Annotated in this window: 108 protein-coding genes, 1 tRNA gene, 1 pseudogene and 2 riboswitches; of the genes and pseudogenes, 55 read left to right on the top strand and 55 right to left on the bottom strand. The window is 64.2% G+C overall.

Translation table 11 applies throughout. The features are described from left to right. Window positions 1-37 precede the first annotated feature (37 nt). The 11 genes from ACSQ3E_RS00550 to ACSQ3E_RS00600 all read left to right on the top strand — a co-directional run bounded on the left by ACSQ3E_RS00550 (window position 38) and on the right by ACSQ3E_RS00600 (window position 8,916). Entirely contained in the window at window positions 38-613 is a 576-nt protein-coding gene (locus tag ACSQ3E_RS00550) for a DUF4893 domain-containing protein (RefSeq protein ID WP_436121198.1), read from the top strand. A 128-nt stretch (window positions 614-741) separates the two neighbouring features. Beyond that, window positions 742-1,401, top strand: a complete 660-nt coding sequence (locus tag ACSQ3E_RS00555) for an exopolysaccharide biosynthesis protein (RefSeq protein ID WP_436121199.1) — start codon at window positions 742-744, stop codon at window positions 1,399-1,401. Window positions 1,402-1,406: 5 nt separating this feature from the next. Further along, entirely contained in the window at window positions 1,407-2,174 is a 768-nt protein-coding gene (locus ACSQ3E_RS00560) for a formyl transferase (RefSeq protein ID WP_436121200.1), read from the top strand. A 137-nt stretch (window positions 2,175-2,311) separates the two neighbouring features. After that, window positions 2,312-2,614, top strand: coding sequence for a virulence factor (locus ACSQ3E_RS00565; RefSeq protein WP_436121949.1), 303 nt, complete (start codon window positions 2,312-2,314; stop codon window positions 2,612-2,614). Beyond that, complete coding sequence (locus tag ACSQ3E_RS00570) at window positions 2,607-3,191, top strand: methylenetetrahydrofolate reductase C-terminal domain-containing protein (RefSeq protein WP_184697716.1); 585 nt, start codon at window positions 2,607-2,609, stop codon at window positions 3,189-3,191. The genes ACSQ3E_RS00565 and ACSQ3E_RS00570 overlap by 8 nt, the downstream gene beginning before the upstream one ends. Then, a complete protein-coding gene (locus ACSQ3E_RS00575) occupies window positions 3,188-4,288 on the top strand; it encodes a methylenetetrahydrofolate reductase (protein WP_310317676.1) in 1,101 nt (366 codons plus the stop codon). Before ACSQ3E_RS00570 ends, ACSQ3E_RS00575 begins: the two co-directional genes overlap by 4 nt. Before the next feature lie 77 nt (window positions 4,289-4,365). Continuing rightward, window positions 4,366-5,334 carry a methyltetrahydrofolate cobalamin methyltransferase gene (locus ACSQ3E_RS00580; protein WP_436121201.1) on the top strand — a complete coding sequence of 323 codons (969 nt, stop codon included), beginning with the start codon at window positions 4,366-4,368 and terminating at the stop codon, window positions 5,332-5,334. 169 nt (window positions 5,335-5,503) lie between these two features. Beyond that, window positions 5,504-7,612 carry an ASKHA domain-containing protein gene (locus ACSQ3E_RS00585; protein WP_310317671.1) on the top strand — a complete coding sequence of 703 codons (2,109 nt, stop codon included), beginning with the start codon at window positions 5,504-5,506 and terminating at the stop codon, window positions 7,610-7,612. A 330-nt stretch (window positions 7,613-7,942) separates the two neighbouring features. Beyond that, the gene (locus tag ACSQ3E_RS00590; RefSeq protein ID WP_436121202.1) at window positions 7,943-8,125 is read left to right on the top strand and encodes a hypothetical protein; all 183 of its coding nucleotides are present in this window, start codon (window positions 7,943-7,945) and stop codon (window positions 8,123-8,125) included. Window positions 8,126-8,275: 150 nt separating this feature from the next. After that, entirely contained in the window at window positions 8,276-8,578 is a 303-nt protein-coding gene (locus ACSQ3E_RS00595; RefSeq protein WP_436121203.1) for a hypothetical protein, read from the top strand. Window positions 8,579-8,733: 155 nt separating this feature from the next. After that, window positions 8,734-8,916 (top strand): hypothetical protein, encoded by a 183-nt coding sequence (locus tag ACSQ3E_RS00600; protein ID WP_310317664.1) that lies wholly within the window; start codon window positions 8,734-8,736, stop codon window positions 8,914-8,916. A gap of 45 nt (window positions 8,917-8,961) precedes the next feature. Here ACSQ3E_RS00600 and ACSQ3E_RS00605 read toward each other — a convergent pair whose 3' ends face one another. Next, complete coding sequence (locus tag ACSQ3E_RS00605; protein WP_067960915.1) at window positions 8,962-9,861, bottom strand: LysR substrate-binding domain-containing protein; 900 nt, start codon at window positions 9,859-9,861, stop codon at window positions 8,962-8,964. A 227-nt stretch (window positions 9,862-10,088) separates the two neighbouring features. On the opposite strand from ACSQ3E_RS00605, the gene ACSQ3E_RS00610 reads away from it, so the two are divergent. From ACSQ3E_RS00610 to ACSQ3E_RS00620, 3 genes are all read left to right on the top strand, one after another. Then, window positions 10,089-10,268 carry a hypothetical protein gene (locus ACSQ3E_RS00610; protein ID WP_067960912.1) on the top strand — a complete coding sequence of 60 codons (180 nt, stop codon included), beginning with the start codon at window positions 10,089-10,091 and terminating at the stop codon, window positions 10,266-10,268. Window positions 10,269-10,594: 326 nt separating this feature from the next. Then, a complete protein-coding gene (locus tag ACSQ3E_RS00615; protein WP_436121204.1) occupies window positions 10,595-10,735 on the top strand; it encodes a hypothetical protein in 141 nt (46 codons plus the stop codon). A 361-nt stretch (window positions 10,736-11,096) separates the two neighbouring features. Continuing rightward, window positions 11,097-12,035, top strand: coding sequence for a GlxA family transcriptional regulator (locus tag ACSQ3E_RS00620; RefSeq protein ID WP_353622437.1), 939 nt, complete (start codon window positions 11,097-11,099; stop codon window positions 12,033-12,035). A gap of 4 nt (window positions 12,036-12,039) precedes the next feature. Here ACSQ3E_RS00620 and ACSQ3E_RS00625 read toward each other — a convergent pair whose 3' ends face one another. The 3 genes from ACSQ3E_RS00625 to ACSQ3E_RS00635 all read right to left on the bottom strand — a co-directional run bounded on the left by ACSQ3E_RS00625 (window position 12,040) and on the right by ACSQ3E_RS00635 (window position 13,881). Continuing rightward, complete coding sequence (locus ACSQ3E_RS00625) at window positions 12,040-12,420, bottom strand: peptidase inhibitor family I36 protein (RefSeq protein ID WP_310317650.1); 381 nt, start codon at window positions 12,418-12,420, stop codon at window positions 12,040-12,042. Between the two features lie 95 nt (window positions 12,421-12,515). Beyond that, entirely contained in the window at window positions 12,516-13,358 is an 843-nt protein-coding gene (locus ACSQ3E_RS00630; protein WP_436121205.1) for a DUF1194 domain-containing protein, read from the bottom strand. Between the two features lie 97 nt (window positions 13,359-13,455). After that, window positions 13,456-13,881 carry a DUF6463 family protein gene (locus ACSQ3E_RS00635; protein ID WP_436121206.1) on the bottom strand — a complete coding sequence of 142 codons (426 nt, stop codon included), beginning with the start codon at window positions 13,879-13,881 and terminating at the stop codon, window positions 13,456-13,458. A 124-nt stretch (window positions 13,882-14,005) separates the two neighbouring features. Between ACSQ3E_RS00635 and ACSQ3E_RS00640 the strand changes: the two genes are divergently transcribed. Further along, window positions 14,006-14,590, top strand: coding sequence for a TetR/AcrR family transcriptional regulator (locus ACSQ3E_RS00640; protein WP_436121207.1), 585 nt, complete (start codon window positions 14,006-14,008; stop codon window positions 14,588-14,590). A 13-nt stretch (window positions 14,591-14,603) separates the two neighbouring features. Here ACSQ3E_RS00640 and ACSQ3E_RS00645 read toward each other — a convergent pair whose 3' ends face one another. Continuing rightward, window positions 14,604-17,165: a GcvT family protein gene (locus ACSQ3E_RS00645; protein ID WP_436121208.1), complete on the bottom strand. Its 2,562-nt coding sequence runs from the start codon at window positions 17,163-17,165 to the stop codon at window positions 14,604-14,606. A 293-nt stretch (window positions 17,166-17,458) separates the two neighbouring features. Here ACSQ3E_RS00645 and ACSQ3E_RS00650 point away from each other — a divergent pair, with 293 nt between their 5' ends. Further along, window positions 17,459-19,207 (top strand): hypothetical protein, encoded by a 1,749-nt coding sequence (locus ACSQ3E_RS00650; protein ID WP_436121209.1) that lies wholly within the window; start codon window positions 17,459-17,461, stop codon window positions 19,205-19,207. Between the two features lie 23 nt (window positions 19,208-19,230). Here ACSQ3E_RS00650 and ACSQ3E_RS00655 read toward each other — a convergent pair whose 3' ends face one another. From ACSQ3E_RS00655 to ACSQ3E_RS00690, 8 genes are all read right to left on the bottom strand, one after another. Further along, a complete protein-coding gene (locus ACSQ3E_RS00655) occupies window positions 19,231-19,716 on the bottom strand; it encodes a cupin domain-containing protein (protein ID WP_436121210.1) in 486 nt (161 codons plus the stop codon). Between the two features lie 163 nt (window positions 19,717-19,879). Further along, window positions 19,880-21,292 carry an aspartate aminotransferase family protein gene (locus tag ACSQ3E_RS00660; RefSeq protein WP_310319079.1) on the bottom strand — a complete coding sequence of 471 codons (1,413 nt, stop codon included), beginning with the start codon at window positions 21,290-21,292 and terminating at the stop codon, window positions 19,880-19,882. Window positions 21,293-21,363: 71 nt separating this feature from the next. Next, window positions 21,364-22,371 carry an NAD-dependent epimerase/dehydratase family protein gene (locus ACSQ3E_RS00665; protein WP_436121211.1) on the bottom strand — a complete coding sequence of 336 codons (1,008 nt, stop codon included), beginning with the start codon at window positions 22,369-22,371 and terminating at the stop codon, window positions 21,364-21,366. Then, window positions 22,368-22,802, bottom strand: a complete 435-nt coding sequence (locus ACSQ3E_RS00670) for an EamA family transporter (protein ID WP_436121212.1) — start codon at window positions 22,800-22,802, stop codon at window positions 22,368-22,370. Before ACSQ3E_RS00670 ends, ACSQ3E_RS00665 begins: the two co-directional genes overlap by 4 nt. A gap of 99 nt (window positions 22,803-22,901) precedes the next feature. Then, a complete protein-coding gene (locus ACSQ3E_RS00675; RefSeq protein WP_436121950.1) occupies window positions 22,902-24,254 on the bottom strand; it encodes an FAD-binding oxidoreductase in 1,353 nt (450 codons plus the stop codon). Window positions 24,255-24,256: 2 nt separating this feature from the next. After that, window positions 24,257-25,690: a UbiA family prenyltransferase gene (locus ACSQ3E_RS00680; protein WP_436121213.1), complete on the bottom strand. Its 1,434-nt coding sequence runs from the start codon at window positions 25,688-25,690 to the stop codon at window positions 24,257-24,259. Between the two features lie 217 nt (window positions 25,691-25,907). After that, window positions 25,908-26,174, bottom strand: a complete 267-nt coding sequence (locus ACSQ3E_RS00685; RefSeq protein ID WP_214388855.1) for a hypothetical protein — start codon at window positions 26,172-26,174, stop codon at window positions 25,908-25,910. A 137-nt stretch (window positions 26,175-26,311) separates the two neighbouring features. Beyond that, window positions 26,312-28,801: a mechanosensitive ion channel domain-containing protein gene (locus ACSQ3E_RS00690; protein ID WP_436121214.1), complete on the bottom strand. Its 2,490-nt coding sequence runs from the start codon at window positions 28,799-28,801 to the stop codon at window positions 26,312-26,314. A 196-nt stretch (window positions 28,802-28,997) separates the two neighbouring features. Here ACSQ3E_RS00690 and ACSQ3E_RS00695 point away from each other — a divergent pair, with 196 nt between their 5' ends. The 4 genes from ACSQ3E_RS00695 to soxG are packed head-to-tail and all read left to right on the top strand — an operon-like array spanning window position 28,998 to window position 34,140. Next, the gene (locus ACSQ3E_RS00695) at window positions 28,998-30,257 is read left to right on the top strand and encodes a sarcosine oxidase subunit beta family protein (RefSeq protein ID WP_436121215.1); all 1,260 of its coding nucleotides are present in this window, start codon (window positions 28,998-29,000) and stop codon (window positions 30,255-30,257) included. Window positions 30,258-30,267: 10 nt separating this feature from the next. Beyond that, window positions 30,268-30,567, top strand: coding sequence for a sarcosine oxidase subunit delta (locus tag ACSQ3E_RS00700; RefSeq protein ID WP_436121216.1), 300 nt, complete (start codon window positions 30,268-30,270; stop codon window positions 30,565-30,567). Then, complete coding sequence (locus ACSQ3E_RS00705) at window positions 30,564-33,560, top strand: sarcosine oxidase subunit alpha (protein ID WP_436121217.1); 2,997 nt, start codon at window positions 30,564-30,566, stop codon at window positions 33,558-33,560. Before ACSQ3E_RS00700 ends, ACSQ3E_RS00705 begins: the two co-directional genes overlap by 4 nt. Beyond that, window positions 33,553-34,140, top strand: coding sequence for a sarcosine oxidase subunit gamma family protein (soxG, locus tag ACSQ3E_RS00710; RefSeq protein WP_436121218.1), 588 nt, complete (start codon window positions 33,553-33,555; stop codon window positions 34,138-34,140). The genes ACSQ3E_RS00705 and soxG overlap by 8 nt, the downstream gene beginning before the upstream one ends. Here soxG and ACSQ3E_RS00715 read toward each other — a convergent pair. Further along, window positions 34,133-34,546, bottom strand: a complete 414-nt coding sequence (locus ACSQ3E_RS00715) for a VOC family protein (RefSeq protein WP_436121219.1) — start codon at window positions 34,544-34,546, stop codon at window positions 34,133-34,135. The two genes, soxG and ACSQ3E_RS00715, sit on opposite strands and share 8 nt — an antisense overlap. Window positions 34,547-34,568: 22 nt before the next feature. Continuing rightward, window positions 34,569-35,042, bottom strand: coding sequence for a DMT family transporter (locus ACSQ3E_RS00720; RefSeq protein ID WP_436121220.1), 474 nt, complete (start codon window positions 35,040-35,042; stop codon window positions 34,569-34,571). 82 nt (window positions 35,043-35,124) lie between these two features. On the opposite strand from ACSQ3E_RS00720, the gene ACSQ3E_RS00725 reads away from it, so the two are divergent. The 3 genes from ACSQ3E_RS00725 (at window position 35,125) to ACSQ3E_RS00735 (ending at window position 37,506) form a co-directional block, all read left to right on the top strand. Further along, window positions 35,125-36,027 (top strand): LysR family transcriptional regulator, encoded by a 903-nt coding sequence (locus ACSQ3E_RS00725; protein WP_436121221.1) that lies wholly within the window; start codon window positions 35,125-35,127, stop codon window positions 36,025-36,027. Window positions 36,028-36,109: 82 nt separating this feature from the next. Continuing rightward, window positions 36,110-36,595 (top strand): SRPBCC family protein, encoded by a 486-nt coding sequence (locus ACSQ3E_RS00730; protein WP_436121222.1) that lies wholly within the window; start codon window positions 36,110-36,112, stop codon window positions 36,593-36,595. 191 nt (window positions 36,596-36,786) lie between these two features. Continuing rightward, entirely contained in the window at window positions 36,787-37,506 is a 720-nt protein-coding gene (locus tag ACSQ3E_RS00735; RefSeq protein ID WP_436121223.1) for a glyoxalase superfamily protein, read from the top strand. 54 nt (window positions 37,507-37,560) lie between these two features. On the opposite strand, the gene ACSQ3E_RS00740 is transcribed toward ACSQ3E_RS00735, so the two are convergent. After that, entirely contained in the window at window positions 37,561-38,271 is a 711-nt protein-coding gene (locus ACSQ3E_RS00740) for a nitroreductase (protein WP_310317599.1), read from the bottom strand. A 235-nt stretch (window positions 38,272-38,506) separates the two neighbouring features. Here ACSQ3E_RS00740 and ACSQ3E_RS00745 point away from each other — a divergent pair, with 235 nt between their 5' ends. From ACSQ3E_RS00745 to ACSQ3E_RS00770, 6 genes are all read left to right on the top strand, one after another. Continuing rightward, window positions 38,507-39,049: a helix-turn-helix domain-containing protein gene (locus tag ACSQ3E_RS00745; RefSeq protein WP_436121951.1), complete on the top strand. Its 543-nt coding sequence runs from the start codon at window positions 38,507-38,509 to the stop codon at window positions 39,047-39,049. A gap of 21 nt (window positions 39,050-39,070) precedes the next feature. Continuing rightward, the gene (locus ACSQ3E_RS00750; protein ID WP_436121224.1) at window positions 39,071-41,524 is read left to right on the top strand and encodes a GcvT family protein; all 2,454 of its coding nucleotides are present in this window, start codon (window positions 39,071-39,073) and stop codon (window positions 41,522-41,524) included. Next, the gene (locus ACSQ3E_RS00755; protein ID WP_436121225.1) at window positions 41,524-42,210 is read left to right on the top strand and encodes an HAD-IA family hydrolase; all 687 of its coding nucleotides are present in this window, start codon (window positions 41,524-41,526) and stop codon (window positions 42,208-42,210) included. Before ACSQ3E_RS00750 ends, ACSQ3E_RS00755 begins: the two co-directional genes overlap by 1 nt. Before the next feature lies 1 nt (window position 42,211). Next, on the top strand, window positions 42,212-43,393 hold the full coding sequence (locus ACSQ3E_RS00760) for a pyridoxal phosphate-dependent aminotransferase (RefSeq protein ID WP_436121226.1): 1,182 nt from the start codon (window positions 42,212-42,214) through the stop codon (window positions 43,391-43,393). Next, a complete protein-coding gene (locus ACSQ3E_RS00765; RefSeq protein ID WP_436121227.1) occupies window positions 43,390-45,834 on the top strand; it encodes a GcvT family protein in 2,445 nt (814 codons plus the stop codon). The genes ACSQ3E_RS00760 and ACSQ3E_RS00765 overlap by 4 nt, the downstream gene beginning before the upstream one ends. Before the next feature lie 70 nt (window positions 45,835-45,904). After that, the gene (locus tag ACSQ3E_RS00770) at window positions 45,905-46,708 is read left to right on the top strand and encodes a creatininase family protein (protein ID WP_436121228.1); all 804 of its coding nucleotides are present in this window, start codon (window positions 45,905-45,907) and stop codon (window positions 46,706-46,708) included. A gap of 148 nt (window positions 46,709-46,856) precedes the next feature. Here the strand turns inward: ACSQ3E_RS00770 and ACSQ3E_RS00775 are convergent, their stop codons facing one another. Both ACSQ3E_RS00775 and cobD read right to left on the bottom strand, forming a co-directional pair. Further along, the gene (locus tag ACSQ3E_RS00775) at window positions 46,857-47,360 is read right to left on the bottom strand and encodes a tyrosine phosphatase family protein (RefSeq protein ID WP_436121229.1); all 504 of its coding nucleotides are present in this window, start codon (window positions 47,358-47,360) and stop codon (window positions 46,857-46,859) included. Next, the gene (cobD, locus tag ACSQ3E_RS00780) at window positions 47,357-48,415 is read right to left on the bottom strand and encodes a threonine-phosphate decarboxylase CobD (RefSeq protein WP_436121230.1); all 1,059 of its coding nucleotides are present in this window, start codon (window positions 48,413-48,415) and stop codon (window positions 47,357-47,359) included. The genes ACSQ3E_RS00775 and cobD overlap by 4 nt, the downstream gene beginning before the upstream one ends. Here cobD and cbiB point away from each other — a divergent pair. Continuing rightward, the gene (cbiB, locus tag ACSQ3E_RS00785; RefSeq protein WP_436121231.1) at window positions 48,414-49,379 is read left to right on the top strand and encodes an adenosylcobinamide-phosphate synthase CbiB; all 966 of its coding nucleotides are present in this window, start codon (window positions 48,414-48,416) and stop codon (window positions 49,377-49,379) included. The two genes, cobD and cbiB, sit on opposite strands and share 2 nt — an antisense overlap. A gap of 10 nt (window positions 49,380-49,389) precedes the next feature. On the opposite strand, the gene cobO is transcribed toward cbiB, so the two are convergent. From cobO to ACSQ3E_RS00810, 5 genes are all read right to left on the bottom strand, one after another. Continuing rightward, on the bottom strand, window positions 49,390-50,007 hold the full coding sequence (gene cobO / locus ACSQ3E_RS00790) for a cob(I)yrinic acid a,c-diamide adenosyltransferase (RefSeq protein ID WP_436121952.1): 618 nt from the start codon (window positions 50,005-50,007) through the stop codon (window positions 49,390-49,392). Continuing rightward, window positions 50,007-50,516: a bifunctional adenosylcobinamide kinase/adenosylcobinamide-phosphate guanylyltransferase gene (gene cobU / locus ACSQ3E_RS00795; protein WP_436121232.1), complete on the bottom strand. Its 510-nt coding sequence runs from the start codon at window positions 50,514-50,516 to the stop codon at window positions 50,007-50,009. Before cobU ends, cobO begins: the two co-directional genes overlap by 1 nt. After that, window positions 50,509-51,297: a CbtA family protein gene (locus tag ACSQ3E_RS00800; protein ID WP_436121233.1), complete on the bottom strand. Its 789-nt coding sequence runs from the start codon at window positions 51,295-51,297 to the stop codon at window positions 50,509-50,511. Before ACSQ3E_RS00800 ends, cobU begins: the two co-directional genes overlap by 8 nt. Window positions 51,298-51,313: 16 nt before the next feature. Further along, window positions 51,314-51,490: a CbtB domain-containing protein gene (locus tag ACSQ3E_RS00805; RefSeq protein WP_067960811.1), complete on the bottom strand. Its 177-nt coding sequence runs from the start codon at window positions 51,488-51,490 to the stop codon at window positions 51,314-51,316. Between the two features lie 35 nt (window positions 51,491-51,525). Continuing rightward, a riboswitch (cobalamin riboswitch) is annotated at window positions 51,526-51,722 on the bottom strand. Between the two features lie 67 nt (window positions 51,723-51,789). Next, window positions 51,790-52,479, bottom strand: a complete 690-nt coding sequence (locus ACSQ3E_RS00810; protein ID WP_436121234.1) for a gamma-glutamylcyclotransferase — start codon at window positions 52,477-52,479, stop codon at window positions 51,790-51,792. 121 nt (window positions 52,480-52,600) lie between these two features. Between ACSQ3E_RS00810 and ACSQ3E_RS00815 the strand changes: the two genes are divergently transcribed. Together ACSQ3E_RS00815 and ACSQ3E_RS00820 are read left to right on the top strand one after the other, a co-directional pair. Further along, complete coding sequence (locus ACSQ3E_RS00815) at window positions 52,601-53,599, top strand: DUF1624 domain-containing protein (RefSeq protein ID WP_436121235.1); 999 nt, start codon at window positions 52,601-52,603, stop codon at window positions 53,597-53,599. After that, on the top strand, window positions 53,596-54,072 hold the full coding sequence (locus ACSQ3E_RS00820; protein ID WP_436121236.1) for a methyltransferase family protein: 477 nt from the start codon (window positions 53,596-53,598) through the stop codon (window positions 54,070-54,072). The genes ACSQ3E_RS00815 and ACSQ3E_RS00820 overlap by 4 nt, the downstream gene beginning before the upstream one ends. On the opposite strand, the gene ACSQ3E_RS00825 is transcribed toward ACSQ3E_RS00820, so the two are convergent. The 4 genes from ACSQ3E_RS00825 to ACSQ3E_RS00840 form a co-directional block, all read right to left on the bottom strand. Further along, window positions 54,069-54,863, bottom strand: coding sequence for a CPBP family intramembrane glutamic endopeptidase (locus ACSQ3E_RS00825; RefSeq protein ID WP_436121237.1), 795 nt, complete (start codon window positions 54,861-54,863; stop codon window positions 54,069-54,071). The genes ACSQ3E_RS00820 and ACSQ3E_RS00825 overlap by 4 nt on opposite strands. 88 nt (window positions 54,864-54,951) lie before the next feature. Further along, window positions 54,952-55,338, bottom strand: a complete 387-nt coding sequence (locus ACSQ3E_RS00830; protein ID WP_055969316.1) for a MerR family transcriptional regulator — start codon at window positions 55,336-55,338, stop codon at window positions 54,952-54,954. A gap of 160 nt (window positions 55,339-55,498) precedes the next feature. Beyond that, entirely contained in the window at window positions 55,499-56,929 is a 1,431-nt protein-coding gene (gene mgtE / locus ACSQ3E_RS00835) for a magnesium transporter (RefSeq protein WP_436121238.1), read from the bottom strand. A gap of 126 nt (window positions 56,930-57,055) precedes the next feature. Continuing rightward, the gene (locus tag ACSQ3E_RS00840) at window positions 57,056-57,478 is read right to left on the bottom strand and encodes a MerR family transcriptional regulator (protein WP_154383897.1); all 423 of its coding nucleotides are present in this window, start codon (window positions 57,476-57,478) and stop codon (window positions 57,056-57,058) included. Window positions 57,479-57,550: 72 nt separating this feature from the next. Between ACSQ3E_RS00840 and ACSQ3E_RS00845 the strand changes: the two genes are divergently transcribed. Together ACSQ3E_RS00845 and ACSQ3E_RS00850 are read left to right on the top strand one after the other, a co-directional pair. Continuing rightward, window positions 57,551-59,860, top strand: coding sequence for a heavy metal translocating P-type ATPase (locus ACSQ3E_RS00845; protein ID WP_436121239.1), 2,310 nt, complete (start codon window positions 57,551-57,553; stop codon window positions 59,858-59,860). Window positions 59,861-60,052: 192 nt separating this feature from the next. Continuing rightward, entirely contained in the window at window positions 60,053-60,553 is a 501-nt protein-coding gene (locus tag ACSQ3E_RS00850; protein WP_436121240.1) for a hypothetical protein, read from the top strand. 223 nt (window positions 60,554-60,776) lie between these two features. Here ACSQ3E_RS00850 and ACSQ3E_RS00855 read toward each other — a convergent pair. Next, window positions 60,777-60,861 (bottom strand) — tRNA-Leu (locus tag ACSQ3E_RS00855). Window positions 60,862-61,070: 209 nt separating this feature from the next. Here ACSQ3E_RS00855 and lipB point away from each other — a divergent pair. Next, window positions 61,071-61,811: a lipoyl(octanoyl) transferase LipB gene (gene lipB, locus ACSQ3E_RS00860; RefSeq protein ID WP_436121241.1), complete on the top strand. Its 741-nt coding sequence runs from the start codon at window positions 61,071-61,073 to the stop codon at window positions 61,809-61,811. Between the two features lie 521 nt (window positions 61,812-62,332). Here lipB and ACSQ3E_RS00865 read toward each other — a convergent pair. The 24 genes and pseudogenes from ACSQ3E_RS00865 to ACSQ3E_RS00980 form a co-directional block, all read right to left on the bottom strand. Then, window positions 62,333-63,619 (bottom strand): annotated as a pseudogene (locus ACSQ3E_RS00865) (lipoprotein-releasing ABC transporter permease subunit). After that, window positions 63,616-63,765: a hypothetical protein gene (locus ACSQ3E_RS00870; RefSeq protein ID WP_436121242.1), complete on the bottom strand. Its 150-nt coding sequence runs from the start codon at window positions 63,763-63,765 to the stop codon at window positions 63,616-63,618. Before ACSQ3E_RS00870 ends, ACSQ3E_RS00865 begins: the two are co-directional and overlap by 4 nt. Before the next feature lie 251 nt (window positions 63,766-64,016). Further along, window positions 64,017-64,700: an ABC transporter ATP-binding protein gene (locus ACSQ3E_RS00875; protein ID WP_436121953.1), complete on the bottom strand. Its 684-nt coding sequence runs from the start codon at window positions 64,698-64,700 to the stop codon at window positions 64,017-64,019. Beyond that, a complete protein-coding gene (locus ACSQ3E_RS00880; protein WP_436121243.1) occupies window positions 64,700-65,986 on the bottom strand; it encodes a lipoprotein-releasing ABC transporter permease subunit in 1,287 nt (428 codons plus the stop codon). Before ACSQ3E_RS00880 ends, ACSQ3E_RS00875 begins: the two co-directional genes overlap by 1 nt. Then, the gene (gene proS / locus ACSQ3E_RS00885; protein ID WP_436121954.1) at window positions 65,983-67,311 is read right to left on the bottom strand and encodes a proline--tRNA ligase; all 1,329 of its coding nucleotides are present in this window, start codon (window positions 67,309-67,311) and stop codon (window positions 65,983-65,985) included. Before proS ends, ACSQ3E_RS00880 begins: the two co-directional genes overlap by 4 nt. Before the next feature lie 462 nt (window positions 67,312-67,773). Beyond that, window positions 67,774-68,043 (bottom strand): DUF1467 family protein, encoded by a 270-nt coding sequence (locus ACSQ3E_RS00890; protein ID WP_115731537.1) that lies wholly within the window; start codon window positions 68,041-68,043, stop codon window positions 67,774-67,776. Then, window positions 68,040-68,444 carry a methylmalonyl-CoA epimerase gene (mce, locus tag ACSQ3E_RS00895; protein ID WP_115731536.1) on the bottom strand — a complete coding sequence of 135 codons (405 nt, stop codon included), beginning with the start codon at window positions 68,442-68,444 and terminating at the stop codon, window positions 68,040-68,042. Before mce ends, ACSQ3E_RS00890 begins: the two co-directional genes overlap by 4 nt. A gap of 95 nt (window positions 68,445-68,539) precedes the next feature. Then, the gene (locus ACSQ3E_RS00900; protein WP_310317517.1) at window positions 68,540-70,210 is read right to left on the bottom strand and encodes a ribonuclease J; all 1,671 of its coding nucleotides are present in this window, start codon (window positions 70,208-70,210) and stop codon (window positions 68,540-68,542) included. A gap of 23 nt (window positions 70,211-70,233) precedes the next feature. Then, window positions 70,234-71,061: a biotin--[acetyl-CoA-carboxylase] ligase gene (locus ACSQ3E_RS00905; protein ID WP_436121244.1), complete on the bottom strand. Its 828-nt coding sequence runs from the start codon at window positions 71,059-71,061 to the stop codon at window positions 70,234-70,236. A gap of 4 nt (window positions 71,062-71,065) precedes the next feature. Then, entirely contained in the window at window positions 71,066-72,502 is a 1,437-nt protein-coding gene (gene nuoN / locus ACSQ3E_RS00910; RefSeq protein ID WP_310317512.1) for an NADH-quinone oxidoreductase subunit NuoN, read from the bottom strand. Between the two features lie 17 nt (window positions 72,503-72,519). Continuing rightward, window positions 72,520-74,025: an NADH-quinone oxidoreductase subunit M gene (locus ACSQ3E_RS00915; protein WP_436121245.1), complete on the bottom strand. Its 1,506-nt coding sequence runs from the start codon at window positions 74,023-74,025 to the stop codon at window positions 72,520-72,522. Beyond that, the gene (gene nuoL / locus ACSQ3E_RS00920) at window positions 74,025-76,013 is read right to left on the bottom strand and encodes an NADH-quinone oxidoreductase subunit L (protein ID WP_310319065.1); all 1,989 of its coding nucleotides are present in this window, start codon (window positions 76,011-76,013) and stop codon (window positions 74,025-74,027) included. The genes ACSQ3E_RS00915 and nuoL overlap by 1 nt, the downstream gene beginning before the upstream one ends. A gap of 10 nt (window positions 76,014-76,023) precedes the next feature. Next, entirely contained in the window at window positions 76,024-76,332 is a 309-nt protein-coding gene (gene nuoK / locus ACSQ3E_RS00925; protein ID WP_067960754.1) for an NADH-quinone oxidoreductase subunit NuoK, read from the bottom strand. A 2-nt stretch (window positions 76,333-76,334) separates the two neighbouring features. After that, window positions 76,335-76,955 (bottom strand): NADH-quinone oxidoreductase subunit J, encoded by a 621-nt coding sequence (locus ACSQ3E_RS00930; protein ID WP_067960751.1) that lies wholly within the window; start codon window positions 76,953-76,955, stop codon window positions 76,335-76,337. A 128-nt stretch (window positions 76,956-77,083) separates the two neighbouring features. Next, complete coding sequence (gene nuoI / locus ACSQ3E_RS00935) at window positions 77,084-77,575, bottom strand: NADH-quinone oxidoreductase subunit NuoI (RefSeq protein WP_055970601.1); 492 nt, start codon at window positions 77,573-77,575, stop codon at window positions 77,084-77,086. Then, on the bottom strand, window positions 77,575-78,618 hold the full coding sequence (gene nuoH, locus ACSQ3E_RS00940) for an NADH-quinone oxidoreductase subunit NuoH (RefSeq protein ID WP_436121246.1): 1,044 nt from the start codon (window positions 78,616-78,618) through the stop codon (window positions 77,575-77,577). Before nuoH ends, nuoI begins: the two co-directional genes overlap by 1 nt. 8 nt (window positions 78,619-78,626) lie before the next feature. After that, the gene (gene nuoG, locus ACSQ3E_RS00945; protein ID WP_436121247.1) at window positions 78,627-80,708 is read right to left on the bottom strand and encodes an NADH-quinone oxidoreductase subunit NuoG; all 2,082 of its coding nucleotides are present in this window, start codon (window positions 80,706-80,708) and stop codon (window positions 78,627-78,629) included. Between the two features lie 87 nt (window positions 80,709-80,795). Next, window positions 80,796-81,488: an NADH-ubiquinone dehydrogenase gene (locus tag ACSQ3E_RS00950; RefSeq protein ID WP_436121248.1), complete on the bottom strand. Its 693-nt coding sequence runs from the start codon at window positions 81,486-81,488 to the stop codon at window positions 80,796-80,798. Between the two features lie 86 nt (window positions 81,489-81,574). After that, window positions 81,575-82,882 (bottom strand): NADH-quinone oxidoreductase subunit NuoF, encoded by a 1,308-nt coding sequence (gene nuoF / locus ACSQ3E_RS00955; RefSeq protein ID WP_432288083.1) that lies wholly within the window; start codon window positions 82,880-82,882, stop codon window positions 81,575-81,577. A gap of 11 nt (window positions 82,883-82,893) precedes the next feature. Continuing rightward, window positions 82,894-84,018 carry an NADH-quinone oxidoreductase subunit E gene (locus ACSQ3E_RS00960; protein ID WP_436121249.1) on the bottom strand — a complete coding sequence of 375 codons (1,125 nt, stop codon included), beginning with the start codon at window positions 84,016-84,018 and terminating at the stop codon, window positions 82,894-82,896. Further along, entirely contained in the window at window positions 84,019-85,209 is a 1,191-nt protein-coding gene (locus ACSQ3E_RS00965; RefSeq protein WP_115731527.1) for an NADH-quinone oxidoreductase subunit D, read from the bottom strand. 9 nt (window positions 85,210-85,218) lie between these two features. Next, complete coding sequence (locus ACSQ3E_RS00970) at window positions 85,219-85,824, bottom strand: NADH-quinone oxidoreductase subunit C (RefSeq protein ID WP_436121250.1); 606 nt, start codon at window positions 85,822-85,824, stop codon at window positions 85,219-85,221. 6 nt (window positions 85,825-85,830) lie between these two features. Beyond that, window positions 85,831-86,412 carry a NuoB/complex I 20 kDa subunit family protein gene (locus tag ACSQ3E_RS00975; RefSeq protein ID WP_310317485.1) on the bottom strand — a complete coding sequence of 194 codons (582 nt, stop codon included), beginning with the start codon at window positions 86,410-86,412 and terminating at the stop codon, window positions 85,831-85,833. After that, a complete protein-coding gene (locus ACSQ3E_RS00980; protein WP_067960700.1) occupies window positions 86,403-86,768 on the bottom strand; it encodes an NADH-quinone oxidoreductase subunit A in 366 nt (121 codons plus the stop codon). Before ACSQ3E_RS00980 ends, ACSQ3E_RS00975 begins: the two co-directional genes overlap by 10 nt. 343 nt (window positions 86,769-87,111) lie before the next feature. Between ACSQ3E_RS00980 and ACSQ3E_RS00985 the strand changes: the two genes are divergently transcribed. The 8 genes from ACSQ3E_RS00985 (at window position 87,112) to ACSQ3E_RS01020 (ending at window position 97,150) form a co-directional block, all read left to right on the top strand. Further along, the gene (locus tag ACSQ3E_RS00985; RefSeq protein WP_436121251.1) at window positions 87,112-88,338 is read left to right on the top strand and encodes a winged helix-turn-helix domain-containing protein; all 1,227 of its coding nucleotides are present in this window, start codon (window positions 87,112-87,114) and stop codon (window positions 88,336-88,338) included. Further along, a riboswitch (cobalamin riboswitch) is annotated at window positions 88,334-88,536 on the top strand. Its footprint overlaps the gene before it by 5 nt. Window positions 88,537-88,573: 37 nt before the next feature. Beyond that, complete coding sequence (locus ACSQ3E_RS00990; protein WP_436121252.1) at window positions 88,574-89,008, top strand: DUF1636 family protein; 435 nt, start codon at window positions 88,574-88,576, stop codon at window positions 89,006-89,008. Next, window positions 89,005-90,042 carry a cobalamin biosynthesis protein CobW gene (gene cobW / locus ACSQ3E_RS00995; RefSeq protein WP_436121253.1) on the top strand — a complete coding sequence of 346 codons (1,038 nt, stop codon included), beginning with the start codon at window positions 89,005-89,007 and terminating at the stop codon, window positions 90,040-90,042. Before ACSQ3E_RS00990 ends, cobW begins: the two co-directional genes overlap by 4 nt. A 14-nt stretch (window positions 90,043-90,056) precedes the next feature. After that, the gene (gene cobN / locus ACSQ3E_RS01000; protein ID WP_436121254.1) at window positions 90,057-93,620 is read left to right on the top strand and encodes a cobaltochelatase subunit CobN; all 3,564 of its coding nucleotides are present in this window, start codon (window positions 90,057-90,059) and stop codon (window positions 93,618-93,620) included. Continuing rightward, on the top strand, window positions 93,617-95,005 hold the full coding sequence (gene cobG, locus ACSQ3E_RS01005) for a precorrin-3B synthase (RefSeq protein WP_436121255.1): 1,389 nt from the start codon (window positions 93,617-93,619) through the stop codon (window positions 95,003-95,005). Before cobN ends, cobG begins: the two co-directional genes overlap by 4 nt. Window positions 95,006-95,007: 2 nt before the next feature. Then, window positions 95,008-95,640: a precorrin-8X methylmutase gene (locus ACSQ3E_RS01010; RefSeq protein WP_436121256.1), complete on the top strand. Its 633-nt coding sequence runs from the start codon at window positions 95,008-95,010 to the stop codon at window positions 95,638-95,640. Beyond that, window positions 95,637-96,389, top strand: a complete 753-nt coding sequence (locus ACSQ3E_RS01015) for a precorrin-2 C(20)-methyltransferase (RefSeq protein WP_436121257.1) — start codon at window positions 95,637-95,639, stop codon at window positions 96,387-96,389. Before ACSQ3E_RS01010 ends, ACSQ3E_RS01015 begins: the two co-directional genes overlap by 4 nt. Then, complete coding sequence (locus ACSQ3E_RS01020; RefSeq protein ID WP_436121258.1) at window positions 96,386-97,150, top strand: precorrin-3B C(17)-methyltransferase; 765 nt, start codon at window positions 96,386-96,388, stop codon at window positions 97,148-97,150. Before ACSQ3E_RS01015 ends, ACSQ3E_RS01020 begins: the two co-directional genes overlap by 4 nt. Here ACSQ3E_RS01020 and ACSQ3E_RS01025 read toward each other — a convergent pair. Next, complete coding sequence (locus ACSQ3E_RS01025) at window positions 97,114-97,881, bottom strand: cobalt-precorrin-6A reductase (protein WP_436121259.1); 768 nt, start codon at window positions 97,879-97,881, stop codon at window positions 97,114-97,116. The two genes, ACSQ3E_RS01020 and ACSQ3E_RS01025, sit on opposite strands and share 37 nt — an antisense overlap. Window position 97,882: 1 nt before the next feature. On the opposite strand from ACSQ3E_RS01025, the gene cbiE reads away from it, so the two are divergent. Genes cbiE through cobM form a run of 3 tightly spaced genes read left to right on the top strand, consistent with a single transcriptional unit; the run spans window position 97,883 to window position 100,259 of the window. Continuing rightward, window positions 97,883-99,115: a precorrin-6y C5,15-methyltransferase (decarboxylating) subunit CbiE gene (gene cbiE / locus ACSQ3E_RS01030; RefSeq protein ID WP_436121260.1), complete on the top strand. Its 1,233-nt coding sequence runs from the start codon at window positions 97,883-97,885 to the stop codon at window positions 99,113-99,115. Beyond that, window positions 99,112-99,498 (top strand): cobalamin biosynthesis protein, encoded by a 387-nt coding sequence (locus ACSQ3E_RS01035; RefSeq protein WP_436121261.1) that lies wholly within the window; start codon window positions 99,112-99,114, stop codon window positions 99,496-99,498. Before cbiE ends, ACSQ3E_RS01035 begins: the two co-directional genes overlap by 4 nt. Next, complete coding sequence (cobM, locus tag ACSQ3E_RS01040) at window positions 99,495-100,259, top strand: precorrin-4 C(11)-methyltransferase (RefSeq protein ID WP_310317456.1); 765 nt, start codon at window positions 99,495-99,497, stop codon at window positions 100,257-100,259. Before ACSQ3E_RS01035 ends, cobM begins: the two co-directional genes overlap by 4 nt. Here cobM and ACSQ3E_RS01045 read toward each other — a convergent pair. Next, entirely contained in the window at window positions 100,226-101,341 is a 1,116-nt protein-coding gene (locus ACSQ3E_RS01045; protein WP_436121262.1) for a cobalt-precorrin-5B (C(1))-methyltransferase, read from the bottom strand. The genes cobM and ACSQ3E_RS01045 overlap by 34 nt on opposite strands. 53 nt (window positions 101,342-101,394) lie before the next feature. Here ACSQ3E_RS01045 and cobA point away from each other — a divergent pair, with 53 nt between their 5' ends. The 9 genes from cobA to ACSQ3E_RS01090 all read left to right on the top strand — a co-directional run bounded on the left by cobA (window position 101,395) and on the right by ACSQ3E_RS01090 (window position 109,928). Then, entirely contained in the window at window positions 101,395-102,180 is a 786-nt protein-coding gene (cobA, locus tag ACSQ3E_RS01050; protein WP_436121263.1) for a uroporphyrinogen-III C-methyltransferase, read from the top strand. Next, window positions 102,177-103,490 carry a cobyrinate a,c-diamide synthase gene (locus ACSQ3E_RS01055; RefSeq protein WP_436121264.1) on the top strand — a complete coding sequence of 438 codons (1,314 nt, stop codon included), beginning with the start codon at window positions 102,177-102,179 and terminating at the stop codon, window positions 103,488-103,490. The genes cobA and ACSQ3E_RS01055 overlap by 4 nt, the downstream gene beginning before the upstream one ends. 4 nt (window positions 103,491-103,494) lie before the next feature. Beyond that, window positions 103,495-104,250, top strand: a complete 756-nt coding sequence (locus ACSQ3E_RS01060; RefSeq protein ID WP_436121265.1) for an adenosylcobinamide-GDP ribazoletransferase — start codon at window positions 103,495-103,497, stop codon at window positions 104,248-104,250. Between the two features lie 24 nt (window positions 104,251-104,274). Beyond that, complete coding sequence (gene cobT, locus ACSQ3E_RS01065; protein ID WP_436121266.1) at window positions 104,275-105,285, top strand: nicotinate-nucleotide--dimethylbenzimidazole phosphoribosyltransferase; 1,011 nt, start codon at window positions 104,275-104,277, stop codon at window positions 105,283-105,285. 191 nt (window positions 105,286-105,476) lie between these two features. Then, on the top strand, window positions 105,477-106,463 hold the full coding sequence (gene cysP / locus ACSQ3E_RS01070; protein WP_436121267.1) for a thiosulfate ABC transporter substrate-binding protein CysP: 987 nt from the start codon (window positions 105,477-105,479) through the stop codon (window positions 106,461-106,463). A gap of 81 nt (window positions 106,464-106,544) precedes the next feature. After that, on the top strand, window positions 106,545-107,366 hold the full coding sequence (gene cysT, locus ACSQ3E_RS01075; protein ID WP_436121268.1) for a sulfate ABC transporter permease subunit CysT: 822 nt from the start codon (window positions 106,545-106,547) through the stop codon (window positions 107,364-107,366). Between the two features lies 1 nt (window position 107,367). Continuing rightward, entirely contained in the window at window positions 107,368-108,276 is a 909-nt protein-coding gene (gene cysW / locus ACSQ3E_RS01080; protein WP_436121269.1) for a sulfate ABC transporter permease subunit CysW, read from the top strand. Next, entirely contained in the window at window positions 108,273-109,295 is a 1,023-nt protein-coding gene (locus ACSQ3E_RS01085; RefSeq protein ID WP_436121270.1) for a sulfate/molybdate ABC transporter ATP-binding protein, read from the top strand. Before cysW ends, ACSQ3E_RS01085 begins: the two co-directional genes overlap by 4 nt. A 183-nt stretch (window positions 109,296-109,478) precedes the next feature. After that, window positions 109,479-109,928, top strand: a complete 450-nt coding sequence (locus ACSQ3E_RS01090; protein ID WP_115731502.1) for an RrF2 family transcriptional regulator — start codon at window positions 109,479-109,481, stop codon at window positions 109,926-109,928. A 9-nt stretch (window positions 109,929-109,937) separates the two neighbouring features. Here the strand turns inward: ACSQ3E_RS01090 and ACSQ3E_RS01095 are convergent, their stop codons facing one another. Next, the gene (locus ACSQ3E_RS01095; RefSeq protein ID WP_436121271.1) at window positions 109,938-110,888 is read right to left on the bottom strand and encodes an LLM class flavin-dependent oxidoreductase; all 951 of its coding nucleotides are present in this window, start codon (window positions 110,886-110,888) and stop codon (window positions 109,938-109,940) included. Between the last annotated feature and the right edge of the window lie 14 nt (window positions 110,889-110,902).

Raw genomic sequence — 110,902 nt, forward strand, 5'->3', positions numbered from 1 at the left:
TTCCTCTCTTGAGGTTCGGCCTTTGGAGAGGTTTGCCATGGCTTTTCGACGACTGATTCTCGCTGCTGCCCTAGCCGCCACGGCGACCTTTGCGCATGCCGATGGCGTGGTGCAGAAATTGATCACGCCGGCCGACAAGGCCAGGCTCGAAAACTACGACGCCACGCGCAAGGGAGCGCTTCAGGAGGCCAAGGCCGGGCTGGCGCGCGAAGTCGCCGTGCTCAATGCGATCGTCGCCAAGAAGCCCCTGTCGTTTTCCGATTTCGACATGACCGGCAACTGGCAGTGCCGCACCATCAAGGCCGGAGGCCTCGGCCCGCTCGTCGTCTACAATTGGTTCAAGTGCAAGGTCACCGACGACGGCTCGGGCTGGATGCTGGAGAAGATTTCCGGCTCGCAACGCACCAAGGGTCGCTTCTATACAGAAAGCGACAGTAGGCTGATCTATCTCGGATCCGGCTTCGTCGCCGGTGAGAAGCCCAAGGCCTATGGCCGTGGCCCCGATACCGACCAGGTCGGTTATGCCTTCCGCGCCGGACCGGCGGAATGGCGCATCGAGTTCCCGGCACCGCGCTACGAATCGAAGCTGGACATCATCGAATTCCGCCGTTGATGTTGCATTCTGCGCAAAGCGACATCACATTCGCACCCTCCGGGGTCATCAAGGATTAACCTGGCCGTCGCACACTGCGATGGGGATTGGCGCGTTAAAAAGCGGGCCGCAAGTGGGCTGAAGGCTGAATGTTAGGGCAAGACAACCAAACCGACGCAGGCGAATTCGATGCGGCGCCGAAGCGCCGCCGTGGCCGGCGCCTGTCCGCGATCTTCGCCCAGATCGCCCGTGATGCCAAAGGCAACATTTCGATCGGCGACATCAGGGACACGCTCGGCAAGCGCAGTTTCGCGCCGCTCCTGGTGCTGTTTGCCGCCTTCAACATGCTGCCGCTGCCGCCGGGCGCCTCGGCTGTCCTTGGCCTTCCGCTGCTTATCGTTGCCGCACAGATGGCCTTCGGCAGCAACCGCGCCTGGCTACCTGACTTCATCACCCAGCGTTCGCTGTCGGCAGAGCAGTTCCGCACCGTCACCGACTGGGTCATTCCAAGGCTTATCCGCCTCGAACAGGTGGTGCGGCCGCGCTACTGGCCGTTCTGGCGCAAGCGCGGCGACCGCGTCATCGGCATCATCGCGCTCATCCTTTCCGTCTCGATCACGCTTCCGATTCCGTTCGGCAACTGGCTGCCGGCCTTTGCTACCGCCCTTCTCGGCTTGGCGCTGTCCGAGCGCGACGGCATCCTGTTTGCCGTAGGCAGTGCTGTCGGCGTGGCCTCGCTCGCCGTCGTCTGCGCCGTTGTTGGCGGCGCCGGCTTTGCCACGCACGCCTTCCTGGCCTGGCTGGGGTAGACTGAATGGACCGCAGGCCGATCGTCTTCGTCACCGAAGGCGGCGAACATATCTGGGCGATCATCAACAGCCTGACCGATCGCTTCGGCCCCATAACAGTCGTTCTGGAAACGCCCTACTCCAAGCGTGACCTGCTGACGCGTCGTGCCAAAAAACTCGGCTGGGTCTCGGTGGCCGGCCAGTTGGGCACGATGGTGCTCATCCGTGTCGCCAAGAGTTTCCTGAGCGGCGGCATCGAGCGCATCGTCGCCGAGGAAAAAATGGAAACCGCGCCGCGTCCCGGCCAGGAGATCGTTTCGGTCGCCTCCGCCAATGGCCCCGAGCTCATCGACGTCATTCGCAAGCTTGAGCCCGCCGTGGTGTTCCTCGCCAGCTGCCGGATGCTGTCGGCGAAGACGCTCGCCGCCATCCCCTGTCCCGTCATCAACTACCACTCCGGCATCAACCCGAAATACCGCGGCATGAATGGCGGCTATTGGGCGCTTGCCACCGGCGACCACGGCAATTTCGGCTCGACCGTGCATATTGTCGATGCTGGGGTCGACACTGGTTCGGTCCTCTATCAAGCTAGGGGAACGCCTGCAAAAAGTGACACCATCGCCAGCTATGCGATGCGGCAGGCAGCCTTCTCCCGCGACATCTGCGTCAAAGCGGTCGAAGACGCATTCGCCGGCCAATTGACGCCTGTCGATACGGGCCTGCCCTCACGGCAATGGTACCATCCGACCATCTGGCAGTACCTCTGGACGGGCGTCCGCCGCGGCGTCTGGTAGACGCCCTCCCGGCAATTCTCACTTTATCTTTTTGCGACAGGAGATCGCGTCGCTTTTGAATGCGCGCGCGTCGTCCCATAACAAGCGGCACCCGCATGGTTGCGGCAAAGCTCAACGTCACTGAAAGCGAGACCGAAATGGCCGACCTGATCATCGTCTACTGGCGCGACATCCCTGCCCAGGTCATCGTCAAGAAGGGCCGGCAGAACGCCAAGCGCGAATTGCCGCTGCGTTTCACCGAAGCGATCGACATGTGCGCCATGCGCACGGGTGCCGGCGACACCGACGCCTATCTGGCGGAATGGCGCAAGGCCGCACCGGTTCCGGTCGGCGACGACCTCGAAGCAGAAGCCGACAAGGCAATGGCTGAGATCGATGCGAATTTCACACGCGAGCGGCTGGTCGCTCTCGTCAAGGCAGGCGGCAAGGACGATGGTTGATACCCAGCCGACAGTAACCCAGGCGACTTTGGTCAAGAAGGCCGCGCCGAAAAGCGACTACAAGCCAGCCGACGTGTCGCCACAGCGACGCGTCCAGCGCAGCTACACGATAAGGCTGTGGTCGATCCGCCACTCGCGCCTGCTCGAGTGGTTCTACAGCCGCTTCGCGGACATGTTCCTGCTGCTTCATCCGCTGTGGAAGGGGATCGGCTATGGCCGCGTCGAGGCCCCGATCAAGTTTGTCGAGAAGCGGGTCAAGGGCCTGATGTTCGACTGCCGCATGTGCGGCCAGTGCGTGCTGTCGTCGACGGGCATGTCCTGCCCGATGAACTGCCCCAAGCAGTTGCGTAACGGCCCTTGCGGCGGCGTCCGTGCCAATGGCAATTGCGAGGTCGAGCCCGACATGCCCTGTGTTTGGGTCAAGGCCTGGGAAGGTTCGCGCAACATGGTCAAGGGCGACGCCATCCTCAACGTCCAGAAGCCGGTCGATCAGTCGCTGCGTGAAACCTCGGCATGGCTGAGGGTGACCGCACAGGCTGCCGCAACGCGCGAAACCGCCAGCAAGGAAGTCGCATGACCCCGCCGCGCCCGCGCCAGCCCGACGAACATCCCGATGGCATCGACCTGCCGCTCGATCCCCTTCCCGGCCATTCCTCGCGCGGCCGCCTCGAGCGCGTGCTGCGCCGTGGCGAGTTCGCCGTCACCACCGAACTGAACCCGCCCGACAGCGCCGACCCCGAAGACGTCTACAATCGTGCCAAGATCTTCGACGGCTGGGTCGACGGCATCAATGCGGTCGATGCTTCGGGTGCCAACTGCCACATGTCGTCGGTCGGCATCTGCGCGCTTCTGACCCGCATGGGCTATGCCCCGATCATGCAGATCGCCTGCCGCGACAAGAACCGCATCGCCATCCAGGGCGACGTGCTTGGCGCCGCCGCCATGGGCGTGGCCAACATCCTGTGCCTGACCGGAGACGGCGTGCAGGCCGGCGACCAACCCGGCGCCAAGCCGGTGTTCGACCTCGACTCGATGTCGCTGCTCGAAACCGTGCGCATCATGCGCGACAACGGCAAATTCCTGTCGGGCCGCAAACTGACAACGCCGCCGCAGCTCTTCCTCGGCGCCGCGGTCAACCCGTTCGCGCCGCCTTATGATTTCAGGCCTGTGCATCTCGGCAAGAAGATCGCCGCCGGCGCTCAGTTCGTGCAGAGTCAGTACTGCTTCGACGTGCCGATGTTCCGCACCTTCATGAACCGCGTGCGCGACCTCGGCTACGACGAGAAATGCTACATCCTGGTCGGCGTAGGCCCCCTTGCATCGGCCAAGACCGCCAAATGGATCCGCGCCAACGTGCCCGGCATCCACATTCCCGATGCAGTCATCAAGCGCCTCGAAGGCGCCCAGGACCAGAAGAAGGAAGGCAAGCAGCTCTGCATCGACATCATCAACGAGGTCAAGGAGATCGCTGGTGTCTCGGGCGTCCATGTGATGGCCTACCGGCAGGAGGAATATGTCGCCGAGATCGTCGATGAATCGGGCGTGCTGAAGGGCCGCCGGCCATGGAAGCGCGAGGCCCGTGCCGACGACCAGCGTGTCGCCGAGCGGCTGGAGCACATCCTGCACGACGACGTTACCGAATCGCAGGTCGACATGGTGAAGACCGCGCACTGACAGGCAGGCGCGGCTGCCGCGCTTGAACGAAACCAGACAACGATATAAAGAAATCTTTATATCTTAGGGAGAACTTCATGACCCGCACGATCGTCGCTTCGGCGACCCGCGAAATCATCATCGGTTTCGATCAGCCTTTCTGCGTCATTGGCGAACGAATCAATCCGACCGGCCGCAAGAAGCTGGCCGCCGAGATGATTGCCGGCAATTTCGAGACCGTCATCAAGGACGCCCTGGAGCAGGCTGCCTGTGGCGCGACGATGCTGGACATCAATGCCGGCGTGACGGCGGTCGATCCGAATGCGACCGAGCCGGCGCTTCTGGTGCAGACGCTCGAGATCGTCCAGAACCTGGTCGACCTGCCGCTGGCGATCGACAGCTCGGTGTCGGCCGCGATCGAAGCCGCTCTCAAGGTTGCCAAGGGCCGCCCGCTGGTCAACTCCGTCACTGGCGAGGAAGAGAAGCTCGAGGCGATCCTGCCGCTGGTCAAGAAGTACAACGTCCCGGTCGTCGCCATCTCCAATGACGAGACCGGCATCTCGATGGATCCCGACGTCCGCTTTGCGGTTGCCAAGAAGATCGTCGAGCGTTGCGCCGATTTCGGCATTCCCGCCCATGACGTGGTCGTCGATCCGCTCGTCATGCCTATCGGCGCGTTGGGCGACGCCGGCCGCCAGGTTTTTGCGCTGCTGCGCCGCCTGCGTGAAGAACTCAAGGTCAACACCACCTGCGGCCTGTCCAACATCTCGTTTGGCCTGCCGCACCGCCATGGCATCAACGCCGCCTTCATCCCGATGGTCATCGGCGCCGGCATGACCTCGGCGATCATGAACCCGGTTCGTCCGCAGGAAATGGAAGCGGTCCGCGGCGCCAACGTGCTCAACGGCACCGACGAGCACTGCACCAACTGGATCAAGACCTACAAGGACTACAAGCCGTCGGAAGGTGGTCACGCCGTGGCAGCGCCTGTCGCCGTCAACGCACCAGGTGACGCCGCCGGCGGCCGCCGCCGCGGTGGCCGCGAAGCCCGCATGGCGCGCGGCTGATATCGGCCGTGGCACACGACGCGCCCCTCTTTCCCATAATCGTCCTCTCGGACGGGGAAGCGGAGCCGTCGCATGATTTTCCTTCTCCCCGCATGCGGGGGGAAGTTGCCGGCAGGCAGATGAGGGGCAACCCGATCGCCATAAGGTCGGTGCATACCGGAGCATTGCAATGAACTCTCCCGCCAACATCACCGATCCGCTTGTCCTGTTCATGCCTTCGGGCAAGCGCGGACGGTTTCCGGTGGGAACTCCCGTGCTCGACGCGGCGCGTACGCTTGGCGTCTATGTCGAAAGCGTGTGCGGCGGACGCGCCACCTGCGGCCGTTGCCAGGTCGAGGTGCAGGAAGGCAATTTCGCCAAGCACAAGATCATCTCGTCGAACGACCACATCTCGCCAAAGGGCCCGAAGGAAGAGCGCTACGAGCGCGTTCGCGGCCTGCCTGAGGGCCGGCGCCTGTCATGCTCGGCGACGATCCAGGGCGACCTCGTCATCGACGTGCCACAGGACACTGTCATCAACGCGCAGGTCGTGCGCAAGGCGGCCACCGATCGCGTTATCGAGCGCAATGCCGCTGTCCAGCTCTGCTATGTCGAGCTGGAAGAGCCCGACATGCACAAGCCGCTCGGCGACCTCGACCGCCTCAAGGTAGCGCTTGAAAAGGACTGGGGCTGGAAAGACCTGCTGGTCGCCCCCCACCTCATCGCCCAGGTCCAGAAGATCCTGCGCACCAAACTGCCCGACCAGCCGGAAGTCACGCCCGGCAAATGGGGCGTGACCGCGGTTGTCCACCGCGACATGGATTCCTCGCGGCCCTTCATCATCGGCCTGTTCCCCGGCTTGAAGAACGAGGCCTACGGCATCGCCTGCGACATCGGCTCGACGACCATTGCCATGCATCTGGTGTCGCTGCTGTCCGGCCGCATCGCCGCATCCTCGGGCACGTCGAACCCACAGATCCGCTTCGGCGAAGATCTGATGAGCCGCGTCTCCTATGTGATGATGAACCCCGACGGCCGCGAAGCCATGACCAAGGCCGTGCGCGAGGCCGTCAACGGGCTCATCGGCAAGGTCTGCGAAGAAGGCCAGGCCAACCGCGACGACATCTTCGACTGCGTCTTCGTTGCCAATCCGATCATGCATCACCTGTTCCTCGGCATCGACCCGACGGAACTCGGCCAGGCGCCGTTCGCGCTCGCCGTTTCAGGCGCGCTGCAATTCTGGGCGCATGAAATCGACATCGAGGTCAATCGCGGCGCGCGTCTCTACACCTTGCCCTGTATCGCCGGCCATGTCGGTGCGGATGCTGCCGGTGCGACCCTGTCCGAGGGACCATACCGCCAGGACAAGATGATGCTGCTGGTCGATGTCGGCACCAACGCCGAGATCATCCTCGGCAACCGGAACCGGGTCGTCGCCGCGTCCTCGCCTACCGGCCCGGCCTTCGAAGGTGCTGAAATCTCCTCCGGCCAGCGCGCAGCGCCCGGTGCCATCGAGCGCGTGCGCATCGATCCTGAAACGCTGGAGCCGAAGTACCGCGTCATCGGCACCGACAAGTGGTCGGATGAAGAGGGTTTCGACGAGGCATCGTGGACCACCGGCGTCACCGGCATCTGTGGCTCGGCGATCATCGAGGTGGTGGCCGAGATGTACCTGTCGGGCATCATCTCCGAAGATGGCGTCATCGACGGATCGATGGCTGAGAAAAGCCCGCGCATCATCCCGAACGGCCGCACATTCTCTTATCTGCTGCGCGAAGGCCGCCAGGGTGAGCCACGCATCACCGTTACCCAGAACGACGTCCGCGCCATCCAGCTCGCCAAGGCCGCTCTTTATGCCGGCGTGAAGCTGCTCATGGAAAAGCAAGGCGTCGAGACCGTCGACACCATCCGCTTCGCCGGTGCCTTCGGCTCGTTCATCGACCCGAAATACGCAATGGTGCTCGGCCTGATCCCCGATTGCGACCTCGACGAGGTCAAGGCTGTCGGCAATGCTGCCGGCACCGGCGCGCTGATGGCGCTGCTCAACCGCAATCACCGCCGCGAGATCGAGACGGAAGTCGGCCAGATCGAAAAGATCGAGACCGCGCTCGAGCCGCACTTCCAGCAGCTGTTCATCGACGCCATGGCGCTGCCCAACAAGGTCGACCCGTTCCCCAAGCTATCGGCGGCGGTCAAGCTGCCGCCTCGCAAGGCGGCGAGCGCGGAAGGCGAGCCTTCTGACGGGGCACCACGCCGGCGGTCGCGCGAGGAACGCGCCGCGCGTCGCTCCCGCGACTGAACCACAAGGACATCTGCCCAACCGGCGCTTCGATGAGGCTTTGCACGCCTCGCCGGAGCGCTTTTGTGTTATGATGCACGTATCGGGTGTGTTTCAACCAGGCAACCATTCGACCTAAAGTTGCCGCCCATACGAAATCGATACGAAACAATCCCGAACTAGTTTCCGCTCGTCAGCCGCCAGCGAGGTTCGCCTCAGGCGGCAAACGTGCATGGCCTCGAAAATCGAACTCGGTTTTTGGAATGGATCAGGCACCGATTCACACGAACCGCAGCGCTCATGGCGCGCCCCTGGAGGCGCGCGGCGCGGCGGGATTTGCGGGAGACGACAATGTCGATGATGAGCACCATCGGCCGCTTCGGTGCGGCCATCCAGAACGCGCGCCGCGCCGCCCGGTCCGAACGCATGCTGAACAGGCTGCCGCCGGAGATCCAGAAGGACATTGGCTGGCCTGCCCCGGAACATGGCCGGCACCACGCGACACTGTCGATCTACATGTCGTCGGATCGCTGAGGCGAATGTTTCAGCATCGCGCGCAATCTGAAACAGAAAAGCGCTAAAGCGATATCAATCTGAAACACAAACGAGCATAAACTTTTGCCCGGCCGGCGGCGCATCCAGTCTCGCGTGGTGCTGCCGGCCCGTTACTCCCAGGAGACGACCATGTCCATCATTGGAGAGTTTCATCAGTACGGTTCGGTGTTGCGCCATGCGTGCCGCGACAGCCGCATCGAGAACATGATGAACGGCTTGCCGCGCGAATTGCAGGTCGAACTCGGCTGGATCGACGGGGTGACCCATCATGGGTCGGGTCCCGCGGGTCAACTCCACAAATATGGTCGCGTGGCGATGCTGATCGACGCGTTGCCCATAGACATCCAGATCGAACTCGGCTGGCCCGTCGGCCCCCTGGCGCCAGCGACAAATGTCATCGCGTTCGCTCGGCCGAAAGCGCGCTGCGCATGACCTTCGCCGAAAAGGTCGGCCTGCTCGCCTTTCGCCAGCGCACCGCCGGCCGGCCTGCCGCGGCCGACCGGCGCCTGCGCATGGCATTGAAGCCACGCCGCCGCGCGATCTGACAGCCAGCATTTTGACAATTCAGGAATTGAAAGGAGGGCCAGATGCCCCTTTTCGACGATCTCGGCCGCATTGGCGCCCGCTACAAGCAGGCGCGAAGCGCCCGCCAAACCGCCCGCATCATGAATGCGCTGCCACCGGAGATCCAGCGCGACCTCGCCTGGAACCCGCCATCGTCGCTGATGGCGCGCATCTACCGTTCGATGGCCACTGCGGTCAGGCGTTGAAGCCTTCACCGCAGGCGCGCGCCAGAACTTGACCGCAGGTGCGCTCTAGAACTTGCCGGTCAGGTTGAAGGTCTCGAAGGCCGCGCGGATGTGGTCGGCCGCGGCCTTGACCGGCGCGCTCGCCTCGGGTGCCACGATCATCGCCAGGCTGTAGTTGCCAATCTCCGGCATGCCGTCCTTGACGCCGAGTTCGACAAGTTCGTCGCCGATGAACGACCGCGGCAGCGGTGCGACCGCCAGGTCGGAAAGGATGGCGGCTCGCTGGCCGGCCGTGTGCGCGCTCATATAGGCGACGCGATAGTTGCGGCCATCGCGGCCGAGCGCTTCGAGCGCCCCTGCCCGCCATGCGCAACCCTCTTCCCAGATCGACACGGGCAGCGGCTCGCGCAGGTGGGCGCAGCCGCCCCTGGCGCCAGCCCAGACGATAGGCTCGGTCAACAGCGTCTCGGCGCCTGCTGCATTGGCCCTGCAGGCATTGGTCAGCAGCGTGATGTCGAGCGCGCGGTCGTCCATGCGGCGCCTGAGATTGCTGCTCTGGTCGATAATGACGTCGACGGCGATCGAAGGATGCGTCTGGGCAAAACGCTTGAGCACATGCGGCAGCACGCGTTCGCCGAAATCGTCGGGCGAACCCAGGCGAACCACGCCGACGATGTCGGGGATGATGAACTTCGACACCGCCTCGCGGTTGATCGCCAGCATGCGGCGCGCGTAACCAAGCAGCATTTCCCCATCGGTGGTCAGCGTGACCGAGCGCGCATCGCGGAAGAACACCGAGCGCCCGAGAATGTCCTCGAGCTTCTTGATCTGCATCGATACGGCCGAGGGGGTGCGGAACACCGCATTGGCCGCCGTCGTGAAGCTGCCTGTTTCGGCAATCGCAACGAAGGTGCGCAGCACATCGAGGTCGAGCAGCGGCAGCGGATGATTGAGCGGTGCGTTCATGGCCAATGCCCTTCAATATTTCTGATCGAACACATCATTTCATTTCGTTTGATTGAACCTCATCCCTGAGCGATAGTCAACACCATCGAAGCAGCGGCCATGGCCGAGCGTCGACAGAGCCCGGAACGGAAGCGCCATGGTGCGCGAGACGGTTGAAGCAAGCGGTGCCCACCGGGCGAGCACCTCAAGCCGGCCTTGAACCGGCCCAGCAGGAAGGAGAGACCGCAATGTCCATTTTCTCGTCGATCGGGCGTATCGCCAGCGAACTCAACGCCGCCCGTACCCGCTTTAATACCGCCCGCTCGATCCGCTCGTTGCCGATCGAATTGCAGAAGGATATCGGCTGGCCAGAAGCCTTCGATTCCAACACCGGCTACCGTCGCGGCCACAGCGGTGAAGCGGTCTGAGCATTGTCGATGCCAGTTTGCAGGCCTGCCGCATGGTGTCGGCAGGTCATGCGAATTGCCATAGCCATGCGAGCGCCGCACGCCTGGGATGAACGGCTTGCATGGCGCCAGCGAAAACGCTCAAACTACTGTAATCATTGACTGTTTCGCCGTAGCCGACATCGCATCTGTAGGAATGTCGCATGTCGTGTCGCTTTTGAGGTGTGCCACTTCGCATTTGCAGCATAATCCGCATCGGCCAAGGCCTATATGCGCATCGTCAAACGAGCTGCCCCACTCCACAACGCGAAGGCACCCCGTGTAACCACTGTGCATGGAGACGTGTCATGAAGATTTTTGCCCGCCTGTTCGGTTTCCGCCGCGACACCTCGCTGTCGACCGCAATCGAGCGCCAGCGCCTTGCCAGAACGATGCCCGGCCAGACCGGCGCGATCGCTGCAAACCGGCTCGGCATGCTCGTCGGCTGAGTTTCATTCGATCCTTTCCTCCCGGATCGAACCATTGGAGCGGCGCAAGCCGCTCTTTTCTTTTGCGCTGCCGTCATTCGACTGCGCTGCGGACCACGACACCGCTGCTGTTTGGCCTGGCCTCGCCGTTTCAAACGCGTCATTTGCTCGCCTATTAGAGCCAGCGGCGTTTTGCCCATGTCGCAAACTTTAATTTTAGCGACAGCTTCAAACCCATTGACAGCAAGGGAATTTGCTGTTGACGCTATGCTATTCGCGACATCAAAGTCGCGTTGTTCCCGGCCAGCGCGAGGGTTCCTTGAACGCCATCAGACATCCGATCAAACGATCGCTTGTGTTCTTCCTTGTCCCCGACTTCACCATGGTCGCCTTCGCGACCGCCCTCGACCCATTGCGCATCGCCAACCGCATGCTCGGCTACGAGGCCTACAAATGGCGCCTAGCCAGCATTGACGGCAAGGCCGTGCCAGCCTCGAACGGCGTCGAATGCGCCGTCAACACCTCGCTCGACGAGGAACGCAAGAAGATGGCGGGGCCTGAGCGCCCATCGATGGTCATCGTCTGCACCGGCATCAATGTCGAGACCTACACCAACAAATCGGTCTTTGCCTGGCTGCGCGAGGAGTACAATCGCGGCGTCGCCGTCGGCGGCCTGTGCACCGGCGCTTATGTGCTGGCCAATGCCGGCCTGCTGTCCAACAAGCGCTGCGCCATCCATTGGGAAAATCTGCCTGGCTTCGCTGAAGCTTTCCCCAAGGCCAATGTCTATGCTGACCTGTTCGAGGTCGACCAGAACATCTACACCTGCGCCGGCGGCACCGCTGCCCTCGACATGATGCTGAAGCTGATCGGCGACGATTTTGACGACAACCTCGTCAACCGCATCTGCGAACAGGTGCTCACCGACCGCGTCCGCAGCCCGACCGACCGCCAGCGCCTGCCGCTCAGGGCGCGGCTCGGCGTGCAGAACTCGAAGGTGCTGACCATCATCGAGCTGATGGAGGCGAATCTGTCGGAGCCACTATCGCTGATCGAGATCGCTGACCATGTCGGCCTGTCCAGGCGCCAGATCGAGCGCCTGTTCCGCACCGAGATGGGCCGCTCCCCTGCCCGCTATTATCTCGAGATCAGGCTCGACCGTGCCCGGCATCTCTTGATCCAGTCGTCGATGCCGGTGGTCGAGGTTGCCGTCGCCTGCGGTTTCGTGTCGGCCTCGCACTTCTCGAAATGCTATCGCGAGCTGTATGCCCGCTCGCCGCAGCAGGAGCGTATCGACCGCAAGCAGCTGATCGCGGCCTGACTGGCTACTGTCGCCGGTAGGGATCGTAATCGTCGTAGCTGTCATCCTGATAATCGTCGCAGATGCACTCTGCCGACGATATCTGGTCGTTCCAGCCGCCGATTGAGCGGGCATTGCGGTCGAACTCTTCCGACGCGCCCTGCATGCCCGTGTGCTGGTAGACGACGAGGGTGCAGCCAGGCGCCACACGCACCGACGAAACGCGGTCGTTCCAGAACCGGCCGGCGCGGAAGCTGATCGACTGGTCGGCCCGCATTGGCAGGACACGGCCGCCATAGCCGTTGTGCTCGTACATCTCGCAGGCGACGTCGTCGTCATATTGGGCGTTGGCGCTGCCGGCCATCAGGACCGATGCGACAGTGGCAAGGAGTGCTAGGCGTTTCATGATTCTCTGTCCTCTTGGCCCCGACGGCGCAGAGAAAACAGACGCGTGGCCAAACTTTGGCATTCGCACGGCAGGATGCAGTTTGGAGGTCGTGTCTAGCGGCTGTCCCACAGCCAGGAGCGATCGCGCCACAGCTTTTCGCCGATCAGGCAGTCGTATTTGGGCTGCGCTTGAGCAAGCATCACGGGCGGGTGCGCCGCTTCTTCGACCGCCCACTGGCGCGAAGAAGGTCCGGCCAGTTCCATGACCAGCTTGCGCCGGATCGCTTCCGGAAACTGCGACCACTCATTCACCGGGATCATGAAAGCGCCCGGCCCGCCAATGACGCAGTCGGCATAGTAGCGGTCGAGATCCTCGACGTCATAGGCGTTACCGAAGCCGCCATTGGTCATCAGCGGCAGGCCGTTGATGGTGATGCCTTGCGCCACGGCCGCGTCGCGGATGAGGTCCACCGGCGGCCCCTGGTTGTTCGGACCGTCGCCTGAGATGTCGATCACCCGCTTCATGCCGCGATAGCCGCTTTCGGCGAAAAGATCGGTGCCGAATTCGAGCGCGCTGGAGATCGATGTCCGGCGCGCGCTGTTGGGCGGCTTGGCCGACAGTTGCCGCACGACACGCTCGGCATCGGCGCGATTGGCGATGACCGTCCAGGGCACGACGACGATCTGCGACGTCGAGCCGGCCCACTCGACATAAGTCACCGCGATTTTGCCATAGGCGCCCTCGGCTATCGCCTCCAGCACCCGCTCATGGGTCAGAGCTGCCGCGTAGCCGTGACGCTGTATCTCGAGCTCATCAGGCGACATGGAGAGAGAAACGTCGACGGCCAATACCAGTTCGACATCGACCTGTTCGGCTGCATTGGCGTGAAGGCCGAGACCTAGCATCAGTGCCAAAGCAGCACCGCCTGCGAGAAGAGCTTTGGCCACGGCAGACATAAGCAAAGGGTAAGCGAGATTCGGCTTATTCAAAAGAAAAGCCCGGCGAGAAAGCCGGGCTTTTCAATCACATTGTCGGGAAGCGCATTGCAAATGGTTATCCCACCGAGGAATTGCCGCGCGTCCTCGACCGGGCTTGCAGGCCGATCGTAAGGAAGACTGAAACGACGAACACGACGGTCAAGCCGCTGGGCGGCATGATCGCCGTCATGATGGCGGTCCAGACGACGAGCCCCCAGCCGACAAAAACGGGAATCGGCAGGCCGCGGCGATCGAGCCAGAGGATAAGAGCGCCGAGAATGAGCAGCGGGATGGCCAGCGACCCGATGGATTGCCAGAACACGCCACCTGAGAGCGCCAGGTCGAGCGGCTGGGCCCTGAGCGGCGCCCAGTGATCCCAGGTCCAGAGGTTGAGCGATAACCAGTTCGGCAGTTCCGCAGGAATTTCGGCCCCGAGCACCAGCATGTGAATGATGCCGAGCGAAACCAGCGCAATGGCGCTCCATTTGACCATGACGTCCACCTCCTTCGATTGACCTCGGCCGCGCCGCAAGGCATGACCATACGCAACCGTATGTAGTGCAAGCGTCCAAAAATCACCATACGGATGCGTATGGTGTGGCGCGATGCCGCAAGGAGAAGACGTGATGGCTGGAAATGCCCTGCCGGCAAAAGGTGAGACAAGGGACTTGACGCGCGACGACTGGCTGAGAGCCGCTGTCGCCGCTCTGGCCGAAGGCGGGGTCGAAGCGGTCAAGGTGGAGCGCCTCGCCAAGTCGCTTGGCGTCAGCAAGGGTTCGTTCTACTGGCACTTCAAGGACCGACCGCAACTACTTGCGGCGATTCTCGACTTTTGGGATGCGGATTTCACCCAACAGCTGATCGACAACGCGGCTGACCGGACAACTTCGAAGGAGCGCCTGCGCCATCTCGCGCAGGATGCCTTGGTCAAAACCGTCTACGGCATCGATTCAGCGCGCGCCGAAGCCGCGATCCAGTCATGGGCTGCAACCGACGCCCACGTCGCTGAGCGCTTGCGGGCAGTGGATTCCGCCCGTCTCGCCTATCTCGAAAAGGAACTCGCTGCCGCCGGTCAGCAACCAGACAAGGCCCGTGCCAGGGCAAAAATGCTCTATCTGGCCCTGCTCGGCCTCTATGCTGCGCGCGGCTACAACCAAGACCTCGCCGACGACAGCGCCTATCTGGCGCTGGTCGAGTTGGCACTAGAATAACCCAAGCCACGCATCAGCTGCGCGGCTTGAGGTTCTCCGGGTCATAAAGCGGCTTGTAGCCGATGCTGACCACCTCGACCGGATAGGTCTCGGCGAAATACTCGACATTCAGCTTGCGGCCTTCCTGGCAATAGGCGTGAGGCAGATAGGCCAGGGCGATATTCTTGCCGATGGTCGGGCCAAAGGCGATCGAGGTCGTGTAGGAACGGCGACCAAGCTCGTCGACAAGCACTTCGCCGGTCGCAGGGTCCATAACCGGCAGAGTGCCGACCGGGTAGCGCTTTACGCCATTCCTGTCGGTGTTCTCTGTCATGACCAGCGTGCAAAGCATCGCCGGCTGGTGGTCGCGCGCCTTGTATTCCAGGTGTTTGGCCTTGCCGCGGAAATCGACGTCCTTGACCTTCGGGCGAGCAAGATCCGCCTCGATCAGGTTGTATTGGGTGAGCAGGTCGGCGTTCTGCAGGCGCAGGCTTTTTTCCATGCGGCGCGAATTGGCATAGGTCTCGACGCCGAAGGCCATGACGCCGGTCGAGCGCAGCGCGTCCCAGACGGCGAGGCCGTCCTCGTATTTCATGTGCAGTTCCCAACCCTGCTCGCCGACATAGGAAATGCGGAAGGCGGTAACGTTCTTGCCGGCGATCTCGATCTGCTTGATCGCCGCGAAGGCAAAATTTTCCTGGTCGAGACCATCAGGGTTCGCCACCACCTTCTTCAGGTTTTCGCGGGCGTTCGGACCCCAGATGCCGATGGTGATGAATTTTTCCGAGGTATCGGTGATGGTGACGTCGAGGCCACGGTCCTCGGCGACGCGCTTCATGTAGTGGAAGTCGCGCGGGCCGGCGTCGGCACCGTTCACCAGGCGGCAGCGGTCGGCCATGCGGAACACGGTGAAGTCGGCGCGCACCATGCCCTCGTCGTCGAGGAAGTGGGTGTAGACGCCCTTGCCGATATTGCCGTCGCCGCCGATCTTGGCGGCGCAGAGCCATTCCAGCAGCTCGACATGGTCGGGCCCCTCGATATCGACCATGTGGAAATGGCTGAGGTTGACGATGCCGCAATCCTCGCTCATCGCCAGGTGCTCGGCGTTGGAGACGCGCCAGAAGTGCCTGGAGTCCCACTCGTTCTCGCGCACTGGCACGCGGTTGCCATACTTTTCCAGCAGGTGCTCGTTGGCCTTGTAGCCATGCGCACGCTCCCAGCCGCCAAGTTCCATGAAGTAGCCGCCGAGCTCGACTTCACGTTCGTAGAAGGGCGAGCGCTTGACGTTGCGGCCGGTGGCATAGGGCTCGCGGGTATGAACGGCCGGGAAGTAGATCTTCTGCGCCGCCTCGAAGGTGCGGCCTTCGATGAACTTCTCTTCCAGCTGGTGCGGATAGAAGCGCGCATAGTCGATCGAGTTGTGGTCGATCTCGGTGCGGCCGTCCGTCATCCAGTCGGCGATCAGCTTGCCGTAGCCGGGGCCGTCCTTGACCCAGATGGCGACGCAGTACCAGAGGCCGCGCACCTTCTGGCTCTCGCCGCAGGAGGCGCCGCCGCCTGCCGACACCTGAAGCAGGCCGTTGAACGAGTGGCTTTCATTGTAGCCGATCTCGCCCAGGATCGGCGTCAGCTCCATGGCGCGCTCGAGCGGCTCCATGATCTGTTCCATGTCGAGGTCGCGCTGCGACGGCGACAGGCGCGCCTCATGCTTTTCGAGGAGCTCGCGCGGATGGCAGAGGCGCGGGTTGGTCTGCTCGTAATAGCCCCACTCGATCTGGCCGCCCTCGGTGGTCTTCGGGTCGCCGGTGTCGCGCATGTAGGCCGAGTTGCCCTGGTCGCGCAGCAGCGGGAAGCCGATCTCCTTGCCGGTGCCCTCGAACTCGTTGTACGGACCAAAGAAGGTCAGCGGGTGGTCGACCGGCATGACCGGCAGATCCTCGCCGACCATTTCGGCGATCAGGCGGCCCCAGATGCCGGCGCAGACGACGACATGGTCGGCCATGATGGTGCCGCGATGGGTGACGACGCCCTTGATGCGGCCGCCCTCGACAATCAGCGACGTCGCCGGGGTGTTGCCGAAGACCTGGAGCTTGCCGGATTTTTCAGCGGCATCGGCCAGCTTGCCTGCGACCGTCTGCGAGCGCGGAATGACGAGGCCCGCATCGGGATCGAACATGCCGCCCATCACCTGATCTTCCTCGATCAGCGGGAACATCTTCTTGATCTCGGACGGCGAGACATAATGCGCGCGGGTGCCGAACGCCTTGGCCGAAGACAGCTTGCGCTTGATCTCTTCCATCCAGGTGTCGTCGCCGGTGCGCGCGACCTCGAGGCCGCCGATGCGGGCGTAGTGGCCCATCTTCTCGTAGAAATCGATCGAGTATTGCGTGGTCCAGACCGAGAGATAGTCGTGGCTGGTCGTGTAGCAGAAGTCGGAGGCATGCGCCGTCGAGCCGATGTCGGTCGGCACGCCCGACTTGTCGATGCCGACGATGTCGGTCCAGCCGCGCTCGATCAGGTGATGGGCAATCGATGCGCCCACGATGCCACCCAACCCGACGATGACGACCTTTGCCGTTTTCGGAAACTCAGCCATTACCCACGACTCCGAGATGATATTGCGCGCAGACTATAGAGCGCCGCAGCGCGATTGCAGCCTGTTTGCGACATTGCCACAAGGCCGCGCGACCTCGGCAAAATTGCCGGCATCGATCAGCCACGCCGCCCCGTTCTTCCCCTGCCACCGACGCGCCTTCATCAAACCGGCCCGCAGGCTGCAGTCTCGGCCGCCAGAATGGCGATATCGGACCGCTTAACGCTTTTGTCGCCATTTACCTGTAGTTGAATACAACAACGTCGTGTCGATTGAGATCGCTGCAGGTGCCGAAGATGAACACCACTTTCACGCCGCCTGCTGCATCCCTGAGCTCGCGCCTCAAGGCCAAGACAACAAGCCCGCTTTTTCTTTTGGCTGTCGCATTTCTGCTCGTTTGCACCTTGCTGGCATTGCCGGTCGCGGTGCCGATCGGCCCGATGTATTGGGACGTGCTGATCTATTACGATGCGGCGAACCGCATTTTCGACGGCCAGGTGCCGATCAACGACTTCTTCACCCCTGTCGGCCCGCTCGGCTATTACCTGTTTGCAGGCTGGGTGACGCTGTTTCCCAATGCGCAGCCGGCACTCGTGGCGCACTGGTCGCTGCTCGCCATCACCGCGCCGCTGATGGCGCTGGTGCTGTGGGATGTCGGCCAGCGCTCGCGCGGCATCGCCTTTGCGCTGCTGGTGCCCTTCCTGCTGTTTGCGCTGCTGCCCTTCAACACCCGCGAATTCTATCCGTTCCCCGGCTCCGACGCCTTCGGCATCTATAACCGCCAGGTCTGCCAGATGCTGTATGTGCTAGTGGCGGCGCTGATATTCGTGCGCAACCGCTTCCTGCTGGTTGCGCTTATCTCGCTCACCATGACCGCGCTGTTCTTCCTCAAGATCACCGGTTTCGTCGCCGGCGGCGTCATCGCCGCCTATGCGTTCTTCGCTGGCCGCGTGAAGTTTCGCTACGCGCTGGAGGCGCTGGTCATCTTCGCCGCCGTCCTTGCCGCCATCGAACTGTCCAGCGGCCTAGTCAGCCATTACATCACCGACATCCTCAAGCTGGTGATGATGAACGGCGGCACGCTGTTGCCGCGCGTCCTGCAGTCCACCTCGATCAATTTCGGCGTCGTGCTCGCCGCGTCTGCACTGGCCTTGGTCCTGCTCTGGTCCGACCGGCGCAAGCTGTTTGAGCGCTTTTCCGCCGACCGCAAGACTTCTCTCGTCACAGCGGTTTCGGGGTTTCTCGACCACAACGGGCTCTGGCTGCTCGCTGTCCTGTTCGCCGGCGTGCTGTTCGAGACGCAGAACACCGGCAGCCAGGCCTTCATCTTCCTGGCGCCGCTCATCGTCGCCATCCTGCTCAAGGCGTCCAAGCTGCTCTCCAAGCCGCTGGTGCTGCTCTCGGTCCTCGGACTGGCGGCCGCCGTCGTCCTGCCGCCAGCGCTGTTCGTCGTCGAGCGCGCGGCCCGCGCCTACATCGGCTCGCTCAAGAACCTGCCCATCGCGCAACGCAATCTGGGCACGCTCGGGGCCGTCAACATGCGCAGCGAGGTCGCCGTGCGCGTCGACCACATGCTGAAATTCTACCCGGAACATCGGCAGCTCTATACCGACCTAACCAACGCCGGCGAGTTGCCGACGCCGCTGCTCTATTCCGACTTCGACTTCCAGATCACCTATCTCAGCAATGTCGACACGGCGGTCGACTCCATCCGCAAGCTGGAAGCCGACAAGGGCGTCCACTTCAACACACTGATGTCGCTGAACTTCGTCAACCCGTTCCCCTGGCTGCTCGACCGCTCGGCGCCGCTGCACATCGCCATCGGCGCCGATCCGATGCGCGCCGTGCCCGATCCCGGCTCGACCGAAGAGGCTGCGGTGGCAGACACCGACCTCGTCCTCGTGCCCACGTGCCCGCCGACGACGGCCAATGCAGCACTCTACGACATGTACAAGAGCGCTTTGACCCAGCACCGCCGCATCCAGCTCGATGCCTGCTACGACGCCTTCGTCCATCCCCGGTTCTTGGCCGCGCTGGACAAGTAGCGTCGAGCCGCAAACGGAACGGCTTATCTGTTCTCGCGATCGTAGTAGTCGGTCGTATTCTCGGCCCGGAACATCTTGCGGAGCCCGGGAACGCCCCGCTTGCCGGAGACGACCATCACTTTGCCCGAGTCCGGGTACTCGCAGGCATCGACCTCGACCAGCGTCGACAGTGCCAGATACCGCATCGTCGTTGTGCCGGTATTGATGATCTGGTGAGCCACTTCGGCTCCGCCGGTCGGACAGGCGATGACGTCGTGCTGACGGATAGGATAGCGTTTGTCGCCGAAACGAAGCTCGCCCTCGCCTTCCAGGATGAGGAACATCTCCTCTTCGCCGCGATGGTTGTGGAACGGGCATTGAACCTTGTCCGGCGGCAGGACGGTCAGGTTGTAGCCGAGATCTTGCGCGCCGATGTGACGGCTTATCGACGCCCGCTTCGACGTGTAGATGCCATTCTCCTCGATGTCGTCGAACTCGACCTCGTCCAGGTTCATGATCGGCTTGACCATTCGCTCCTCCCGATTTGTTGCTCCGCGCGCAATCCGAGCATGCCTCGCTTGCGAAAGCCGGACAACCGCCTCCCGCCGACAGCGACAACGCCATCCGGCAAACCAGCCAACAAAAAAAGCCGGGTCGAGACCCGGCTTTTAAGGCGACAAGGATGATGTTCCCTTACTTGACCTGGCTTTTGACGAAGTCCTTGACGATCGAAACGATGCCGCGGCCGAGCAGGCTGTCGAGGGCTGCGATCAGCACGTCAACATCGGCGCGGCTGCAGGTCAGCGGCGGCAGCAGGCGCACGACATTGCGGTTGTACTCGGTGAAGGCCACCAGCACGTCGTAATCACGCAGCAGCAGCGCACCGACGAAGCCGGAGAGCGAGCCCTTGAGCTTGTCGTCGAGCACGCTGACCACCGGGCGCAGCACCATCGGCAGCGTCTGCGAGAAGTCGTGGAACTCGAGCCCGACCATCAGGCCCTGGCCGCGAACCTCCTTGATGATCTTGGGATACTTCGCCTGGAGCTCCTCCAGCCGCGCCAGCAGATAAGCGCCTGTGTCGGCCGAATTCTCGATCAGGCCTTCGTCATAGAGCACGTTGAGCGTCTCGATGGCTGTGATGCAGCCCTCGCCGATACCGCCGAAGGTCGCCATGGCATGGATCATCGCCGTCTTCGGCGTGCCGTAGGCCTTCATGTAGACGTCGCGGCGCGCGATCATCGCAGCCATCGCCGCCTTGCCGCCGCCCAGCGACTTGGCAACGGCGGTGATGTCGGGCACCACGTCATAGTGCTCGAAGGCATAGAAACGGCCGGAACGGCCGACGCCGCACTGCACCTCGTCGGCGACCCAGATCACGCCATACTGGTCGCACAGCGCGCGCAGCTTGTGCCAGAATGCGGCGGGCGCCTTGTTGATACCACCGCCGCCCTGGATGGTCTCGAGCACGATGGCGCCGATGGCCGGATCGGAACGGAACGCCTTCTCGATCGCATCGATGTCGCCGAACGGCACACGCACGGTGTTTTCGGTGAGCTTGAACTCACCGCGATAGAGCGCGCCGTCGGTCACCGAGAGCACGCCCTTGGTCTTTCCGTGGAACGAGTTCTCGGCATAGACGATCTTGGGACGCGCCGGACCCGCGGCACGCTCGGCGAGCTTAACCGCGGCCTCCATGGCTTCCGAACCGGACGAGCCGAAAAACACCATATCGAGGTCGCCGGGCGAGATCTGCGCCAGATTGTAGGCCAGCGCCGAGGCGTATTGCGACATGAAGGCGATGCCGATTTCGTGGCGCTTCTCGTCCTGGAACTTCTTGCGGGCCTCAAGCACGCGTGGATGGTTGTGGCCGAGCGCCAGCGACCCGAAGCCGCCGAAGAAATCGAGGATCTTGCGGCCGTTCTGATCGATGTAGTGCATGCCCTCGGCACGCTCGATCTTGATCTTGTGGAAGCCGAGCAGCTTCATGAAATGCAGCTGGCCGGGGTTGAGATGCGCCTTGAACAGGTCGGTCATCTTGGCGACGTCGAGCGCCTTGGCCTGCTCGACCGACATCAGGTTCGGCTTGGCGAGCTTTGCCGAAGTCATTGCCGGAGCAACCGCGACGGCATGCGAATGAGCCGTATCCGGCTTGGTGACAAGCGTCATGTTCATATCCTTTATTCAGCCGGGGCGTGCTGCGTGGACGCAGCGAGGCCGTCCTTCTTGGCGCGATATTCCTTGTAGGCTGCGATGAGCATGTCCTCGTCGCGGTATTGCGGCACCCAGCCAAGCTGGCGCCCGCCCTTGGAGACGTCGAGCACGCACTCCTCGTCGGCGATCAGATACTGCTCGGGATCCATGATCGGCATGTTCATCAGGTCGAGCAGGTCGAGTGTCCGCTTGACCGCCCAGCCCGGCGTCGGCAGCAGGATCGACTTCGAACCGGCATGCTTGACCAGGTCGCCGAGCAGCTTGCGCACCGGCGGCGGATTGAGCGAACCGAGATTGTAGGCTTCGTTCGGCACACCGGCCTTCCAGGCAAGCCGCGCGGCCTCGGCGCAGTCGAACACCGAGATGAACTGGTATGGGTTCTTGCCCGAACCGATCATCGGCACCGGCAGGTTCCAGTCGATCAGCTTGAACAGCTTCTCCAGAATGCCGAGACGGCCGGGCCCGATGATCAGGCGCGGGCGGAACAGCGAGATGTTCATGCCGCGCGTCCGCCACTCGGCCGCCAGTTCCTCGGTCTTCTGCTTCGACCAACCATATTCGCCCAGCGGCGCCACCGGATGCTCTTCGGTCATCGGATGGGTCACGGTGTGGCCGTAGATCATGTCGGTGGTGTAGTGGACCAGCCTCGGCGCTGCCGCGTGGTCCATCGCCTTGATGATGTTCTCGGTGCCGTAATAGTTGACCGGGAAGAAGAAGTCGTGGCGCTTGGCCCGAACCTGCAGCGGCGACAGCATCTTGGCCGACAGGTTGTAGACCATGTCGTCGGCCTTGATGCCGACGGCGGCAATCGCGGCGGGATCGGTCACGTCGCAATGGACGAAGCGCGCGTTGCGGTAATGCGCCAGATCGCTCTTGACGATGTCGGCAACGACAACCTCTTCGCCGTCGGTGATCAGTTTGGGCGCAAGATGACGACCGACGAAGCCGTCGCCTCCGAAAATGATGTGTCTCATCGCAAAAGCTCGCTTGTCTTGGTGGGTTCGGTAGAGGCCGCGGCGACAACCTCGCCATGGTCGCGGCCGCTCTGGGCGATCAGCACTGTGCCGACGCAGATGAAGGCGATGCCGGCGATGCGCCAGGCATTCAGGTCTTCGTGGAAGACGAAGTAGGCAAACACCGCCACCGCCACATAGGCCAGGCTGAGGAAGGGATAGGCGAAGCTGAGCTCGACCTTGGACAGCACATAGAGGTGCGACGCCATGGAGATGACGAAAGTCAGCAGGCCGGCGAAGACCCATGGGCTGAAGACGATCTGCAGTATCTTGATCAGCGGATTGGTGCCTTCGAAAGAAAGCGGCCCAAGAGACACCATGCCCTGCTTCAGCATCAGCTGGGCCGCGGCATTGGTCATCACTGTGAAAAGGATGAAGAGGATATATTTCATTGCTTTGTCCGTCCTTCGCACAACCTATCGGAAAGCCCCTGATATTCTGTGAAGCTTTCCCAGCAATTTGAACTTTTTCCGCACTTCTCTAACAAGCGCCTACTCGGCCGCCTGCGCCGCCTCGCCATTGCGCCCACCCAACCGGCCGGCGGTCCTGGTCCAGAAGTCGGACATGAATGCCGGATCGCGCATCGCCTCGAGCCGCTGCCAGTCCGGGAACGAAGCCGCGAATGTCTCAGCCGACATGCGCGCGTCCTTGTAGGGATTGACCGCGCCACCCGCGCCCACGGTGATCCGGTCGAGTTCGGCGAGCAGCTCCAGCGTGCGCCGGCCATGGTTCGGAAAATCGAGCGTCAGCGTGTAACCCGGGCGCGCGAAGGACAGCAAAGCCGGCGAACGCTGGCTGCCAAAACGCTTGAGCACGGTCAGGAACGAGCCCTGCCCGGCGCGCCGCGCCGCCGCTAGCAATGCCGGAATGGTTTCGCGCGCCGCAGCTTCAGGCACGACGCTCTGGTGCTGGTAAAGCCCGCTCGGACCGTAAAGCCGGTTCCAGTCGGCAACACCGTCGAGCGGAAAGAAGAATTTCTGGTAGCTCGCCTGGCTTTCCCTGAGGCGGCCGCGCCGCCAGCCATAAGCGGCGTTGAACAGCTTCAGGAAGGGCCGGTTGAGCAAGGTCAATGGCGGCTGGAACGGCACCGACAGTCTTGCCGTGCCGTGTTCGGCCGTCCGCGCGCCATAGGCGGCGTGGTTGCCGGCAAGCAGCAAGCCGCGGCCGGCATGCTTGCCGCCGGCCATCTGGTCGATCCAGGCAACGGCATATTCGTTGTCGCGGTCGGCGGCTTCTGCGAGATCGAAATACTCGCTGAGGCTGCCGAACGGCTTCACTGTCTCGGCGATATCAAGCGAGGGTACGCGCATCAGACGGATCGCGGCGGACAGGATGATGCCTGTCAGCCCCATGCCGCCGATCGTCGCCCAGAACAGCCGGGCGTTCTCGCCGGACGAGCAGGCATAGGTGCGCCCGTCCGAGCGCAGCAATGTCAGGCGTTCGACATGGCAGCCAAAACTGCCGCGACGGTGGTGGTTCTTGCCATGCACGTCGTTGGCGATGGCGCCACCAAGCGTGACGAACTGCGTCCCCGGCACGACAGCCGGGAAAAACCCATGCGGGGCGGCATGGGCGATGATGTCGGCCAGCAGCGTGCCGGCCTCGGCCTCGATCAAGCCGGTCTCGGCGTTGAAGGAAACGACGCGCTTGCGCGGCCGCATATCGACGACGGCGCCAGCGCTGTTCTGGCAGCTGTCGCCATAGCTGCGGCCATTGCCATAGGCGAGCAGCGATCCGGCGCGTGCCGTCCCGCCGGACAACAACCGCGTTGCCTCGGCGATATCGATCGCCTGGCTTGCGCCCGGATTGGCACGGCCAAAGCTCTGGTAGCGGGCCAGTCCCACGCTCACAGGCCCGCCACCACAAGCAGCACCGCGCCTGCGAAAACGACGATCTGACTGCGCCAGTCGCGGATGATGAAGACGACGGGGTCGTCATGCAGTTCGTCGCGCCGCGCCAAGATCCAGATGCGCATGGTGAGATAGAGCACGATCGGGGCCAGCGGCCAGACCAGCCAAGGATGTTCGTAGAGCTCGCGCACCGCGCTGCTGTCGATGTAGAGCGCCAGAACCAGCGCCGAGGAAAACGCCGACGCCATGCCGGCCTGGGCGACGATCTCCTGGTCCTCGATGCGGTAGCCACGACCGGCGATACGCTCGCCGACGCTGAGGCTGGACGAACGCAGCTCGACATAACGCTTCACCAGCGCCAGCGAGAGGAAGAAGAAGATCGAGAAGGCGAGCAGCCAGAACGACACGTCCACCCCGGTCGCGGCGGCACCAGCCAGGATGCGCAAGGTGTAGAGCCCGGCCAGGGTCAGCACGTCGAGCAGCAGCATCCGCTTGACCGAAAGCGAATAGGCGGTCGTGGCGACAAGATAAACCAGCAACACGCCTGCAAACTCGATCGTCGTGAAGGCTGCAGTGGCAAGGCTGATGACAAGTAGGACGCCGACCGACGCCAGTCCAAACGGGATCGACAGCCTGCCGCTGGCGAAGGGCCGTTCGCGCTTGGTCGGGTGCACCCGGTCGAGCGCCAAGTCGAAGAAGTCGTTGACGATGTAGATGGCCGAAGCAGCCGCGCTGAACGAGATGATCGCCAGTACCGCGGGCAACAGCATCTCGGGATTGAAATATTTGTGCGCCAGCACCAGCGGCACAGCGATCAGCACGTTCTTCAGCCACTGATGGACGCGCAACATCTTGCGGATGGTGCGCAGATCGGGCTTCGGCGTCTCGATGAGTTCGGATTGGTGGCTGGCCTGCCAGCGTGCGGCGGCGCGGTCGGGCGCAACCACGATCGCATCACGCGCGGCATCGAACACTTTGACGTCGTGGCGGCTGTTGCCGGCATAGTCGAAGCCGCCGTCGCCATAGGCTTCCACAAGCGCCTTGCGCTTGCGTTCTGCGGTCAGGTTCTCACCGCCGTCGCTGGCAAGCACCGCGTCAAACAGGCCGAGGTGGCGTGCAATGGCTTCGGCAAACTTGCGCGGCGTGCCGGTGGCCAGAACGATCTGGCGGCCGTTGGCCTGCTCTTCGCGCAGGCGCTTCAGCACTTCCGGACGGTAAGGCAGGGTTGCCGGGTCGATGTCGACCACTTCGGCAATCGCCTGTTTGAGACGCGCGGGCCCCTGGAACAGCCAGAACGGCACCATGAAGATGGTGAGCGGGTTCTTCTTGAGAAGAGCAAAAAGACCCTCCCACAACAAATCGCTGGCGATCAGCGTGCCGTCGAGATCGACCGCCAGTGGTACTGCCTTGTTGTCTGAACGCGCATCCATCAAACTGCCTGCCCTGCCCCTTGCCGGACGGCGTGAACCTTCCGGACCCCCTGCCGCTATAACGGGCGTCCAGGTTCCGGATGGTTAAGGTCGAGGCGGAATGCTAAACGAGCACCAGTCATTTCGCCAGTCATGCTTAAGCAGACGTTAGCAGAAAGCAGAAAAGGCCGAGCTGATGCCCGGCCTTTTCGATCATTCACCAGCAGTTTGGCCGGCTTTACTTGATGCGGGCAACGCCGCCCGAAATCTCTACTGTTTCACCACCGGTCAGCGCTTCGCGGTCGCCATTGGGCAAGGTCACGAAGCAGCCGCTCGAGCAGAACTCGACCGTTTCGCCGGCGGCAAGGGAAAGCTCCGTCTTGGAACCACCTTCCGTGACGATCAGGGTCCGCGGTTCGGCATCGAGGTTTACCGCGCTTGCAGCATGCGCAGCGCCCGACATTGCCAGGACCAGCGCGCCTGCGGCGACAAGAAACCTTTTCATTTGCACTCGGTGTTTCCACCGCCCCTGTTCATCTCAGCAAGGCATTTTCGCCGTTTGCATGAGAGCTTATATGAGTTTGAAGCTGAACGGCAACTGAATGCCTTGTTCATGCCATAATTGGCCGACGAGCCCTGCCGTCACTCCGGATCCGGCTTCTTTGACCTGCCTGGCTTGCGGCCGGCCGCCGCTTGTGCGGCACGCTTGCTGCGCGCTTCCTCGAGTTCAGCCACCTGTGCCTCGACCTGTTCGTCGTCGGCAGGCCACTTTTCCGCCGGCTTGACGTCGTGCGCCCGGGCGGTCGACGGGATGGCGATGTTTTCGCGCTCGAACGCTTCCAGCACGGCGAAGCGGACATCGTTCTGGACGGTGTTGCTGCCCAGAAGGTCAGCCAGGAAGAACCGCATTTCGAATTCCAGCGCCGCCGGGCCGAAATTGGCGAAGAGCACGAAGGGCTCCGGGTTCTTCAGCACCATCGGATGCGAGCGCACAATGTCGAGCATGATCTCGTGGGCGCGCTTGGCGTCTGAATCGTAGGCAACGCCGATCTTGATATCGACGCGGCCGAGCTTGTTGCGATGGGTCCAGTTACCGACGGCGCTGTTGATCAGGTCCGAATTGGGCAGGATCACCGACTGGCGCTGGAAGGTCTCGATTTCGGTGGCGCGCACGCTGATCTTCTTGACCGTGCCCGACACGGCGCCCGCGACGATCCAGTCGCCGACCTTGAACGGACGCTCGGCCAGCAGGATCAGGCCAGAAACGAAGTTCGACACGACGTTCTGCAAGCCGAAACCAATGCCGAGGGAGAGCGCACCGGCAACGAGTGCCAGGTTGGACAGATCGATGCCGGCGGCCGACACGGCGATCAGTCCGGCAATCGCCACGCCGGCATAGCCGACGGCGAGGCGTATGGAATTGCGCACGCCAGCGTCGACCTTGCCACGCGCCATGACCGAGCCGTCGAGCCAGCCCTGGAACCAGCGTGTCACGAAATAGCCGATGGCAAATACCATGACGCCGGAAAGCAGGCCGGCGGGAGAGAACGTGAAACTGCCGATCTGGAAGCCCGAGCCGATACGATAGAGCCAGGTGATCATGTCGCCGGGCTGAAAGCCCCAGGTAAACAGGATCAGCGGCACGCCGACGATCAGCACCAGCAGGTTGATGACCATGCTGGTGACGAGACCGAGCTGATCGAGCGTCGCATCGTCGAGCGTGAACATCCGCTTGATGCGCCGGCCGACCGTCGTCTTGATGAAGGCGTCTTCCTCGTTGATCGCCTGCGACGACAGGAAGCCGATATACATGGTCGCGAGGATCGTGCCGGTAATGACGATCTGCTGCGACACGAAACGCGCAAGCCCGATATAGCCCAGCAGTGCTGCGGCAATGGTGACCCCGCCAAGCGTGAGCACGATGTAGCGGAACAGACGCGGCCAAGGCTTCGGCCGTCCGTCCTCATCGATGAAAGGCTTGACCAGGCCGATCAGCATGACCAGCACGCCGATCACCACGGTCGAAGTCAGCGCCTCGCCGACGGTCAACGCCACCGGCGAGCCGAGTACCTGGTAGACCGAGCTCAGGAAGTAATCGAGGCCGGTAAACAAGGCGGTCGCGGTGATCAGGAGCATGAGCCAGCGCGCAGCGCCGCTTTCGACCGGGATAAGACGCCACTTGGGCAGCCTGGGCGACAGCACGGCCATGCCGAGGCGCGAAACGAAGAACACGATGGCGATGACGTAGAACAGCGACCACAGCATGGCGCCGATGTCGCCGCGCAGCACCTCGAAATAGGCGAACAGATAGTAGGTGACGCCAAGGAAGACGACCAGCGCCGCCGACTGCATGAAGGTCGACCAGAACGCGACCGACAGCCTGCTGAGATAGGATGGCTCCTCGACCCGGCCGTCAGGCTCGAACATCCGTCCGAACATGCGCCGGCCGCCGATGATGATGACCGCCGCAGCGCCCAGGGCGAAGAACGTTGCCGCCAGCATCGACTTGAGCTTGAAGCTGACAACGAAACGCACCCAGGACGAGACCGTCCGGTAAAGGTCGTTCATCTCCGTCTTGAAGGCGTCGGCCACCTCGGAGCCCAGCGCGAAATTGATCTGGTAGCGCTTGGTCAGCAGGTTCTGGAACAGGTTGCGGCGGATCTCGGTGATCTGGCTGATCAGCTTGTCGATGCGGATCGACAGGTTCTCGGCAACGCCGAGCACGGCATTGATCTCGGTTTTCTCCGCATTCAGCTTCTCGCGCTCGCTGGTCACGACAGCGGGCTCGGCCGGCTGGCCGTCGGCCGGCGCCTTGCCGAGCTGTTCCAGCCGAGCGTTGATTTCGGTCAGGCGCGGACGGAAGGCGACGCCGCTTTGCAACAGGTCGCGCGACAGCTGCTCGAGCTGCAGGCGGATGTCGACGAGACCGGCATCGTCTTCGGCGCTCTGCTCCATCTTCTTCTGCAGCGCATCCGTCCTGGCCGTGATGCTGGCAATGACTTCCTGTTGGTCGGACACCACGCCGGCCGGCGCCTTGCCGAGATCGGCATCCTGCGCTGCGGCGTTTGCCACAAGCACGGCTGTGAAGATGAACAGGGTGGCAGCTATGCGCCGGACTGCGGAAAAAAACATGATTTGTCAGCGACTCGTAGTCAGATTGCCAATGAAAAGGCGTGGCCATTGATAAAGACGCGCATCTCGGCGGGCAAGCCGATGCGCGCTGGCCCATGGGAAAGTCGGCCTGACGAAAAACAATGGCGGAATATTGGCTTGATCGCAGCAGTGCTGCCTGTAGTGTCCCCGCGCAGCCTGAAGGATGACCTGAAGTATGGCGGAATATTCGGCCTTTTCGCTTCTCAAGAACGCGCTCAGCGGTAACCGCGACTGGAAGCCGGCATGGCGCAAGCCGAGCCCCAAGGCCTCGTATGATGTCGTCATCATCGGCGGCGGCGGCCATGGATTGTCGACCGCCTACTACCTCGCCAAGGAGTTCGGCATCACCAACGTTGCCGTGCTGGAAAAGGGCTATCTCGGCTCCGGCAATGTCGGCCGCAACACCACCGCGGTCCGCTCCAACTACCTGTTGCCGCAGAACACGCGCTTCTACGAGCACTCGATGAAAATGTGGGAGAACCTCTCCCACGACCTCAACTACAACGTCATGTTCTCGCAGCGCGGCGTGCTCAACCTGGCGCACACGCCGGGCCAGCTCGACGACCTCGCCCGCAAGGGCAACGCCATGCGCCATCTCGGCGTCGATGCCGAGCTGATGACGCCGGCCGAGATCGGCCGCCGCGTCCCCGGGCTCGACATGTCGCAGTCCGCACGTTTCCCGATCTATGGCGGGCTGATGCAGGAACGCGCGGGCACCGCCCGCCACGATGCCGTTGCCTGGGGTTATGCCCGGGGTGCCGACCGCCGCGGCGTCGACATCATCGAGAACTGCGAAGTCACAGGCTTCCTGCGTGACGGCGACCGGGTCATCGGCGTCTCGACAAGTCGCGGCGAGATTCGTGCCAGGAAGGTCGCCGTTGCCGTGGCTGGCAGCACCGGGCGGGTGATGCAGCTCGCCGGCATCGACCGCATGCCGATCGAGAGTCACGTCCTCCAGGCCTTCGTCTCGGAATCGCTCAAGCCGTTCCTCGACACCGTGCTGACCTTCGGCATGGGCCACTTCTATGTCGGCCAGTCCGACAAGGGCGGCCTCGTCTATGGCGGTGACCTTGACGGCTACAATTCCTACGCCCAGCGCGGCAGCCTGCCCATCGTCGAGGAAGTGATGAGCGAGATGCTGGCGCTGTTCCCTTCGCTGGCACCCGTTCGCGTGCTGCGCTCATGGGGTGGGGTCTGCGACATGTCGATGGATGGCTCGCCGATCATCACCACCGGACCCTTGCCCGGCATGTATCTCAATTGCGGCTGGTGTTACGGCGGCTTCAAGGCAACGCCGGCTTCCGGCTTCTGCTTTGCCCACACCATCGCCAAGGACGCGCCGCACGAGTTCAACGCGCCCTTCACGCTCGACCGTTTCAGCCGTGGCACCGTCATCGACGACAAGGGCCAGGGTCCGACGCCACGAATGCACTAGGGGTTCGAACATGCTGATCAACTGCCCCTATTGCGGCCCGCGCGACGTCTCCGAATTCGCCTATCAGGGCGACGGCAACCGCACCCGTCCCGATCCCGCTTCGACCGATGCCGAGGCTTGGAGCGCCTATGTCTATGACCGCCTGAACCCGGCCGGCATCCACAACGAGATCTGGCAGCACGCCGGCGGCTGCCGCGCCCATCTCGCCGTCGTCCGCGACACGCTCACCCATGAAATCAAGAGCGTGCGTTTTGCCCGCGAACATGGCGCGCCGACCCACGGCCGCCGCACATCCGGAGCCAAGGCATGAGCCCGCGCCGCACACCGTCGGGTGGCCGCATCGACCGGCTGCGGACCATCCGCTTCACCTTCGACGGCACCCCCTATACCGGCCACCAGGGCGATACGCTGGCGTCGGCGCTGCTTGCCAATGGCGTTTCGCTGTTTGGCCGCTCGTTCAAGTACCACCGTCCGCGCGGGGTTCTGACCGCTGGCGTCGATGAGCCGAACGCTTTGGTGACGGTGCTGCGCGGCGAGGTCCGCGAGCCGAACATTCCCGCGACGATGGTCGAGATCCATGATGGCCTCACCGCCGTCAGCCAGAACCGCTTTCCTTCGCTCGCCTACGACGTCAGCGCCATCAACCAGCTCGGCGGCAAGTTCATCTCCGCCGGCTTCTACTACAAGACCTTCATGGGTCCGGTGATCGGCCCGCTCAAGGGCACCCGCTTCTGGATGCTCTGCGAAAAGATCATCCGTCGCGCCGCCGGCCTTGGCCGCGCCGGCCATGCACCCGATCCGTCGCGCTACGAGCGCATGAACGCCTTCTGCGATGTGCTTGTCGTCGGCTCCGGACCCGCAGGCCTTGCCGCCGCGCACGAGGCTGCCCAGTCGGGCGCTCAGGTCATTCTGGCCGAGCTCGATCCATCCTTCGGTGGCTCGGCCAACTGGTCGGGCGAGACCATCGATGGCGAGCCCGCCGCAACCTGGGCCTCCGACGTCGTCGGCGAACTCAAGACCCATGACAATGTCCGCCTGCTCAAGCGCACCACCGTCTGGGGCTACTATGACGGCAACACGCTGGCCGCCGTCGAGCGCGTCAGCGACCACAAGGACACGCCCGCCAAGGGCGCGCCGCGCCATCGCCACTGGACCATCCGGGCAAAGAACGTCGTGCTCGCCACCGGTGCCTTCGAACGGCCTCTGGTGTTCCCCGGCAACGACCGGCCGGGCGTGATGATGGCCAGCGCCGCGATGCGCTATGCCAATCAGTACGGCGTGCTGCCAGGCGAAAAGATCGCCGTTCTGGCCAACAACGACAGCGCCTATCACGCAGCCGCGGCTCTAGCCAAGGCTGGAGCCAGGATCGTTGCCATCGCCGACCTGCGTCCGGACGTCTCCGCGGCCTGCCGCAAGCTTGCATCAGAGGCCGGCGCCGAACTGTTGACCGGCCATGCGGTGATCGGCACCGAAGGCGGCAAGAAGCTCTCCGGCGTCAAGCTGGCCCCATTCTCCACCGCATCGGATGTTTCCAAAGGCAACGCACGCGACATCGGCGCCGACTGCCTGATCGTTTCGGGCGGCTGGTCGCCGACCATCCACCTCGCCAGCCAGGCGGGGGCGCGGCCGGTCTGGAGCGACGACCTGCAGGCCTTCCTGCCGCCCGAGACCGGCAACGGCTGGATCGGCGCCGGCGCCTTCAATGGCTCCTTCTCGACCGCCGAAGTCATCTCCGAAGGCTTTGCCGCCGGCCGCAAGGCGGCAGGCCAGCCAGCGCTCGAAACCACCACCCTGCCCGACGTCGAACCCGCACCGCTCGACCCCAACCCGGCGCCGGTCTTCGAGATCAAGGCCAAGGGCAAGGCCTTCGTCGACTTCCAGCACGACGTGACGGCTGACGATGTCCGCCTCGCCCACCTCGAAGGTTTCGTCTCGGTCGAGCATCTCAAGCGCTACACCACCCTCGGCATGGCCACCGACCAGGGCAAGGGCTCCAACGTGCCCGGCCTCGCCATCATGGCCGAAGCCCTGGGCAAGCCGATCCCCGAGGTCGGCACGACGCGCTTCCGCCCGCCATACGCACCTGTCTCCGTCGGCGCGCTTGCCGCCGAGCGTTTCGGCGACCTCAAGCCTGACCGGCTGACCCCGATGCATGACTGGCATCTGGAAAACGGCGCGACGATGTATTCGGCCGGCCTGTGGTTCCGCCCGATGATCTATGGCGGTCCCGGCGAGACGATCGAGCAGGCATATGTCAGGGAAGCGGGAGCGACCCGCGAAACGGCGGGCATCGTCGACGTCTCGACGCTCGGCAAGATCGCCGTCCAGGGACCGGATGCCGCCGAGTTCCTCGACCGCGTCTATTCCAACGTCTTTTCGACCTTGCCCGTCGGCAAGGCGCGCTACGGCCTGATGCTGCGCGAGGACGGTCTTGTCTTCGACGACGGCACCACCTGGCGGCTCGGCGAGCACGACTTCCTGATGACCACGACCACGGCCAATGCCGGCAAGGTCATGCAGCATCTCGAATATTTCCTCGATGTCGTCTGGCCGGATCTCAAGGTTCACCTGACCTCCGTCACCGACCAGTGGGCGGGGGCTGCGATCGGCGGCCCGAAGGCGCGGGAAATCCTCGCTTCCTGCGTCACCGGCACCAGGGTCGACAACGAGGCCCTGCCCTTCATGGGCATCGTCCATGGCGAGATTTCGGGCGCGCCGGTGATGATCTGCCGGCTCTCCTTCTCCGGCGAGATGGCCTTCGAGGTCTATTCCGGTGCCGGTCACGGCACCCATGTCTGGGAAGCGCTGATCGAGGCCGGCAAGCCTTTCGGCATGGTTTCCTACGGGCTCGAGGCGCTCGGCACGATGCGCATCGAAAAAGGCCACGTCACCGGTGCCGAGATCGACGGCCGCACCTCGGCACGCGACCTCCATCTCGGCTGGATGCTGTCCAAGAAAAAGCCCTTCATCGGCTCGGCCATGATGGACCGCGAAGGGCTTTCCGCCTCGGGCAGGCTCGAACTCGTCGGCCTGATTTCGCTCGACAACCGACCGCTCAGCGGTGGCGCGCACATCGTCGAGGAGGTCGACGCCGCCAACCCGCACGGATCGCTCGGCCACATCACCGCCGCCTGCTTCTCGCCGGCGCTCGGCAAGTACATAGCACTTGCGCTGGTCTCGGGCGGCAAGGCGCGCCATGGCAAGCGCGCTCACATCTCCGACCCGTTGCGCAACCGCTTCGGCCCGGTGGAAATCGTCAGCCACCACTTCTTCGATCCCGAAGGGAAGCGCATGCATGGTTGAGCAGCTTTCACCGCTCGAACCGGTATTCCGGCCCGGCTCGCACGGCAATTTCGTCGACGGCGTCGGCGTAACCTTGTCCGAGATCGCACCCGGCTCGATTGTCCAGCTTGCCGCCTGGCCGGGCGAGGAAAAGAAGCTGATGGCAACGATCGGTTCCGTCACCGGCCTCAAGCTGGCCGATGGCGCGGGCGCCGGCGCGTCGTCCGAGCACTGTTCCGCCTTCGGCTTCGCTCCGGGAAAGTTCCTGGTATCAGACGCTTCGGAAGGACTTGCCACAGCCTTTGCCGGCAAGGTCACCGCAGCGATCGGCACGATCACCGACCTGTCGCATGGACGCACGGCGATCAGAATTGGCGGCCCGAAATCGGAATGGGTGCTGGCCAAGCTCTTTGCCGTCGACTTTGCCCTGGCCGCCTTTCCCCAAGGTTCGGGCATCTCGACCACACACCACGACATCTTCACCCAGATCCAGCGCAGCGGCCCCGACAGCTTCGACCTCTACGTCTTCCGCTCCTTCGCCCGCTCGTTCTGGAAGATGCTGTGCCATGCATCGGACGAAGTCGGCTACGAGGTCAGATGACGCCGGCAGACGGCGCGCCCCAGGCTGCATTCTGCAGCACGATGCGATAGCCGTCCTCATCCTCAAAGGTCACGCCTCGCCTGTCCCAGTAGGGATTGAAGGACGGCACCGGCTGATAGCCATGCGCCTTCATGCGTGCCACGGCCGCCTGCCAATCGTCCGGGTCAGGCAAATAGAACACGACGAGATTGTCCTGCGTCGGCGCCCTGCCGGCGTCATGGCCATGGGCGCGGGTGAACTCGAAATGATGCGCTTCGCCAGCCTTGCCGAGCATCACGCCATCGAAACCGTCATGGTTCTCGAAGCGGGCGAGTTCGTCGAGTCCGAGCCCGTCGCGATAAAAGCGGACGGTGGCCTCGAGATCGTTCGTGGGCCGCGCCACGCGCAGGACGACGTTCTTTTTCATGATCTCTCTCCCTGGGTCGAGCCTAGCCTGCCTTCGCCGCATTTGCCCACTGGGTGACGACGAGCCCAATGACGATCAGCACCAGGCCCGCAACCCTGGCGAGACTGGCAGGGCGCTGCAAGAACCCCATCAGCCCAAAATGGTCGATGACGAGCGACGCCACCATCTGCCCGCCTATGACGGCGACGACGAAGCTCGCCGCCCCCATCTTCGGCGCCAGCAGCAGCGCCGCCGTGACATAGACCACGCCCGCGGCGCCGCCGATCCAGATCCACCAGGGCCCGGTGGCTGCGGCGGTTGCAAAGCTGGGCACTGGGACCTTGAACGCCAGCATGACAGGCACGGCCAGGGCCACGCTCACGGCCAGCGAGACCATAGTCGCCCAGAGCGGATGGCCGAGCAGCCGCCCGAGCATGGCGTTGGCGCCGGCCTGAAACGGGATGGCGGCGCCGGCCACCAGCGCTGCGGCGAGCAGGGATGAACCTAGGTTCGGCATGACATGTCTCCTTGTTTTCCAAGGCCTAGGGCATCCGAAATTCTGATGGAAATTCGTAATTTGTAGCCGCAATATGCACAGCATGAATAATCTTACTGGCATCGATCTCAACCTCCTCGTCGTGCTCGACGCGCTTCTGGCCGAGCGCCATGTCTCGCGCGCCGCCATCCGCCTGAACAAGAGCCAGCCGGCAGTCAGCCACGCGCTTGGCCGTCTCCGCCATCTGCTCGACGATCCGCTGCTGGTCCGGCATGGCGGCGCGCTTCAGCCGACCATGCGTGCGCTGGAGATTGCGCCGCGGCTCGCCGAGGCGCTGGAACGCATGCACGATCTGCTCGCCCCGAGCGGCTTCGATCCGGCCACGGCACGCCGCAGCTTCCGCCTCGCAATGTCCGACTATGGCGCCACCGTGGTTTTGCCACACCTGCTGCCGCTTTTGCGTCAGCGCGCGCCAGGCATCGATCTCCAGGTCAGCCAGGCCGGCCGCGAAGCCATGGCGGTACAGGTCATGGACGGCGAGGTCGACATCGCGATCGGCGTTTTTCATGCGCTCGACAAAGCCGTCCGGCGGCAGCGGCTGTTCGAAGAGGACTATGCCTGCCTGGCCGACGCCACTTTGCTGGGCAAAGCGGCTGGAATGGATCTTCCCGCCTATCTCCAACGGCCCCATGCGCTCGTTGCGCTGCGCGCCGACGTCGAAAGCGAGATCGACGTGGCATTGGCCGCCGCCGGGCACAAACGGCGAATCGCACTTGTGCTGCCGCATTGGGGCGTCGCCGCCGGGCTGATCGCCGGAACCGATCTGGTGCTCACCATCGCGCGCCGCCTGCACCCGGCAGTGCCGGCAGCAAGTGGCCTCGCTGCCTTCGAGCCGCCATTTGCGATACCGTCCTTCGCCTTCCAGCAGATATGGCACAGGCGCCGCGACGGCGACGCCGCGCATCAATGGCTGCGCGAGACGATTGCAGGCCTGTTTGAGAGCTGACGGCCCCGCCATAGCCGGAGAAGAGCCGATGCATTAAAATCGCCGTCGCTTGAATGGCAGCTGCACATCGGTATCGGCACTCATGGCCAGCAACGCGTTCCGCTTCGATGAGGTCTGGGAATTCCCCGAGGCGTCCCCGCAACAGGTGTGGGACGTGCTCGCCGACGCGACGCTGCTGCCATTGTGGTGGGACGACGTCTACAAGGACGTGGAAAAACTGACCTCCCATGACAAGCCGTCGGTCGGTGCCAAGGTCCGCGCCCGTGCCCGGGGTTTTCTGCCCTACGAGCTCAACTTCATTCTCGAAGCGGTGGAACTCGAGCCCGGCAAGGTCGTGGCGGTGAAGACATCAGGCGATTTCGACGGCCACTGGCGTGCCGTGCTCGCGCCCTCCGGCCATGGCACCCACGTCGCGCTCACCTGGCAGGTCATCGTCGAGCGGCCGATCCTGCGCCTGCTGTCGCCGCTGCTGCGCCCGGCCTTCGCCTGGAACCATCGCTGGACCACGCCGCGCGGCGAAGCCGGCCTGCGCCGCTATCTCGCTGAGCGAAAGGCCGGCCAAGTCTGATCCTTCCGACAGATTGACAGTTCCGGCCGGAATCGCGTCATATTTCCCGGTGGCACGTGCAGCCTGCCGCTCGCCCCTTCCGGGAAGGTGAATGCACGACGACAGACGCGGTTTGACCTTTTGCACGGGCGATCCGCCAGAATGCGAGCACTGGCACTTTCCAAAAATTCGCCCGAGCCAAGGATCGAACCATGCATTCCTTTCTCGACGCCAAACTGATGGCCAAGGCGCTGCGCAAGGCTATGGCCGAGCGCCATGTCGAACTGTCCCACGCCGATTGTCTCGAAGTCGTTGCCCGGCAGTCCGGCCTTGCCGACTGGAACACGCTTGCGGCGCGCATCGCTGCCGCCACCGGTGATGGCGAGCTGACGCTGCCGCAAGACTGGCTCGTCATGGACAACACCGAGCGCAACAACTACCGGCTCGACCTCGATCCGGAGCAGCCCGGCACCGCACTGATCGAGAGCAGGTATGCTCGCGGCAAAGGCGTCGTGCTGGAGGACAAGCATTTCGGCACGCTGATGCAGAGCATACTCGCCGAGGACTATCGCGGTCAGAGCGTCAAGATCTCCGCCCTCGTCAGGACCGACGATGCCAATGCCGGTTCGATCTGGATGCGGGTCGATGGATCCAGAGGCCAGGTCCTTCGCTTCGACAACATGATCCCCCGCCGGAAGGACGGCGCCCTGAAGGGAACGAACGACTGGACGGAGTTGCAAGTTGTTCTCGATGTGCCGGAGGAGGCCGAGAGCATCCACTATGGCTTTCTGCTCATCGGCCACGGCCGTCTCTGGGGACGTGACTTCAGGATCGAGAAGATCCGAGATAATGTGCGGTCAACCTCGACCACCAGCTATCTGAAGCGTCCGGCGAACCTCAGCTTCACGGCTGGAAACGGCACCGCCGCCTGATCTCCTAGTGCCGGCGCCGTCATGATCAGCGGCGCCGGCATTTCCCGACCTGAGCTATTTCCGGAACTGCACCCATTCGTCGAGCGGCGCGCGGTCGGTGCGGAAGGTGCTTTCCGGCTTCGACGTGTCTTCGTGGCCGAGCGCCATGCCGCAGACCACCACCTCCTCCTCGGGAATGCCGAGCACCGGCCGGATCTGGCGGTGATAGGGCGCGAACGCTGCCTGCGGGCAGGTGTGCAGTCCCCGCGCCCGCGCTGCGATCATGATGTTCTGCAGGAACATGCCGTAGTCGATCCACGAGCCCTGGTTGAGCCTGCGGTCGATGGTGAAGATCATGCCCACCGGCGCATCGAAGAAGACGAAGTTGCGGTCGTGCTGGGCGCGCATGCGGTCGACGTCGCGGCGGCCGATGCCGAGCGTGCTGTAGAGCCCGAAGCCGTTGGCGCGGCGGCGGCCGAGATAGGGCTCGAAGAACTGGTCAGGATAGTATTTGTATTCGTCCCAGACGGCCTTTTCGGCACGCACGCCGGAATTCAGGATGGCGTCGCTGATGCCGCGCAGCGTCTCGCCCGAAGTCACATAGACTTTCCACGGCTGCATGTTGGTGCCGGAAGGCGCACGTGCGGCAACGTCGAGGATGTCCCTGATGACGCTGTCCTCGACCGGCGTCGGCAGGAAAGCGCGCACCGAGCGGCGCGACACGATGGCCTCATCAACGATATCGGTTTCGTCGTAGTGCTGCGGTTTTTGGTCCGGTGCCAGCATCAGCTGTCCCTATGGCATGGCTATTGTCGGATCGCCCCTCACCGCCCGTCCGAAACCGAGCCTTTGCACTCTCTCCCGGAGTCTCGCAAGAGAAACTTGCTGGACTATGAAAATGGGCTTGAATTTTTCACCGCAATGCCATCTCATGAAATTCTGCTTTGAAATTTCACGAGGCCGCATTTTGAGTCCCAACGCTACCGCCTCGCTGCGCAAGGACGGCAACGTCGCAGCCGATGTGCTCGCCAACGACCTGCGCGCGCTGCGCAAGTCGCGCGGGCTGACGTTGACGGAGATCGCGCTGAAGCTTGGCCGCTCGGTCGGCTGGGTCAGCCAGGTCGAACGCGGATTGTCGACGCCCTCGATCGGCGACCTCCGCGCCTTTGCCGAACTGTTTGGCGTGCCGATCAGCCTGTTCTTCGGCCATGAAGCCACCAATGACATCGAGCGTGGCGTCGTTGTCCGCTCCGGCCGGCGTCGGACGCTAGGCAGCAACGAATCCGGCCTGGTCGAAGAGCTCTTGTCGCCGGACCTCGGCGGCAGCTTCGAAATGCTGCGCTCGATTTTCGCGCCCGGCGCCGGCATGGCGAAGCCCGTGACGCGCCCCACCGAAGAGGCTGGCTACGTCGTCTCAGGCGGCTTCGACATCGAGATCGACGGCACCTGGCACAGCCTGGGCGAAGGCGACAGCTTCCGCTTCGACCACAAGCCATTCCGGTGGCGCAACCCCGGTTCGGTTCCGGCAGTGGTCATCTGGGTCGTATCGCCACCGGTTTACTGATTGCATTTTTGGGAGGAAAAGATGGCTGAGTTGCCGAGCACGGCCCGCGTGGTGATCATCGGCGGAGGCGCGGTCGGCGTCTCCTCGCTCTATCACCTCGCCAAGGCCGGCTGGACGGATTGCGTGCTGCTTGAGAAGAACGAGCTGACCTCCGGCTCGACCTGGCATGCCGCTGGCAACGTGCCCACCTTCTCCTCGTCCTGGTCGCTGATGAACATGCAGCGCTATTCGACCGAGCTTTATCGCGGGCTGGCGGCCGAAGTCGACTACCCGATGAACTACCACGTCACCGGCTCGATCCGCCTCGCCCACAGCAAGGAACGCATGCAGGAGTTCCAGCGCGCCAAGGGCATGGGCCGCTACCAGGGCATGGACATCGACGTCATAGGCCTCGACGAAATCAGGCGCCGCTACCCTTTCGTCGAGACGCATGATCTCAAGGGCGCGCTCTACGATCCCAGTGACGGCGACATCGACCCGGCGCAGCTGACCCAGGCGCTGGCCAAGGGCGCGCGCGACATGGGTGCGAAGATCATCCGCTTCTGCCCTGTCATTTCGGTCCGCCGCGACAAGGACGAATGGGTCGTTTCAACCGAAAAGGGCGACATCCGCTGCGAGAAGGTGGTGAACGCGGCCGGCTATCGTGCCGCCGAGGTTGGGAGAATGTTCGGCCGTGACGTGCCGATGATGGTGATGAGCCACCAGTACATCCTGTTCGACGAAATCCCCGAGCTGGCTGCATGGTCGCGGGAAGCAGGCCAAAAGCTGCCGCTGCTGCGCGACGTCGACACCTCCTACTATCTCCGCCAGGAGAAGAACGGCATGAATCTCGGCCCCTATGAGCGCAACTGCCGCGCCCATTGGGCAACGCCCGACGACCAGATGCCCGCGGATTTTTCCTTCCAGCTCTACCCCGACGATCTCGAGCGGCTGGAATGGTATCTCGACGACGCCGTCCGCCGCGTGCCGATCCTCGGCACTGCCGGCCTATCCAAGATCATCAACGGCCCCATCCCCTACGCCCCCGACGGCAATCCGCTGATCGGCCCGATGCCCGGCGTGCCAAATGCCTTCGAAGCCTGCGTCTTCACCTTCGGCATTGCCCAGGCCGGTGGCGCGGGCAAGGTGCTGGCCGAGTGGGTTACCAAGGGCGAGACCGAATGGGACATGTGGTCCTGCGACCCGCGTCGTTTCACTTCGTTTGCCTCAGCGCCCGACTACGCTGTCGCCAAGGGCATGGAGGTCTACGGCCACGAATACGCCATCCATTTCCCACGCCACGCCTGGCCGGCGGCACGTAACCGCAAGATCTCGCCCATCCACGACCGGATCGCCGCCCTCGGCGCGCAGTTCAACGCCTATAATGGCTGGGAACGCGCCACCTGGTACGCAAAGCCGGGCGACGACATCTCTGAAGAATCGACCCAGACTTTTACCCGCAGCGGCCCATGGGAAAAGAGAATCCGCGAGGAATGCCTCGCCGTCCGCGATGCCGCCGGCATCCTTGACCTGCCCGGCTTCTCCCGCTTCAACCTCGACGGCCCTGGGGCCGCCGCATGGCTTGAGACGCAAGTCACCGGTACGGTGCCCAAGGTCGGCCGCATCGGGCTGTGCTATTTCGCCGACGATCACGGCCGCATCGTCACCGAGATGTCGGTTATCAGGCATTCCGACGACCTGATGACACTGATAACCGCCGCCGTCGCCCAGTGGCACGACTTCGAATGGCTGAAGTCGCATATGCCTGCCGACGCCACCTTCAAGCTCATCGACCGCACCGAGGAATATTCGACGCAAATCCTCGCCGGGCCTAACTCCAGGAAAATCCTTGTCGAGGTCTGCGAGGCAGATCTCTCGGCACCGTGGCTGACGCATCAGGAAACCACCATCGCCGGGCGCTGGGCCAAGCTGGTGCGCGTCTCCTTCGCCGGCGAACTCGGCTGGGAGATCCACAGCAAGGTCGAGGACACGAGCGCCATCTTTGACGCGGTCTGGGCCGCCGGCAAGGCACATGGCCTGAAACCCTTCGGCATGTTCGCGCTCGACGCGCTGCGGCTGGAAAAGGGCTACCGCGCATGGAAGGGCGACCTTTCGACCGACTACACCATCCTGCAGGGCGGGCTCGAACGCTTCGTCAAATGGGACAAGGCAGACTTCCGTGGCAAGACGGCGCTGCTCAACGAAAAGCAGCAAGGTGTTTCGAAGCGTTTCGTCACGCTTGTCATCGACGCGCCGGGCGAATGCGATGCGCCCTACATGTCGACGCTCTGGCACAATGGCACAATTGTCGGTGAGACCACGTCAGGAGGATGGGGCCACAGGGTAGACAAATCGATCGCGCTGGGCATGCTGCGAACCGATCTGGCCGTGCCGGGCGTCACCATCGAAGTCGAGATTTTCGGGGAGCGCTTCAGCGCGACGGTCCAGCAGGATAGACCCTTGTGGGATCCCGAAAACGAAAGGCTACGCTCCTAATGACACTTCCCTTTTCCGATCGAGGCTTTGGCGCCTTCATGTTCGACATGGACGGCACCATCCTGAGCTCGATCGCATCGACTGAACGCGTCTGGACGGCCTGGGCGATCAAGCATGGCCTCGACGTGGAAAGCTTCCTGCCGACAATCCACGGCGTGCGGGCATATGAGACCATCCGCCGGTTGAACCTGCCCGGGGTCGACGTGATGACGGAGGTCGAGGAGCTGACCCAGGCCGAATTCGACGACATCGAGGGCATCGAACCCATCCTCGGCGCAGCACACTTCCTCAACGCCCTGCCGGTCGAGCGCTGGGCGATCGTGACCTCGGCGCCGCGCCGGCTGGCGCTCCGCAGGCTCGAGGCCGCCGGCTTGCCCGTGCCACCAATCATGGTCACCGGCGAGGACGTCGCCAACGGCAAGCCTGCCCCCGACTGCTTCCTGCTCGGCGCTCAGCGGCTCGGCCACAAGGCCGAGGACTGCCTGGTGTTCGAGGATGCGCCGGCAGGCATTCGCGCGGCGGAAGCCGCTGGCGCGCAGGTGCTGGTCATCACCGCCACCCACAATCATGCCGGCGGCACCCCGCATCCTTCGATTCCTGGCTACGGCGCACTGACGCCCCGGCTCGACGGCACGAGCAGGCTGACGCTCGCCCGTCTGGCGGCCTTGCAGGATGCAGGAGCCTGAGATGCCGAAACCATCCGCCCGCATCTCCGGCATCGTCCCGTCCGGCAAGGACGGCTGGGAAGTGCATTTCGCCGCCATGACACGCAAGCAGGCCGGCGAAGACATCATCATGCTGTCGGTCGGCGACCACGATTTCGATACGCCGTCGGAGACGGTCGAGGCCTGCGTCAACGCTGTGCGCGCTGGCTTCCACCACTACACGCAACTGCCCGGCCTACCGCGCCTGCGTGCCGCCATGGCCAGGATCTCGACGCGATGCACCGGCATCGACACCGTACTTTCCGAAATCATCGCCACGCCGGGGGGCCAGGCAGCACTCTACGCCGCGGTCCAGGCAACGCATGATCCGGGCGACCACGCCGTGGTCGTGGCGCCCTATTACGCCACCTACCCCGGCACCTTCCGCGCCGCCGGCGCCAGCTACACCGTCGTCGAGGCCCACGCATCAGATGGCTTCCAGCCGCGTGCCCAAGAGATCGAGAAGGCGCTGAAGCCCAACACGCGCTCGATCCTCATCAACACGCCGAACAACCCGACCGGTGCCGTCTATTCCAGGAAATGCCTGGAGGACATCGCCGAGCTTTGCATTCGGCGCGACCTCTGGCTGCTGTCGGACGAAGTCTATTGGACGCTCGGCGGCGGCGAGCATGTGTCGCCGCGCGCGCTGCCCGGCATGGCCGAGCGCACGCTCATCATCAACTCGATGTCCAAGAGCCACGGCATGACAGGCTGGCGCATCGGTTGGCTCACCGCCCCCGCCGATCTCGTTTCACTGGTCGTCAACCTCAACCTCGTCACCACCTACGGCCTGACCGACTTCGTCAGCCGCGCGGCGATCGAGGCGCTGGAGAACGATTTTGGCGTCGAGCAGATAGCAAGCACCTATGCCGGGCGTCGCACCTTGTTCATCGATCAGATGCGCGGGCTGAACAACGTCACCGTGCGCGGCTCGGAAGGCGGCATGTATGTCATGCTCGACGTCAGCGCCATCGAGCCCGACTGCGAGAAATTCGCCTGGGACCTGCTGGAGGCGGAAAAGGTCGCCGTCATGCCGGGCAAGAGCTTCGGCGACGCCGCCGCCGGTCACATCCGCATCAGCCTGTGCCAGCCCGACGACGTTCTAAGGGAGGCGGCCGGCCGCCTGAGGCGTTTCGCCAACAGCTACGAGAGGTCTGCCGCATGACCGAAATCCCCGCCCGTGCCCGCGCCGTCATCATTGGCGGCGGTGTGTCCGGCTGCTCCGTCGCCTATCACCTGGCGAAGCTCGGCTGGACCGACATCGTGCTTCTGGAGCGCAAGCAGCTCACATCAGGCACGACATGGCACGCGGCGGGGTTGATCGGGCAGTTGCGCGCCTCGCAGAACATGACACGGCAGGCGAAATATTCGGCCGACCTCTACGTCAAGCTGGAAGAAGAGACGGGCGTCGCCACCGGCATGCGCCAGGTCGGCTCGATCACGGTGGCGCTGACCGAGGAGCGCAAGCACGAGATCTACCGCCAAGCGTCGCTCGCGCGCGCCTTCAATGTCGACGTGCGTGAGATTTCGCCCAACGAAGTCAAGCAGATGTACCCGCATCTCAATGTCGCCGACGTGGTCGGTGCCGTGCATCTGCCACTCGACGGACAGTGCGATCCGGCCAACATCGCCATGGCGTTGGCCAAGGGCGCCAGGCAGCGCGGCGCGAAGATCGTAGAGAACGTCAAGGTCACCAAGGTCCACACGCAGGACGGCCGCGTCTCCGGCGTGGCATGGGCACAAGGCGGCGAACAGGGAACCATCGAGACCGACATCGTCGTCAACTGCGCCGGCATGTGGGCGCGCGAGCTTGGCGCCCAGAACGGCGTTACCATCCCGCTGCATGCCTGCGAGCACTTCTACCTCGTCACCGAAGCCATCCCTGGCCTTGGCCGCCTGCCGGTGCTGCGCGTGCCCGATGAATGCGCCTACTACAAGGAAGACGCCGGCAAGATGATGCTCGGCGCCTTCGAGCCCGTCGCCAAACCCTGGGGCATGGACGGCATCCGCGAGGATTTCTGCTTCGACCAGCTACCCGAGGACATGGACCATTTCGCGCCAATCCTCGAAATGGGCGTCAACCGCATGCCGATGCTGGAAACCGCTGGCATCCACACCTTTTTCAACGGTCCCGAAAGCTTCACACCCGACGACCGCTATTATCTCGGCGAAGCGCCGGAGTTGGGCGGCTACTGGGTCGCCGCCGGCTACAACTCTATCGGCATCGTCTCCTCAGGTGGTGCCGGCATGGCGCTGGCGCAATGGATCCATGACGGCGAGGCGCCCTTCGACCTCTGGGAGGTCGACATCCGCCGCGCCCAGCCATTCCAGAAGAACCGGCGTTATCTCAAGGAGCGCGTCTCGGAGACGCTCGGCCTGCTCTATGCCGACCACTTCCCCTACCGCCAGATGGCGACATCACGAAACATCAGGCGCTCGCCCCTGCACGAGCACCTGAAGGCGCGTGGTGCGGTGTTCGGCGAAGTCGCCGGCTGGGAGCGCGTCAACTGGTTTGCGAAAGAAGGCCAGGAGCGCGAGTACAGATACTCCTGGAAGCGCCAGAACTGGTTCGACAACCAGCGCGACGAGCACCTCGCCATTCGCAACGGCGTCGGCCTGTTCGACATGACGTCCTTCGGCAAGATCCGTATCGAAGGTCGCGACGCGCTGGCCTATCTCCAACGCCTCTGCGCCAACGACATCGACGTCGAGCCTGGAAAGATCGTCTACACCCAGATGCTCAACGCGCGCGGCGGCATCGAAAGCGACCTGACGGTCACGCGCCTTTCGCCAACGGCCTTCCTGGCCGTTGTCCCGGGGGCAACTCTGCAGCGCGACCTCGCCTGGTTCCGGAAACATCTTGGCGACGAGTTCGTCGTCATCATCGATGTGACGGCGTCCGAAAGCGTGCTCTGCCTGATGGGACCGCAGTCGCGCGAGCTGATCCAGAAGGTCAGCCCCAACGATTTCTCGAATGACAAAAATCCGTTTGGCAGCTGGCAGGAAATCGAGATCGGCATGGGCCTCGCCCGCGCCCATCGCGTCACCTATGTCGGCGAACTCGGCTGGGAGCTCTATGTGTCGACCGACCAGGCGGCGCATGTTTTCGAGGCGATCGAGGAGGCCGGAGCCGATCTCGGGCTGAAACTCTGCGGCCTGCACACCCTCGATTCCTGCCGCATCGAAAAGGCATTTCGCCATTTCGGCCACGACATCACCGACGAGGACCATGTGCTGGAAGCCGGGCTCGGCTTTGCGGTCAAGACCGGCAAGGGCGACTTCATCGGCCGCGATGCGGTGCTGCGCAAGCGTGACACGCGCCTCGCCCGCCGTCTGGTCCAGTTCCGGCTCACCAACCCTGAGCCGCTTCTGTTCCACAACGAGGCCATCGTCCGCGACGGCAGGATCGTCGGCACGATCACGTCGGGCAATTATGGCCACCATCTCGGTGGCGCCATCGGGCTCGGTTATGTGCCTTGCGCCAACGAGACTGAGGCAGACGTGCTCGGTTCCCGCTACGAGATCGAGATCGCCGGCGAACGTTTTGCCGCCGAAGCCTCGCTGAAGCCGATGTACGATCCCAAGGCCGAACGCGTGCGCATGTAGCCGCCCCTTACAAAATCGCCCGCGCTGACATATTCAGTCGGAGGCGAATTTCATGCGGCGAGGCCGGGCAGTGACGAAAAAGCAGCGACGCACCTCGTGGGGCGACTTCAAGGCGGCCGATTTCACCGGTCTCGATCCAGAAGCGACGATCGCGGTCATCCCTGTCGCGGCCATCGAGCAGCACGGCCCGCATTTGCCCGTCTCGACCGACCTCTCGATCATGGAAGGCATGCTGGCCGAAACTTTCACCCACCTGCCCGACGATCTCGACGCCCGCTTCCTGCCGATCCAGGCAGTCGGCAAATCCGACGAGCACATCCAGGCGCCCGGCACGCTCAGCCTGCCGGCCAACATGCTGGTCGACGCCTGGACCGAACTCGGCGCCTCGATCGCCCGTGCGGGCGTCCGCAAGTTCGTGTTCGTCACCTCGCATGGCGGCAACGAAGAGGTGATGGGCATCGTCTCGCGCGAACTGCGGGTGCGCTTCGACGCCCTGTCGGTGCGCTCGAGTTGGGGCCGCTTCGGCACGCCCGACGGCCTCTACCCCGCCCGCGAGATCCAGCTCGGCATCCATGGCGGCGATGTCGAGACCTCGCTGATGCTGCATTTCCGCCCTGAACTGGTCGAGATGGCCAAGGCCCAGGACTTTGCCTCGAGCTTCGAGCGCACCGAGGCCGAATTCGACCTGCTTCGCTCACATGGCCCACATGGCTTCTCGTGGATCGCGAGCGATCTCAACCAGCATGGCGTGGTCGGCAATGCGCTCGCCGCCACCGCCGAGAAAGGCCAGTTGACGGCCACGCATCAGGCCAAGGGGTTCGTGCGCCTGCTGCAGGACATCCGCAAGGCCAGGCTGGCCGACTGGATCGCCTGAAGGCTTTCACACGGCTACGCCACTTCAGTAGCCCTCATGGTGAGCCTGTCGAACCACGAGGGCGCCAGGCGCGCCAAGTTCTGCACGTCCCAAAACCTATGGTTGGACAGGCTCACCATGAGGTTTTGGAGTGCCCGTCATCGACGATCTAAACCTCCAGCCCGAACGGCACGCCCTCGAAGCAATCCGCACCGCGGCCGATGGCGGCGATCGCCGTCACCATGCGCCCGTTGCGTCCCAGAATCTGGTCCGCCACCGCAATCAGCCGTGGATTGGGCGTCGCCGTTGGTGAAAGTTTCCGCAACTGCAGGGCAAGCTCCGTCTCGTCGCGCGACGGATCGAATGCCGCAGCGATAATGTAGGCCGACGCCGTCGACCGGCTCACACCAGCCCAGCAATTGATCGCCAGCGGCCACGAGCGGTCCCAGGCGCGGGCAAAGTCAAGCAATTGCCGCACATGCACCTCGCCGGGCAGCGTCATGCCGTCCTGCTCGGCCGATATATCGTGCATGTTCATCAAAAGGTGATTCTCGACGCGGATCGACACTGGCCGCGTCATTTCCGTTCCGGCCGACAGCAGCGAGACCAGCCGCTCCGCGCCGATGCGCGCGACTGTCTCGTCGACCTTCGAAAGCGGGCAGACAAAGATCACCGCGCAGCCTCCTTCTTCGCCGTTTCCCGGTCCTGCGCCCAGTCACCCAAGGCCACGTCAAGCCGCCGCCACTCGACCTCGTGGCCCGGCAGGCCACAGCGCAACTGGGTCGGTCGATCGGCGAAACTGCGCACAAGGATACCCTCGCGCCCCAGTGCCTTGAACAGCCCGGCGGCATCGGGAATGTCGACATGGCGGAACAGCGACGTGCCACCGGTGACGATCACGCCGGCGCGGGCAAAGGCCTGGTCGAGACGATGCGCGGCATGCGCCAGTGTCGTCCGCATCTCACGCTGCCAGTCAGCATCCGACAGTGCCTTGATGCCATATTCGAGCGACGGCACGGCCACCGACCAAGGCCCCAGCTCCTCCTCCAGTCGACCGGCAATATCCGGGTGTGCCAGCGCGAAGCCGAGACGGATGCCGGCCAGCCCGTAGAACTTGCCGAAGGAGCGCAGCACCACCAGGCCACCCATCTCGACGTCGCCGGCGAGGCTCTGCGCCTGCGGGCCGACATCCATGAACGCCTCGTCGACGACCAGAAGCCCACCGCGGGCGCGCAGGCTGGCGGCCAGTTCAAGCAGGTCCTTGCGCTGCACGACACGGCCGTCGGGGTTGTTCGGATTGACCACGACGGCGAGGTCGGCGTCGAAAAGCTGCCCGAAATCGCGCGTTTCGGCCACCTGATGACCGGCGATTGCAGCGGCGCGGGCGTGTTCCTGATAAGTCGGCCCGAGCACGAAGGCACGGCCGGGCCGCACCAGCGAGGCAATGCGCGGCAAAAGGATCTGCGTGCCCGGCGCCGGCACCATATGGGCGGCCGAGGGCGCGCCATAAGCGCTGGCAGCGACCGCTGCGAGGTCGCGCGCGCGTCCCGGCTCGGGCAGGCGCGACAAGGCTGTGGCAGGCAGCTCGAAAAGCGGATAGGAGTTCGGATTGATCCCGGTCGACAAGTCGACGAATGGCTCGGGCGCTCCCGGAAACAGCGCCCTCGCCCGTTCCAGGCTGCCGCCGTGGTCCACGGTCCCTGTCCTACGTCCTGCAAGAAGCGTCATGTCTTTTCCGCTCGCCTTCCTGTCGCTTCTGGTTGAACTCGGTCTGGGCTACCCGGACCGGCTTGTCCGCAAGATTGGTCATCCGGTGATCTGGATCGGCAAGCTGATATCCTTTCTCGACACCAGCCTCAACCGAGCCACCGATACCGACGCCGTGCGCCGCATCTGGGGCGTGGCGGCATTGGTCGTCATCGTCACAGTGCCCGCCACGATCGCCTTCGTCATAGAACGCCTGTTCGGCCTCCTGCCCCTCGGCATGCTCTTGACCGCCATCGCCGCGTCCAGCCTCGTCGCCCAACGCAGCCTCGGCAGCCATGTGAAGGCGGTCGCCGACGCGCTCGACAGCGGCGGCATCGTTGCTGGCCGCAAGGCCGTGTCGCAGATCGTCGGCCGCGACCCCGAGCGTCTCGACGAAGCAGGCGTTAGCCGTGCCGCCATCGAGAGCCTGGCCGAAAACTTCTCCGACGGCATCACCGCACCCGCCTTCTGGCTCGCCATCGGTGGTTTCGCCGGCGGTGCCGCCTACAAAGCCGCCAACACTGCCGATTCGATGATCGGCCACCGCACCAGCCGCCACGAAGCCTTCGGCTGGGCCGCAGCCCGTTTCGACGACCTCATCAACCTGCCGGCCTCACGCCTGACCGCGCTCGCCATCGTGCTCGCCGCCTACTTCGTACCTGGCGCCGATCCCAAGGCCGCCTGGGATGCCGTCTGGCGCGATGCCCAAAAACATCGTTCACCCAATGCCGGCTGGCCCGAGGCCGCAATGGCCGGCGCGCTCGGCCTCGCCCTTGCCGGCCCGCGCGCCTACGGCGGCGTGATGGTCGAGGACGCCTTCATGGGCGCGGGCGGCCGCCGTGACGCCAATGCCGGGGATATCCGTTCGGCACTTCGCCTCTACTGGACCGCCGACGCCATCCTGGTCGGCGCCATCGGCCTGATCGGCTTCGCCATCTGGCTCTGACACAGCGGCGCTAGAACTCGATTCCCTTCTGCGCCTTCACGCCGGCCGAGAAATGGTGCTTGGTCGCGCCCATCTCGGTGACGAGGTCGGCGGCCTCAACCAGCGCCGGCTTGGCGTTGCGGCCGGTGACCACGACATGCAAGCCTTCGCGGCGATTCCTCAGCGTCGCCACGACCGCCTCCAGATCGAGATAGTCATAGCGCAGCGCAATGTTGAGCTCGTCGAGCAAGACGAGCGAAATGCTGGGGTCGGCCAGCAACTCCTGCGCCTTTGCCCAGGCGGCTTCGGCGGCGGCGATGTCGCGCTTGATGTCCTGCGTCTCCCAGGTGAAACCCTCACCCATCGTGTGCCAGACGACGCGGTCGCCGAAGGCGGCGAATGCGTCCTGCTCGCCGGAATGCCAGGCGCCCTTGATGAACTGCACGACGCCGACGCGCTGGCCATAACCAAGCATGCGCAGCGCCAGCCCAAAGGCAGCCGTCGACTTGCCCTTGCCGGGCCCAGTGTTGACGATCAAAAGCCCCTTCTCGACGATGGTCTTGCCGGCGACCTCGGCATCCTGAACCGCCTTGCGCTTGGCCATCTTGGCCTTGTGGCGTTCGGCTTCCTGCTCGTCGATCGTCTTCATCATTTCACCTTCATCGGCAGGCCGGCGACAAGAAACAGCACCTCGTCGGCCACGGCCGCGACCTTCTGATTGAGCCTGCCCGCATCGTCGCGAAAACGGCGGGCCAGCGCATTGTCGGGCACGATGCCGAGCCCGACCTCGTTGGAGACCACGAACCAAGGCCCACGCGGCCGCGACAGCGCCCCGACGAGCGCCGCACATTCGGCCTCGACGTCATGATCGGCCAGCATATGATTGGTAAGCCAAAGCGTCAGGCAGTCGACCAAAACAGGCCCGCCATCAGGCAGGCTGGCAAGTGCGCCCACCAGATCCAGCGGCGCGTCGAGCGTCCGCCAGCCCTCGCCTCGGCGGCCGCGATGGATCGAAATGCGCTCGCGCATCTCGTCGTCATAAGCCTGCGCCGTGGCGATGTACGTCCACGGCGCAGGAGATTGGGTGATGAGCCGCTCGGCTTGCGCGCTCTTGCCGGAGCGCGCACCGCCGAGCAGGAAGGTCAGCTTCTCAGGCAAGGCGGCCGTTCAGCGACGGTGCCGGCTCGCTCATGAAGCGATTGCGCACGTAGCCCGCCACCGCGCCCAGCACGACCCAGAACACCAGGTTGGTGATGGTGACGGCGACGACGAAGCTGTGGTGCAGGTCTGCCGGGATCGGCGATTCATGGCTTTCCGGCTGCGGCGCACCAACGATATGCGGCGCAACGATCAGCGCGACGCCGAGGATCGCCAGCGGCAGCGACTGCTTGAAGGCGATCAGCGCGAGGCCAGCCGCGGTTGCGACGACAGTCAGCGTCCACCAGATCTGGCGTGCGCCAAGATCGGCGGCCGGCATCGCCGGCAGTTCCGGCGGCAGGCCAAGACCGGGAGCCAGGGTGAACACGGCAAAGCCGGCGAAACCCCAGAACACACCCTGGCGCCAGTTGGCGATGCCACCGGCAAACTCGGAAACGGCGACCAGGATCAGGCCGAAAGCAATGCCGCTGACGATGTTGGCGAGAGCCGAATAGGCAAAACGCTCGGCGCCGTCGGCCGGAGCCCAGGCTTCGGCTTCTTCTTCGGCGGGAGCCGCAGCCTGTGCCGCCGGTGCAGCGGCTTCGGTTCCGGCCGCAGGGGCGGTCGCCTCAGTGCCGGCAACTGGTGCCGCGGCATGCTCATGGCCGCCGCCGGCGTTCTCATAGGTCTCCGCCTTGAGGATCAGCGGGACGGTTGCATAGGTCTGGAGTGCGGCAAGGACCACGCCGGCCAATAGCCCGCTGATCGCCGCGATGAACACGACGTTTCTGAAGATGGACATTGTTGGATCGCCTTGGTTAGTGGCAGGGGAAAGCCATCGAGTGGCGATAGTCGTGGGCAGCATTGTGCACCACGTCCATATGCGAGAACCCGAGGAAGCCAACAACGAAAAGGCCGAGCAGCGCGGCAAGCGCCAGCTGCATGCTACGCGACTGCGAAGAGACGTCGGTGCCGAGAGCAGAAACAGTGTTCATCATAAGTCCTTTCGCCCTCCACCCGAGGGCACAGAGATAAGTGCCTGTCGCCGGCAGGTCTCCTGGCTTGCGGATCGGCACCCTTCCCCGCCTTCCCGAAGCAAGCTTCAGTGGCATTTGGGGAGAGCTAACCGCATACAGTTGCGGGGGCAGCCACGGCTTCGGACCTTCAAATGGCCCTTACCGCATTCCCTCTTGATTCCGTAACGGAACCGACGACGCCGCAACTATAGAAACAAATGGCTTGGGCGGCAAACCAAATTCCGACGCCGCCGCGCTCGAAAGCGGCGTTCCGGCGATCATCCGCGAGCCACGATTCGCTCGGCCACCAGATGCTGAAGCCGCCACAGATGCCGGTCGTGGATCGCCCGCTGCTCGAGATTGCTGACCACATTATAGAGGTAGTCCGCAGCCGAACCCCAATGGCCGCATGTCGTCGCCAGCCGCTCCGCCACCGCGTCCTCACCCAGCGCGCCGGCATAGGCGTGGCCTTTGCGGTTGATGACGAAGGCGAGCGCGGTCAACGGGCCTTCGTCAGTGGTAAGGTTCAGCCAGCGCGGCTTGTAGGTCGACGGCTTCAGCGTCATCTCGCGGCGAAACAGCTTGTCCAGCTGCTCGCGGCGGTCGCCGTCCGTCAGCCTGAGCGCCACGCCCTTGCACTGGCCGCCGCGATCCATGCCCATCATCAGTCCGGGCTCAGCCTTTGTGGCGCGCCAGCGGGTCATGTTGATGCAGAACGAACGGTGCCAGCCGCGCGCCAGCGCCACCCTTTCGTCGGTATGTTCCACCTCGGGCTTCCAGATCAGCGAGCCATAGGCAAACAGCCAAAGGGGTCCATTGCCGGGATGCGCGGCAAGCGTCTCGTCGATCATCACCTCATAGTCGGCGTCGTCGAGATGCATCGCATCGGGGTCAGGGCCTGTGTCGGCAACCTCGCGATGGCAACGCGCCACCAGCTCTTCGGTCAGCGCCATCTTTCGTCCGCTCATGCCCGCCCCATCAATTGCTTAACCCTGTGCACGACAGACAGTTCTGCTCTCTTCCGCCCCGCTTCAACCATGATAGTGCTGCATGGGCGCTGCAACACCCGAAAACGCAGAAGCGAACAACATGACGATGCAACCGAACCCCGACCAGATCAAAGCACCTTCTCGGCGCGTATCGGTCATCGACATCGCCCGCGGCGTAGCCCTGATCGCCATGGCGATCTACCACTTCGCCTGGGACCTCGAATTCTTCGGTTATGCCGACCCTGGCATGACCGCCTATGGCAACTGGAAGCTGTTCGCCCGCTGCATCGCCTCGAGCTTCCTGTTCCTCGTCGGTGTCAGCCTGGTGCTGGCACATGCCAAGGGCATCCGCTGGCCCGGCTATTTCAGGCGGCTCGCCATGGTGGCGGCGGCGGCACTGGTGATCACCGTCGCCACCTGGTTCGCCACGCCCGACACCTTCATCTTCTTCGGCATCCTGCATCATATCGCGCTCGCAAGCGTGCTTGGCCTCGCCTTCCTGCGCGTTCCGCCGGTGTTGACGCTGGTCGCCGCCGCCCTTGTCGTCATCGCCCCCCAGTACCTGCGCTCCGAAGCGTTCAATCACCCTGCTTTGGTCTGGATCGGCCTTTCCACCGCCAACCCGCGCTCCAACGATTTCGTCCCGCTGTTCCCCTTCTTCGGCGCGGTGCTGGCTGGCATCGGTGTCGCCGGGCTGGCGCTCAGGGCAGGACTGATCGGAAAAATGTCGCGGCTGCAGCCCGGCGCCTGGTCGCGGCCCCTCTCCTTCTTCGGTCGCCACAGCCTTGCCTTCTACCTCATCCACCAGCCGGTGATGATCTCGCTGGTCTGGCTCTTCGCCCAGGTCTTTCCGGCCCCGGTCGAAACCCGCGAGGTCACTTTCCTGAAATCCTGCCAGGTTTCCTGCGAGCAGAGCCGCGACACCGATTTCTGCTCGCGCTACTGTGTCTGCATGCTCGACGAGTTGCAGAAGGATGATTCGTTCGATCGGCTCTATGCCTCCGACCAGAGCCCCGAGCTCAGGGCGCACGTCGCGCAGACAGCAGCGATGTGCACGGCCAACACCGACAGCCAGATGATACCAGGAGGAGTGCAGTGACCAACCCCAACGCCGCCCCCAGCCGGGTGCCATGGCCGCCGATCCTCTATCTCGCAGCGATCGTGGTGGCGGCGGTGCTCGGGCTGCTCTACCCCTTGCCGTGGATCACCGAACCGCTGTCGGACCTGCTTTTTGCCGCCGGCTGGCTGGCAGTCGCCAGCGTTGTTGCGATCTATTATTCAGCCATGCAGACACTGAAGCGGGCCAAGACCACCATCCGCCCCGACAGGCCGTCCGAGCATCTGGTCACGTCGGGCGCCTTCTCCTTCACCCGCAACCCGATCTATTTCGCCAACACGCTGCTGATGATCGCCATCGGGCTGATCACCGCCAATGTCTGGTTCCTGGCGCTGGCGCTCATTGCCGCCTTTGCCACGCAAAAGCTCGCCATCATGCCAGAGGAAAAGCACCTGCAGGCCCGTTTCGGCAAGAAATACATCGACTACGCGAAGAAGGTCCGGCGCTGGATCTAACCGGTGACGGTGGTCGCTTCGCTTCGGCGGAAACTGCTCGTCCCGTAGACAGCAATGATCGCCAGCGCAAACACCAGCCATAAGATCAAGCCGATCCATTGATGCTGGGCCGCATCGCCGCCTTCAAACACGCGGCCGAGAAATCGGACGCTGTTCTGATGCGATGCATGCATCAGGATCGCCGGCAGCACGCTTCCGGCCGAGTTCTGGTACAGCCATGTGAACACCACCGCCGCTGCCATGACGTTGAGCGCGCTGGAAATGCTGTAGTCATTCAGCAGCACCAGCGGCAGGTGCCAGGCCGTCCAGATCACCCCGAGCACCAGGCTGGCGTTCAGCGCTCCCCGTTCGCCGAGAAGCAAGGGCAGCGCAAAGCCCCGCCATCCCGGCTCCTCGCCGAGCGGACCGCTGAAAACCAGAAGCAGCGCGACCATGACGGCGATTTCGGTAATCGCTGGAACGTTCGACCAGTTCGGCGGCATCGAGCCGAACATCCGGTTGAGCAAGATCGCCAGCAGTTGCATCGCCACCGGCATGCCGATTGCCACCAGGTACCACACCGGCGGCACGCGCCACTGCACTACCGACGCAAGCAGGGCACGGACCTTCAGCCAGCCGCCTAGGACAGCCGAGATGACGATGGCAGCGACAAACGGGCCGAAGGTGAACCAGGCGATAGCTTCGCCGCCGGCCTGATAGAACGGAATGAAGGCTATCCAGGTGATCGCGAATGCCAGCACCGTGAAGCTCACGACCGGCCAGTCGCGAACCATCCTGACGAGCATCGACATTGGAGCCACTCCCGAGGGGTAGCCGACCATACCACACTGCCGTTGGCGAGTCCGGGCGACCGCCCGTAGCACTTGCCCCGATCGAGCGTCAGGTGTTGACGCCGAGCTCGACCAGCCGCTCGACGCAGGATTCCTCGGCCTGGTCGAGTTCGGCCAGCGTCTCTTCGAGGTCGCGGCGCTTCTGGCGCAGGTCCTCGCGCTTCTCCTCGATGCGCTTGATCATCAGCTTGAGTTGACCGACTTCGCCGGGCGGCTCGCGATACATCTGGATGATCTCGCGGATCTCGTTGATCGAGAAGCCGAGCCGCTTGCCGCGCATGATCTGGCGAATGAGATGCCGGTCGGACGGCCGGAACAGCCGGGTGCGGCCACGGCGGACGGGCTGGACCAGCCCCTCGTCCTCGTAGAAGCGCAGCGTGCGCGTCGAAATGTCGAATTCTCGGGTCAGTTCGGTAATCGAGTAATATTCCCGCATCGTCTCTCCACCCGGCGGACGCCATCGCCCCGCCTCAAATTCATGCCGGGCACTAGCCGAGGCGACCATGCCGCGCGACTGGATCCGCGCAGCCAAGGGACCGTCACCGATCCCTTGCGGAGTCTGGCACGCGATTTACGTAAAAGTCAATCGAGCACAACTATCCCGGAGCGCCGCCGAGATGCAGCCACCAGGTGGCGAGACTGAGGAATGCCAGGAAGCCGATGACGTCGGTGATCATCGTCGTGAAGATCGATGACGAGATCGCCGGATCGGCGCCGAACTTGTCGAGCAGCAGCGGGATCAGGATGCCGCCGAGTGCCGCCGCCAGCATATTGAGGATCATCGCCGCTGCAATGACGAAGCCGAGGTCGGGATTGTGGAACCACAGGCCGGCAACGAGGCCGAGGATGGTCGCGATGATCGCGCCGTTGAGCAGGCCTACCATCACCTCGCGGCGAATAACGCGGCCGGCATTGTAGATGTCGAGGTCGCGGGTCGCGAGTGCGCGCACCGTCACCGTCATCGTCTGCGTGCCGGCATTGCCGCCGAGCGAGGCGACGATCGGCATCAGTGCCGCCAGTGCCACCATTTCCTCGATCGTCGCGCCGAACTGGCTGATGACAGATGCCGAGATGAAGGCGGTGCCGAGATTGACCAGCAGCCAAGGCACGCGCGAACGCGACGTCGCCGCCACCGTATCGGACAGCTCTTCGTCGCCGACACCGCCCATGCGCAGCAGATCTTCCTCGGCCTCCTGCTGGATGACGTCGACGACATCGTCGATGGTCAGCACGCCGACCAGACGCTCGTTCTCGTCGACGACGGCAGCGGAAAGCAGATCGTATTGCTCGAATTCGCGCGCCGCCTCTTCCTGGTCCATCGTCGCCGGAATGGCATGGCGCGTCTCGTGCATCACCTCTTCGATCTTGACCGCGCGCTTGGTGCGCAGGATCTGGTCGAGGTCGACGGCGCCGAGCAGCTTGAAGGTCGGGTCGATGACGAAGACCTGGCTGAAGCGGTCCGGCAGGTCCTTGTCGTCGCGCAGATAGTCGATCGTCTGGCCGATGCTCCAGAACGGTGGCACGGCGACGAACTCGGTCTGCATGCGCCGGCCGGCCGATTCCTCGGGATAGTCGAGCGAACGGCGCAGACGGATGCGTTCGGTGAACGGCAGCTGCGCCAGGATCTCGTCCTGGTCCTCGGTGTCGAGATCCTCGAGAATGTAGACCGCGTCGTCGGAATCGAGTTCCTGGACGGCCTGGGCGATCTGCTCGTTGGGCAGGTTGTCGACGATGTCGAGGCGGATCGCCTCGTCGACCTCGGTCAGCGCCGAGAAGTCGAAGTCCGAGCCCATCAGCTCGACAAGCGCCAGCCGCTGTTCCGGCAGCAGCGCCTCCAGCAGGTCACCAAGTTCGGACTGGTGCAGGACGGAGACGTCGCGCTTCAGCGTCAGCGTATCGCGGTCGGCGATCGCGGCCCCGATATGGGCCAGGAACGGCGCGAGAATCACCCCGTCATCGCCATAGATTTCGGCGCGGACAGCGTCAGCGGCGTCGGCGCCGTGGCTATGGTCGTGTCGGGCTTCCATCGGCGCTTCCCGCTTGCGGATTTCGGGATTCGAGGTGGGTTATCCCTAGCCCGCAAAGGGCCGGAATATCAAATGAAATACGGCCCGAACGCAGCACTTCCAACAGGCGGCGCGCGCCTGTCTCAATCAGGCCACATGATCGGCGGCGCAGTGGCCGTGATCGGCCAGAACCTCGATGATGCGGCAGTCGCAGATACGGCCGTGGCCGCACTCGTCGATCATGCGGGCAAGCTCGCCGCGCAGCCGCTTGAGCTTCTCGATGCGACGGTCGACCTCGAGCAGATGCGACTGGGCGATGCTGTCGGCCTGGTGGCAGGAGGCCTGCGGCTCCTGCGACATGGCAAGCAGTTCGCGGATGTGATCGACCTCGAAGCCGAGTTCACGGGCGTGACGGATGAAGTTCAGCCGGTCGATCTCGGTCTTGCCATAGCGACGTTGATTGCCCTCGGTGCGCGGCGGCGCGGCGATCAGCCCTATCTGTTCGTAGAAGCGGATCGTCGGCACTTTCACACCGGTTCGCCGCGCCAATTCGCCTATCGGCAGATTCATCGAAAAATCCTCTTGATCCTCTAGTGGCTAGAGATTCTAGCATCGTTTCATATAGGATTGAAAGGACCTGAAATGAACGACGCCAGCCACGGCAAGACACGCTTCCGCGTCGGCGGCATGGATTGCGCCTCTTGCGCAACCAAGATCGAAAACGCGGTCAGCCGCCTGCCCGGCATCACCGAGGTCGGCATTTCGGTGTCGGCCGGCACCATGATCGTCACCCATCAGGGCCCCGCGCCTTCCGCCGCCATCTCGAAGCAGGTGAAGGCACTTGGCTACTCGGTTGCCGAAGTGGGCGCAGCCAGGACCGCGGCACCGACGGCTCATGTCCACGAGCACGGCCCGAACTGCAGTCACGATCACGCCGGCCATAACCACAGCCATGGCGACCACGCCGGCCATGACCATGCAGGTCACAACCATTCCGGCCATAATCATGGCGACCATTCCGGACACGACCATGGCGCAGAGGCGGCGAACGTCGCCGGCACCGGCCATGATCATTTCGATCTCGACGACGGCCCGTGGTGGAAATCCCGCAAGGCCAAGCTCACCATCGCCTGCGGTGCAGCTCTTGTCGCCGCCTACGCTATCGGCCAATTCTTGCCGCAGATCGGGCACTGGGCCTTCCTGGCAGCACTTGCCGTCGGTCTGGTGCCTGTCGCCCGCCGCGCTTATGCCGGTGCGGTCACCGGCACGCCGTTCTCCATCGAGACCTTGATGACCATCGCCGCCGTCGGCGCGGTGTTCATCGGCGCGACCGAAGAAGCAACGATGGTCGTCTTGCTGTTCCTCATCGGCGAATTGCTCGAAGGCGTCGCCGCCCGCCGCGCCCGCGCCAGCATTCGTGGCCTTGCTGACCTCGTCCCCAAGACCGCCCTGGTCGAGGAAGGCGGCACGACGCGTGAAGTTGCCGCCGACACACTTCAGGTCGGCGCGATCATGCTGGTCCGGCCGGGCGACCGCGTTGCCGCCGACGGCACAATCGTCGAAGGATCGAGCACGCTCGACGAAGCCCCTGTCACAGGCGAGAGCGTGCCCAAGTCGAAGAGCGCGGGCGACGACGTCTTCGCCGGCACGATCAACACCGACGCGGTGCTGAGGGTCCGTGTCACCGCGGCTGCCGCCGACAACACCATTGCCCGCGTCATCAAGCTGGTCGAGGAGGCACAGGAGAGCAAGGCGCCGACCGAGCGCTTCATCGACAGTTTTTCGCGCTATTACACGCCCGCTGTCCTGGTCGTCGGCGCACTGGTCGCCATCCTGCCGCCTTTGGTTGCCGGCGGCGACTGGTCGGAGTGGATCTACAAGGGCCTCGCCATCCTGCTGATCGGCTGCCCCTGCGCGCTGGTCATCTCGACACCCGCCGCCATCGCCGCCGGCCTGTCCGCCGGCGCCCGCCGCGGCCTGCTGCTCAAGGGCGGCGCCGTGCTTGAGGGCATGCGCCGCGTCACGACGGTCGCGCTCGATAAGACCGGCACGCTGACCGAAGGCAAGCCGAAAGTCACCGACATCATCGGCATCGGCCTCTCCGAGGCCAATGTCCTGTCGCGCGCCGCCGCGTTGGAAACAGGCTCCAGCCATCCGCTGGCGCTGGCCATCCTCGGGCGCGCCAAGGCCGATGGCGTGCCAATACCACCGGCCACTGCCTCCAAGGCCATTGCCGGCAAGGGCGTGACAGCCAAGGTCGGCGGCGAGGAGGTTTTCCTCGCCTCCCCCAATGCTGCCGATGAGATGGCCGGGCTATCAGCCGAACAAAAGGCGCGGATTGCCGCCTTCAATGCCGACGGCAAGACGGTTTCGGTGCTTCTGGTCGACGGCAAGGTCGCCGGCATCCTCGCCATGCGCGACGAGCCGCGCACCGATTCAATTTCCGCCCTCGCCCGACTCAAGGACGATGGCATCGCCACAGTCATGCTGACCGGCGACAACGAAGCCACGGCCCGTGCCATCGGCAAGGGGCTGGGCATCAACGTCCGTGCCGGCCTGATGCCCGACGACAAGCAGCGCATCGTCCGCGAACTGCAGAAGCAGGGCCAGATTGTCGCCAAGGTTGGCGACGGCATCAACGACGCCCCTGCCCTGGCCGCGGCCGACTTCGGCATCGCCATGGGCGGCGGCACCGATGTCGCGCTCGAAACCGCCGATGCCGCGATCCTGCATGGCCGCGTCAGCGACATTCCCGACATGATCGCGCTGTCCAGAACGGTGATGGGCAACATCACCCAGAACATCACCATCGCGCTCGGCCTTAAGGCGGTGTTCCTGGTGACGACGATCATGGGCATCACTGGCCTGTGGCCCGCGATCCTCGCCGACACCGGCGCAACGGTGCTCGTCACCGCCAACGCCATGCGTCTTCTCGCGTGGCGCGGCCGCTGAGAAGACGCCCTCCCAGGACCTGCCCGGAGCCAAGCGACGGCTCCGGGCAACCGCGCAATCAACATCATTTTTTTTGGGCGGCTATCTCACGGCAGTTTTGACAAGCTTGCCGCCACCCCATAGGTTTGCCGAGAACCAGCAGTCGTCCGCTCCTATCGTTGGAGCAGGCCTTTCGCAAAGATCGGCACCAAGATGACCCCGGCAATCACGGCTCTGCTTCTGACAGTTTTTACCTTCTCCGCAGCCATTGCGGACGAGACAGACTTTCTCGACACCCTTTCCGGCAATTGGCATGGCTCGGGACAGGTGCGGCTGAACCCAGGCGCTGTGCCGCTTGCCGTCTCCTGCAGCCTCGATTCCCGTGCGAATGGCGCAGCCCTCAACCTTGCTGGCGCCTGTCGCGCAAAGGTCGTGTTCTCGCGTCGCATAGGGGTAGATCTGCGTGCCAGCGGGACTCGCTACACCGGCTCATATGTCGGTTCGAGGCGTGGTGCGGCCCGCCTTGTCGGTACGCGCACCGGCGCCACGCTCAATCTCCAGATCATATGGCCGGACAAAGGCACCGGTTCGCGCGTGGCAAGCATGCGTCTGGCAAGCGTGGGTACGGGGCATATGCAGATCGTCACGATCGAACCGCATCCCCAGACCGGAGAACAGGTCATGACCGCGAAAATCGAACTCACCCGGAACTAGGTCACGCCTGGCAGTCGATTATTGCAGGGCAGCTGCGGCATCGGTTGTGCGCTTGATACGACGCCCGGTGGTTGGGTGCGTTGCGCGCGACAATCGACTACAGCAAAGCCGCACAATCTTCTGTAAAATCATGGAAAAAGCCGGCTGACCCCGGTGAGGCTCAAGCTGTTGCATACTGGATGAAACAGTTCACTCAGATGATGGTAGTCATCTGAAAAGTGACTGGTGCGGTCGAGAAGACTCGAACTTCCACGGGTTGCCCCACAGCGACCTCAACGCTGCGCGTCTACCAATTCCGCCACGACCGCACTGTCACGAAGGGCCGGTCCGAACCGGCTCGCGGCATGTAGCAAATCGTTTCCGGGGAAACAAGCGCCCTGTGCGATATTCGTCCATCATTCTTGCATGCCCCAGGGGAAGTCGCCTGCTGCGGGCACCAATAGCCGGCTTTCCGGACCTGACCACTGGACGTTTTATCCCCAAGCCGCCATATCAGGTCGACGAACGGACCCCAAGAATGACCGAACGCAGCCTGATCGCCACGTCGTTTCTCGCCCTTCCCGGTTCAGCACCGGTCGAATGGCGAATCGAACCCGGTCTGACGCCCTATGATCAGGCGCTTGCCTTCATGGAGGAGCGCGCCGACGCGATTCGCCACGGCACATCAGGCGAGATGGTCTGGCTCGTCGAGCACCCGCCAATCTACACCGCCGGCACCAGCGCCCAGGAACAGGATCTTGTCGAACCCAACCGGTTTCCCGTCTTCAAGACCGGGCGGGGCGGCGAATACACCTATCACGGCCCCGGCCAGCGCGTGGCCTATGTCATGCTCGACCTCAAGCGTCGGCGCGAGGACGTCCGCGCCTTCGTCGCGGCACTCGAAGCCTGGATCATCTCGGCGCTTGCCGCCTTCAACGTGAAGGGCGAACGCCGCGAGGACCGCGTCGGCGTCTGGGTGGTTCGCCCCGACCGACCGGCCCTGCCCGACGGCTCGCCGGCGGAAGACAAGATCGCCGCCATCGGCATCCGCCTTCGCCGCTGGGTCAGCTTCCACGGCATTGCCATCAACGTCGAACCGGATCTCGGCCATTTCTCCGGCATCGTGCCGTGCGGCGTCACCGACCACGGCGTCACCAGCCTTGTCGACCTCGGCCTGCCGGTGACGATTGATGATCTCGATGTCGCGCTGAAAACTTCCTTCGAAGAGATATTCGGGCCGGCCGAAACCGCCGCGGCCCCTGTTCGGAAGACGGCCTGATGTCGCCTACCCGCGCGGTCCCTGAGGTCCGCGCCTTTGTTCCATCATTCGCGCCAGACGGCGCTTGCCTGATCTTTTCCGTCGCGGCGATTGCAGCCCGCACGGTGTCGGCATCGGGTTAACCCGGTGCCACATGTTTCATGGTTGGGAACCAGCGAGCGGTGCCCAACAGACGCCCCAATCAGAGTGCGCCGATCCACACAGCCATGGTGACGAGGAAGGTGCTCATGCAAACCATCGAAATGACATCCTGTACCAGCTCGGTCATCTGCTTGCTCCTGTTTTCTCTATGTTCGTAATTTGTTCTATTTTTGTTCAAATGTCAACGCGAGCCATTGCTTCCGGAGCTAACCAGTTGCCGCAAGCGATTCGACAGTAAATGAAGGGTTTATGCAGGCGAACGCAGGCCTTCGCCCGTTAACGAACAGGCGGCGGCACCATCAGCATCGGGAATGGCTTGCGCGAACCCTGCTCATAGTGGCGCTCGACGCCCTTGAACTCGATGACATGCTCGATGCCCATCATTCGTACCTCAGGGCTTCGACCGGATCGAGCGCAGCCGCCCGCCATGCCGGAAACAGTGTCGCCAAAAACGACAACACCAGCGCCATCAGCACCACCGAGACGGTCTCGCTGACATCCATCTTGGCCGGCAGCTGGGACAGGAAATAGAGCTCGGGGTTGAACAGCACGGTACCCGACAGCCAGGAGAAGAACTGCCTGATGCGCTCGACATTGAGGCAGATGACGACGCCGAGCAGTACGCCGGCAAGCGTGCCTGTCATGCCGATGGCAGCCCCCGTCATCAGGAAGATGCGCATCACCGCACCGCGCGTTGCGCCCATCGTGCGCAGGATGGCGATGTCGTGGCCCTTGTCCTTCACCAGCATGATCAGGCCGGAAATGATGTTCAGCGCCGCCACCAGCACGATCAGCGTCAGGATCATGAACATGACGTTGCGCTGGACCTGCAGCGCCGAGAAGAAGGTCTGGTTGCGCTGGCGCCAGTCGGTCAGGAAGACCGGCCGCTGTGCTGCCTCCTCCACCTTGGGCTCGATCGCGTCGACATCGTCGGGGTTGTCGAGAAAGACCTCGAGGCTCTACGCCTTGCCTTCCGAATTGAAGTACGTCTGCGCTTCAGACAACGGCAAGTAGACGATCGAACTGTCGTATTCCGACATGCCAACCTCGAAGATCGCTGTCACCGGATATCCGCTCAGGCGTGGCGTCGTGCCAAGTTGGCTGACATCGCCATCAGGCGCGATCACCGTGATGATGTCACCCAGCGCCAGGCCGTGATTCTTGGCCATGCGGCTGCCGATTGCGACGCCGCCGGCCGTATCGAAACCGGCGATCGAACCCTGCTTGATGTTGTTGGCAACGAGCGTGAGCTTGCCGAGATCCTCTCCGCGGATGCCGCGCACCAGCGCGCCGGAACCGGCGCCGACATTGCCGCGTGCAAGCACCTGGCCTTCGACCAGTGGAATGGCGTATTTGACGCCAGGAACGCCATTGATCCGCTTGGCAAGCTCGGCATAGTCCTCCAGCGGCAGATCGACCGGCGTGACGATGAGATGGCCGTTGATGCCAAGGATTCGCGACAGCAGCTCCGCCCGGAAACCGTTCAACACCGCCATCACGACGATCAGCGTGGCAACGCCCAGCATGATGCCGAGGAAGGAGATCGAGGCGATCACCGACACCATCGTTTCGTTGCGGCGCGAGCGCAGATAGCGCCACGCCACCATACGCTCGAAAGCCGAAAAAGGCCCGGCGCCTGCCGGCTTGGCTGTCACCGTCTGGCTCATGCGGCAACACCCGGGCGCTGAAGGGTGCTGGCCAACGGCACCGTTTCGCGCTCGACGCTCTGGCGGTTGATCTCGACCTCGCCGGCGGCAACACCGCGCAATCCGACGATGACCTGCCGGGGCAGGAAACAGCACGACAAACGCATGGGCTGGTCCGCAATTGAGGAACGACGCGCCGGAATCGGCGCACAGCTTCAGTGCAAAGGCTTCATAGCCATTTCATGGCGGAATGGAAACGTACGCGAGGCAAGCGCAGAGTGCCCGGTCATGCCTGGAACCCACAACGCGTGTTCGCCTGCCTTATGAGAGGCGGAACCGCGACCTGCTATTGAAGGCCGGAGATGTGAAGCGGACAAAAGCCCGCCTCCAAGACATCGTTGATGACAGAAAGGCAGCCCTACAACGGGACGATCTTGCCTTCGGAGAGCGTGACGCGGCGGTCCATACGCCCAGCCAGCTCGTGGTTGTGGGTGGCGATCAGCGCTGCCAGGCCCGATTGCCGCACCAGCGCCGATAGCGCGTCGAAGACATAGCTTGCCGTCACCGGATCGAGATTGCCGGTCGGCTCGTCGGCCAGCAAAACCAGCGGCGCATTGGCCACGGCGCGTGCAATCGCCACGCGCTGCTGTTCGCCGCCGGAGAGTTCGGACGGACGATGCTGGGCGCGCTTGCCGATCTTCATGTAGTCGAGCAGCTGAGCTGCCCGCTCGCTTGCCTGCTTGGGGCTCAGGCCCTTCACCAACTGTGGCATCATCACATTCTCAAGTGCCGAGAATTCGGGCAGCAGGTGATGGAACTGATAGACGAAACCGACGTCGTTGCGGCGGATAGCAGTGCGTTCGTCATCCGACAGCCGCCCGCAGGCGCGTCCGTTCAGGAAGACGTCGCCGGCATCGGGACGTTCGAGCAGCCCCGCCGTGTGTAGCAGCGTCGACTTGCCAGCACCTGACGGTGCCACCAGCGCCACCATCTCGCCGGGCTTCAGCGAGAAGCTGGCATTGTTGAGGATCGTCAGCTTGCGCGAACCCTGCTCATAGTGGCGCTCGACGCCCTTGAGCTCGATGACATGCTCGATGCCCATCATTCATACCTCAGGGCTTCGACCGGATCGAGCGCGGCCGCCCGCCATGCCGGAAACAACGTCGCCAAAAACGACAACACCAGTGCCATCAGCACCACCGAGACGGTTTCGCTGACATCCATCTTGGCCGGCAGCTGGGACAGGAAATAGAGCTCGGGGTTGAACAGCACCGTGCCCGACAGCCAGGAGAAGAACTGCCGGATGCGCTCGACATTGAGGCAGATGACGACGCCGAGCAAAACGCCGGCGAGCGTGCCCGTCATGCCGATGGCGGCCCCCGTCATCAGGAAGATGCGCATGATGGCACCGCGCGTCGCCCCCATCGTGCGCAGGATGGCGATGTCGTGGCCTTTGTCCTTCACCAGCATGATCAGGCCGGAGATGATGTTGAGCGCCGCCACCAGCACGATCAGCGTCAGGATCATGAACATGACGTTGCGCTCGACCTGCAAGGCCGAGAAGAAAGTCTGGTTGCGCTCGCGCCAGTCGGTCAGGAAGATCGGCCGCTGCGCCGCCTCCTCCACCTTGGGCTTCAGCGCGTCGACATTGTCCGGATTGTCGACATAGATCTCGATCGAGCCGACCTTGCCTTCGGAGTTGAAGTAAAGCTGCGCCTCGTTGAGCGGCATGAACACGATCGAGCTGTCATATTCCGACATGCCGACTTCGAAGATGCCCGTGATCGGATAGGCTTTTGCGCGCGGCGTAGTGCCCATCGGCGTCACGTCGCCGTCGGGCGAAATCAGCCGGATGGAATCGCCCAGCACCAGCCCCATGTTCTCGGCCATACGCTTGCCGATCACCACACCTTCGCCCTGGTCGAAACCGACGATCGAACCCTGCCTGATGTTGTTGGCAACCAAAGTCACCTTGCCGAGGTCGTCGCCCCTGATGCCGCGCACCAGCGCGCCGGAACCGGCGCCGACATTGCCCTGGGCCAGCACCTGACCCTCGACAAGGGGGATTGCGTATCTGACGCCGGCCACACCGTTGATGCGGTCTGCGACGGCGGCATAATCCTCAAGCGGCGTGTCGGTCGCGGTCACCACCAGATGGCCGTTGACGCCGAGGATGCGGGTCAGAAGCTCGGCGCGAAAGCCGTTCATGACAGCCATCACCACGATCAGCGTGGCAACGCCCAGCATGATGCCGAGGAAAGAGATCGAAGCGATGACGGAAATCACCGTCTCCTTGCGCTTCGAACGCAGGTAGCGCCAGGCCACCATGCGCTCGAACACCGAGAAAGGCCCAGCCCCCGCCGGCTTCGCCGTCACCGCCTGGTTCATGCGTTGGCGCCCAGCTTGGCCAGGGCTTCTGCTACCGGCAGCGTCAGGCGCTCGCCGGACTTGCGGTTCTTGATCTCGACTTCGCCGGCAGCAGCGCCACGCGGGCCGACGATCACCTGCCAGGGCAGGCCGATCAGGTCGGCGGTGGCGAACTTGCCGCCCGCGCGCTGGTCGGTATCGTCGTAGAGCACATCCTTGCCGGCCGCCTCGAACGCCTTGTAGAGCTCGTCGCAGACGCGGTCGCACTCAGCGTCGCCGACCTTCATGTTGATCAGGCCGATGTCGAACGGCGCCACGGCCTCAGGCCAGATGATGCCGTTCTCGTCGTGGCTTGCCTCGATGATCGCGGCGATCAGGCGGCTCGGGCCGATGCCGTAGGAGCCCATCGAGACGAAATGTTCCTTGCCGTCGGGGCCCATGACCTTGGCGCCCATCGGCTTGGAGTACTTCTCGCCGAAGTGGAAGATGTGGCCGACCTCGATGCCGCGCGCCGAAACCTTGTCGGCCTCGGGGACGGCGGCCCAGGCCGCCTCGTCATGCATCTCCTCGGTCGCCGCATAAGGCGCCGTCCACTGCTTGACGATGCCGTCCATCTCGCCGTCATTGGCGAAGTCGGTCTGAGCGCCTGGCACCGGCAGAGCGAGATAGTCGCGGTGGCAGAACACCTGGCTTTCGCCGGTTTCGGCCAGGATGATGAATTCGTGGCTCAGGTCGCCGCCGATCGGGCCTGTGTCAGCGCGCATCGGGATCGCCTGCAGGCCCATCCGCGTGAAGGTGCGCAGATACGAGACGAACATCCTGTTGTAGGCGGCCTTGGCGCCCTCGAAGTCGAGGTCGAAGGAGTAGGCGTCCTTCATCAGGAATTCGCGCGAACGCATCACACCGAAGCGCGGGCGCACCTCGTCGCGAAACTTCCACTGGATGTGGTAGAGGTTGAGCGGCAGGTCCTTGTAGGACTTGACGTAGGAGCGGAAGATTTCCGTTACCATCTCTTCATTGGTCGGGCCGAACAGCATGTCGCGCTCGTGCCGGTCCTTGATGCGCAGCATCTCCTTGCCGTAGTCGTCATAGCGGCCGCTTTCGCGCCACAGGTCGGCCGACTGGATGGTCGGCATCAGGATTTCGAGCGCCCCTGCCCGGTCCTGCTCCTCGCGCACGATGCGGCAGATCTTGTCGAGCACGCGCTTGCCCAGCGGCAGCCACGAGAAGCTGCCGGCCGCCTGCTGCCTGATCATGCCCGCACGCAGCATCAGCCGGTGGGAAATGATGTCCGCCTCGCGGGGATTCTCTTTCAGGATAGGCAGGAAATAGCGCGACAGACGCATCGAATGTTCCATGAAAACGGTGATGCCGGAATCGGCATGACAGGAGGCTTGCTTGAACGGGCTTCATAGCCATTTCAAGGCGGAATGAAAACCCGCGCATGCCGTTTCGACGCAGCGTCACATTGCGCTTTGTGGTTGATTGAAGGCATATGCCAATCAATTGTGCAATGCAGCACAGGATTGCCCGCCTGGAAGCAAAATTCCGCGTGACATTTCATTTCGGCTTGGTCTAATGTGCCCCGATAACCGAGAGGGCGGAGAAAAAATCCGCTCTCCTACGCGGTCAAAGTCTTGGGAGGATGCGATCTAGGCGCGATAACTCGCTGCCGCCGGCAACGGAAAGCAGATCGGACGCGTTTAAATTGCAAGGCTTCGTGCCTTGCATTTTTTTTGGGCAATCATCAGCTTATGCCGCTTCGCTAAGAAGCGACACTAACTGCGTTCCCTACCTCTTGGAATGCGTCAATTGATCTCGGGAATGAACTGCGGGAAGTCGTCGAAGCTGTAACCCAGCCCCTTGGTGACGAAATAGAACGCCCCGATCACCACAGCAGTAACCACAGTCGTCCACAGCATGGCGCGCAGCATGTGCGGTCCGCGCGGCGCGCTCGCCTCGGTGCCGAGCGTCACGTCACGGTCTTCGTCCTGGGTCTTCAGGCCAAAGGGCAGGATGGCAAACAAGGTCAGCCACCAGAAGACGAAATACATTGCAGCGAGTGATACCCAGGTCATACCTGCTCCAGTTCTACCAGCGTGCCCTGGAAATCCTTGGGGTGGAGAAACAGCACCGGCTTGCCGTGCGCCCCGATCTTCGGGTTGCCGTCGCCGAGCACCCGGGCGCCCGTCGCCTTGAGATGGTCGCGCGCCGCCAGGATGTCGTCAACCTCGTAGCAGACATGGTGCATGCCGCCCGACGGGCTCTTCGCCAGGAACGCCGCGATCGGCGAACCCTCGCCCAGTGGCTCGAGCAGTTCGATCTTGGTGTTGCCGACGTCGATGAAGACCACCGTCACGCCATGCTCCGGCAGCGGCTGCGGTGCGCCGACATTGGCGCCGAGCGTATCGCGATAGATCGCACTCGCCGCCGCAAGGTCGGGCACGGCAATCGCGACGTGGTTGAGACGTCCAAGCATGGTTCCAAATCCCAGCGAATGGCGATCAGCGAGTATGGAACAGGACGAGACGGCCTCGACGGCAGTCTATTCGCTATTCGCCACTCCCTGTCCGCTCACCTCGTGACGAACACCGTCACCAGCGGTTTCTTGCCCCAGGCTTCGTTGGCGGCGCCCCGCACGGCGCGACGCACGGCTTCCTGCACTAGGTCGAGGTCTTTTCGCCGCGCGCGGGGTATCGAGTCCACGGCGCCGATTGCCGCATCGAGCATCAGCTCCTCGAGGTCCTCGCCACCAGCGTCGGTTTCAGCCACGCCGATCGCCACCAAATCCGGGTCGCCGGCGAGCTCGTACTTGTCATCGAGCACGACATTGACGGCGACATGGCCGGCAAACGACAGCTTGCGCCGGTCGCGAATGCCCATCGCCTCGTCGGAGCCGATCAGCTTGCCATCCTTGTAGACGCGGCCGAACGGCACCTGGTCGATGATCTCGGCAGCGCCCGGCCACAGTCTGAGCATGTCGCCGTCGCGGATCTGCGCCACCTCGGGAATGCCGGACAGCGACATCAACGAACCCTGGCCGACAAGATGCGCCGCCTCGCCATGCACCGGCACGCCGATGCGCGGGCGAACCCACTCATACATGCGCTTGAGTTCGGAGCGGCGCGGATGGCCGGAAACGTGGACGAGCGCATCGCCGTCCTCGATGATCTTGATGCCCTGGTCGATGAGCAGGTTCTTGATCTCGAGGATCGCCTTCTCATTGCCGGGAATGGTGCGCGAGGAAAACACAACCGTGTCGCCGGGCGACAGCGCCACCGATTTCATCTCGTCACGCGCCAGCTTGGCGAGCGCTGCGCGAGGCTCGCCCTGGCTGCCAGTGCAGATAACGACGAGGTTTTCGCGCGGGATGTAGCCGTAGTCCTCTTCGGACACGAACTCGGGCAGGCCGTCCATGTAGCCGAGCTCGCTCGACACATCGATGACGCGCTTGAGCGAGCGGCCCATGACCAGAACCTGGCGGCCGGCGTCACGCGCAGCTTCCGCGATCGAGCGGATGCGGCCGACATTGGACGAGAAGGTGGTGACCGCAACGCGGCCCTTGGCTTCCTCGATGACCTTGCGCAGTCCCTGCCCGACCTGCTGCTCCGACGGCGAGTCGCCTTCGCGCAGCGCGTTGGTCGAATCGCAGACCAGCGCCAGAACGCCCTTGTCGCCATAAGCGCGGAAGCGTGCCTCGTCGGTCATCGGGCCTATTTCGGGTGCGGGATCGATCTTCCAGTCGCCGGTGTGGATCACGGTGCCTGCCGGTGACGTGATCGCCAGCGACACGGGCTCCGGGATCGAGTGGCTGACCGCGATCGCTTCGATCTCGAACGGGCCAACGGTGAACTTTTCGCCGGCGCGATAGACTGTTACCGGGATCTTCGGCGCGCCCTGCTCCGACTGGCGCTTGGCTTCGAGCAGGCCCGCCGCGAAGGGCGTCATCCACACCGGCGCCTTGAGCTTCGGCCAGGTGTCGTGCAGCGCGCCGTAGTGGTCCTCATGCGCATGCGTGATGATGATGCCACGGAGGTTTTCCAGATTCTCCTCGATGAAGCGCGTGTCGGGCAGCACGAGGTCGACACCGGGCAGCGTCGCATCGGGGAACGTCACGCCGACATCGATGATGATCCACTCGCGCTTGTTCGCCGGGCCGAAGCCGTAGAGAGCGAAGTTCATGCCGATCTCGCCGACGCCGCCTAGCGGCACGAATACAAGCTCGGCTTTTTCCGCTTTCGCCATACCAGAATTCCTTTCAGGGCCCGTCAGGCCGCGCCAGCCGAAGCGACCGCGCCGAAATGCACGTCTCCAGCAGCGATCTTTACCGTTTCACCTTTTGCGTCACGGATCACGAAGCGGCAATCCTCGTCGATGGTCTCGAAGACGCCGCGCACCACATTTCCCTCGATCCGCACGGCGACTTCGCTGCCGAGGCCGGCCGCGCGCGCAAGCCAGCGCTTGCGGATCGCCGCCAATCCCCTTCCGCCGGCCCAGATACGTTCGTTTTCGCTCCAGGCATCGGAGAGCGCCAGGAACAGCGTCTCGGCATCGACGCCAGCCCCCAGGCTGGCAAGCGATGTCGCGGGATAAGGCACGTCGGTGGGGTGCGCCACAACATTGACGCCGATGCCGATGGCAATCGCCAGCCGGCCTTGCCCGAGCAATGTCGATTCAAGCAGGATGCCGGCAAGCTTGGCGCCCGAGGCCAGAACGTCGTTCGGCCACTTCAGCTCAAAACGCTTGACGCCCAACCCGCTGCCGCCATCGACGCCGACCGAAAAGCGTGCATTGGGCGCGACAGCATCGAGCGCATCGGCAAGCGCCAGCCCAGCGACAAAGCCGAGCGTCGCCGCATACTGCAGGTCGTGGTCGAGAACCTTTAGCAGGGTTGCGGCGAGGTTGCCTTCAGGCGTAGCCCAGGCGCGGCCACGTCGGCCACGCCCGCTTTCCTGTTTCTTCGAAACGACCCAGAGTTTTCCGGGGTCGCCGGACATGCCCCGTTCCAGCGCCAGTGCGTTGGTCGAGCCCACGGCGTCATGGGCTTCGAGGCGGAAACCGTCGGCAGTTGCTGTCGGTGCGAGCTGGAATCCCATACCGTCAGAAGAAGGTCTTGGCAGCAGCTTCCGCCATCTGCCCGATCGGGCCGCCAATCAGCACGTAGAACAGCACGAACGCACCCGACAGGCCGAGCACGAGGCGAAGCTCGCCCGCCATCGGCTGGAAGCCGCCGACCGGCTCATCGAACCACATGATCTTGATGATGCGCAGGTAGTAGAACGCGCCAACCACCGAAGCGAGCACGCCGATGATCGCCAGCGCATAGAGATTGGCGTTGATCGCGGCGAGGAAGACGTACCACTTCCCCCAGAAGCCCGCGAGCGGCGGGATGCCGGCCAGCGAGAACATCAGGATGGTCAGGATCGTCGCCATCATCGGATTGGTCGACGACAGGCCAGCGAGATCTGAGATCTGCTCGACATTGCCGTCCTTGCGGCGCATCGCCAGGATGAATGCGAAGGTGCCGAGCGTCATCACCAGGTAGATCAGCATGTAGATGACCACACCGCGCACGCCGGCTTCGCTGTTGGCGGCGAGGCCGACAAGCGCGTAGCCCATGTGGCCGATCGACGAATAGGCCATCAGGCGCTTGATGTTCTTCTGGCCGATCGCGGCGAAGGCGCCGAGCGCCATCGAGGCAATCGAGACGAAGACGATGATCTGCTGCCAGTCGGTGCCGATAGGCTCGAACGCGCCCATGGTGACGCGCACGATCAGCGCCATCGCCGCCATCTTGGGGGCCGCGGCGAAGAATGCCGTCACTGGCGTCGGAGCACCTTCATAGACGTCGGGCGTCCACATGTGGAACGGCACTGCCGAGATCTTGAAGCACAGGCCGGCAAGCACGAAGACCAGGCCGAACACCAGGCCGAGCTGGCGCTCGCCACCGGCCAGTGCAGCGGCAATTGCGTCGAACGATGTATGGCCGGTGTAGCCGTAGACGAGGCTGATGCCGTAGAGCAGCATGCCTGACGACAGCGCGCCGAGGACGAAATACTTGAGGCCCGCTTCTGTCGAACGCACATTGTCGCGGTTGATCGCGGCAATGACGTAGAGCGCCAGCGACTGCAGCTCGAGGCCGAGATACAGCGCCAGCATGTCGTTGGCCGAGATCATCAGCAGCATGCCGAGCGTCGCCAGCAGCACCAGCACCGGAAACTCGAACTTGTCGAACTTCTCGGCCTTGGCGAAGCCAACCGACATGATCAGCGTCACCGCGGCACCGAGCAGCGTCAGGAATTTCATGAAGCGCGCGAAGGAATCGGAGACGAAGGCCGTGCCGTAGCCCGCGCCGTCATGGCCGAACACCAGCATCCAGGCGCCTGCTGCTACTAGCAGGGCGACCGCGAGGCCGGTCACGGTCGAGTTGGCGCGCTCGCCGGAGAACACGCCGATCATCAGAAGCGCCAGCGCGCCCAGGGCGATGATCAGCTCCGGTGCGGAGAGCGAGAGGCTCGAAAGGAGTTCGGGCGTCATGGTTCGCAAAACCCCTGTCAGTTCGCCGCCGCGGTCTGCGCGGCGGCGATCGATACGGTTACGTTGTTGATCAGCGCCTTGACCGAAGCGGTCGTGGCGTCGAACACCGGCGCCGGATAGACGCCGTAGAAGATGACCAGGATGATCAGCGGATAGAGCACCACCTTCTCGCGGCCCGACAGGTCGAACAGACCCTTCAGGCTTTCCTTGGTCAGCGCGCCAAACACCACGCGGCGGTAGAGCCACAGCGCATAGGCCGCCGACAGGATCACGCCGGTCGCCGCGATCAGCGCCACCCAGGTGTTGACCTGGAAGATGCCGAACAGCGTCAGGAACTCGCCGACGAAGCCGGAGGTACCGGGCAGGCCGACATTGGCCATGGTGAAGATCAGGAAAGCCACCGCATATTTCGGCATGTTGTTGACCAGACCGCCATAGGCCGCGATCTCGCGGGTATGCATGCGGTCATAGACGACGCCGACGCAGAGGAACAGCGCGCCGGACACGAGGCCGTGGCTGAGCATCTGGAAGATCGCGCCCTGCACGCCGGCTTCGTTCATCGCGAAGATGCCCATGGTGACGTAGCCCATGTGGGCGACCGACGAATAGGCGATCAGCTTCTTGATGTCTTCCTGCATCAGCGCCACCAGCGAGGTGTAGACGATGGCAATTGCCGACATCGCAAACACCAGCGGGGCGAAGAATTCGGAAGCCAGCGGGAACATCGGCAGCGAGAAGCGCAGGAAGCCGTAACCGCCCATCTTTAGCAGGATGCCTGCCAGGATGACCGAACCGGCCGTCGGTGCTTCGACGTGCGCGTCCGGCAGCCAGGTGTGCACCGGCCACATCGGCATCTTCACCGCAAACGAGGCGAAGAACGCCAGCCATAGCCATGTCTGCATGTTGGCCGGGAAGTCATAAGCCAGCAGCGTCGGAATGTCAGTCGTGCCGGCCTGCCAGAACATCGCCATGATGGCGAGCAGCATCAGCACCGAGCCGAGCAGCGTGAACAGGAAGAACTTGAAGCTGGCATAGACGCGGCGCTTGCCACCCCAGACGCCGATGATGATGAACATCGGGATCAGGCCGGCTTCGAAGAAGACGTAGAACAGCACGATATCCAGCGCGCAGAACACGCCGACCATCAGCGTTTCCAGGATCAGGAACGCGATCATGTATTCCTTGACGCGCTTCTCCACCGACTCCCAGCTTGCCAGGATGCACAGCGGCATCAGGAAGGTCGTCAGGATGACGAACAGCATCGAAATGCCGTCCACGCCCATGTGGTAGGAGATGCCGGAGTCGAGCCAGGCCGACTTTTCGACGAACTGGAAGCCAGCTTCCGCGTTGTCGAAATAGATCCAGATCAGCAGCGACACCGCGAAGGTGAACACCGTCGTCAAAAGCGCGACGTTGCGAATATTGCGGCGCGCAGCGTCACCATCGTCCCTGATCAGAAGGATCAGGAGCGCGCCGACCAGCGGCAGAAAGGTGACCAGCGATAGAATGGGAACGCCAGACATCAGAAGGAGCTCCCGAGCATCATCCAGGTAACGAGGGCCGCCACGCCGATCAGCATGGCGAATGCGTAATGGTAGAGGTAACCGGTCTGCAGCTTGACGACGCGGTTGGTGACGTCAACGACGCGCGCCGAGATGCCGTCGGCACCGAAGCCGTCGATCAGCCAGCCGTCGCCCTTCTTCCAGAGGAAGCTGCCGAGCCACTTAGCCGGGCGCACGAACAGGAAGTCGTACAGCTCGTCGAAGTACCACTTGTTCAGCAGGAAGGCGTAGAGCCCACGATGGCGCTCGGCCAGGACCTTCGGCATCTCCGGCGAGCGGATGTAGAACAGGTAGGCCATGGCGAACCCGCCAATCATCGCCGCGAACGGCGCCAGCTTCACCCACATCGGCACGCTGTGGAAGTCGTGCAGGATGTGGTTGGTGTCGAGCGTGAACAGCGCGCCCTTCCAGAACTCGTTGTAGGCTTCGCCGATGAACTGGTCGTGGAAGATGACGCCGGCAAACAGCGCGCCGACAGCCAGGATGAACAGCGGCACCAGCATGACCGGCGGCGATTCATGCACATGGTGCATGACGTCGGCGGTAGCGCGCGGCTTGCCGTGGAAGGTCATGAAAATCAGGCGCCAGGAGTAGAAGCTGGTGAAGCAGGCGGCGATGACCAGCATCGTGAAGGCAAAGCCGGCAACCGCATTGTGGCCAACGAATGCGCCTTCGATAATGGCGTCCTTGGAGAAGAAGCCGGCCGTGCCGATGATCGTCGCCGGGATACCGACGCCGGTCAGCGCCAGCGTGCCGATGACCATCATCCAGTAGGTGGCTGGGATCAGCTTCCTGAGGCCGCCCATCTTGCGCATGTCCTGCTCGTCGGAGACGGCATGGATTACCGAGCCCGAGCCCAGGAACAGCAGCGCCTTGAAGAAGGCATGCGTGAACAGGTGGAAGATCGCAGCCGAGTAGAAGCCCATGCCGAGCGCCACGAACATGTAGCCGAGCTGCGAGCAGGTCGAATAGGCGATGACGCGCTTGATGTCGTTCTGCACCAGGCCGACGGTTGCCGCGAAGATGGCAGTGATCGCGCCGATGAAGGTGACGACGGTGAGCGCGGTGTGCGACAGCTCGAACACTGGCGACAGGCGCGCCAGCATGAAGACGCCGGCGGTGACCATGGTCGCCGCGTGGATCAGCGCCGACACCGGCGTGGGGCCTTCCATGGCGTCCGGCAGCCAGGTGTGCAGAGGCACCTGGGCCGACTTGCCCATAGCGCCCATGAACAGCAGCAGGCAGACGATGGTCAGAGCATTGTGCTTGTCCAGCGCGTAGCCGAGGAAGTTCAGCACGGTGCCACCGTGTTCGGCAGCGCCTTCAGCCGGCAGGTAGGACGCGGCAGTCGCGAAGATGGTGCTGAATTCCACCGAGCCGAACAGGACGTAAAGGCCGAAGATGCCCAGCAGGAAGCCGAAGTCGCCGACGCGATTGACGACGAAGGCCTTGATCGCGGCAGCGTTCGCCGACGGCTTCTTGTACCAGAAGCCGATCAGCAGGTAGGACGCGAGGCCCACCCCTTCCCAGCCGAAGAACATCTGGACGAGGTTGTCCGACGTCACCAGCATCAGCATGGCGAAGGTGAACAGCGACAGGTAGGCGAAGAAGCGCGGCCGATGCGGATCGTGGTGCATGTAGCCGATCGAGTAGATGTGGACCAGCGCCGAGACGGTGTTGACCACCACCAGCATAACGGCAGTCAGCGTGTCGATGCGCAGGGCCCAGTCGGCCTGCAGGCCGCCGACGTCGAGGAAACGCAGCACCGGCACGGTAAAGGCTTCGACATCGCCGAGGGCCACGGTCACGAAGGCGATCCATGACAGGACCGCCGACACCACCAGGAAGCCCGAGGTGACGTATTCGGATGCCTTCGCTCCGATCGAACGGCCGAACAGGCCGGCGATCAGGAAGCCGAGAAGCGGAAGAAAGACGATGAAGTGGTACATCATTGGCCGATCAGCCCTTCATCATGTTCACGTCTTCGACCGCGATGGAGCCGCGGTTGCGGAAGAAGACGACGAGGATTGCAAGTCCGATCGCCGCTTCGGCGGCGGCGACCGTGAGTACGAAGAGCGCGAACACCTGGCCGACGAGGTCGCCGAGCTGGGCCGAGAACGCCACGAAGTTGATATTGACCGCGAGCAGGATCAGCTCGACCGACATCAGGATGACGATGACGTTCTTGCGGTTCAGGAAGATGCCGAACACGCCGAGCGTGAACAGGACCGCCGAAAGCGTCAGATAATGAGCGATGCCGACAACCATGGTCAGATTCCCTTGCCTGTCTCGACCTTCTTGACCTCGATCGCGGTCGCCGGGGTACGGGCGACCTGGGCCGAGATGTCCTGGCGCTTGACGTTCGGCTTGTGGCGCAGCGTCAGCACGATGGCGCCGATCATGGCGACCAGCAGCACGAGGCCGGCGATCTGGAAGAAGTAGATGTAGTCGGTGTAGAGGATGTCGCCGAGCGCTGCCGTGTTGTGGCGCGTCGCGATATCAGGCGTCGGCTGCGCGACCGCTGTCGCGAGCTTCGGCGCGAAGGCGTAGCCGCCGGTCACCACGATCAGTTCGGCAGCGAGGATCAGGCCGACAAGCGCGCCGATCGGCGCATATTGCAGCGCGCCCGACTTGAGTTCGGCGAAGTCGACGTCGAGCATCATGACGACGAACAGGAACAGCACCGCCACCGCGCCGACATAAACGACGAGCAGGATCATCGCCAGGAACTCGGCGCCGGTCAAAAGGAACAGGCCCGCCGCGTTGAAGAACGTCAGGATCAGGTAGAGCACCGAGTGAACCGGGTTGCGCGCCGAAATGACCATGAAGGCCGACGCCACCGCGATGAAGGCGAAGAGGTAGAAAAATACCGCTTCAAGTCCGTTGAGCATGGGTTCCCCCGGGTTTCCTTTCGGGCAGCGCGCCTGTGCGCCCTGCCCTGTTCACGTCCTCGCTCCGCCTCCGAAGCAGGCCGCGCGTTCCTTAGACGAGCCTTCTCAGCCCGTCCATTGTTCAGGCATCAGCGATACGGCGAATCCATAGCGATGTTGCGCGCAATCTCGCGCTCCCACCGGTCGCCGTTCGCAAGCAGCTTGTCCTTGTCGTAGTACAGCTCCTCGCGCGTTTCCGTCGCAAATTCGAAGTTCGGCCCCTCGACGATGGCGTCGACCGGGCAGGCTTCCTGGCAGAAGCCGCAATAGATGCACTTCACCATGTCGATGTCGTAACGCACCGTGCGGCGGGTGCCGTCGTTGCGGCGCGGGCCGGCCTCGATGGTGATGGCCTGTGCCGGGCAGATCGCCTCGCACAGCTTGCAGGCGATGCAGCGCTCTTCGCCGTTGGGATAGCGGCGCAGAGCATGCTCGCCACGGAAGCGCGGGCTGACCGGACCCTTTTCATGCGGATAGTTCAGCGTCGCCTTGGGCGCGAAGAACTGGCGCATCGACAGGAAGAAGGCGCCAACGAAGTCCTGCAGCAGCAGCGATTTGGCGGCTTGTGCGAGAGCGGACATCATGCGGCTCCGTTAAGCTTGAGGACGGCGGCGGTGATGACGACCATCGCCAGCGAGATCGGCAGGAACACCTTCCAGCCCAGGCGCATCAGCTGATCATAGCGGTAACGCGGCACGAAGGACTTCACCATGGCGAACATGAAGAACACCATGCAGACCTTGAGCACGAACCAGATCACGCCGGGAACCCAGGTGAAGGGTGCGAAGTCGAACGGCGGCAGCCATCCGCCGAGGAACAGGATCGTCGTCAGCGCGCACATCAGGACGATGGCGACGTACTCGCCGAGGAAGAACAGCAGGAACGGCGTCGAGGAGTATTCGATCATGTGACCGGCGACGAGCTCCGACTCGGCTTCGACCAGATCGAAGGGCGGACGGTTGGTCTCGGCCAGCGCCGAGATGAAGAAGATCACGAACATCGGGAACAGGACGAGCCAGTTCCAGTCGAGGAAGGTGTTCGGCAGGCCAAGGCGCGTGCCGATGCCGTCGCCCTGCGAAAGCACGATGTCGGTCAGGTTCAGCGAGCCGACGGTGAGCAGCACGCAGACGATGACGAAGCCGATCGAGACTTCATAAGACACCATCTGGGCCGCCGAACGCAGCGCGCCGAGGAACGGGTACTTCGAGTTCGAGGCCCAGCCGCCCATGATCACGCCATAGACCTCGAGCGAGGAGATGGCGAAGACATAGAGGATGCCGACATTGACGTTGGCGATCGCCCAGCCTTCGCTGACCGGGATCACCGCCCATGCCGAGATCGCCAGCACCGCCGAGACGACGGGGGCGAGCAGGAACACGCCCTTGTTGGAACCCGACGGGATGATCGGCTCCTTGAACACGAACTTCAAAAGATCGGCGAAGGCCTGCAGCAGGCCCCAGGGGCCGACGACGTTCGGGCCGCGGCGCAGCTGCACTGCCGCCCAGATCTTGCGGTCGGCATAGAGGATGTAGGCGACGAAGATCAGCAGGACGACGATCAGGACGACCGACTTCAAGAGGATGATCAGCGCCGGCAGGACGTAAAAGGAGAAAAAGGTATCCATGACAGCCTTTACTCCGCCGCCTGCTTGAAGCCGTTCTTGGCCAATGCCGAACACTCGGCCATCACCGCCGACGCGCGAGCGATCGGGTTGGTGAGGTAGAAGTCCTTCACTGCAGAGGTGAAGGCGCCCTTGTTCAGCCGGCCGCCAAGCTTGGCGACCTTGGCAATGTCATCGTTGTCGCCAGCGTCGATCTCGTCGATGCGGCGCAGATGCGGGAGTTCCGCATACAGCTTGGCGCGCAGCTGCTGCAGCGAATCGAAGGGCAGCTTGTGGCCGAGCACGTCGGAGAGCGCCCTGAGGATCGCCCAGTCTTCCTTGGCCTCGCCCGGCGCGAAGCCGGCGCGGCTGGTCTGCTGCACGCGGCCCTCGGTGTTGACGTAGGTGCCGGACTTTTCGGTGTAGGCGGCAGCCGGCAGGATGACGTCGGCGCGGTGCGCGCCGGTATCACCATGCGTGCCGATGTAGACGACGAACGCGTTCGCGGCCTTGGCGAGGTCGAGTTCGTCAGCACCGAGCAGGAACAGCACGTCGCTGTCGCCGAGCATGCCGGCAACGTTCTTGCCGCCCTCGCCCGGCACAAAGCCGACGTCGAGGCCGCCAACTCGGGCAGCTGCGGTGTGCAGCACGGCAAAGCCGTTCCAGTCCGGACGGCTCGCCTTGACTGCGGTCGCGACCTTCGCGGCCTGGCCGAGCACGGCACCACCGTCGGAGCGCGCGATGGCGCCCTGCCCGACGATGATCAGCGGGTGCGAGGCCTTCTTCAGAACCGAGAAGAACTTGCCATTGCCTTCGGCCAGATCCTTGAGCGTATCCGGGCCCGAGCCGAGCTGCTCGTAGTCGTAGCGCGTGTCGCCAATCTCGCCGATGACGGCGACCGGCACATTGGCTGCGCGCCAATGCTTGCGGATGCGGGCGTTGAGCACCGAAGCCTCGAAGCGCGGGTTGGCGCCGATGATCAGGATGGCGTCAGCCTGCTCGATGCCTTCGATGGTCGGGTTGAAGATGTAGCTGGCGCGGCCGAGCGACGGATCGAGTGCAGCACCATCCTGACGGCAATCGATGTTCTTCGAGCCGAGCGAGGAGATCAGCTGCTTGAGCGCGTACATTTCCTCGACGGTCGCCAGATCGCCGGCGATTGCGCCGATGCGTTCGGCCGAAGTCTTGGCAACAGCGTCCTTGATCGCCGAGAATGCTTCGGGCCAGGTCGCCGGAGCGAGCTTGCCATTCTTGCGGACGTAAGGCCGGTCGAGGCGCTGCGTGCGCAGGCCGTCCCAGATGAAGCGGGTCTTGTCGGAGATCCACTCCTCGTTCACCTGCTCGTTGATGCGCGGCATGATGCGCATCACTTCGCGGCCGCGCGTGTCGACGCGGATGGCCGAACCGACGGCATCCATCACGTCGATGGATTCGGTCTTGGTCAGCTCCCACGGACGCGCCTGGAAGGCGTAGGGCTTCGAGGTCAGCGCGCCGACCGGGCACAGGTCGATGACGTTGCCCTGCAGCTCGGAGGTCATTGCCTGCTCGAGATAGGTGGTGATCTCGGCGTCCTCGCCACGACCGATCAGGCCAAGCTCGGAAATGCCGGCCACTTCGGTGGTGAAGCGGACGCAGCGCGTGCAGTGGATGCAGCGCGTCATGATCGTCTTGACCAGCGGGCCGATGTACTTGTCTTCGACCGCGCGCTTGCTTTCATTGTAGCGCGAACCGTCGAGGCCGAAGGCCATCGCCTGGTCCTGCAGGTCGCATTCGCCGCCCTGGTCGCAGATCGGGCAGTCCAGCGGATGGTTGATCAGCAGGAATTCCATCACGCCTTCGCGGGCCTTCTTGACCATCGGCGTGTTGGTGAAGATTTCGGGCGTCTCGCCGTTCGGGCCGGGACGCAGGTCGCGCACGCCCATGGCGCAGGATGCCGCCGGCTTGGGCGGTCCGCCCTTCACCTCGACAAGGCACATGCGGCAGTTGCCGGCGATCGACAGCCGCTCATGGAAGCAGAAGCGCGGCACTTCCGCGCCAGCCTCTTCCGCCGCCTGCAGCAGCGTATAGTGGTCGGGTACCGAAATCTCTTTCCCGTCGACCTTAAGCTTTGCCATAGCGCCTCAAATCCCGCGGATGATCCGCATTCCGTCCTGCAAGGGGCGCGGCCTGCGCTGCGCCCCGAAATCCACAATTCAAGCGGCCTACTTGCCGCCGGCAAGCGTCGCCGCCTGCCCTATCCAGTCATCACGACCAATCCGGCCCTTGAAGCCGAGATAGTCGTCGGCCCAGGCCACCTCTTCCGCCGTCCAGCCGGCGATCTGGCCATAGGTCCAGATGCCGATACCGTTCAGCACCTGCTCCAGCTTCGGGCCGATGCCCGAAATGGCCTTGAGATCGTCAGGCGTTTCGGGCCTTTCGATCGATGCAGGCTGCCTGAAATCCTCAGGCTGAAGCCCCATTGGAGCTTCTTCAACGACAGCGGCCTCGGCGACCACCGGATCGACCGCGGCAGCAACCACAGGCTTCGCCTCGGCCTGCTCCAGCTTGCGCGCCAGGGTCTTGACCTCGGCGATCAGCGAAGCTGTCTCCGCCTCCCCACGCGTCGAGCGAACCGGCTCGAAACTCGCCGCATCGCCTGCGTAGTCGGCAAACGGCGACAGCAGCCGTTGCGCGGCTTCCGATGCCCCTGACACCGCGCCCATCCAGACGCCTACGGCGTGACTGGCGAGACCGACGCCGAGAGCCGAAGCAGCGGCGAAACCTGCGGCAGGATGCACCATGAAGTTCGCCGTACCGGCAAACTCCTTGGGCAACATCGCCACGAAGTCCCTGTTCATCTGCTCCAAGCGTTCCATTTCAGGCACTGCACTTTTGGGAAAGGGAAATGTCGACATTGATAGCTCCTTGTCGCCTTCGCCGTTCGCCTCTGCCTCGTCGTTTCCTATTTCGGACCTTTGGCCCGCACTTTCTGACTTAACCTTTACTCCGCCGCCACCAGCACCGGCTCGCTGCGGTGCGCGTTGCGCGAGAACTCGTCGATGCGCCGCTCGATCTCCGGGCGGAAGTTGCGGATCAGGCCCTGGATCGGCCATGCTGCGGCGTCGCCCAGCGCGCAGATCGTATGACCTTCAATCTGCTTGGTGACGTCGAGCAGCATGTCGATCTCGCGCTTGTGCGCTTCACCGCGCACCAGGCGCTCCATGACGCGCCACATCCAGCCGGTGCCTTCGCGGCATGGCGTGCACTGGCCGCAGCTCTCGTGCTTGAAGAAGTAGCTGAGACGCGCGATCGCCTTCACGACATCGGTCGACTTGTCCATGACGATCACGGCAGCCGTGCCGAAGGACGACTTGCGCTCGCGCAAACCGTCGAAATCCATCGGGCAGTCGATGATATCCTCGGCCTTGACCAATGGACAGGACGCGCCGCCGGGAATGACGGCGAGCAGGTTGTCCCAGCCGCCGCGGATGCCGCCGCCGTGCTTTTCGACCAGCTCGCGGAAGCTGATGCCCATGGCCTCTTCGACCGTGCAGGGTGTGTTGACGTGGCCGACAAGCATGAACAGCTTGGTGCCGACATTGTTCGGGCGGCCGATGCCGGAGAACCAGGCAGCGCCACGGCGCAGGATGGTCGGGGCAACGGCGATCGACTCGACGTTGTTGACGGTCGTCGGGCAGCCATAGAGGCCTACATTGGCCGGGAACGGCGGCTTCAGGCGCGGCTGGCCCTTCTTGCCCTCGAGGCTTTCCAGCAGCGCGGTTTCTTCGCCGCAGATATAGGCGCCGGCGCCGTGATGGACGTAGATGTCGAAGTCGTAGCCGTTCTTGTTGTTCTTGCCGATCAGCTTGGCGTCATAGGCCTCGTCGATGGCGCGCTGCAGCGCTTCGCGCTCGCGGATGAATTCGCCGCGCACATAGATGTAGGCGGCAACGGCACCCATGGCAAAACCGGCGAGCAGGCAGCCTTCGACCAGCGTGTGCGGGTCATGGCGCAGGATGTCGCGGTCCTTGCAGGTGCCCGGCTCGGATTCGTCGGCATTGACGACGAGATATGACGGACGGCCATCCGGGTTGCTTTTGGGCATGAACGACCACTTGAGACCCGTCGGGAAGCCGGCGCCGCCGCGGCCGCGCAGGCCCGACGCCTTCATCTCGTTGATGATCCACTCACGGCCCTTCTCGATGATGCCAGCGGTGCCATCCCAGGCGCCACGCGACATCGCCCCGGCCAGCGACTGGTCGAAGCGGCCGTAGATGTTGGTGAAGATGCGATCCTTGTCTTCAAGCATGTTCTTGCTCCTCAGACCGGCTTCTTGCCGAAGACGCGGACGTATTCGGCCACACCGCCCTTGGCGAGCGCCTTGGCCTGCTTGACCCAGTCGTCACGCTCGATGCGGCCCTTGAAATTCAGGTAACCGTCGACCCACTCGCGCTCGGCCTTCTTCCAGGACGCGACCTGGCCGAAGGTGAAGATGCCGAGTTCGTGCAACGTGCCCTCGATCTTCGGACCAACGCCCGAGATCAGCTTGAGGTCGTCGACGGCAGCCGGCTTGGCGATGCCGGCCGGACGGTTCTTGTCTTCGAGCGACGGCTTCGCGACAGCCGCTGCCTTGGGAGCCGCAACGCTTGCGGCCTTCTCGGCTGCGGGTGCTGCCTTGACCTTCGACGGCGACTTGACAGCCGGGCTGGTCTCGATCGCGTCGGTCTTGGGCTTGGCCGCGTTCGACGGCGGAACTACGGCCTCGACAGCAGCTGCCTTGTTAGCCTTGGAAGCAGCCTTGGCTTGCTTGTCGCGGGTCGTCTTGAGCACGGCCTTCTCGTCGGCCAGCGAGGTGAACCCGGTCAGCGGCGCGGAGAACACGCGGCCGGTCTGCGGGCCGGTCTTGACCTGCGCGCCCTTGCCGGCCTCGAACTGGTCGATGATCTCGGCGAGACGCTCCGGCGTCAGGTCCTCGTAGGTATCCTTGAAGATCATGACCATCGGTGCGTTGACGCAGGCGCCAAGGCACTCGACCTCTTCCCACGACAGCGTCCCCGCCTCGTTGGTGTGGAACTGGTCGTGATGGATCTTCGAGCGGCAGACATCCATCAGCTCTTCCGAGCCGCGCAGCATGCAGGGCGTGGTGCCGCACACCTGGATGTGGGCGCGCGTGCCGACCGGCTTGAGCTGGAATTGCGTGTAGAAGGTCGCGACTTCAAGCGCGCGGATGTAAGGCATATCAAGCATGTCGGCGACATGCTCGATGGCAGCCTTGGTCACCCAGCCGTCCTGTTCCTGCGCCAGCATCAGCAGCGGGATGACGGCCGACTGTTCGCGGCCCTTGGGGTACTTCTTGATCCAGGTCTTGGCCTGCGCGGTCATCGCCTTGTTGAAGGCGAAAGACGCTGGCTGGACGCTGGCTTCTGCGAGACGGCGGACTGACATTTAGCGGTCGACCTCACCAAACACGATGTCGAGGGAGCCGAGAACGGCCGAGATATCCGCCAGCATGTGGCCGCGGCACAGGAAATCCATCGCCTGGAGATGGGCGAAACCCGGCGCGCGCAGCTTGCAGCGGTAAGGCTTGTTGGTGCCGTCGGAGACGAGGAAGACGCCGAATTCGCCCTTGGGCGCTTCGACGGCTGCATAAACCTCGCCAGCCGGCACGCGGTAGCCTTCGGTGTAGAGCTTGAAGTGATGGATCAGCGATTCCATCGAACGCTTCATCGCCTGGCGCTTCGGCGGAACCACCTTGCCGTCCATGTTGGACACGGGGCCGGTCGATTCCTTGCCGAGCAGCAGATCGACGCACTGGCGCATGATCTTCGCCGACTGGCGCATCTCTTCCATGCGGATCAGGTAACGGTCGTAGCAGTCGCCGTTCTTGCCGATCGGAATGTCGAAGTCCATCTCCGAATAGCACTCGTAGGGCTGGCTCTTGCGCAGGTCCCAGGCAGCGCCCGAACCACGCACCATGACGCCCGAGAAACCCCATGCCCACGCGTCGTCGAGCGACACCACGCCGATGTCGACGTTGCGCTGCTTGAAGATGCGGTTCGGCGTCAAAAGGTCGTCGAGGTTCTGCACGGTCTGCAGAAACGGATCGATCCACTTGCCGATGTCTTCGACCAGCTTCTGCGGCAGGTCCTGGTGGACGCCGCCCGGCCGGAAATAGGCTGCATGCATGCGCGCGCCGCAGGCGCGTTCATAAAACACCATCAGCTTTTCGCGCTCTTCGAAGCCCCACAGCGGCGGGGTCAGCGCGCCGACGTCCATCGCCTGCGTCGTGACGTTGAGCAGGTGCGACAGGATGCGGCCGATCTCGGAGTAGAGCACGCGGATGATCTGGCCGCGCTTCGGCACCTCGAGGCCGAGCAGACGCTCGACCGCGAGGGCAAAGGCGTGCTCCTGGTTCATCGGCGCGACATAGTCGAGGCGATCGAAATAGGGCACGGCCTGAAGATAGGTCTTCTGCTCGATCAGCTTTTCGGTGCCGCGGTGCAGCAGGCCGATATGCGGATCGACGCGGTCGACGACTTCGCCGTCGAGCTCGAGCACCAGGCGCAAAACGCCGTGCGCCGCCGGGTGCTGCGGGCCGAAGTTGATGTTGAAGTTGCGGACGGAGGTTTCAGCCATTTCGGCGCCTCAATTCGTCTTGGCTTTTTCGTCGCCCGGCAGCACGTATTCGGTGCCTTCCCAGGGAGACAAAAAGTCGAAATTGCGGAATTCCTGCTTGAGCTCGACCGGCTCGTAGACGACGCGCTTCTGCTCGTCGTCGTAGCGAACCTCGACGAAGCCGGTGAGCGGGAAGTCCTTGCGCAGCGGGTGGCCTTCGAAACCGTAGTCGGTCAAAAGCCGGCGCAGGTCGGGATGGCCCGAGAACAGGATGCCGTACATGTCGTAGGCTTCGCGTTCGAACCAGTCGGCACCCGGATAGACCGAGGTGATAGACGGGACCGGCGTGTCCTCGTCGGTGCTGACCTTGACGCGGATGCGCAGGTTCTGGCGCGGCGACATCAGGTGGTAGACGACGTCGAAACGCTTGCGGCGCTGCGGGTAGTCGACGCCGGCGGCGTCGATGAACGAGATGAACTGGCACTGCACGTCGCTGCGCAGGAAGGTCATCACGTCGACGATGTCGGCGGCCTTCACCGTCAGCGTCAGTTCGCCATAGGCGACGACGCTTTCTCCGATGTCCGCATCGAGCTTTTCCGCAATGTACGCGGCAAGGTCGTTCAGGGCTTCACTCATCTGGGATCACCGCTCGATCGTGCCGGTGCGGCGGATCTTCTTCTGGAGAAGAAGGATGCCGTAGAGAAGTGCTTCGGCGGTCGGAGGACAGCCGGGCACGTAGATATCGACGGGCACGACGCGATCGCAGCCGCGTACCACCGAATAGGAATAGTGATAGTAGCCGCCGCCATTGGCGCACGAGCCCATCGAGATGACGTAGCGCGGCTCCGGCATCTGGTCGTAGACCTTGCGGAGCGCGGGCGCCATCTTGTTGGTCAGCGTGCCGGCGACGATCATCACGTCCGACTGGCGCGGTGAGGCGCGCGGCGCGATGCCGAAGCGTTCGGCGTCATAGCGTGGCATCGAGATGTGCATCATCTCGACGGCACAACAGGCCAGGCCGAAGGTCATCCACATCAACGAGCCGGTACGCGCCCACGTAATCAGCGCCTCGGACGAGGTGACGAGGAAACCCTTGTCGGACAACTCGTTGTTCAGCTCGCCGAAGAAGGCGTCGTCAGAACCGATGAGCTTGCCGGTGTTCGGATCGATGATGCCTTTCGGCTTCGGCGCGATCAGGGTGCCGGAGGCGTCGTTCAATCCCATTCCAGCGCTCCCTTTTTCCACTCATAGACAAAGCCGATGGTCAGCACGGCCAGGAAGATCATCATCGACCAGAAGCCGAGCATGCCAATCTCGCCGAAGGACACCGCCCACGGAAACAGGAACGCCACTTCAAGATCGAAGATGATGAACAGGATGGAGACCAGATAGAAGCGGATGTCGAACTTCATGCGGGCGTCGTCAAACGAGTTGAAGCCGCACTCATAGGCTGAAAGCTTTTCCGGATCCGGACTGCGGTAGGCGACAAGGAAAGGCGCCACGATAAGCGCAATGCCGACAATAAGCGCCACACCGATAAAAATGACGATGGGCAGATACGAACTCAGGAGAGCGTTCATGCTGCGAATTCCGTTGGTGGCCTATCCACCCAGATTTACAGCACGGGGTCCGTTTCCGGAAGCGCGACAGATTCTCGCCGAGCCGGACGAAACGGTCGTGCTGCAATGCGGCGACGGTTAGCGCAGCCGGTCGGTCGAAGCAAGTCCAACCTTGGCCAAAACGTGGCAAAGCCCACTGCTGGACCAAAATCCTGCGCGTGTGGCTCGCCTTTGATTTCCTTCGTCTTTTACTCAAGTTTACGCTCCTGACAAGACCGGAGCCGCAGTTCTGCTAGCATTTGCAGCAAAGACCGATTCTCGTGCCCTTGCGTCACTCCTCAAGAGACTGCGATAGCTTGCCGCAATGAAGGAAAAACTCTCGCTCGCCACCGCCCGCCGCATCGCATTGGCGGCCCAGGGATTTGCCGACCCGCGCCCCACCGGCGCGATCACGCGGCGTCACCTGCAGCGCGTGCTCGACCGCACCGGCCTGCTCCAGATCGACTCGGTCAGCGCGGTCGTGCGCGCCCATTACATGCCGCTCTATTCGCGACTCGGCCCCTACCCCATGGCCCTGCTTGACGATGCCATGGCCCCGAAGAAGCGCATGCTGTTCGAATACTGGGCGCATGAAGCGTCGCTGCTGCCACTGGAGACCTTTCCGCTGTTGCGCTGGCGCATGGCGCGGGCAGAGGACGGCATGTATGGCGGGCTTGCCAAGTTCGGCCGTGCGAACAGGCCCTATATAGAAGAGATCTTTCGCCAGGTGGTCGACCGCGGTCCGATCGCCGCTTCCGACATCGAAGGCTCGAAGGGCTCCGGCGGCTGGTGGGGCTGGAGCCAGGAAAAGCATGCCTTCGAGTGGCTGTTCTGGGCCGGCCGCATCACCACCCATTCGCGCCGCGGCTTCGAACGCCTCTACGACCTGCCAGAGCGCGTGCTCCCGGCCGACATCTACGACCGGCCTGTCCCACAAGCTGAGGACGCGCATCGCGAACTGCTGCGAATCTCCGCCCGCGCCCACGGCGTCGCCACCGGCATCTGCCTGCGCGACTATTTCCGCCTGTCGCCCGCCGACATGAAGGGCCGGCTCGAAGAGCTGGTCGAACTGGGTGAACTGATTCCCGTCCGTGTCGAAGGCTGGGACCGGCAGGCCTATCTCCACGCCGATGCCCGCATTCCGCGCAAGATCCATGCACGCGCCCTGCTTGCGCCCTTCGATCCGCTCGTCTTCGAGCGCACCCGTGCCGAGCAATTGTTCGACTTCCGGTACCGCATCGAAATCTACACCCCGGCGGAGAGGCGCCAGTACGGCTACTACGTCCTTCCCTTCCTTCTGGGCGAGCGCATCGTCGCCCGCATCGACCTGAAGGCCGACCGTCCGGCGGGTATCCTGCGCGTCCACGCCGCCTATGCAGAGCCCTGTGCTCCGCCGGAAACCGCAGCCGAACTTTACGAAGAACTCCAGCAAATGCGCGGCTGGCTCGGCCTCGAGCGCATCGAGGTGACGCCCGCCGGCGACCTTGGACCCGGCCTGAGCGACATTGCGGGTCGCTCCGCCTCGTTGACTCCACCCCTCGCGAAAGCCTAAATCGCCCACAGACGGTCCTTCGCCCGCAACGGCGAAGGCTAAGAGGGAATGCGGTGCGCGCCGGTGGCGTCAAATCCGCGGCTGTCCCCGCAACTGTGAGCGAAGAGCCAAGCTCGAAGACCACTGGGATTTTCCCGGGAAGGCGAGCGAAGGCGACGATCCGCAAGCCAGGAGACCTGCCGTCGCAGACATTGATCCGATCGCCTGGCGGGTGCCCCGGGCAAGGAGCCTGGATTTGGACTTCGACGACAACCTTCCGGTCGCATCAGCCGACGCATCCTGCGATGCAGCCGACGCGCGCTCATGCGACGTGACCATTCTCGTCTGCTCTTCTTGCCGCGACGAAACCGGCTCGGACGCCCATCCCCGCGCCGGCGCCCAGCTTGCCGAACACGCCCGCCTCGCCGCCAATGGCGAGATCGCCGTGCGCAGCGTCGAGTGCCTGGGCAACTGCAAGCGCCGCCTCAGCGCAGCACTGATCCGCGACGGCGCGTGGAGCTACGTCTTCGGCGATCTCAACACCAATTCGGGCGACGATCTCGTCGCCGGCGCAAAACTCTTCGCCACCTCGACCGACGGCCTGATCCCCTGGCGCGGTCGTCCCGACAGCCTCAAGCGCGGGCTTATCGCGCGCATCCCACCACTTGCTCTCATCAAGGAAGACACATGACCGCCTCCGTCGAACGCGTTCCCTGCACCGTCGTCACCGGCTTTCTCGGCGCCGGCAAGACCACTCTGCTGCGCAACATCCTTGAGAACTCCAAGGGCAAGCGCCTCGCAATCATCGTCAACGAGTTCGGCGATGTCGGCATCGACGGCGAGATTCTCAAGGGCTGCGGCGTCGATGCCTGCCCGGAGGAAAACATCGTCGAGCTGGCCAATGGCTGCATTTGCTGCACCGTCGCCGACGACTTTGTCCCGGCCCTCGACCAGATCCTGTCGCTTACGCCAAGGGTTGACCACATCCTGATCGAAACTTCGGGCCTGGCGCTGCCCAAGCCGCTGGTCCAAGCCTTCCAGTGGCCGACGGTCAAGAGCCGCGTGACGGTCGACGGCGTCATCGCCGTTGTCGATGGCCCCGCGCTGGCCGCAGGCAAGGTCGCCTCCGACATGGAAGCGCTTGCCGCCCAGCGCAGCGCAGACGATTCGCTTGACCACGACGACCCGGTCGAAGAAGTGTTCGAGGATCAGGTCGCCTGCGCCGACCTCATCATCCTGTCCAAGAGCGACCTGCTCGACGAAGCCGGTCACGCCCGCGCCACCGCCATCGTTCGCGAGCACCTGGCACGCGCCGTCAAGATCGTGCCGTCGGCGCATGGCAAGGTCGATCCGTCGGTTCTGCTCGGCCTCGGCCTCGCCGTCGAGGACGACATCGAAAACCGCAAGACCCATCACGACGGCGCCTTCGACCACGAGCACGACGACTTCGACACCTTCGTCATCGAAATCCCGTCGATCGCCAACCCCGACGAACTGGCGAAGCGCGTCGCCACCGCCGCCGAAGAAGAAAACGTGTTGCGTGTAAAGGGCTTCGTCGACGTCGGCGGCAAGCCGATGCGCCTGCTCGTCCAGGCTGTCGGTCCGCGCGTCAACCACTACTACGACCGTGCCTGGGCCGCCGGGGACGACCGACGCTCGCGCCTGGTCGTTATCGGCCTCAAGGGCCTCGACCGCCCGGCCATCGAGCGTATCCTGGTCGGCTGAACCGGACAGGTTGGATGCACATCCTCACCACCACCTCCGCCTCGCTCGATGACCTGATCGAGCCTGTCGACCTCAGGCAGAAGCCTGCGGATGTGGTGGCGCTGTCCTTCACCGACAGCGATCTGGCCGGCCTCGCCAGCGCCTGGAAGGCGGATGCCGAAAACCTGCCGTCGATGCGGCTCGCCAGCCTGCGCGACCTCCGCCATCCGATGTCGGTCGATCTCTGGATCGACAGCGTCGCCTGCCACGCCAAGGTCATCCTCGTCCGCATTCTCGGCGGCCACGACTGGTGGCGCTACGGCTGCGACCAGCTTGCCGCGATGGCGCGCGAAAAAGGCATCGCGCTGGCGCTCTTGCCGGGCGAAAGCCACGACGAGGATCTCAGGCTGATCGAGGCCTCGACCCTGCCGCGCACCGAACTCGACGCCCTGCTCGGCTATTTCCGCGAGGGCGGCCCGGAGAACATGAAGGCGCTGGTGGCCCGGCTGGCAGGATTGGCCGGTGGCAAAGGTGCCGTCGCCGCGCCGGTTGTGGTGCCGAAGGCGGGTTTCTACGATCCCGAGCGTGGCATTCTCAGTGATCTAGAAGCCTTTTTGGCCGGAAATGGTGGCGACCCTTCGCCCCCCCCTCTGTCCTGCCGGACATCTCCCCCGCAAGGGGGGAGATCAGCTGAGGCACGGCCTTCGCTAATCCCCAATGGCGCAAACGAGGCGCTGTCGCTGGAACTGCCAATCTCCCCCCCTGCGGGGGAGATGTCCGGCAGGACAGAGGGGGGTGCGAAAGAGCGCAATGCCTCCAGCGCCTCTGTCGTCCCCATCCTCTTCTACCGCTCGATGCTGCTGGCCGCCGATGTCGCGCCCATCGACGCTCTGGTCGAAGCGCTGAAAGCGCAAGGCCTCCGCCCTGCCCCGATCTTTGTCTCAAGCCTGAAGGACAGGGACTCGCTCGCCTTCGTCGAGGTCGCCCTCGCACAGCTCAACCCCGCCGCCATCATAACCGCAACCGCCTTCGCCGCCGGCGCCGAACCGGGCACGGAAACGCTGTTCGACCGCGCCGGCGTGCCAGTGTTCCAGGTCATTGTCGCCACCACCCGCCGCGAAGCCTGGGAAGGCAGCCCGCGCGGCCTCGCGCCGGCCGACCTTGCCATGCATGTGGTGATGCCCGAGCTCGACGGTCGCATCCTCGTCGGCGCCATCTCGTTCAAGGCGGAGAGCGAAGTCGACCCAGCCCTCGGTTTCCGCGCCTTCACCAACCGCCCAGAACCTGACCGCGTCGAGCAGGTCGCCCAGCGGATCGCCACGCATCTCCGGCTGCGCGAGACTCCGCCCGAAAAGCGCAAGCTGGCGATCCTCATCCCCGACTATCCTAGTGCCCCCGGCCGCACCGGCTATGCCGTTGGCCTCGACGTGCCATCAAGCGTGCTCGCCATGCTGCACGACCTCAAGGACGCTGGCTACACGCTTGAATCGATTCCGCAATCGCCGCGCGCATTGCTCGACCTGATCGAGGCTGGCGGACATGGGCTGGCGCTCGAAGATTATCTTGTGCTGGCCCAAGATCTGCCTGAGGAGGCAAGGAAAGCTGTCGAAGCGGCGTGGAGCTATCCCGAGGCGGAGGCTACAGGCGGAAGTGCGCGCTCTACGTTGCCCCACTTCCCCTTCCGCGCCGCCACCTTCGGCAACGTCACCGTTGCCCTTGCGCCTGATCGTGGCCGTTCGGCCGATCGCCGCGCCGACTATCACGACCCGACGCTGCCGCCGCGCCACGCGCTGCTCGCCTTCGGCCTCTGGCTGCAGAAGTCGCTCGGCATCCACGCCATCGTCCATGTCGGCGCCCATGGCACGCTCGAATGGCTGCCGGGCAAGGCAGTGGCACTGAGCCGGAACTGCTTCCCCGAAATCGTCACCGGCTCGCTGCCGGTCGTTTACCCATTCATCGTCTCGAACCCCGGCGAAGCGGCCCAGGCCAAGCGCCGGATTGCAGCCGTGACCCTCGGCCACCTGCCGCCGCCGCTCGCCGCCGCCGGCCTGGACGAACACCAGCAGAAGCTCGAACGCCTCGTCGACGAATACGCCCAGGCCGACGGCCTCGACCGTCGTCGCCGCGACCGCCTGGCCAAGCTCATCGTCGAAACGGCGTCGCAGACCGGCCTTGCCGCGGAGGCCGGCGTCGCCGGAACCGACGCGCCCGACGAAGCGCTGCGCCGCATCGACGCCTGGCTCTGCGACCTCAAGGATTTCGCCATCAAGGACGGCCTGCATATCTATGGCCGCGCCGAAGAGAATGAGCCTGATCAAGCGCGCCTTGCCAGCGCAGAAGCCGAGCGGAAAAACCTGATCGCCGCGCTCGACGGCCGCCATATCAAAGCCGGCCCAGCAGGCGCTCCGGCGCGTGGCCGCACCGACGTGCTGCCCACCGGGCGCAACCTGTTCACGTCAGACCCGCGCACAATGCCGACGCCGACGGCCTTCGACCTCGGCAAGGCAGCGTCCGACGAGGTCATGCGCAGCTACCTGCAGAGCCACGGCGAATGGCCGCGTGCGCTCGTCATCGACCTGTGGGGCAGCGCTTCGTTGCGCACCGGCGGCGAGGAGATCGCGCAAGGCCTGGCGCTGATGGGCTGCCGGCCACAATGGGACGCCGCCACCGGTCGCGTCACCGGCATCGAGGTGCTGCCGCCGGCAGCGCTCGGCCGCCCGCGCGTCGATGTCACCTGGCGTATCTCAGGCCTGTTTCGCGACATGTTCCCGACCCAGATCGCGCTCATCGACGCCGCAGCCCACGCCGTTGCCACCCGCGACGAGGACGACCACGACAACCCGCTCGCCGCCAGCACGCGCGCCGCGGGCAAGGTCGAGCCACGCATCTTCGGCTCCTCCCCCGGCACCTATGGCGCCGGCCTTGAGGACCTGCTTTCCAGCGGCGACTGGCAGGCGCGCGAGGACCTCGGCCGCGCCTATCTCAATGCTGCCTCCCACGCCTATGGCGGCTCCGAGGGCGAAGGTATTTCCGCGCCAGGCGCCTTTGCCGGCCGCATCGCCGAGGCCGACCTGCTTGTGCACACCGGCGACGACCCCGGCCGCGACATTCTCGAAGGCTCCGCCGACGTCGCCTTCATCGGCGGCTTCGCAGCAGCGGTCGCGGCACTCGGCAAGCACGCCGACGTCATCGTGCTCGACACCTCGGATCCGCAGAAGCCGCGCCCGCGCTCGGTCACCGAGGCTGTCGGCCGCGTCGTCAGGGCACGCGCCACCAATGCCCGCTTCATTGCCGGCCAGATGCGCCATGGCCCGCGCGGCGCCTCCGAATTCGCCGAGACGGTCGACAGGCTGATCGGTTTTGCCGAGACGACCAACGCCATCCCGGCCACGCTGATCGAGGCCGTCCACGACGCCTATGTCGGTAACGAGGACGTGCGCAACTTCATGCTGCGCGAAAACCCGGCGGCGGCAAAATTCATCGCCGAGCGTTTTGCCACCGCCCGTCGGCGCGGCCTGTGGCACCCGCTGCGCAACTCCATCGACGACGATCTCGCTGCCCTCATCGCCGAGGCTGAAGCGCGCGAGGTTGCGGCATGACCGGCTTTTCCCGCCGCGGCGCCTGTCCGGCCCTTTCGGCACCGATGTCGACCGGCGACGGCCTGTTGGTGCGGCTCAATCCGCTTGCCGGAGAAATCAAGCCCAACGTCTTGATCGGACTCTGTGAATCCGCGGCACGGCATGGCAACGGCATCGTCGAGGTGACTGCGCGCGGCAGCATCCAGATCAGGGGCTTGACGTCGGAGAGTGCTTGCTTGCTGGCGCAAGAAGTCGACGCGTTGGGGATCGCAGTACGCACCGGCGTGCCTGTCGACACCAGCCCGCTCGCCGGCATCGACTCCAAGGAGACCACCAATCCCACGCCACTGGCCGCAGCGATCCGGACAGCGATCGAGCGGGTCGGGCTCTCGCCTCGGTTGGGGCCGAAGGTGTCCGTCGTCGTCGATGGGCGTGGCCAGATCGGGCTCGGCGCGATCATCGGCGATGTCCGACTGGTGGCAAAGGATGCCGAGCGCTGGCGCTTGTCGGTGGCCGGCGACGAGAGCTCGGCGCGTTTGGTCGGTGAATTCGATTCCGACGCCGCATGCGCGGTCACGCTCGACATTCTCCAGGCAATTGCGGCACTCGGCCAGCAAGGCCGCGCGCGTGACCTTGGCCCGGATGTCATAAGAGCTGTCGTTGTAAGGCCGGAGACTTCTCATTCCTTCGCCCCCCCCTCCGTCCTGGAAGCGGGGGGTGCGAAGGATCGCTACCCAACTGATTCAAAAACTGAGCACTCCACTGCAACCGATTCATCCCCCATCGGAATCCTCACGCTCACTGGCACCCAAATCGCCCTCGGCATCGCCCTGCCCTTCGGCAGCATCGACGCCCCGACGCTGATCGCCTTCTGCCAGGCAGCGAGCGATGGTGGCGCCACCGGCATCCGCCCTGCGCCCGGCCGCAGCCTGCTTGTCATGGGTCTTGACCGCCCGTCCGCCGCCACGCTCACCGCCACCGCCCAATCCCTCGGCCTTGTCACCTCGCCCGCCGATCCCAGCATTCGCATCGCCGCCTGCCCCGGCGCGCCGGCCTGCGCTTCGGGCATGATCGCCGCGCGCGACGTCGCCGCCGAAATTGCCCGCGAGATCGGCGAAAGCCTCGACCCGACGCTGTCGCTGCACATCTCCGGCTGCGCCAAGGGCTGCGCCCATCCGGGCCCGGCCACGCTCACCATCGTCGGTGACGAAAAGGGGGCTGCATTTGTCGTCGGCGGAACGGCAAAGGGCCTTCCGGCCGCCTACACCGCAGGATATGAAGCCGCGCGCGGCATGGGCCGCCTCACGAAATTGCTCGCCCAGGAGCGCAAGCCGGACGACAATGCCGCCGCTTGCCTCGCAAGGTTGGGCGCAAAGCGCCTCGCGCAAGCTCTGGCACAGGAATGAACATGGCCGCCTACGACTACATCCATGATGGCACGGCCATCTACGAACGCTCCTTCGCCATCATCCGCTCGGAGGCAGACCTCAAGCGCTTCTCCGAAGACGAGGCCGACGTTGCGGTGCGCATGATCCATGCCTGCGGCCTGGTCGAAGCGGCCGAACATTTCGTCTTCTCTGAAAACTTCGTCTCCGCCGCGCGCGGTGCCTTGCAAGCCGGCGCGCCGATCTTCTGCGACGCCGAAATGGTGGCGCGCGGCGTCACCCGCGCCCGCCTGCCCGCAGACAACGAGGTGATCTGCACGCTGCGCGACCCGCGCACGGCCGAAATCGCCAGGGAGATCGGCAACACCCGATCGGCCGCCGCGATCGACCTCTGGGCCGACAGGCTCGCCGGCTCGGTCGTCGCCATCGGCAACGCACCGACAGCCCTGTTCTACCTGCTCGAGAAACTGCGCGACGGGGCGCCCAAGCCTGCTGCCATCATCGGCATGCCGGTCGGCTTCGTCGGTGCGGCCGAATCCAAGGACGCCCTGGCCGAGAACTCCTATGGCGTGCCCTATGCCATCGTCCGCGGCCGCCTCGGCGGCAGCGCCATGACGGCCGCTGCCCTCAACTCGCTGGCGAGGCCCGGCGTATGAGCGCTCCCGCTGCAAAGGGCCGCCTCATCGGCGTCGGCACTGGCCCCGGCGATCCCGAACTTTTGACGCTCAAGGCCGTGCGTGCGCTGGCCGAGGCCGACGTGATCGCGCATTTCGCCAAGCGTGGCGCCAATGGCAACGCCCGCACCATCACCGATGCGCATTTCCGCGACGACGTTATCGAGTTGCCGCTCGTCTATCCAGTCACCATCGAGATCGACAAGGATCACGACGACTACCGCGCCGCCATCACCGGCTTCTACGAGGAGTCGGCGCAATCCGTGGCCGCCCATCTCGATCAGGGCCGTACGGTTGCGATCCTGTCGGAGGGCGACCCGCTGTTCTACGGCTCCTACATGCATCTGCATGTGCGCCTGTCGCATCTCTACCCGACAGAGGTTATCCCCGGCGTCACCGCCATGTCCGGCTGCTGGTCGCAGACGGGCGTGCCGATAGTCCAGGGCGACGACGTGCTGTCGGTGCTGCCGGGCACGATGAGCGAGTTCGAGCTGACCCGCCGCCTCGCCGATACCGACGCTGCGGTCATCATGAAGGTCGGCCGCAACCTGCCCAAGATCCGCAAGGCGCTGGAAGCGACCGGCAAGCTCGGCCGCGCGCTTTATGTCGAGCGCGGCACCATGCCGAACACCCAGCACATGACGCTGGCCGACAAGACAGACGACAAGGCGCCCTATTTCGCCATCGTGCTGGTGCCCGGCTGGGCAGGCAAGCCGGGAGCGGACAATTGAGCGGCCGCCTCGTCGTCATCGGCCTCGGCCCCGGCAATCCGGACCAGGTCACGCCGGAAGCCAGCCGCGCGGTCGCGGAAGCCAGCCATTTCTTCGGCTACAAGCCTTATCTCGACCGGCTCGAGCTGCGCCCTGACCAGACCCGCGTCGCCTCCGACAACCGCGAGGAGATCTCGCGCTCCAACGCGGCACTGGAGATGGCGGCAAGCGGCCACAGGGTCGCAATGGTCTCCGGCGGCGATCCCGGCGTCTTCGCCATGGCCGCAGCCGTCTGCGAAGCCATCGAGGCCGGCCCCCGGGAATGGCGCGACATCGAGCTGTCAGTCGTTCCTGGCGTCACCGCCATGCTGGCTGTCGCCGCCCGCGTCGGCGCGCCGCTCGGCCACGATTTCTGCGCCATCAACCTGTCGGACAATCTGAAGCCATGGGACCTGATCGAACGCCGCCTGGTCGCGGTCGCCGAGGCAGGTTTCGTCATTTCGCTCTACAACCCGATCAGCAAGGCCCGCCCCTGGCAACTCGGCAGCGCGTTGGAAACCCTGCGCAAGCATCTGCCTGCCACGACGCCCGTCATCTTCGGCCGCGCCGCCGGCCGGCCCGATGAGCGCATCGAGATCTTCACGCTTGGCGAAGCCGATGCGGCCAAGGCCGACATGGCGACCTGCGTCGTCATCGGCTCGCCCGAGACGCGCCTGATCGAACGCGACGGCAAGCCGCCGCTGGTCTACACGCCGCGCTTTTCCGCCGGGGTCACGAAATGATCGACCATCTCGGCCATTGCAGAGACATCAGGAGCCGACGGGACATCGGGCAGATGCGGCCGGCGGAACAGGATCACCTCGATGCCGAGCTGTCTGGCCGCCGCGATCTTGCCGTAGGTCGCCTGCCCGCCGCTGTTCTTGGCGACGATGACATCGATCCTGTGCGCCTCAAGCAGGGCCCGCTCGTCCGCCTCGGCAAACGGCCCGCGCGCCAGGATGTAGGTCGCATCGGGCACGCCGAGCGGCGGCTCGATCGGATCGACGCTGCGAATGACGTAAGCATGCTGGGGCGCGGTCTCGAACGCCGCCACCTCCTGCCGACCGAGCGCCAGGAACACGCGGCGCGAAGTTTGGCCCAGCGCGGCGACGGCCTCTTCGCCATTCTCCACCTGCGTCCAGCGGTCGCCATCGACTGTCTTCCAGCCAGGACGGCGCAAGGCGAAGATCGGCACACCCGATATCCGAGCCGCCTCCGCCGCATTGGCCGAGATGCGCGCCGCATAAGGATGCGTGGCGTCGATCAGGAGATCGGTCTTGTGCCCGGCCAGCCAATCGGCCAGCCCCTGCGCGCCGCCGAAGCCACCTGTTCGTACCGGCACCGGCTGCTCGGCCGGGTTTTCGGTCCGGCCCGCCAGCGAAAGCAAGATGTCGAGATCGCCACGCGTGGCGAGCTTGGCCGCCAGCTGCCGCGCTTCGGTGGTTCCGCCCAGGATCAGAATATGGTGGGTCATCATGCCTGCTGAATTCGACGCACCGACGCAAGAATGGCTGACCGTCATCGGCATCGGCGAGGACGGTGTAGCGGGTCTCGGCGACGAGGCCAAGCGCGCGATATCAGGCGCTGCCCACGTCTTCGGCGGCAAGCGTCATCTGGCGCTGGCAGCAACGCTCATCGCAGGCGCAGCTCGTCCATGGCCGACGCCCTTCGACAGCGAAATGCGTGACGTGGTCGCCCTGCGCGGCGAAAATGTCTGCGTTCTGGCTTCGGGCGACCCGTTCCTACATGGCGTCGGCGTCACGCTTTCGCGCGTCGTGGCATCAGCGGAAATGCGGGTCGTTCCGGCCCCGTCTGCCTTCTCGTTGGCCGCCTCGCGGCTGGGCTGGGCGCTGCAGGACATCGAAACGGTTTCGCTCCACGGCCACGCCATCGACCTGATCCGCCCGTTGCTGCAGCCGGGCGCGCGCATCATTGCACTCACCTCGGATGGCGAAGCGCCGACCCAGATCGCAGCCCTTGTCACCGGCAACGGTTTCGGCGCTTCGCGCCTGACGGTGCTGGAGGCCCTCGGCGGTGAAAACGAGCGCATCCGCGTCACGAAGGCCAGTGGCTTCGACCTTGAAAACATCAATCCACTCAACGTCCTGGCGCTCGAGCTTGAACCCGGATCGCAGGCACGGATCCTGCCGCTTGCTTCAGGTCTCGCCGATGGCTTGTTCGAGCATGACGGCCAGATCACCAAGCGCGAGATCCGCGCGGTCACGCTTTCCACCCTCGCGCCCCGCCGCGGGGAGTTGCTGTGGGATATCGGCGCCGGCTCCGGCTCGATATCCGTCGAATGGATGCTGTGTCACACCTCGCTGCGCGCCATCGCCATCGAACACAATGCCGAGCGCGCCGAGCGCATCGAACGCAATGCCAGCGCCTGCGGCGTGCCGGGTCTCACGGTTGTCAGGGGCGCAGCGCCTGACACCCTCACCGGCCTGCCGACGCCAGACGTCATCTTCATTGGCGGCGGCGGCTCGGACGCCGGCGTCTTCGATGCGGCCATCGCGGCGCTTCGATCAGGCGGTCGCCTCGTCGCCAACGCCGTCACGCTCGAAATGGAAACATTGCTGCTGTCGCGCCATGCCGCGCATGGCGGCGATCTTCTGCGCCTTCAAGTCTCCCGCGCCGCCCCTGTTGGCTCGATGACCGGCTGGCGGCCGGCAATGCCGGTCACGCAGTGGAGCTGGGTGAAGCCATGATGGTTGCAGGCATTGGCTGCCGCAAAGGCGCAGCACACGAAGACATCCTCTCGGCAATCGAAACCGCACTCGAGGCGCACGGCCTGGCGATCACCGCATTGACCGCACTCGCCACGGCAACGCTCAAACGCGACGAACCGGGCATCCTCGCTGCCGCGCGCCGGCTCGACCTGCCCTTGCTTGTCGTCGACGACGAGGCGCTGGCTGCTGCTGCGTCGCGTACGCTCAGCCATTCGCAAGCCTCGCAGGACGCAGCAAACACGCCATCGGTCTCCGAGGCATCAGCGCTCGGCGCCGCCGGTGGCGATGCCACCCTGTTTGGCCCGCGCACGATCGTCGGCCCCGCCACCTGCGCCATCGCCACGTCTGGAGCCACAGCTTGACCGTTCACTTCATCGGCGCCGGCCCGGGCGCGGCAGACCTCATCACCGTGCGCGGCAGCCGCCTGCTCGGCTCCTGCCCGGTCTGCCTCTATGCCGGTTCCATCGTTGCGCCGGAGCTTTTGACCTATTGCCCCGCTGACGCCCGGCTGGTCGACACCGCGCCGATGTCGCTCGACGAGATCGAGGCCGAGTATGTCGCCGCCCACAAGGCCGGCCGCGACGTCGCGCGCCTGCATTCGGGCGACCTGTCGGTATGGAGCGCGGTTGCCGAGCAGATCCGCCGGCTGGAAAAGCACGGCATTCCCTACACGCTGACCCCCGGCGTACCGTCCTTCGCGGCGGCAGCGGCGGCGCTGAAGCGCGAGCTGACGATCCCCGAAGTCGCCCAGAGCTTGGTGTTGACCCGCACCTCCGGCCGCGCCTCGAAGATGCCTCCGGGCGAAACGCTTGCCGGATTCGGCCGCACCGGCGCCACGCTTGCCGTCCACCTGTCGATCCACGCCATCGACCACGTCGTGGCCGAATTGACACCGCATTACGGTCCGGATTGCCCTGTGGCGGTCGTCTTCCGCGCCTCCTGGCCGGACGAGCGCATCGTCAAGGGCACGCTGTCGACGATCGCAGCCGAACTGGCCAAGGACCCGATCGAACGCACAGCTATCATCTTCGTCGGCCAGTCGCTGGCGGCAGAGGAATTTCGCGAAAGCTCGCTCTACGACGCCTATTATCAGCGCCGCTTCAGGGGCCGCGACGGGCTATGAGAGGCGGCGAAGGGCGCATGCCCCATCAGCTCTCCCTCGCGGTTGAAGACAAGGATCTCGACCGCAACGTCCGCCTTGTCGAACACGGCGGCAGCCGTGCGCCAGGCAGCAGCCGCCACCGCATCGCCGATAGCGATGCCGGCCTTGTTGGCCTCGATGAAGGCCTCGGCAACGGTGTTGGCGCCCTTGATGCGGGCTTCGAGTTCGGCATCCGCCCCGGCCTCTACCGCGACTGCGGCCAGGCCATCGAGATCGGCCGAACCGCGGTTCGAATGCACGTCGAGCATGCCTTGCGCCAGCTTGGTCATCTTGGCGACGCCGCCGGCAATGGTGACCTTCGCCACCGGGTGGGCGCGGATGTATTTCAGCATGCCGCCGACGAAGTCGCCCATGTCGATCAATTGCACCTCATGCAGACCGTGGAACTTCTGCACCGCAATCTCGGAAGCATTGCCGGTGGAACCAGCGACATGGTCGAAGCCCATGGCGCAGGCCACGTCGACGCCGCGATGGATGGAGTGGATCCAGGCCGAGCAGGAATAGGGAATGACGATGCCCGTCGTCCCCAGGATCGAGATGCCGCCCAAAATGCCCAAGCGCGGATTGAGCGTCTTCAGCGCCATCTCCTCACCGCCGGCGACGGAAATCTCGACCTCGACATCGGCGCCCTCGCCCAGCACCTCGGCCACGACGCCGGCGATCATCTTGCGCGGCACCGGGTTGATCGAGGCTTCGCCGGGCGGAATCGGCAGGCCCGGCCGCGTCACCGTGCCGACGCCCTTGCCCGCCTTGTAAACAAGACCGCCGCCGGCAGCGCCCGGCCGCACCGTGCTCATGACCAGCGCACCATGTGTGACGTCAGGGTCGTCGCCGGCGTCCTTGACGATGCCAGCCATTGTCCAGCCATCGCCGCGTTCGTTTTTGGCCAGCGCAAAGGCCACGTTCTGCCCACCCGGCAGCACGATCTCCACCGGGTCGGGAAACGCACCGGTCTTCAATGCCAGACACGCCGCCTTGGTGGCGGCGGTGGCGCAGGCTCCGGTGGTCCAACCGCGCTTGAGCGGACGATCTTCTTCATTCATGACGCGATCTATAGGCTGGCACAGCCTGTGCGTCATCGGCGAAAGCGACACGTATGACACTCGAAAACGCTATCGCGCGTTTGAACTACAAGCAGCACGTGCTCGAACCGGGCCATGTCTGGCTGGCCGGCGCCGGTCCTGGCGATCCCGGCCTGTTGACGCTCGATGTCCTGTCGGCGCTGGCCCAGGCCGATGCGCTGGTGCATGATGCGCTGGTTTCGCCCGAGATCGTTGCGGTTGCCGAGCAGGCGGAAAAATTCTTCGTCGGCAAGCGCGGCGGCCGGCTGTCGATCCCGCAGGGCGACATCAATGCCCTTCTGGTCAAGCTGGCGCGCGAGGGCCGCAAGGTCGTGCGGCTCAAGGGCGGCCATCCTTTCGTTTTCGGGCGTGGTGCCGAAGAAGCGCTGGTGCTGACCCGAGAGAACATTCCCTGGCGCGTGCTTTCGGGCATCACCTCGGCCTTCGGCGGCCTCTCCTCCGCAGGCATTCCGGCCACCATGCGCGGCGTCAACGGCGCGATCATCCTCGCCACCGGCTTTGCCGCCGTCAGCGACGACCGGCCCGACTGGGCCGCCCTGGCCCGCACCGGCCAGCCCATCGTCATCTATATGGGCCTGACCCACATGGCCGAGACGGTGACGGAGCTTCTGCGCGGCGGATTGTCGACCGACACGCCTGCAGCCTTTGTCGAGAACGCCTCGACGCCGGAGGAACGCACGGTCACCGCCACGCTCGGCACACTGGTTGCCACCGCCGAGCGCGAAAAGGTCGTCTCGCCGGCCCTCATCGTCGTTGGCGGCATCGTCTCGCTGCGCGCCGAACTCATGGGGCAAAAGTGACGGCGCGCGGCCTCATCATCGGCGCCCCGCGCTCGGGCTCGGGCAAGACCAGCGTAACAATTGGCCTGCTGCGCGCGCTCGCGCGGCGCGGCATCAAGGTACGTGGCGCGAAATCGGGGCCGGACTACATCGATCCCGGCTTCCACGCCGCAGCCACCGGCCGTCCAGGCGTCAATCTCGACAGCTGGGCCATGGCGCCGTCGCTGCTCAACGCATTGGCCGCCGATGCATCGGCCGAAGCCGAGATGGTGATCCTCGAAAGCGCCATGGGCCTGTTCGACGGCATCCCCGCGGAGATAGGCCGCTCGGGTGCGGCTGCCGATCTCGCCCGCCTCTACGGCTTGCCGGTGCTTCTGGTGCTCGACGTCTCCGGCCAGTCGCAGACAGCGGCCGCCATCGCCAAGGGTTTTGCCACCTACGACCCCGATGTCCGTATCGCGGGCGTGGTGCTCAACAGGCTCGGCAGCGACCGTCACCGCAAGCTTGCCGGCGACGCCATCGAGGCGCTCGGTCTGCCCGTCGTCGGCGCCATCCTGCGCGACCCGACCTTGTCCATTCCAGAACGCCACCTCGGCCTCGTCCAGGCCGAAGAGCATGCCGACCTCTTCGCCCATATCGAAAAGCTCGCCGACATGGTCGAGCGCTCGCTCGACCTCGACGCGATCATCAAACTGGCGACGCCGCTGGCGCCCACAGCTGGCGACCAATCCTTCGCCCTGCCGCCACCCGGACAGCGCATCGCGCTCGCCCAGGATGCCGCCTTCACCTTCCTTTACCCGCATCTCGCCGCCCACTGGCGCGCCATGGGCGCGGAGCTGGTGCCGTTCTCGCCGCTCGCCGACCAGGCGCCCGACGCCACCTGCGACATCTGCTGGCTGCCGGGCGGATATCCCGAGTTGCATCCCGGCCGCCTCGCCGCAGCCGGCACCTTCCTTTCCGGCACGCGCCGTTTTGCGGAAACGAAGCCTGTTCATGGCGAGTGCGGTGGCTTCATGGTGCTCGGCCGCTCCATCGAGGACGGCGACGGTGTCACCCACGATATGCTCGGCCTGCTCGGCCATGCCACCAGCTTCGCCAAGCGCAAGATGAACCTCGGCTATCGCCAGGCCACGCTTTCCGCGCCCTGCCCGCTCGGCGGCACTGGCAGCGTCGTAAGGGGCCATGAGTTCCACTACGCCCAGACGGTTGTTGCAGGCGACGATACGCCACTGGGCGAACTGGCCGATGGCCAGGGCAAGCCGCTCGGCAGCTTCGGCGGCCGGCGCGGCCATGTTACCGGCACCTTCTTCCACGCGATCGCTCGAGGTTGAGACGATGACGCCGGCGACGATCTTCGACGACATCCGCCTCGGCCTCGTCTTCTTCACCCGCCTGCCGCTGCCGCATTTCGAGGCCAGGGATCGTTCGCTCGCGGACGCCATCTGGACTGCGCCGCTCGTCGGCTTCGTCGTGGCGGTCCTGGCCTGGCTCGTCTTCGCTGCCGGACATGCCCTCGGCCTCGCCGATGGGCCGGCTGCCGCAATGGCCATCGCCGCCGCCATGCTGGTCACCGGGTGCCTGCATGAGGACGGCCTGTCGGACACATCAGACGGCTTCGGTGGTGGACGCACGCGCGAGCGCAAGCTCGAAATCATGCGCGACAGCCGCATCGGCAGCTATGGCGCGGCAGCGCTCATGCTCTCGATCCTCGCCCGCTGGAATGCCATCACCGAAATCGAAGACCCCACCCCTGTTTTCGCCACCCTCGTCGCCGCTCATGTCGGCTCGCGCGCATTGATCCCCGCCTTCATGCGCCACCTGCCCCAGGCGCGCGTCGACGGTCTTGCCGCCGGCGTCGGCACAGTCGCCGACGGGGCTGTAGTCGCCGCCCTCGCCATCGGCGCCATCGGCCTGCTGTTCCTCGGGCTCAAGGGCGCGGTCGTCGCGGCGTTGTGCCTCGCCATCCTCTTCTTCACCTTCAGAAAGCTCTGCCTCGCCCAGATCGGCGGCCAGAGCGGCGACACCATCGGCGCCCTGCAGCAACTGGCCGAAATCGCCCTGCTGTTTGTCGCATCCGCCATCCTTGCTTGATTCTGTTTTGGAGTATTCACTGCCATGACCTTCAAATCGCTCGATGAATTGCGCAAAGCTTGCCTCGACCTGCCCGCCGGCAACGACGCTGCGGCGGATGCCGTCGCCCGCCGACAGGACACGCTAACCAAGCCGCGCGGCAGTCTCGGCAAGCTCGAACAGATCGCCGCTTGGCTCGGCCGCTGGCAGGGCCGCGAGATGCCGAGGCTCGACAAGGTCAAGGTCATCGTCTTTGCCGGCAACCATGGCGTCACCGCCCAGGGCGTGTCCGCCTACCCATCCGAGGTGACGGTGCAGATGGTGGCTAATTTTGCTGGCGGCGGTGCTGCCATCAACCAGCTCGCCCGCCTTGCCGGGGCCGAACTCGCGGTCATCCCGCTCGAGCTCGATCGCCCCACGGGCGACTTCACCCAGACTGCGGCCATGGACGAAGCCGATTTCCTCGCCGCCGTCTCCATCGGCTATGACGCGGTGACACCGGATCTCGACCTCGTCTGCTTCGGCGAGATGGGAATCGGTAACACCACCCCTGCAGCGGCGATCGCCGCAGGCCTGTTCGGTGGCAACGGCCGCCAGTGGGCCGGCCGTGGCACCGGCGTCGACGACCAGGGCCTGTCCCGCAAGTTCGCCGCCATCGATGCCGGCCTTGCCCGTCATGCCGCCACGCTCGCCGACCCGCTGGCCGTAGCCGCCAATCTCGGCGGCCGCGAACTCGCCGCCATCCTCGGCGCCACGCTGGCCGCGCGCCACCACAACGTGCCCGTCCTGCTCGATGGCTTCGTCGTCACGGCGGCAGCAGCCCCCTTGGCAAAACTCCACCCCGAAGGCCTCGCCCACACGCTGTCGGCCCACGTCTCTGCGGAGGCCGGTCATCGACAGCTGCTCGAAGCCCTTCAGCTCGCGCCGTTGCTCGACATGGGCATGCGGCTGGGCGAAGGCTCGGGCGCTTGCCTCGCCGTCAATCTCGTCCGCTCAGCGCTGGAATGCCACGCTCGCATGGCAAGCTTCGCCGAGGCCGGAGTCACCGACAAATAGTTGGGCATTCCGCGAGAGGCCGGTCACGAAACTCACAACTGGAAATCGATTTCTTCATTTGGCAAAAAGATAGAAGAAAATTCTTCATACAAGCGCAGAGGCAATCCGCCTCTGCCTCCACCTGAAACAGGCCCCCGGCTATCTTGCGGCAAAGTTTAGTCATTTGCCGCTTGTCTCAGGAGAATGCCCCCATGAAACGTTTCCTTCTCGTCGGCGTAGCACTCGCCGCCATTCTCGCCGGCCCGCTGCAGGCGTCCGCCGCCGACAAGCTGCTCAATGCTTCCTACGACGTCGCCCGCGAACTGTTCGCCGCCGAGAATGCCGCCTTCATCGCCAAGAACCCGGGCGTTACAGTCGACCAGTCGCATGCCGGCACCTCAAAGCAGGCCCGCGCTATCGTCGAAGGACTTGAGGCCGACGTCGTCACCTTCAACCAGGTCACCGACATCGAATTCCTGGTCAAGAACGGCTTTGTATCAGACGACTGGAAGCAGGATTTCGCCAACCAGGCCTCGCCCTTCTATTCACTGCCGTCCTTCCTCGTCCGCGCCGGCAACCCCAAGGGCATTAAGGACTGGTCCGACCTGGTCCGCGACGACGTGAAGGTCATCTTCCCCAATCCGAAGACCTCGGGCAATGCGCGCTACACCTATCTGGCGGCTACCGCCTACGCCAAGGAAGCGTTCAAGGGCGACGAGGCCAAGGTCAAGGAGTTCGTGACAAAACTATTCGACAACGTGCCGGTGTTCGACACCGGCGGCCGCGCCGCCACCACCACCTTCGTCGAGCGCAACATCGGCGACGTTTTGATCACCTTCGAGGCCGAGACCCGCTCGATCGCCAAGGAATACGGTTCCGACAAGGTCGAGAGCGTCATTCCCTCCGTCAGCCTGCTCGCCGAATTCCCGGTCGCCATCGTCGACAAAGTCGTCGACAAGCACGGCTCGCGTGATCTGGCAAAGTCCTACCTCGATTTCCTCTACACGGCCGAAGGCCAGCGCATCGCCGCCCAGCACGGCAACCGCGTCCACGAGCCGTCGGTTGCCGCCGAATTCAAGGACCAGTTCCCCGAAGTTCGCCTCGTCACTGTGGAAGATGTCTTCGGCGGCTGGGACAAGGTGCAGAAGGAACATTTCGGTTCCGGCGGCCTGCTCGAAGAGATTTACGGCGAGCGTTGACCGCAAGCCTTCATTGCTATTGAGAATTGGGAAGCCGGCCATGCCGGCTTTCCGCATTGTTGTATCCGGGAAGGCATTTCAGTGGCGCGCCGCATTCTGCCGGGGTTTCCCCTGGCACTGGGGATAACCCTCGTCTACGTCTCGATCATCGTCGTGCTGCCGCTCGGCGCGCTGGTCTTCAAGGCGGCCAGCCTCGGCTTCGAGGATTACTGGCGCATCGTCTCGTCGCCGCGCGCGGTCGCCAGCTATCGGGTCACGGCTCTTTCGGCGCTCGCTGCCACCGCCTTCAACCTTGTCTTCGGCATGGCGCTGGCCTGGGTGCTAGTGCGCTACCGCTTCCCCGGCCGACGCTTTATCGACGCGCTCGTCGACTTGCCCTTCGCGCTGCCGACCGCTGTCGCCGGTATCGCACTGACCACGCTGTTTGCCGAAAATGGCTGGTTCGGCGCGGTGCTTGCCCAGGCCGGCATCAAGGTCGCCTACACCCCGCTCGGCATCATGGTCGCCATGGCCTTCACCAGCCTGCCCTTCATCGTCCGCACGGTGCAGCCGGTGCTGGAAGACCTCGATCCAGCACTTGAGGAAGCAGCCCAGACGCTCGGCGGCAGCGACCGGTCGATCTTCCTGCGCGTGATCCTGCCACTGCTGGCACCGGCGCTGCTCGCCGGCCTGTCGCTTTCCTTCGCCCGCAGCCTCGGCGAGTTCGGCGCCATCATCTTCATCGCCGGCAACCAGCCAATGTCCACCGAGATCACCGCCCTGCTCGCCTTCATCCGGCTCGAGGAATATGACTACCAGGCCGCCGCGGCGATCGCCTCGGTGCTGCTTATCACTGCTTTCCTGATGCTCGCCATCACCAACATCCTGCAGGCGCGTGCCCTGCGCTACACAGCGAGGGGCTGAGATGAGCGCTCCCGTCAAAGGCCGCCCGCCCCGCGTCGGCGACGCGCCGGCCTTCCGCCGCGCCCTCATCGGCATCGTGCTGACGCTGGTCGCGATCGTCATCGTCGCGCCACTTGTCGTCATCGGCTACCAGGCCTTCTCGCAAGGAATCGCCGTCTATGCCGCCGCGATCGCCCATCCCGACACGCTGCACGCCATCGGGCTGACTGTGGTCACCGCACTCATCGCCGTGCCCATCAACACCGCCTTCGGCGTTGCCGCAGCCTGGGCGATCACCAAATTCGATTTCTGGGGTCGCCGCTTCCTGCTGGTGGTCATCGAGATCCCGTTCTCCATCTCGCCCATCGTCGCCGGCGTCGCCTATCTCTTCGTCTACGGCTTGCAGGGCCTGTTCGGCCCGGCGCTGGAGCAGGCAGACATCAAGATCCTGTTCGCCCTGCCCGGCATCGTGCTCGCCTCGATGTTCGTCACCGCTCCCTTCGTTGCCCGCGAGCTGATCCCGCTGATGCAGGCGCAGGGACGCGATCTGGAAGAAGCAGCAACCTCACTCGGCGCCTCCGGCTGGCGCACTTTCTTCTCGGTCACCCTGCCCAACATCCGCTGGGCACTGCTCTATGGCGTGGTGCTGTGCAATGCGCGCGTCATGGGCGAGTTCGGCGCCGTATCGGTGGTGTCAGGCAATATCCGCGGCCAGACCAACACGCTGCCGCTGCATATCGAACTGCTCTATCACGACTACCAGACCGCGGGCGCCTTCGCCGCTGCCTCCATCCTGGCCCTGCTCGCTGTCGTCACCCTCGTTGCCAAGGTGCTGCTCGAGCGCCAGGGCGCCGGCCGCGCCCGTCGCCGCCCTGCACTCGCAGCACCGGTGGCCGCCCCCAAAACCGCTTCCGCTGAGGTTTCGTCATGAATATCCGCCTCGACAACGTCGTGAAGACCTTCGAGACCTTCCGCGCCGTCCACGGTGTGTCGCTCGAAATCGAAAGCGGCGAACTGGTCGCCCTGCTCGGGCCCTCCGGTTCGGGCAAAACTACGATCCTGCGCATGGTCGCTGGCCTCGAATATGCCGATGCCGGCCACATCTATTTCGGCGACGAGGATGCCACCGACATTCCGGTGCGCGACCGTGGCGTCGGTTTCGTCTTCCAGCACTATGCGCTGTTCCCGCATATGACTGTCGCCGAGAATATCGCATTCGGCATGAAGATCTCGAAGCAGCGCCGCGACAAGGCAGCGATCGACGCCCGCGTCGCCGATCTGCTGCGCCTCGTCCAGCTCGAAGGCCTGTCAGAGCGTTTCCCCGGCCAGATCTCGGGCGGCCAGCGCCAGCGCGTCGCCCTTGCGCGTGCACTTGCCGTCGATCCCAAGGTGCTATTGCTCGACGAGCCCTTCGGCGCGCTTGACGCCAATGTCCGCCGCGACCTTCGCCGCTGGCTGCGCGAGATCCATCAGGAGCTCGGTATCACCACGCTGTTCGTCACCCACGACCAGGAAGAAGCGCTCGACCTCGCCGACCGCGTCGTCATCCTCGACAAGGGCCAGATCGTCCAGCAGGGCACGCCCGAAGAGGTCTGCCGCAATCCCGCATCCGCCTTCGTCATGAATTTCCTCGGCGATACCAACCGCATTTCCGCAGCCGTCGCCGGCGGCATAGCCCGCCTTGGCGAGGCACAGATTCCTGCCCCCGGCTTCGCTGACGGCCCGGTCGAAATCTTCCTGCGCCCGAGCGATCTCGGCTGGAGCAGCAGCGGCGCCGGCATCCCCGCGACAGTCGCCCGCGTCATCGACCGGCCTGCCGGACGGCGCATTCTGGCGCTGACGGCGTCAGGTGAAGCCGTCGAACTCGACGTCGCGCCTGAAACCCAGGTCAGTGCCCGCGAGCAGGGCATCATCACCATCGAACGCGCCAGGGTCTACGCGGCAGGCTGATTCTGCCGAAAATGGGGTCAAAACCCGCAAAACTTACGGAAAATCAACGCGTTTCGGCTTGTATATCAAGTCTGTGGAATTTATCTCTGGTGAAGGCCGGAATGCGATGGGGACGAATCGTTATCCTCGGCAAGCAACCTCACGCTGCGACAGGCAGCAGGAAGCCGATGACACGCGTTCGCCATGCTGACTAAAAAAGGCAAATACGGCCTCAAGGCCCTCGTTCACCTATCCCAACTGCCCGCCGGCCAGCTCGCTTTCGTCGGCGACATCGCGACCGCCAACAAGATTCCGAAAAAGTTTCTCGACGCGATCCTTGGCGAACTCCGCAATGCCGGTTTCGTCCAGAGCCGCAAGGGCAAGGACGGCGGCTACCGCCTCGCCAAGCCTGCCGCCGAGATCAAGATCGGCCATGTCGTGCGCGTGCTCGACGGCCCGCTGGCACCGATCCCTTGTGCCAGCCGGACCCAGTACCAGCCCTGTGACGACTGCGACGAAGCGACCTGCCAGATCAGGCACATGATGCTCGAGGTCCGCCAGGCGATTGCCGGCGTGCTCGACAATCGCAGCCTGGCCCAGGTGCGGGACGCCGCCAATGACGACATTCTGAGCGACGCCCTGAATCACGCCTGACCGTGCCGATCAGACAATGCGGCGCAGCACCACCGGCCGCTTGCGCAAATGGGTCGGCGCGGGATCATGGCGGCGAAATGCCTTGCGCAACGACGGTATGACCTGACGCCCGAAGGCCTCGACCGTTTCGGCGTCGTCGAGCCCGTGAACGATGAAATCGCTGACGCCGAGTTCGACAAAGCCGGCAAGCACAGAAACGACGTGCTCCGGCTCGCCCGTCAGCTGCCAATCCTGCTGTCCGCCTTCGCCAGCCTGCACATGGCCGGCATGCACTGGCCCGACATGCACCGGCAAAGAGAAGCGGACGCGCTGGGCTCGGCCGAAGGGCTCAGCCGCAACCCTCACGCGTTCGATCAGCCGCAACGTGTCGTCGAAGCCGCCTACCGGCAACTCGAACCTGTCAGCGTGCCGGCCTGCGATCTTGAGCGCCGTGCCCGACAATCCGCCGAGCTGCAGCGGGATCACGGCTCCGTCAGCTGCCTTCATTGGCACGAAACCACCATGGATGCGGTAGAACAGGCCCTCATGGTCGAAGGGCTGCGCATTGCTCCATAGCCGCTTGAGCAGCATCAGATATTCGTCGGTGCGCCCCAGCGTGGCGACGAGGCCGCTGTCGTCATTGGTTTCGCGCAGGTCGCGGCTTGGCGGCACCCGCAATGCCAGCCGGCCCGAGCCGATCTGGTCGAAGGCCGCAAACTGCCGGGCGGCCACCACGGGCGCCACGATTCCAGGCCAATGGGAAACAAGCACACCGATCGACTGCGTGCTGCGCAGCGCAAGCGACGCCAGGTCCATATTGGCAAGCAGGCCGCCCATGTCGTCGATGAGAACGCGATCGAAACCCGCCCTTTCGAGCTGACGCAGCCTCTGCACGGCAACCGCCGTGTCTGAAAAGAAGGAAGAGTGAAGTTCGTCCTTGTCGGCAACGCCGCCCGGGCAATGGGTGAAGTCGATCTGCATCGCAAACTCCTTCA

Source organism: Aminobacter sp. LjRoot7 (assembly GCF_964252895.1).
Lineage (GTDB): Bacteria > Pseudomonadota > Alphaproteobacteria > Rhizobiales > Rhizobiaceae > Aminobacter > Aminobacter aminovorans_B.

What these genes read in the sequence shown, in the direction of transcription:
- ACSQ3E_RS00550 (WP_436121198.1), top strand. Translation starts at nt 38, where the DNA reads ATGGCTTTTCGACGACTGATTCTCGCTGCTGCCCTAGCCGCCACGGCG.
- ACSQ3E_RS00555 (WP_436121199.1), top strand. Translation starts at nt 742, where the DNA reads ATGTTAGGGCAAGACAACCAAACCGACGCAGGCGAATTCGATGCGGCG.
- ACSQ3E_RS00560 (WP_436121200.1), top strand. Translation starts at nt 1,407, where the DNA reads ATGGACCGCAGGCCGATCGTCTTCGTCACCGAAGGCGGCGAACATATC.
- ACSQ3E_RS00565 (WP_436121949.1), top strand. Translation starts at nt 2,312, where the DNA reads ATGGCCGACCTGATCATCGTCTACTGGCGCGACATCCCTGCCCAGGTC.
- ACSQ3E_RS00570 (WP_184697716.1), top strand. Translation starts at nt 2,607, where the DNA reads ATGGTTGATACCCAGCCGACAGTAACCCAGGCGACTTTGGTCAAGAAG.
- ACSQ3E_RS00575 (WP_310317676.1), top strand. Translation starts at nt 3,188, where the DNA reads ATGACCCCGCCGCGCCCGCGCCAGCCCGACGAACATCCCGATGGCATC.
- ACSQ3E_RS00580 (WP_436121201.1), top strand. Translation starts at nt 4,366, where the DNA reads ATGACCCGCACGATCGTCGCTTCGGCGACCCGCGAAATCATCATCGGT.
- ACSQ3E_RS00585 (WP_310317671.1), top strand. Translation starts at nt 5,504, where the DNA reads ATGAACTCTCCCGCCAACATCACCGATCCGCTTGTCCTGTTCATGCCT.
- ACSQ3E_RS00590 (WP_436121202.1), top strand. Translation starts at nt 7,943, where the DNA reads ATGTCGATGATGAGCACCATCGGCCGCTTCGGTGCGGCCATCCAGAAC.
- ACSQ3E_RS00595 (WP_436121203.1), top strand. Translation starts at nt 8,276, where the DNA reads ATGTCCATCATTGGAGAGTTTCATCAGTACGGTTCGGTGTTGCGCCAT.
- ACSQ3E_RS00600 (WP_310317664.1), top strand. Translation starts at nt 8,734, where the DNA reads ATGCCCCTTTTCGACGATCTCGGCCGCATTGGCGCCCGCTACAAGCAG.
- ACSQ3E_RS00605 (WP_067960915.1), bottom strand. Translation starts at nt 9,861, where the DNA reads ATGAACGCACCGCTCAATCATCCGCTGCCGCTGCTCGACCTCGATGTG.
- ACSQ3E_RS00610 (WP_067960912.1), top strand. Translation starts at nt 10,089, where the DNA reads ATGTCCATTTTCTCGTCGATCGGGCGTATCGCCAGCGAACTCAACGCC.
- ACSQ3E_RS00615 (WP_436121204.1), top strand. Translation starts at nt 10,595, where the DNA reads ATGAAGATTTTTGCCCGCCTGTTCGGTTTCCGCCGCGACACCTCGCTG.
- ACSQ3E_RS00620 (WP_353622437.1), top strand. Translation starts at nt 11,097, where the DNA reads ATGGTCGCCTTCGCGACCGCCCTCGACCCATTGCGCATCGCCAACCGC.
- ACSQ3E_RS00625 (WP_310317650.1), bottom strand. Translation starts at nt 12,420, where the DNA reads ATGAAACGCCTAGCACTCCTTGCCACTGTCGCATCGGTCCTGATGGCC.
- ACSQ3E_RS00630 (WP_436121205.1), bottom strand. Translation starts at nt 13,358, where the DNA reads ATGTCTGCCGTGGCCAAAGCTCTTCTCGCAGGCGGTGCTGCTTTGGCA.
- ACSQ3E_RS00640 (WP_436121207.1), top strand. Translation starts at nt 14,006, where the DNA reads ATGGCTGGAAATGCCCTGCCGGCAAAAGGTGAGACAAGGGACTTGACG.
- ACSQ3E_RS00645 (WP_436121208.1), bottom strand. Translation starts at nt 17,165, where the DNA reads ATGGCTGAGTTTCCGAAAACGGCAAAGGTCGTCATCGTCGGGTTGGGT.
- ACSQ3E_RS00650 (WP_436121209.1), top strand. Translation starts at nt 17,459, where the DNA reads ATGAACACCACTTTCACGCCGCCTGCTGCATCCCTGAGCTCGCGCCTC.
- ACSQ3E_RS00655 (WP_436121210.1), bottom strand. Translation starts at nt 19,716, where the DNA reads ATGGTCAAGCCGATCATGAACCTGGACGAGGTCGAGTTCGACGACATC.
- ACSQ3E_RS00660 (WP_310319079.1), bottom strand. Translation starts at nt 21,292, where the DNA reads ATGACTTCGGCAAAGCTCGCCAAGCCGAACCTGATGTCGGTCGAGCAG.
- ACSQ3E_RS00665 (WP_436121211.1), bottom strand. Translation starts at nt 22,371, where the DNA reads ATGAGACACATCATTTTCGGAGGCGACGGCTTCGTCGGTCGTCATCTT.
- ACSQ3E_RS00670 (WP_436121212.1), bottom strand. Translation starts at nt 22,802, where the DNA reads ATGAAATATATCCTCTTCATCCTTTTCACAGTGATGACCAATGCCGCG.
- ACSQ3E_RS00680 (WP_436121213.1), bottom strand. Translation starts at nt 25,690, where the DNA reads ATGGATGCGCGTTCAGACAACAAGGCAGTACCACTGGCGGTCGATCTC.
- ACSQ3E_RS00685 (WP_214388855.1), bottom strand. Translation starts at nt 26,174, where the DNA reads ATGAAAAGGTTTCTTGTCGCCGCAGGCGCGCTGGTCCTGGCAATGTCG.
- ACSQ3E_RS00690 (WP_436121214.1), bottom strand. Translation starts at nt 28,801, where the DNA reads ATGTTTTTTTCCGCAGTCCGGCGCATAGCTGCCACCCTGTTCATCTTC.
- ACSQ3E_RS00695 (WP_436121215.1), top strand. Translation starts at nt 28,998, where the DNA reads ATGGCGGAATATTCGGCCTTTTCGCTTCTCAAGAACGCGCTCAGCGGT.
- ACSQ3E_RS00700 (WP_436121216.1), top strand. Translation starts at nt 30,268, where the DNA reads ATGCTGATCAACTGCCCCTATTGCGGCCCGCGCGACGTCTCCGAATTC.
- ACSQ3E_RS00705 (WP_436121217.1), top strand. Translation starts at nt 30,564, where the DNA reads ATGAGCCCGCGCCGCACACCGTCGGGTGGCCGCATCGACCGGCTGCGG.
- soxG (WP_436121218.1), top strand. Translation starts at nt 33,553, where the DNA reads ATGGTTGAGCAGCTTTCACCGCTCGAACCGGTATTCCGGCCCGGCTCG.
- ACSQ3E_RS00715 (WP_436121219.1), bottom strand. Translation starts at nt 34,546, where the DNA reads ATGAAAAAGAACGTCGTCCTGCGCGTGGCGCGGCCCACGAACGATCTC.
- ACSQ3E_RS00720 (WP_436121220.1), bottom strand. Translation starts at nt 35,042, where the DNA reads ATGCCGAACCTAGGTTCATCCCTGCTCGCCGCAGCGCTGGTGGCCGGC.
- ACSQ3E_RS00725 (WP_436121221.1), top strand. Translation starts at nt 35,125, where the DNA reads ATGAATAATCTTACTGGCATCGATCTCAACCTCCTCGTCGTGCTCGAC.
- ACSQ3E_RS00730 (WP_436121222.1), top strand. Translation starts at nt 36,110, where the DNA reads ATGGCCAGCAACGCGTTCCGCTTCGATGAGGTCTGGGAATTCCCCGAG.
- ACSQ3E_RS00735 (WP_436121223.1), top strand. Translation starts at nt 36,787, where the DNA reads ATGCATTCCTTTCTCGACGCCAAACTGATGGCCAAGGCGCTGCGCAAG.
- ACSQ3E_RS00740 (WP_310317599.1), bottom strand. Translation starts at nt 38,271, where the DNA reads ATGCTGGCACCGGACCAAAAACCGCAGCACTACGACGAAACCGATATC.
- ACSQ3E_RS00750 (WP_436121224.1), top strand. Translation starts at nt 39,071, where the DNA reads ATGGCTGAGTTGCCGAGCACGGCCCGCGTGGTGATCATCGGCGGAGGC.
- ACSQ3E_RS00755 (WP_436121225.1), top strand. Translation starts at nt 41,524, where the DNA reads ATGACACTTCCCTTTTCCGATCGAGGCTTTGGCGCCTTCATGTTCGAC.
- ACSQ3E_RS00760 (WP_436121226.1), top strand. Translation starts at nt 42,212, where the DNA reads ATGCCGAAACCATCCGCCCGCATCTCCGGCATCGTCCCGTCCGGCAAG.
- ACSQ3E_RS00765 (WP_436121227.1), top strand. Translation starts at nt 43,390, where the DNA reads ATGACCGAAATCCCCGCCCGTGCCCGCGCCGTCATCATTGGCGGCGGT.
- cbiB (WP_436121231.1), top strand. Translation starts at nt 48,414, where the DNA reads ATGTCTTTTCCGCTCGCCTTCCTGTCGCTTCTGGTTGAACTCGGTCTG.
- cobD (WP_436121230.1), bottom strand. Translation starts at nt 48,415, where the DNA reads ATGACGCTTCTTGCAGGACGTAGGACAGGGACCGTGGACCACGGCGGC.
- cobO (WP_436121952.1), bottom strand. Translation starts at nt 50,007, where the DNA reads ATGAAGACGATCGACGAGCAGGAAGCCGAACGCCACAAGGCCAAGATG.
- ACSQ3E_RS00800 (WP_436121233.1), bottom strand. Translation starts at nt 51,297, where the DNA reads ATGTCCATCTTCAGAAACGTCGTGTTCATCGCGGCGATCAGCGGGCTA.
- ACSQ3E_RS00805 (WP_067960811.1), bottom strand. Translation starts at nt 51,490, where the DNA reads ATGAACACTGTTTCTGCTCTCGGCACCGACGTCTCTTCGCAGTCGCGT.
- ACSQ3E_RS00810 (WP_436121234.1), bottom strand. Translation starts at nt 52,479, where the DNA reads ATGAGCGGACGAAAGATGGCGCTGACCGAAGAGCTGGTGGCGCGTTGC.
- ACSQ3E_RS00815 (WP_436121235.1), top strand. Translation starts at nt 52,601, where the DNA reads ATGACGATGCAACCGAACCCCGACCAGATCAAAGCACCTTCTCGGCGC.
- ACSQ3E_RS00825 (WP_436121237.1), bottom strand. Translation starts at nt 54,863, where the DNA reads ATGTCGATGCTCGTCAGGATGGTTCGCGACTGGCCGGTCGTGAGCTTC.
- ACSQ3E_RS00830 (WP_055969316.1), bottom strand. Translation starts at nt 55,338, where the DNA reads ATGCGGGAATATTACTCGATTACCGAACTGACCCGAGAATTCGACATT.
- mgtE (WP_436121238.1), bottom strand. Translation starts at nt 56,929, where the DNA reads ATGGAAGCCCGACACGACCATAGCCACGGCGCCGACGCCGCTGACGCT.
- ACSQ3E_RS00840 (WP_154383897.1), bottom strand. Translation starts at nt 57,478, where the DNA reads ATGAATCTGCCGATAGGCGAATTGGCGCGGCGAACCGGTGTGAAAGTG.
- ACSQ3E_RS00845 (WP_436121239.1), top strand. Translation starts at nt 57,551, where the DNA reads ATGAACGACGCCAGCCACGGCAAGACACGCTTCCGCGTCGGCGGCATG.
- ACSQ3E_RS00850 (WP_436121240.1), top strand. Translation starts at nt 60,053, where the DNA reads ATGACCCCGGCAATCACGGCTCTGCTTCTGACAGTTTTTACCTTCTCC.
- lipB (WP_436121241.1), top strand. Translation starts at nt 61,071, where the DNA reads ATGACCGAACGCAGCCTGATCGCCACGTCGTTTCTCGCCCTTCCCGGT.
- ACSQ3E_RS00870 (WP_436121242.1), bottom strand. Translation starts at nt 63,765, where the DNA reads ATGCGTTTGTCGTGCTGTTTCCTGCCCCGGCAGGTCATCGTCGGATTG.
- ACSQ3E_RS00875 (WP_436121953.1), bottom strand. Translation starts at nt 64,700, where the DNA reads ATGGGCATCGAGCATGTCATCGAGCTCAAGGGCGTCGAGCGCCACTAT.
- ACSQ3E_RS00880 (WP_436121243.1), bottom strand. Translation starts at nt 65,986, where the DNA reads ATGAACCAGGCGGTGACGGCGAAGCCGGCGGGGGCTGGGCCTTTCTCG.
- proS (WP_436121954.1), bottom strand. Translation starts at nt 67,311, where the DNA reads ATGCGTCTGTCGCGCTATTTCCTGCCTATCCTGAAAGAGAATCCCCGC.
- ACSQ3E_RS00890 (WP_115731537.1), bottom strand. Translation starts at nt 68,043, where the DNA reads ATGACCTGGGTATCACTCGCTGCAATGTATTTCGTCTTCTGGTGGCTG.
- mce (WP_115731536.1), bottom strand. Translation starts at nt 68,444, where the DNA reads ATGCTTGGACGTCTCAACCACGTCGCGATTGCCGTGCCCGACCTTGCG.
- ACSQ3E_RS00900 (WP_310317517.1), bottom strand. Translation starts at nt 70,210, where the DNA reads ATGGCGAAAGCGGAAAAAGCCGAGCTTGTATTCGTGCCGCTAGGCGGC.
- ACSQ3E_RS00905 (WP_436121244.1), bottom strand. Translation starts at nt 71,061, where the DNA reads ATGGGATTCCAGCTCGCACCGACAGCAACTGCCGACGGTTTCCGCCTC.
- nuoN (WP_310317512.1), bottom strand. Translation starts at nt 72,502, where the DNA reads ATGACGCCCGAACTCCTTTCGAGCCTCTCGCTCTCCGCACCGGAGCTG.
- ACSQ3E_RS00915 (WP_436121245.1), bottom strand. Translation starts at nt 74,025, where the DNA reads ATGTCTGGCGTTCCCATTCTATCGCTGGTCACCTTTCTGCCGCTGGTC.
- nuoL (WP_310319065.1), bottom strand. Translation starts at nt 76,013, where the DNA reads ATGTACCACTTCATCGTCTTTCTTCCGCTTCTCGGCTTCCTGATCGCC.
- nuoK (WP_067960754.1), bottom strand. Translation starts at nt 76,332, where the DNA reads ATGGTTGTCGGCATCGCTCATTATCTGACGCTTTCGGCGGTCCTGTTC.
- ACSQ3E_RS00930 (WP_067960751.1), bottom strand. Translation starts at nt 76,955, where the DNA reads ATGCTCAACGGACTTGAAGCGGTATTTTTCTACCTCTTCGCCTTCATC.
- nuoI (WP_055970601.1), bottom strand. Translation starts at nt 77,575, where the DNA reads ATGTCCGCTCTCGCACAAGCCGCCAAATCGCTGCTGCTGCAGGACTTC.
- nuoH (WP_436121246.1), bottom strand. Translation starts at nt 78,618, where the DNA reads ATGGATACCTTTTTCTCCTTTTACGTCCTGCCGGCGCTGATCATCCTC.
- nuoG (WP_436121247.1), bottom strand. Translation starts at nt 80,708, where the DNA reads ATGGCAAAGCTTAAGGTCGACGGGAAAGAGATTTCGGTACCCGACCAC.
- ACSQ3E_RS00950 (WP_436121248.1), bottom strand. Translation starts at nt 81,488, where the DNA reads ATGTCGACATTTCCCTTTCCCAAAAGTGCAGTGCCTGAAATGGAACGC.
- nuoF (WP_432288083.1), bottom strand. Translation starts at nt 82,882, where the DNA reads ATGCTTGAAGACAAGGATCGCATCTTCACCAACATCTACGGCCGCTTC.
- ACSQ3E_RS00960 (WP_436121249.1), bottom strand. Translation starts at nt 84,018, where the DNA reads ATGTCAGTCCGCCGTCTCGCAGAAGCCAGCGTCCAGCCAGCGTCTTTC.
- ACSQ3E_RS00965 (WP_115731527.1), bottom strand. Translation starts at nt 85,209, where the DNA reads ATGGCTGAAACCTCCGTCCGCAACTTCAACATCAACTTCGGCCCGCAG.
- ACSQ3E_RS00970 (WP_436121250.1), bottom strand. Translation starts at nt 85,824, where the DNA reads ATGAGTGAAGCCCTGAACGACCTTGCCGCGTACATTGCGGAAAAGCTC.
- ACSQ3E_RS00975 (WP_310317485.1), bottom strand. Translation starts at nt 86,412, where the DNA reads ATGGGATTGAACGACGCCTCCGGCACCCTGATCGCGCCGAAGCCGAAA.
- ACSQ3E_RS00980 (WP_067960700.1), bottom strand. Translation starts at nt 86,768, where the DNA reads ATGAACGCTCTCCTGAGTTCGTATCTGCCCATCGTCATTTTTATCGGT.
- ACSQ3E_RS00985 (WP_436121251.1), top strand. Translation starts at nt 87,112, where the DNA reads ATGAAGGAAAAACTCTCGCTCGCCACCGCCCGCCGCATCGCATTGGCG.
- cobW (WP_436121253.1), top strand. Translation starts at nt 89,005, where the DNA reads ATGACCGCCTCCGTCGAACGCGTTCCCTGCACCGTCGTCACCGGCTTT.
- cobN (WP_436121254.1), top strand. Translation starts at nt 90,057, where the DNA reads ATGCACATCCTCACCACCACCTCCGCCTCGCTCGATGACCTGATCGAG.
- cobG (WP_436121255.1), top strand. Translation starts at nt 93,617, where the DNA reads ATGACCGGCTTTTCCCGCCGCGGCGCCTGTCCGGCCCTTTCGGCACCG.
- ACSQ3E_RS01010 (WP_436121256.1), top strand. Translation starts at nt 95,008, where the DNA reads ATGGCCGCCTACGACTACATCCATGATGGCACGGCCATCTACGAACGC.
- ACSQ3E_RS01015 (WP_436121257.1), top strand. Translation starts at nt 95,637, where the DNA reads ATGAGCGCTCCCGCTGCAAAGGGCCGCCTCATCGGCGTCGGCACTGGC.
- ACSQ3E_RS01025 (WP_436121259.1), bottom strand. Translation starts at nt 97,881, where the DNA reads ATGACCCACCATATTCTGATCCTGGGCGGAACCACCGAAGCGCGGCAG.
- cbiE (WP_436121260.1), top strand. Translation starts at nt 97,883, where the DNA reads ATGCCTGCTGAATTCGACGCACCGACGCAAGAATGGCTGACCGTCATC.
- ACSQ3E_RS01035 (WP_436121261.1), top strand. Translation starts at nt 99,112, where the DNA reads ATGATGGTTGCAGGCATTGGCTGCCGCAAAGGCGCAGCACACGAAGAC.
- ACSQ3E_RS01045 (WP_436121262.1), bottom strand. Translation starts at nt 101,341, where the DNA reads ATGAATGAAGAAGATCGTCCGCTCAAGCGCGGTTGGACCACCGGAGCC.
- cobA (WP_436121263.1), top strand. Translation starts at nt 101,395, where the DNA reads ATGACACTCGAAAACGCTATCGCGCGTTTGAACTACAAGCAGCACGTG.
- ACSQ3E_RS01060 (WP_436121265.1), top strand. Translation starts at nt 103,495, where the DNA reads ATGACGCCGGCGACGATCTTCGACGACATCCGCCTCGGCCTCGTCTTC.
- cobT (WP_436121266.1), top strand. Translation starts at nt 104,275, where the DNA reads ATGACCTTCAAATCGCTCGATGAATTGCGCAAAGCTTGCCTCGACCTG.
- cysP (WP_436121267.1), top strand. Translation starts at nt 105,477, where the DNA reads ATGAAACGTTTCCTTCTCGTCGGCGTAGCACTCGCCGCCATTCTCGCC.
- cysW (WP_436121269.1), top strand. Translation starts at nt 107,368, where the DNA reads ATGAGCGCTCCCGTCAAAGGCCGCCCGCCCCGCGTCGGCGACGCGCCG.
- ACSQ3E_RS01085 (WP_436121270.1), top strand. Translation starts at nt 108,273, where the DNA reads ATGAATATCCGCCTCGACAACGTCGTGAAGACCTTCGAGACCTTCCGC.
- ACSQ3E_RS01090 (WP_115731502.1), top strand. Translation starts at nt 109,479, where the DNA reads ATGCTGACTAAAAAAGGCAAATACGGCCTCAAGGCCCTCGTTCACCTA.
- ACSQ3E_RS01095 (WP_436121271.1), bottom strand. Translation starts at nt 110,888, where the DNA reads ATGCAGATCGACTTCACCCATTGCCCGGGCGGCGTTGCCGACAAGGAC.